This window comes from Herbidospora galbida, assembly GCF_005233835.1.
GTDB lineage: Bacteria > Actinomycetota > Actinomycetes > Streptosporangiales > Streptosporangiaceae > Herbidospora > Herbidospora galbida.
Genome location: NZ_SZQA01000003.1, coordinates 1 through 111,178, shown reverse-complemented (window position 1 = coordinate 111,178; position 111,178 = coordinate 1). Strand labels below are relative to the sequence as shown.

Genomic DNA, 111,178 nt, shown 5'->3' with positions numbered 1-111,178 from the left:
GCCGAGCCGGGCCACGGCCACGGGGGCGACAGCATCCGCTACGCGTCGGCCAAGGCGTGCAAGGTGAAGAAGGCGACCGTCCTGTGCGGGAACTGGCGGCTCGTGACGCACCACGGCGACATCATTCAGCTCAAAGACGCCCAGCTCGAAGCGCTCGACGGCAAGCGCAGGCCGGTCGGCTTCACCGCCGCGCCGGTGGCCATCAGCGGCGACGGCCAGAAGATCGTCTACTTCCGCAAGGACGGCCGGATCGCCGTCCGCACGTTCGGCGGCGGGGTCACCCTGCTGCCCGCGAACACGCTGCCGAAGAACGTCGTGCAGTACAACGTGTGGTTCCGCCTGTCCGACGACGGCGCCACCCTCGCCGTCACCGACCGCCGGACGATGATCTTCGACACCAAGAAGGGCAAGCGCCTGGGCCTGCTGCCCACCAAGCGCGAGTTCATCGGCTTCAGCGGCGACGGCAAGGAGGTCCTGACCAGCGCCACCGACGAGGTCTTCCGCGTCTACGACCGGTCGGGCACGCTCCTGCGCCAGGGCCGCCCGGCCGAGGCGGTCAACGGCTGGGGCCCGAACGCCCTCAACGCGGACGCCCGGACCCTGGCCACCCTGGTGTCCGGCAACAAGATCGTCGTCTCCGACCTGGAGACCGCCCAGGTGGAGGGCGACAACCCGATCAAGCTGCCCAAGGGCGGCACCGTCGAGATGCTCGACTGGACCGGCCCCACCCAGGTGACCCTGCACGTGTCGCAGAACCTGCCGAAGGTTCCGAACCGGATGACGGTCCTCCAGCACGACACCAAGACCGGCGTGACCAAGGTCCGCGACCGCTACGACATCCTCAAGGACACCTTCACCTACGCCGCCTGCGGCGGCTAACGAACAGGCTTGGCCTTGCCCAGCTGCTTGATCGTGGCCGGGTCGACGCCCGCGGGCAGATCGGCGGCCTTCAACGGGCCGGTCCCCTTGGCGACCCCGGTGTTGCCCGAGCAGCTACCGGTCACCAGACGGCCGTCCGACTTGGCGGCGAACACCAGATACCGGGCGCCGCGCGCGAACTTCACCCCGCACGCGGCGCTCTCGGTGTTGGTGGCCACCTTCACGGTCACCTTCGGCTTCCCCTTGTATGCATGGTCGACCCGGAAGCTGAAGGTGTGCTGCCGGGCGGGCGACTTGGCGGCCTTGAAGCCGGTGGCCACACCGGTGAAGACGATCGTGGAGTGCTGCACCCGCTCCTTCACCGGAACGAGGGCGCACTTGCAGGCGTAAGCGGGCACGGACGAAAAGACGAGCGTCCCCGCGGCCAGCGCGAGGACGAGGAAGAGACGACGCCACATGCCCCTGAAACGGAAGCGGAGATCAATCGGTTCGCCGCACGTTTGGGGGTCCCGCCTCGGGTAGCGGCCCTGTCAGCAGCAGCCAACGAAAGGGGCTTACATGTACGAGCCGTGGAGCTACCAGGAAGGCGTCGCCTCCGGCGCCGGGGTGAGCGTGATCGGGTTCGACGTCGAAGCCGTCGACGGCAAGATCGGCGAAGTCGACGAGCAGAGCGACGCCGTCGGCGACGCCTACATCGTCGTGGACACGGGTTTCTGGATCTTCGGCAAGAAGGTCATCATGCCCGCCAGCACGATCACCGAGATCGACCCGCAGCAGCGCAAGGTCTTCCTCGCCCGGACGAAGGAAGAGATCAAGAACGCGCCGGAGTTCGACCAGGACACCTACAAGGACCCGGCGTACCGGGAGCAGGTCGGCAACTACTACACCGGCTACAACCAGCTTCCGTGACGCGGCGAGACCCGCATCCGGCGTTCGGCGACAGGGGGTTGATCGAACGCCCGGGTGCGGGTCTCCGCATGTCGGATCACCGCTCCCAGGGAGCGGTGTCGCCCATCTTCTCGTAGTACTTGGCCAGGTGGGACTTGACCCGGTCGACCTCGTTCTCGGGGATGTTCACGCCCCCGCGTGCTCCTTGGAGAACCCCGCCGGCGGCCATCACGGCGCGCGGCACCGCTTTCAGCTTGCCGTCGACGACGTCGGCGATCAGCAGCTTGTAGCTGCCGAAGTTCCCGGGGGCGTCGCCGTCGTACCAGACGTGGGCGTTGCGGTAGGCGGCGTCGGGCTCGTCTTCCGCGCCGGCCCAGTCACGGACGCGGCTCTCGGCGGCGTCGCCGTCCCATTCCCGCGAACGGTCGGCGAGGGGCAGGTCCTGGAATCGTGTCACGGTCATACCAGACACCTGCCCGGCAGGGGATGGGCAAACGGTCACCATCCCGTGCCGGTCAAGTAGATCGGTGAGTCAGTCTCTGACCCACTCGCCGGTCGAGCGCCGATAGGCCTCGGCCCCGGCCCGGTCGATGGCCGCCTTCACCGCCGCGAAGATGGCCCCTTGGATCGCGGCGGCCACGACCACCTCGCCCCATCCGTAGTCGGGCGAGGTCGCCTGCGGCGCCTCGTCCTCACCGGCGGCCAGCTTCCAGACCTGCTTGAAGACCAGGCTCGCCACCGCGCCGCCGATCATGCCGCTGAGCGCGCTCGCCCCACGCACCGCTAATTTGTTCATGCCGGTACGTGCTACCCGAGGCGCCCAGCGGTAGTCGGCCGATCACCCGGCGGGCGGGTACGAATCGTTGCCGGGTGCGATCGTGCGCTGGTCGCGCACCTTGCCGTCGGTGCCGTGGACGCGCAGCTCACCGCCGCCGTCGGCGGCCAGGATCTCGGCCGCTCTCTTGACCGCCTCGTCCTGCGTGCTGAATAAGGCGCTCGCACGGCTGCCGCCCGGCTTGGTGACGGCCCACTGCCCGTCTTCCTGTCTCACCACGTCGCGTGAATTGGCCTGTCCTGCCATCACTGCTCCTCCGATCGGGTGCCCCCACCGCTACCCCGATTCGGCGAGATCAGTGGCCCATCACCTTGCGGATGAGGTCGCGGGCGCGGTCCATGAGGGCGGCGGGCGCGCCCAGCAGCAGGTTCTTCTTGGCCGACTCCGCACCCGGATGCGGGTGGGTGGGGGCCGTCATCTGGGCGGCCTTGACGCCGGCGGTCATCTTGCGCAGGCGGTCGGGGTCGCCCTCGAGTTCGAGCTGCGGGAACTCGAACTGCTCCTCGGCGTCGGCGTGGTCGATGACGTCCGTACGGAGGGCGTCCAGGTGCTTGAGGAAGTCGGGGTTGTCGGTGCCCATCTCTTCGAGGTCCGCCAGGGCCTGCTTGGCCTCGTTCTCCTCCCGGAGCCGCGGGTCGATGACGGCGTCCCCGCCGGGAACGACCGTGCGGGCGTACGGGTGGACGAGTTCCTCCTCGGCGGTCTCGTGCACGGAGAGCAGGTGGACCAACCTGCGGAAGGCCTCTTCTCGGGCGTCGCCCTGGGCCGACTCGACCTCGGCGAACAGGGTCTTGATCTCTTCGTGCTGGTGCTTCAGGAATGTGACGACATCACTCTGCCGGGTGTCCATGACCGGACTCCCCCCACTGGTCGGACAACTCATCGCCCCCTACCCCTCTCCGGTGGCGCGATGTCCGGGAAACCTTAACTTTTGTCCTTTATGTCCGCTTGGAGGCATGGGCGGCGTCCGCTCGGGCAGTGGGCTCCTCATGACACGGAACAGACACGGCCGGCCGCGTTCGTGGATCTACGCCGGCGTCTTCCTGGCCGTGTTCACCCTGGGCGGCGTCGGCCTCATCATCGGCTCGGCCACGCTCTTCTGGACCTGCCTGATCCTGCTGGTCGTGCTGCTGCCGGTGGGCAAGCTGATCGGCGTCATGGACGACACCGTCATGGCCCCGACCGACCCCGAGGAGCCGGGCCACGGCTAGGCCGTCGTTTCTCCTGATCAGAGGCGGGTAGGCCGATGACATCATGTCTGCGGGCTACGAGCGAATGCTGGCCGGCCTGATCGAGAGCAGTCATCTGCGCACCATCGACGACCTGCCGTCGCTCCTGGCCACCCACACCCCGCAGGCGGGGTTCACCCATGTCCTGATCTACCTGGTCGACCTCCAGCAGCAGACCATGCGGCTGCTGAAAGGGCCCGGGGTCGACCTGACCGGCGTGGCGGAGGAGCTTCCCGTCGAAGGGGGCCTGCCCGGCCTCGCCTTCCAGGAGGTCCGCACCCTCGTCCAGCGCGACGAGACGGGCGAGCCCCGACACTGGTGGATCCCGATCCTGAACGGCACCAGCCGGCTGGGCGTCCTGCGGGTCGGCACCGGCGGCCCCACTCTCGACCACATGTCCGCCCGCCACCTCTCGTCGGTGGTCGCCCTGCTGCTGACGAGCATGCACAGTCAGAGCGACAGCTGGGCGCGCATCGTCCGCACCCGCGAGATGAACGTGGCCGCCGAGATGCAGTGGCGGCTCATCCCGCCGCTGACCTTCGCCAACGACCGGGCGACGGTGTCGGGCATGCTCGAACCGGCCTACGAGGTGGGCGGCGACGCCTTCGACTACGCCATCACCGGCGACGTGCTGCACGTCTCCGTCTTCGACGCGATGGGCCACGACGTCTCGGCCGGGCTGACGGCCAACCTGGCGATAGCGGCCTGCCGCAACAACCGCCGCCAGGGCGCGTCGCTGGCCAAGAACAGCGAGGACATCGAGGCGGTGCTCATCGAGGAATTCGGCCGGGCGCAGCGGTTCGTCACCGCCGTCATGGGCGACCTCGACCTGCGCACCGGCCTGTTCAGCTGGGTCAACCGGGGCCACCCCCCGCCCATCCTGCTGCGCGGCGGGCGCTGGACCACCACCCTCGAATGCGCGCCGGCCCACCCGATGGGCCTCGACCTGGGCCTGCCGGTCACGACGTGCCGTGAGCAACTGGAGCCCGGCGACCGGCTGATCTTCTACACCGACGGGATCACCGAGATCCGCGACGCCTCGGGCCGGGAGTTCGGCGTCCACCGGTTCGTCGAGTTCGTCATCCGCAACAACCAGAGCGGCCTGCCGGTGCCCGAGACGTTGCGGCGGCTCATCCAGGCCGTGCTGGCCTACCACAAGGGCGTGCTGCGCGACGACGCGACGGTCGTCATCGTGGAATGGCGCGGCCCCGAGGCCGATCCGGAACTCGAACGCGCCGACTGGCCGATTCCCCGCACGTAAACGGAAAGATGACCGCCATGGGCATGATTCACATCGACCTGTTCGCGACGCTCGACCTGGTCGCGCAGGCGCCGGGCACTCCGCAGGAGGACCCCGAGGGCTTCCCCTTCGGCGGCTGGCAGGCGCCCCTGTTCGACGACACCGTCGGGCGGCACGTGGGCGCCGGCATGGCGGGCATGGACGCCCTGCTCCTCGGCCGCCGCACCTACGACATCTTCGCCGGCCACTGGCCGGGCCGGGCCGACGGCGTCGACGGCGGCATCGCGACCCTGTTCAACACCATCCCCAAGTACGTCGCCTCCCGCGGCGAACTGGAACTCGACTGGGCCGGGTCGATGCAACTGGGCCCCGACCTGGTGAACGCCGTGCGGGAACTGCGCGCCACCCACGAGCACGTCCACGTGATCGGCAGCCTGAACCTGGTGCAGACCCTGCTGCGCGAGCGCCTGTTCGACGAGCTCAACCTGTGGCTCTTCCCGATCGTGCTCGGCGTCGGCAAGAAGGTGTTCGACGGGGGCGCGGTCCCCGCCAACCTGATCCTCCTGGAGCCGCCGGTCACCTCGGCCAAGGGGGCGGTGCTGCTCCGCTACGGGCTCGGCGAGGGCGTCCCGGCCACCGGCGACATGGGCGACCGCACCTCCTGAAGCCCGAGCGCAGATGTTCAGTGCAGATGTTCATGGTCCGTTTGACGCCTGGTTCTGCTTTGGCGGGCTGCGGGGACTTCGCTCATCCCCAGCGGGTGTCTCACCCCGCATCACGAAATTTCGGAGGTACTTGTGCCCAGCACAAGGTGGCCCGCCCCCGCCCTCGCCGCCGCGGCGGTCATCGCCATGCTCGGCGTGACGGTCCCGGCAGCCGGCGCGGCGACGTCCAATGATGTGAACCTCGGCGCCCCCTGCTCGGCCGACGTGGGCCTGCGCGGCTTCACCGACAGCCTGGACAAGAAGACGTTCGGTGGCACCCCCGTCGGGGGCCTGTCCGCCATCGCGCTGCTCGGCGACGACCGGGCCCTGGCGCTGTCCGACAACACGGGCACCGTCCCCGCCCGGGTCTACGACCTCGCCCTCTCCGGCGACGACACCCAGGTCGTCGGCATGACGACGCTGAAGCGGCCCGACGGCACCGCCTACAACGGCACCGACTTCGACGGCGAAGGGCTCGTCGTCGAGCCTCACGGCCACACCGTCCTGGCGAGCTCCGAGACCGAGCCGTCGATCCGCCGCTTCCGGCTGTCCGACGGCGTGCAGACCGCCTCGTTCGAGGTCCCGGCCCGGTTCCGGATCACCCCTGCGGGCGAGTCGCCGGTCAACCTGGCCTTCGAGGCGCTCACCACCTCACCCGACGGCACGTCCCTGTACGCCGGCATGGAAGGCCCCCTGCTCACCGACGGCCGTGAGGCGTCGGGCGCGGGCCGCCAGCGGATCCTGCGCTACACCGGCACGCCCGGCGGCGACTACACGCCGGCCGCGCAGTACGCCTACAAGACCGACCCCAACCTCGGGCTGGTCGAACTGGTGGCGCTCGGCGACGACCAGTTCCTCGCGATGGAGCGCGGCTTCACCACCGGCGTCGGCAACACCGTGCGCGTCTACCGGGTCACCGCCACCGGCGCCCCCGACGTCTCGGGCGTCGCCTCGCTGTCGACCCTGACCGACCCGCGCGCCTGGCTCGGCAAGAAGCTGCTGGCCGACCTCGTCGACTGCCCCCCGTCGGGCGCGACCACCAAGCAGCCCCAGCCGAACCCGCTGCTCGACAACATCGAGGGCATGGCGCTCGGCGACCGTCTCGACGACGACACCCGCCTGCTCTACCTGATCTCCGACGACAACAACAGCGCGTCGCAGATCACCCGCCTCTACGAGCTGAGCGTCAACGTGCCCGACGAGGCCACGCTGCGCGACCGCGCGATCCTGTCGGCGACCGACTACCAGCCCGGCCCGATCTCCGGCAACTTCATGCCGAAGACCCCGGTCAACGGCATCACCCCGCCGTTCCCCGGCCAGCCGATCCCCGGCTTCTCGGCGGTCATCCCGCACACGCGCGGCTCGAAGAACGCCAACCGCCTGCTCGGCATGCCCGACAACGGCTTCGGGTCCAAGGACAACTCGCCCGACTTCCTGCTGCGCGCCTACTACATCGAGCCCGACTACAAGTCGGGTGAGATCGAGGTCAAGAGCCACATCAGCTTCCGCGACCCCGACCGCAAGGTGCCGTTCCCGATCGTCAACGGCAACACACCCGAGCGGCTGCTGACCGGCGCCGACTTCGACATCGAGTCGCTGCAGTGGGACGCGAACGGCACCCTGTGGATCGGCGACGAGTTCGGCCCCTACCTGGTGAACGTCGACAAGACCGGCAAGGTCCTGCGCGCCCCGATCCCCCTGTTCGACGGCACCAAGTCGCCTCAGTCGAACGAGCTCGCCCCCGGCGAGGCCCCCTCGCTGCCCGGCAGCGGCGGCTTCGAGGCCATGGCCGCCAGCGAGGACGGCTACACCCTCTACCCGATCCTCGAACGCGCCAAGACCGCCGACCCCGACCAGCGTCGTCGCGTCGTGTACGAGTTCGACGTCCGCGCCGGCGCCTACACCGGCAAGACCTGGACCTTCCGCGTCGACGACCCGACCCTGTTCGTGGGCGACGCCCAGGTCCTCGACGGCAAGCGCCTGCTGCTGATCGAGCGCGACAACGGCATGGGCCAGACCTCGTTCGTCAAGAAGCTGGTCGTCACCGACCTCGGCAAGGCCGACGCGAACGGCGTGCTGCCCCGCCGCACCGCCGTCGACCTGATGCGCATCGCCGACCCGAAGGGCGTCTCCACCCCGGCCCGCCCCAACGAGTACGGCGTCGGAGACCTGTTCTCCTTCCCGCTCCAGTCGGTCGAGTCGGTCCTGCCCCTGTCGGGCGACCGCGTGGTCGTGGCCAACGACAACAACTTCCCCGGCAACGACGGCCGCATCCCGGGCCGCGCCGACGACACCGAAGTGATCGTCATCGACGTGCCGGGCCTGCGCGGCTGACGTCCTTCCGAGAGGAGCCCAGGCCGGCCGGCTGCCCGGCCTGGGCTTTCTAGTCTTCCGACAGGTCCAGGGTGGTCTCCGGAGAGGTCAGGAACGACCATCCCGCTCCGATCCACTCCTTCGTCAGCCGGGCTCCGGTGGCCAGGTCGATCGCCGCCAGCATCGCGGCCCGCCAGCTCTCCCCCTTCTCCCAGTCGAAATGGGGCAGCTGAGTCAGCAGTTCGGGCCACCGCGCCAGGTCCGGCCGCGACTCTTCGACGAACATGGCGTCGAACGACAGCACCATCTCTCCGTCGGCCGCGAAGCTGAGCCGGTTGTTGCCGTTGACGTTCCAGTAGGCGCTGTAGGCCCGCCCGCCGGCGCTCAACCGGGGCAGGACCGGATCGTAGACGCCCTTGAACCCGTTGTATTCGAAGATCTTGGCCACCGGCCCCGAGTGGTCCACCAGCATGGCCCACTCGAAGTCGTCGAAGTATTCGAGACACTCCTCGCCGTCCTCGAACACCTCCGGCCCGTACGCGTGGTAGCCCTCGCCGCCGCTGACGCGTTCGCCGATCTCGGTGAGGGTCAGTGGTTTCTCGTCGTGGGGGACGACGACCGTCCAGCAGATCGCCACCTCCATCCAGCTGCCGCCGAGGAGTTTCCGGTAGTGGTGGTAGACATCGGTCATGTCGGGCACCTTCTCAGACGCGTACGACAAAGATCACCGGGTAGCACCGGCCCCATGGCGTGCCGAATCAGTGAACTGGTGATCGACTGTCGCGACCCCGAGCGGCTGGCCGCGTTCTGGTGTGAAGTGCTCGGCTACGAGGTCCTCGGGCGCGAGGAGGGCTTCATCGAGATCGGCCCCGGCGACGAGGGCCACCGGCCGGTGCTCGTCCTCAGTTCGAGCGACGACCCGAAGTCCGGCAAGCTGCCGCTGCACATCGACGTGAGCCCCACCGACCGCGACCAGGACGCCGAACTGGAGCGCCTGCTGGCCCTCGGCGCCAAGCCGGCCGACGTCGGCCAGACGGGCGAGGAGACCTGGCACGTCCTGGCCGACCCCGAGGGCAACGAGTTCTGCCTACTCCGCCGGCGCGTGACCTGACGCGGCCAGCCGCGCGAGATCGCGCTCGGCGAACCGGCGGTGCTCGACGTGCTCGCGCAGCACCACCCGGAGACAGTGCGCCACCGAGTGCGACTCCACGCCCCACTCGGGAATCAGCTCGCCGGTGCGGACCTGGTCGAGGTCGTCGTCGGTGAGCGCCTCGACGACCCCGCGCAGCTTCGCGCCGCGGTCGGCGTACAGCCGAACCACCTCGTCGTAGGAGGCCTCGATCTCGGTGGCGGCGACGTCGGTCGGGGGCAGGCCGAGCCGGTGGTACGACGCCGTCTCGCCGAGGATCATGCGCCCGACCCACGTGTCGACGGCGAAGACGAGATGCCGCAGCGTCTCGGCGAACGACCACTCGTCGTCGACCCGCTCGTGCCGCACCGCCTCGGGCAGCCGCTCGGCCCGCTCACGGGTCTGCGTCCACAGGCGCTCGACGGTGTCCAGCATCCGGCGGTGGTCGTCGGCGGTCCGGACGTCCCTCGACTGGACCCGCTCCGGATGGCGCCGATCGAGCTCGGCCGCCACATAGGCGGTGACGTCGACGTCGTCGACGACGACCGTGCCGGTCTCCCCGTCGAAGCCGGTGATCCGCAGGTCGGCCACCTGGGAACCGGCGATCCGCACGCCGGTCAGGTCGCATTCACGGAAGATCGCCCCGGTGAGATCGGACTGCCTGAAGACCGCGCCGCGGAACTCCCGGGTGTGGACGTACTCCATCGCGCCATTGTCCCCGGGTAGGGACGGAAAGAGGGGACGTTTCCTGTCTGAGGGGGCAGATCATGGCGAACCACACCACCCGGCTGCGGGAACTGCTGGCCGCGCCGGAGATCCTGGTCGCTCCGGGCGCGTACGACGGCACCGGCGCCCGCCTGGTGCGCGAGCTGGGCTTCCGGGCGATCTACCTGAGCGGCTTCCAGACCTCGGCCAGCGTGCTGGGCCAGCCCGACGTGGGATACCTGACGTCCACCCAGATGGAGGCCAGGGTGGCCATGTTCGCCGAGGTCTCCGGCCTGCCGCTGATCGCCGACGCCGACACCGGCTACGGCAACCCCCTCAACGTCCGCCGGACGGTCCGGGCGTACGAGCGGGCGGGCGCGGCGGCCCTGCACATCGAGGACCAGACCTTCCCCAAGCGCTGCGGCCACATGCTGGGCCGCCACGTCGTCGCCCGGGACGAGATGGTCCAGAAGATCAGAGCGGCCGTCGACGCCCGCCGCGACCCCGACTTCGTGATCATCGCCCGCACCGACGCCCGCACCACCTTGGGCCTCGACGAGGCGATCGACCGCGGCATGGCCTACCACGAGGCGGGCGCCGACCTGCTGTTCATCGAGTCCCCGGAGACCGAGGAGGAGATGCGGCGAATCTGCGACGCCTTCCGGGGGGTGGTCCCGGTCCTGAGCAACCAGATCGAGGGCGGGCGCACCCCGCAACTGGCGGCGCGGGAGCTGGCGGAGATGGGGTACGCACTGGCGATCTTCTCGCTGGGAGCGGGGTTCGCGGCGGCGGCGGGGATGCGCGACTACCTGCGCGGCCTGGCTGACACCGGCCGAGCCCGGCCGGCCATCACCTTCGACCCTTCACATCGACCCAGAGGTCATCTCTCGGCTCACCGCATCAGACGCTGGTCCCATTGAAATCAGCATCTCCCTCGCCGAGACGGGCGCGCCCATTCAGGAACCCCCCGTGACCCCTATCGGCCCGCTCGCTGGGCTGCTGACCAGCGGCCTGCTTGAGCCGGGCACACGGCTCCGCCTTGTGCAGACAAGGGCCAACCGGTCCGCCAACGCGACGGTCCTCGCCAACGGCTCGATCACGGTGGAGGGCAAGAGCAGGGCTTACTCCTCCCCCTCCAAGGCTGCCAGTGCGGTGACCGGCACGCCTGCCAACGGCTGGGTGCTGTGGCGAGTGCCCGACGGGCGCACGCTGGACGAGCTCCGGGACGAGCTGGAAGACGACGGCAGATAGCAGCTCCGTGATCGGCGGCCAGGGCTGATTGCGGAGGTCGCCGTCCGGAACACGGTAGGAGCGACCTCGATTGGAGCGGCACCTCCTCGTGAGGCGAGCTGCGAGAGCTCGCCGAGGAGGAGCAGGAGCGTGGGTCGGCAAGTTCCCGGGCTCACGGACTGACACCCTTCTCATGGTCGTGATCAGCCATCGGCAGCGTGACAAGGCCGCCGCCCTAGTGCCAATCCCAGGGCGTGGGCCTGTCGAGGTGCCCTCCCAACGACCTCAGCCCGCGAGCCGTGCTTCAGCTTCCGGCCCGCGTGATGATCGATCGGAACGCCGTGCGTACACAGAACCACACCCGCCTGCTGTGGCTGGCTATCATCCTCCTGACCGCTGTCATCCTCGGCACTGCAGCCGGCATCCTTGCCTGGATGGGCGGCCTTCCCATAGCGCTGGCCATTCTCACCGGCGGCTCCACCTTCGCGGGCGTCATCGTCGTCTGCCTCGCGGTGGCCGCCTATCTTTCCCAGCCGTCATCGTGACCCACCAACCCGCAGCGCGCGAACCACCCCGCCGCTCCCCGGCTTCGCCGCGTCCAGCAGCGACATGGAGCCTGCCGGGAGGGCCTCATCAGTGTCATGGGCTTGGGGCGACAGCCGCCGAGCGAGAACCGGCCATCATCGATTCTTCCTCTGATGTGGTCGTGACCGCCGCAGGCAGCTCCACCGTGATGCGGATCCCGCCGGCGGCGCGCGGGCTGAGGGTGAGGGTTCCGTCGTGGGCGTGGGTGATGGTCTTGACGATCGCCAGGCCGAGGCCGACGCCCGCGTGGTCGGCGTGGATCCGCTCGGTGCCGCGCTGGAACGGCTCGGTGAGCGTGGCGATCCGTTGCGGGGTGAGCACCTGGCCGGTGTTCTCGACGGCCAGCACCACGCTCCGGGGGCGGACGCTGGTGCTGACCCACACGGCGCCCTGGTCGGGCAGGTTGTGGACGATCGCGTTCTGCACGAGGTTCGTGGTCAGCTGCAGCAGCAGCGGCGGCGATCCGACCGCCGGGGTGATGTCGCCGGAGGTCTCGACGGTGACGCCGCGCTTCTCCGCCAGCGGGAGGAGCGTCTCGGCGGCCTCCTCCGCCAGGAGCGACAGGTCGACCCGTTCCCGGGTGAACGACCTCTGGTCGGCCCGGCTGAGCAGCAGCAGCGCCTCGGTGAGCTCGATCGCCCGGGTGTTGACGGCGTGCAGGCGTTCGATGACCTCGCCGGGGTCGTGGTCGGGGTCGGTGCGGGCCAGGTCGAGCAGCGCCTTCGACACGGCGAGCGGGGTGCGCAGCTCGTGTGAGGCGTTGGCCGCGAACCTCCGCTGTTCGGCGACGTGGGCTTCGAGGCGTTCGAGCATGCCGTCGAAGGCGTCGGCGAGTTCGCGGAACTCGTCGTGGGGGCCCGGGAGCCTGATCCGGTGGGAGAGCGAGCCGGTCGTGGCCAGCCGGGTGGCGTCGGTGATGCGGGTCAGCGGGGCGAGCATCCGGCCGGCGAGAATCCAGCCGCCGACCAGGCCGAAGATCAGCAAGAAGACCAGCACCGCGCCCGTGGCCGACGCGAAGTCGCTCAGGAGGGTCGAGCGGACCAGCACCCCACCGGGCACGTTCGTGTATTCGGGCAGGTGGCGCAGGGTGAAGATCCACACGGCCCCGATCAGCAGGCCGCCGGCGAGCATGAGGAACCCGGCATAGCTGAGGGTGAGCCTGAGGCGGACGCTCGTCCCGGGCGCTCTATCCACGGTCTCCGCCCTCGATCCGATATCCGGCGCCGGGCACGGTGGCGATGATCGGGGGTTCGCCGAGCCGCTTGCGCAGCGCCGAGACGGTGATGCGCACGGCGTTGGTGAACGGGTCGGCGTTCTCGTCCCAGGCCCGTTCCAGCAGCTCCTCGGCGCTGACGACCCCGCCTTCGGCCGCGACCAGGACGTCGAGCACGGCGAACTGCTTCCTGGTCAGCGCGACGTAGCGGCCGTCGCGGTAGACCTCCCTGCGGAACGGGTCCACCCGCAGGCCGGCGACTTCGCGTACCGGCGGCCGGGTGCGGGCCCGCCTGCGGTCGAGCGCCCTCAGCCGCATCACGAGTTCCCGCAGCTCGAACGGCTTGGTGAGGTAGTCGTCGGCGCCGAGTTCGAACCCGGAGGCCTTGTCGTCGAGCCGCTCGGCCGCGGTGAGCATGAGGATCGGCAGGCCGCTGCCGGAGGCCACGATGTGCCGGGCGATCTCGTCGCCCGACGGCCCCGGGATGTCGCGGTCGAGGACGGCGATGTCGTAGTCGTTGACGCCCAGCAGTTCCAGGGCGGTGTCGCCGTCGCCCGCGATGTCGGCGGCGATCGCCGCCAGCCGCAGCCCGTCGCGGACGGCTTCGGCCAGATAGGGTTCGTCCTCGACGATCAGCACGCGCACGGTCTCGATGCTACGAACCGGCGCATATCGTCCACGTATCGAAAACCGCATACGCACGGGCAACACCGCCTTCCCTTCACTGGCGGCATGCCTCGAAACCGGATCCTCCACCTCCTCGTCGTGGCCCTCACTGCACTGGTTCCCGCCGCCTGCGCCGACCGGGCGCCCATGGCGGCCACCTCCGTCGACCCCCGGTGGGCCGACGGCGCTCTGCCCGAAGACGCGACGGTGTTCGACGACGAATATCCGGGGGTGGCCAACCTCGACCCCGCCCTCCTGCGCGCCCTGCGCGAGGCGGCCACGGACGCCGGGATCGCCTTCTACGTGAACAGCGGCTGGCGGTCCCCGAAGCGCCAGAACCAGCTGCTCCGTGACGCGGTCGCGCAGTACGGCTCGAAAGAGGAGGCCGCCCGCTGGGTCGCCACCGCCAAGAGATCACGTCACGTGGTGGGCGACGCGGTCGACCTCGGCCCGCCCGACGCCACCTCGTGGCTGGCCGAGCACGGCGCCGGCTACGGCCTGTGCCAGATCTACCGCAACGAGCCTTGGCACTATGAACTCCGCGCCGCCGACCATGGCTGCCCGGCCATGTACGCCGACCCCACCCACGACCCGAGGATGCACCAGTGACCACCACCGAGCGCGCGATCTCGTGGAGACGCGGACCTGTCCTCACGGCGCTGGCGCTGCTGCTCGGCCTGCTGATGCTCCTGCACGCGGGGATCACCGACCGCGGCGGCATCGGCAACCTGGTGGACACCGCGCTGCCGTGGTTCGGCGCGTTCATCCCGCTGCTGCTGGCCGGCGCGCTGCGCCGCCGCTCCGCGAGCGCGGCGCTGGCCCTGCTGCTCCCGGCCGGCGTGTGGCTGGGCCTGTTCGGCGGCCTGCTCCTCGACAAGTCCCAGCCGGGCGGCGACCTCGCCGTGGTCACCCACAACGTCGGCGCCGAGAACGCCGACCCGACCGGCACCGCCCGCGCCCTGGCCGCCTCCGGCGCCCACGTACTGGCCCTGGAGGAGATCACCCCGCAGGCCAGGCCCGTCTACGAGCGGGAACTCGCCGGGGCCTACCCCCACCACACGGTCCAGGGCACGGTCGGCCTGTGGAGCAGGCTGCCGCTGACCGGCACCCGCCCGGTCGACCTGGAGCTGAATGCCGGACCGCTGGCCGACACCCTCCCGGCCGCCGCCAAGGCGGCCGAGAACCGGGCCCTGCGCACCACCGTGACCACGGAGAAGGGCCCATTGGTGGTGTACGTCGCCCACCTGGGCTCCGTGCGGGTGTTCCCCCGGAACGGCTTCTGGACCGACAGCCGCGACCGGGGCGCGCGAGCCCTCACCGAAGCCGTCGCGGCCGACGGGAGCGAGCGGCTGGTCGTGCTCGGCGACCTCAACGGCACGACCGACGACCGCGCGTTCACCGGCCTGACCACACACCTGCGCTCGGCCCAGGAGACGGCCGGAGAGGGCTTCGGCTTCAGCTATCCGGCGGCGTTCCCGGTGGTGCGGATCGACCAGGTGCTGGTGCGCGGCGTACAGGCGAAGAAATCGTGGGTGCTGGCCGCCACCGGCAGCGACCACCTGCCGGTGGGGGCCGTGCTCAGCTGGTGACTCACCGGTGCAGGCAGGCCAGGGCAGCCAGGATCGGTGAAAGGACCGGCGGACTACAGGTGGGGGCGATGCGTTCGGCCGCGTCGTGCCACTACGACCGTGGATGTCGCGCACGGTGTCGAGCGCACGAGTGGCCCCGGTGCTGATGCGCGGGTTCGACGTGCTCGGACGGCCGCCGACGCGGCGGTCCCCTGTTCGTCGACGGCGAGTGCGCAGTTCCTGGGCACCATGCTGCCACCGCATCGGAGGCGAGACGCCTGGATCGCCGACGCCACGGCGGCCGATTTCCGGGTGATCTTCCCCGAGGCGGCTTCGAGCCGCCATACAGACGCGACGACTGGAACCGAGCCTCTAGGCGTCTCGCCAGCGCCGGTAGGTCGCCGCCTGGCCCACGAGCCGGCCGTCGTCGACCAGGTTCCACATCGTCACGTCCTCGATCCAGAACCTGCGGCCCGACTTGGCGATGCGCAGACCCCGGTAGCCCGTGGCGAAGCCGTCGCGGTGCACGGCGTCGAGGAGCAGCTGGCGGTCCTCCCTCCGATCAGGCTCGGCCGAGAGCCGGGAGGGCATGCCGACGAGTTCGGCCCAGTCGTACTCGAAGCAGCGCTGGGCGGTGCGGTTCACGTAGGTGAAGCACGGGTCGTCGGCCGTGTCGTGCGCGAGCACGCAGAAGGGCGCGTCCTCGTACAGCCATCGTGCCGTGGCGTCAGGCCCGCCGAGCGGCGTGCCGACAAGGCGGAGGTGACAACTCCTCAGCAGGTCGAAGAAGTCCGGATTCACGCGAAAGCCATTCTCCGTTCCGATTTCTCTGCCTAGAGGGTAGAGCACTCGCCGGAGTGGTCGAGTCACCGGAAAAACGTGGACGATTCATGAATCCATTTCTGTGGCATCGATTACACGAGATTCGCGAATAATCACATAGATGTCGTCTGCAACGCAACGGCACGTACGTGAGCGCCGATCTGACCTATGCGGACGACGGCTACGCCATGCTCCGGGGCCGGGCCGACGTCCTGATCTCGTGACGCCGTGAGAGCCCATGAAACGGGCGAGTCCGATGGACTCGCCCGTTTCATCAATAGGTGATCGAGCACTGGCTGGACGTGGGAAGAGGCGGCGAGGTATTCGACACGGGCACGTCGATCTCAAAGCCGGGGTAAGCGGACTGGTTCGGGTAAAGGGCGCCGTTCCACGCCACGGGGTGCCACACAGACGCCGAGATCTTTGTCGTGCTCCAGTACCTATAAATGACCGCGCCCGCCGAGTAGGGGAAGTCGATGACCGCCGCCCAGGTGGTCGACGGAGTCGTGCCGGTGTTGGTCAGCTTCGCGTCGATCTGCCACCTGTGCTGCCCGCCGACGGTCCCCCGCCAGTTGGCCTTGAACGTCAACGTGCAGGTGGTGGCGGCGTCAGCGGGGGCGACGACGGCGAACGCACCGAGTAGGGCGGCCACCAGCCACATGGTCAGGCGCCGACGGACGCGTCGTTCTGTCATGGGCCTCTCCTGTCAGGAATTGCGCGCATGGGCGATGAGCGAACGGTACGAGCGGCGTCGAATACCGTCAATAAATGCTGAAAGTTTCAGCTTTTCAATTAACGGCAATTAATTAATATTTCAAACGGTCGGCCGATAAGCGGGCTTATCCTGCGGTCTGGGTCTCCGGCTGCCAACTTCGGCACCGATGAGTATGAAGCTTTCATTCCGCACACGGGGGAGACTCATGCCGTCTGCCTGGCCGAACGCCGACCAAGACGCCACCGCCGACCACACCTGATGAGCAGGCTTACTTGACAGCGCGGAAGCGCTTTCTACGCTGAGGTCCGCACGAGATCGCATCGGTACGACCACGCGGCGGGTCGGCCCGGAAACAAAAGGGAGACGCATGAAACGCATGCGCGAAGCGGTGCTGGCAGCTCTCGTCCTGTGCCTGGCCTCCGCCGCAGCCCTCGTCGGGTTACCGTCGGCCTCCGCCGCGGCCCTCACCCAGGTGACCAATTTCGGCACCAACCCCACGAACCTCAACATGTACCTCTACGTGCCGGACAGGGTCGCCGCCCAGCCCGCGCTCCTGGTGCTGACCCACTACTGCGGCGGGTCGGCCGGGGCCATCTTCAACGGCAACGGGCGCGACTACGTGACCGCGGCCGACAGGTACGGGTACATCATCGTGATCCCGGAGGTCACCCGTACCGAGAAGTGCTTCGACGTGTCGACCTCGGCCGCGCTGCGCCGCGACGGCGGCGGCGACTCCACCGGGGTCATGGCGATGGTCGCCTGGGTGCGTCAGCGCTACAACGTCGATCCGGCCCGGATCGTCGTCAGCGGCTTCTCCTCGGGCGCGATGATGACCAACGTGCTGGCCGCCCAGTATCCCGACGTGTTCGCGGCCGGCTCGGCGTTCTCCGGCGTCCCGGCGGGGTGCTTCGCGACCACGAACGGATCGCTGTGGAACAGCCAGTGCTCGGGCGGGCAACTGATCAAGACGGCGCAGCAGTGGGGTGACCAGGCCCGCGCGATGTTCTCCGGCTACACCGGCCGCCGGCCTCGGATGCAGCTGTGGCACGGCACCACCGACACGACGCTCCACTACAACAACTTCGGTGAAGAGATCAAGCAGTGGACGAACCTGCACGGGCTGAGCCAGACTCCGGCCTTCACCGACCAGCCGCAGTCGAACTGGACCCGGACCAGGTACGGCACCACCTCGACCCAGGCCACGATCGAGGGGATCAGCATCAGCGGGGTCGGCCACCAACTGCCCATGAGCGGCCAGCTCGCCTACGCCATCAGCTTCCTCGGCCTCGACGGCGGCGGCACCTCTTCTCCGTCGCCTTCTCCGTCGCCCTCCCCGTCACCCTCTGGCGGAACGAGCGGCGCGCTGAAGGGCGTCGCGTCGGGCCGCTGCCTGGACGTGAGCGGAGCCTCCCAGGCCAACGGCGCGACGATCCAGCTGTGGGACTGCAACGGCCAGGCCAACCAGCGGTGGACCACGACGTCCGCCGGTGAGCTGCGCGTGTACGGCGGCAAGTGCCTCGACGTGAACGGCGGGGGCACGGCCGACGGCAGCGCGGTGATCATCTGGGACTGCAACGGCCAGAACAACCAGAAGTGGCGGCTCAACTCCGACGGCACCATCACCGCCCTCGGGGCGAACAAGTGCCTCGACGTGTCCAACTACGGCACCGCCAACGGCTCCAGGATCCACATCTGGGCCTGCCACGGCGGCACCAACCAGAAGTGGACCCGAGCCTGACGATCCTCAGGTGCGGGCGGCCTCGGGGGTGAGGCCGGTCCAGCGGCGGAAGGCCCGGTAGAAGGAGTTGGCGTCGTCGTAGGCGAGCAGGTAGGCGATCTGCGACGTGGTGAGGGACCGGTCGGCCAGGTAGCGCCGGGCCAGCTTCTCCCGGGTGTCGCTGAGAACGGCCTGGTAGCTGGTCCCTTCCGCCTGGAGCTGCCGCTGGACGGTGCGCGGGCTGAGCATGAGCTGGGCGGCGATGGCGTTGATCGAGCTCTCGCCGGCCGGCAGGCGCTCGTGCAGTGCCGCGCGCACGCGCTCGGCCGTGGTGGCCGACGCCTCGATCTCCGACAGGCGGCGGCGCAGTTCCGGTGCGAAGAACGTCCACATGGACTCGTCTTCGGTGAGGAACGGACGCGCGGCGTCGTCGGCGGAGAAGGTCAGGCTGTCGGCCTCGGCCTCGCGGATCGGCGTACCGAAATAGGAGGTTGTCGCGGCTGAGGGCGGCGGAGCCCCGCGCATCGCGAGCCGGGTCGGGTGCACCTCGCTCCGGGTGCCGATGCGGGCCAGCGCGACCCAGAACGCGAACTCGCCGGCGACCAGGAGCTGCGGCGGCGCGGGCCCGTCGGGCCAGCGGAATCCGATCGTCAGCCCGTCGCGGCCGGCCGTGACGTCGAGCTGCACCGGGCCGATGAGCGGCTTGAACGCCGCGATGCGCTCAGCGGCGGTACGCAGGTTCGCACTGCACAGCGCCGCGAAGATCGGCGGGTTGAACGCCTCGACCGACAGGGTGCGCCCGATCCGCGCCGCCAGGTCGGGATCGGCCGCCTCGGCGTCGATCGCCGCCCAGAACCGGTAGTACTCGTCGGGCGTCATCGTGACCGGCCCGTGCGCGAAGACCCCGGCCGGCAGCTGGGCCCGCCGCAGCACCCGGGCGACGGAGATCCCGAGGTCGTGCAGGAGCGCACGCGTGCCCGGGTCGAGGGTGAAACGCTCTGACGCCATCCCTCCATGCTAGGTCTCCGCGCCGGTCGTACACATGCCGGAGGCGCCACCCCACTCGCAGAAGACGCCAGCTGTCGTTGGCGCGAACAGCAAGTAGGTAGGCGTCTTCCGCTAGTTCCCTGGCGCGCGGCCGCGCCTAACGTTGGGGACACGGCCACCGAGGCGGTGGACGCGACCACGAGACGGAGACCATCATGGCCAGCACGATCCTCATCACCGGGAGCTCCAGCGGCATCGGCAGGGCGACCGCCAGGCACTTCCACGAGCAGGGCTGGAACGTCGTCGCCACGATGCGCAGCCCCGAGCGCGAGACCGAGCTCACCGCACTCGACAACGTGCTCGTCACCCGGCTCGACGTGCAGGACTCCTCCTCGATCACCGCCGCCGTCGACGCCGGCCTGGAGCGGTTCGGCCGGATCGACGTCCTGCTCAACAACGCGGGATACGGCGCCTACGGCCTGCTGGAGGCGACCCCGATGGACAAGATCCGCAGGCAGTTCGACGTCAACGTCATGGGCGTGCTGGAGACGACCAAGGCCGTCCTGCCGCACCTGCGCGCCAACGGCGGCGGCACCGTCGTCAACATCTCGTCCATCGGCGGCAAGGTCACCTTCCCGCTCGGCACGCTCTACCACGGCACCAAGTTCGCCGTCGAAGGCCTGAGCGAGGCCCTCCACTACGAACTCGCGGCGATCGGCGTGGCCGTCAAGATCGTCGAGCCCGGCTTCGTCAACACCGACTTCGGCGGCCGCTCGTTCGACTTCACCAACGACGAGAACCTCACCGGATACCAGAAGCTCGTCGGAGGGTTCTTCGCCGCCCAGGGCCAGATGAGCACCGGTGGCGACGAGCCGGAGGTCGTCGCCGAGACCGTCTACCAGGCGGTGACCGACGGCACCGACCGGCTCCGCTACACCGCCGGCCCGTACGCCGCCGACCTGCTCGCCGCCCGCGCCGCCACCGACGACGCCACCTTCATCGGCGGCATCAGGCACCAGTTCGGGTTCTGAGTGGACGTCTGCCCGGCCTCACCGGCCGATCGCCGCCTCGACGGTGGGATAGATCAGCAGGAGCCGGCTGAGCCCCAGCACGTTCATGATGTGCATGAGCCGGTCGGAGACCGCCGCCAGGGCGAGTTCGGCGTCGGCGGCGTGGGCCTTGTTGCGGGCGGCGATGAGGGTGGCGATGCCCCGGGAGTCGCAGAAGGTCAGCGCGCTCAGGTCCACGATCAGCCGTTGGGCGGGTTCCAGGGTGATGTGCTGCAACGCCTCCACGACCTGGGGCGCGCTGATGTAGTCGAGCTCGCCGGCCAGCCGCAGCAGCGGCCCGGCGGGGGTCGTCTCCACCGTGAGCTCGATGTCGCTCATGTGGCGTGCCCCCCGCTGAAGGGCATGCTGAGGGCCATGACGGCGGCGTCGTCGTCCAGGCCCTCACCGAAGCCGGCCAGCAACTGCCGCACGGCGGTGATGACCGTGGCGGCGTCGGCGGGCGCCAGACCGGTGGCGAAGTCGAGCAGGGACTGCTCGCCGTACAGGCTCATCGGGTCGGCTTCACGGCTGGTACGCGCTTCGGTCAGCCCGTCGGTGTAGAGCATCAGCGTGTCACCGAGCGCGAGCCGGACGGTCGCCGCGGTGAAGGATGCCTCGGCCATGATGCCCACGAGCAGCCCGCCCGGGGTGTGCAGGTAGGCGGCGCCGCCGTCGCCGCGCAGCAGCAGCGCGGGCGGATGGCCGCCGCTGGCCAGGGTGACGGTGAAGCCGTCGCCGTCGCGGGTGAGCACTCCGAAGATCACTGTGCAGTAGCGCGGGTCGTGGCTTCGATACTGCGCGTGGACGGCCGTGTTGAGCCGATGCAGAACCCCGACCGGATCGCTGTCGTGCACGGCGGCCTCGCGCAGCGTGTGGCGGATCAGCGAGGTGATGTTGGCTGCCTCGGCGCCCTTGCCGCTCACGTCGCCCAGGAAGAAGCCCCAGCGGTCGGGGCCCAGCGGGAACAGGTCGTAGAAGTCGCCGCCGACCTGGTCGGCGGAGGCGATGTGGTAGTGGGCGGCGGTCTGCAGCCCCGGCACGTTCGTCAGCGAGGGCGGCAGCAGACTGCGCTGCAGGATGCTGAGCACCTCCTGCAGCCGTTCGCGTTCACGCTCGGCCTCCTGCCGCGCGCGCAGCAGTTCCTGCTCATAGGCCCGCCGGTCGCGGGCGTCGAAGACGGTGGTGCGGATCAGCAGCGGCTGCCCGTCGGCGCCCTTCTTGACGGTGGACGTGATCAGGACCGGCAACCGGGTCCCGTCGGCCGCGCGCAGCTCCAGCGCCACACCGCCGATCTCGCCCTGCATGCTGAGCAGCGGCGCGAAATGCGTCTCGTGGTAGATGCGTCCGCCGATGGTGAGCAGGTCGGAGAAGGAGCGTCGGCCCACCAGTTCGTCTCTGCGATAGCCGAGCCACTTCAGCAGGGTGGTGTTGACCTTGGCGATCTGCCCGTCCAAGAGAGTGGACAGGTAGCCGCACGGAGCGTTCTCATACAAGTCCTCGGCGCTGTCTTCGAGCAGCTCACCGAAGGTGGCCTGCTGCCGCCGGTCACCGGGCTCAGAGGGTTCCCGCTCCTGCCCGGTGTCGCTCATCATCGGGCGGTGGAGGCGAAGGCGGCGATCGCCTCCAAGGTCGCTTGCGGAGCGCTGAGCTGCGGGCAGTGCCCGGTGGCGGCCAGCGTGCGGCGGGCGCTTCCGGGAATCTGCGCGTGGACGAAGTCACCGACCTCAGGCGGCGCGATGGCATCGTGGCGGCAGTCGAGCACCAGCGTCGGCACCCGCACCCGGGCCAGGTCGTCGCGGTTGTCCGACAGGAACGTGGCACGGGCGAACACCCGGGCGATGTCCGGATCGGTCCGGCAGAAGCTGTTGGTCAGCTCCTCCCCCAGTTCGGGCCGGTCGGGATTGCCCATGATCACCGGCGCCATCGCCGCCGACCAGCCGAGATAGTTGCTCTCCAGCGACTGCAGCAGCTCGTCGATGTCGGCGTGGCTGAACCCGCCGCGGTAGCCGTCGTCGTCGATGTAGCGCGGGGAGGGCGCGAGCAGGATCAGCTGGGCGAAGCGGTTGGGTTCCCGGATGGCGGCCAGCACGCCGATCATGGCGCTGACCGAGTGCCCGACGAACACCACCCGCGACAGGTCCAGCTCCCGGCAGATCTCCAGCACGTCGTCGGCGTAACCGTCCAGGGAGGCGTACCGCTCCCGCCGCCAGGCCGACAGATCGGACCGGCCGGCTCCGACGTGGTCGAACAGCACCACCCGGAAATCGCGGGCCAGATCTGGCGCGATCAGACGCCACATGTTCTGATCACAGCCGAAGCCGTGGGAGAGCATGACCACGGGCCCGTCATCCCGGCCGGTCACCACCACGTTGTTCCTGGCGCGTACGCCGGAGATGTCCACCCTGCTCATCCTGTCAGCCAGGTTGCCCGTGCGGGGCTGATCAGTCCGGGTCGTAGACGACGAATCGGCGCTTCCTGGTGAACCAATCCCAGTCGAACCGCTCTCCCGTGAGACGTTCGGCCAAGGTCAGCCCTGCCGAGGCGAATTCGCGGTCATCTCCCCAGACCAGATCACGCATCAGATCGTCGAGGGCGTCGGGCCGAGCACCTTCACGGCTCGCGGGGCCGTAGGAGACGAGACGAGTGACGACCTCGCCCGCGACGGCGTACTGGAAGGTGCAGGCGGTCGGGCCGACGAACAGAGCCACCGCTTTTCCGTCAGCCGACAACTCCGTGAGCCGGTTCTCTCCCCGCCAACCGGCATCCATTTCATAGGTGAGGACCCATTCGCCGAGTGGCCCGATGAGAGCCGTGCACGGGGTCCCCTCCTCCTCGTGGACTTCGTAGGCGGCTGCGTCGGCGGCATCCCAGTCGAGCATGACCACCCGATCGTCCACCGCACCGAGGATCGCGGCGACGCCGTCGACCGTCTGGCCCTGGCAGCAGGTGAGGCTGATGAGCTCCTCAGGATTCACGGCTGACTTCCCAGACCTCGCCCATAGCCCCCGCCAAAGGCGCGTATTTGACTTTGACGAATACGGGGTGCTTCAAGCGCTTGAGAACCGCGGTCAGATGACGGGCGTCGCAGGCATGGGCGCCCAGGCCTTCGTCGTCCGCCGAGCCCGGCGCGTCAGAGAGCCAGTCGGAGCCGCATTCGGCAGTGATTCGGTTGAACCCGGCCAGTCCGTCATACCGGAGTCGCATCGGCCGGCCGCCCTCCGGAGTGAAGGTCACGATGCCGCTGATGCTGGGCCCCGGAGTTCCGTCTTCGAGATACCTCAGTGTGCCGAAGGCGGCCTTGGGCCTCTCGGTCGCGACGCCGGCCCAGAACTGATGGATCTTGACGGCCTTGGTGCCGTTGTAAGCGACGCGGACCAGCGTGGGGCCGAGGTCGAAAACGAAAGCGAGATCGCCAGGACCACACTTGGTCTTGCCGAGCCCCATGGCGCTGATGGCGAATTTGCCGGCCGTGTCCCTGGCCTCACAGGTGGTCGTTATCCGATAAAAGGAGGCCGAGGAGTAGTCGAGCCGAATCTCCTTGGCTCCGGCCACAGGCTTCAGACGGTACGTCTTGAGTCCGTAGTGCGCCGTGTACAGCGTGGCCGCGCGCGGCACGATCCGGAGCTTTCCCTTGCCGTCCGGCCAGGCCCAGCCGTACGCGACCTTCGGCGAGGAGGCTTGGGCCGGCGCGGCGGTCAGACCTGTGGCAATGAGAACAGCGATAGCGGTGGAGGCTGATAAGCGCACGAGATTCTCCCGAAACACGGAGCTACACGGGACGCACAGCCTACTGACCCGGTATGCCAGGCCCGACCGGCTCGGAGCGCGTGGTTCGAATTTCGACCACTGGGCAGTCTCAGTCGTTCGCTTCGCGGACGTCCATTCCCTGCTCTGCGAAGGCCTTGAAGTCCTGCATATGCTGGAGGGACTGTTTACGGAAGGCGCTGGGCATCAGAAGCCCTATCAGCCGCATCAGCAAGCCGCTGAACCGGTATTCGCTCTCGCTTTCCCAGAGCGTCGTCTCCGGACCGGCTTCGGTCAGCCGCTCGCGCACGGCGCTCCACATTCCGTCGCCGACAATCTCGCGGTCGAAGTGAACGACACTCCCATTCGGGATCCCCTGCAGGTCTGCCGGCTCTCGGCGCGTAATGGTCTCGGTGGCCTCGATCTTCTGCTGCCCCATTTGGAACACGACCCGCGATTGAGTGCCGACCTGCCCATGCACGCCACTCAGGGGCTCGTGCAGGACCAGACCCCGCAGCCACTTCGGCAGGTGTGCCGGGTCGGCGAGCAACTGCGCCACTCTCTCCCTCGGCAAGGCGATCTCGATAGAGACGGTGTACTTCATGGCGGAGCGCTCCCGGTTCTCCGGCGAAACGGACGCATGCTAACAGCCTCGCCTCCTATCGGACGGAACCCTAGCCGGTTAGAGATCGTCCATGGGCGTCTACACCCGGCTTGATCGGTTTCCAAGGTTGTACAGGAGTGTCCAAGGTCATCGTTGGCATCGGCGCTAGCAAGGTCGGTCGCCAAGGGGCTGCCGCGAGGTCGTGGGCAGGCCCCTCAGGAAAAGGTCGGCGTTCAGCGCGGCGACCACCGGTTGCGTCAGGCGACGGCGGGCGTAGACGTGCCCGATCGCATCGAGGGTCACCGCGCACCTCGTAGTAGTCCTCCGCGAACCGCTGGAACGCCTCAGGCGACGGGTCGATGAGCCACGTGGTCATTTACTTTGTCGGGATCGTGAACTTAATCTAGGGCAATGCTCGCGCCCCATAGGATCGCGGGTGATTTCGTCGAGAGGTCAATGCAAGGGAGACCAGTGACCGGGCCGCCAGACGACATCTCACCGGCGATAGAACGACTGGAGAGAAGAAGTTACATTACCTACCTGAGTCGACTCAACGCCTACCGCCGTCTAGCGCACGCGAATATGGCCTGGAATGTTGCTCTTGTTGCATTATCGACTTCGACGGTAATCGCCTCTGTCGGAACGCTCGTCGAAAAAGAGATGTACGGCAAGGGCGGCGACGCCCTGATGGTCGCTTTGGCGGTTTTTTCTCTATCGATCTCACTCGTCGTTTCCGGCGTTGGGTACGGAACGAGGGCGAAGGCGATGGAAGAAAATTATAAGAGAATACAGCAGATTTCTGTCTCGGTGGAGAACTTGAAAGAATACGCCGGTCCAGACAGGCGCGAAAAATACCAGAAGTTGCAAGATGAGTATGACGTGGCGATGACGTCCTCCGAGAATCATACCGCGCATGATTATAGGAGGACACAGTCCATACCACCCCACTCCGGATTCGGCTTCTGGCGCCACGTTCGCGGGTTCTTCGGCTGGCTAGGGCATTTCGCAGCCGTGACTTTTCCTTACATGAGCCTGATCGTTCCAGTCGCGCTTCTCGTTCCGTTCGGCGTTTGGTTCGTCAATGGTCTTTGAATCGTGGATGTCGCGTCAGTTCAAGCGCGTCGAGTGAGCGGCTCGTGCGGGTCGCAGTCCCCGTAAAGACCAATGGGGAGAGGGGTGACCTGGGCTGGGCGTCTCTGCGGCTGTGTCGCCCTCGCGGAGAACAGTGCCAGCAGGTGGAAATGGCTGGCCGGGTGGGTGCCCGGAAGAATCGAACCTACGACACCAAGTTTGGGAAGCACCATGTCGCTGAAGCCAGTTCTGGGCATTGACCTGCAGATGCACGCTTGGGACAGCGTTGCGACTAGAGGCAGCCTTGTGAGGCTGTAGATGTTCGGCCGTCACACGCACAAAGGGACCCGTCGAAGTATCGAATCATCACCGCACGCGAAGATGGCATCGCTATCAGGGGAGTGGTGATCGTACGTGTGCCTTCGGCGGTCCGAGGTGCTCGAAGTGGAGTCACAAGCCGTTGCGGCGGCGTTCCCTTTCCCTCTGGGTGCGTAGCCTTGCCCGCTCAGCGGCCTTGATCCGGGCCCTCTGCCATGGATAGCCATCGCTTCGTCCCGACCGTCCGGTTGCGGGTTCGAATGCGGTCGGTCTCCGGGCACGCCGGCCCGGCGATCACCCCGCGTCAATGCTGACGTCGCTCGACGAAGACCGTCGCCGACGTCGTCGCTCAGTCCGTCAATTCGAGCGGAGATACCTGACACACTCTGCACCTTTTCACCGATCTATTGGTAGACCGGAAGACGGAGGAGCCTGCATGGGGTCAGCACTATGGGCGGAGTCGGTCAAGGCAGTTCCCAATATGGTCGTTGCCCTGCTGACGCTCTGCCTGGGGTGGTTCGTCGGCAATCGCCTGACTGCTCGCTGGGACGAGCGAAAGAAGCGTCGAGAGCTGGATCTTGTGGCCCTCGGCGTCTTCTATGAGATCTACGGACAATTCTTCGCGATATGGAAACTATGGAGTAACGCTCCTGCGGGTCTGTCCGATGATGACGATTTCCGACGCGAGTTACTCGATCGCGCTGCTGAGACGGAAGGCAAGTTAAAGTCACTCCTTGTCAGGCTTGCTTCCGAGCGAAGCCTGTCTGATCGTGACTGCACCCTTCTGGGCTGCTTCCGGCAGGCCGTTCAAAGCCTTCGTGCGTCGATCCAGGAAAAGGCTTCCCTTCGCTCACGGATCACCCAAGCCGGCGGCCAAGAAGTGATCGCGTACCCTTGGCTCGGATCGGAAGCTCCGCAACCCTCAAAGCTGCCAAGTTGGCAATTGATGCAGAAATGGCTTTAGCTGAATCGACGCGGAGACGCAACGAAGTTCAAGGGCTGAAGGATAGACGGATTACTGCTCTTCGAGAGACATTAAGCAGCGTGATAGAGGTTGCACGCGAACTTGATTTTATATGCGACAGTCACCGACATGTCGACGCAGACATTAATATCTGCGCCGCTAGCGACTTGCCTGCAGAGTTCGCGAACGCCGTTCGCGAACTGCATAGAAGCGTCCGGGTGCACGGCAAAAAGCCTTCTGAGCAGCCGTTCCGAAAATGCAGTAGGGCTTCTCGCAGAGATGTCGGAAGCAATGCTGCACTCAAGGAAAGAGCTCAAGAAATACGGAGAGAGCAGATATCCGCCCGACGAGAAGGGTTTTCGCATCTTTGCTCTGGCTGCCTACTACGATGTGGGATCAGCGGCTAACCGTGCACACTCAGCATTAGCAAATGAAATCGAGCTTTTAGAAATCTAGAGTTACCGCGTCCAGCCGGAGCTTCTAGCTGTCTTCCGCATCGAGCGAATCTCTATGTACGAGAAAATGGAGTAAGCGAACAGCGTCGCGCGTCGCGAGCTGCTGCAGGTTAAGGTCCACCAAGAGGTCGCCCTCATCATAGAGATCATTACCTATCATGCTCACCACTGGAGTCCATTCGCCTCCTCCGGTTGCATAGTCAGTCCACGCCGAGCCAATAGTAATTCGGTTGTGCGCTATTCGATTCCTGGACTTAATTGCCCGGTCGATAACCTCAAGTTCGTAGATCCAAAAATCCTTGTCCGCCGGGGTAAGAGCAGAATTGATAGCATGTAGAGCCTGTCCTGCGGTTCTACGCTTGGAGCGGGCCTGTGGATCCAGATGCTCGATGATCGCACTCATGACATCTTCAAGCTCGGCCGCCTGCGCTAACACAGTGCCCCGCAGCCTCTGCATAGTAAATGCAGCATGGTCATCATGCGGATTGTACGGGTCCTCAGGGTAGAGGTCCGTCCAGATGTTCGTCCATGAGACCACTCGGTCGCCGAAGAAGGGTTCTGAATATGCCATGATTTAATCATGGCGGGATCATTGAGGATTGGCTACTAACTGACGTCACGGGTCCATCTCATCTATGCGCGAACGTCTTCATCGCTTCCCAAAAGGTACTCGCTATCTCACGATCAGATGACGCTGCTGACAGCAGTGACAAGACGCGAGACGAGCCCGCCTGTGAAGAGTGTGTTCAGATGGTCACCGCGTCGACACCTTGTGACAGACGATGACAGCAGTGAGCTTGTCAACAGCGTCAACACAGTCGGCGCGATCATCCCTCTCCGGATCGTCTACGACCAAAGACGTTGGTGGCACCTGTCACCTCTGTCGTCAGTGTCAGCGCGTACCCAAGCCCCTTCTCGGGAACCAGCAACTAGTTGATGATCGTTAGTCAGCCAGTCGTACCTGGATATCGGGGGGTTTCCATGAACGAGCTGCCGCCGTCCGCCTACAAGCGTCGTCCGCCCATCAAGCCTTTCAGCCGGTTCGTCTGGGGCCGGCACAGCCTGTTCCGTAGAACCGTGACGCTGGCCTTGGCCGTGGGGTTCGGTGTGGGTTTCGGCTATTCCTTGGGGGTTATTGTCCAAGCAGAAGCGCCCGCGCGGGCCGCACTTGCGGTTGCGCCTGTTCCCGTAGCGCAAACGACCCCGCCTGCTCCGGTGGCGCTCAGAGTCGCGTCAGTGAGCGTGCCTCATGCCCCTCTGGTGAACGAGAGTGCGGCGCCGGCCAAGCCGACTGAGCAGCACCGGACGCCACTTATCAGGGTTCGCAAGAAGGTTAAGGGGCCAGCGGTGAAACGCCACCGCTCCGTTCGGCACCATCCCTGCGCCCGTTTCGACGGCTACAAGGCGCAGGTGTGCAAGACGTTGTTCAAGCGCTGACGGGGCGAGCCAGCGCGCGTAGTTCCCTGACCGTCGGCAGGTTGGCGGACTCGCGAGGTACCGCGTCGACAATGCGACGGATGATGAGCTGTCTCATGGGGGTGAGCTGCCGAACTCCTTCTGCGATGCGTAGAGCGTCCTGAAGGGCGTGTGTCAGGTCGCCCCCGTGTATGGCTGAGAGCGCTTGTATCAGGCGCAGGTTGCCGCCCGCGAGGTTCGACGGGTAGGTGGCAATGCCCCGGTCGATCGCGGCCGGGGCCTTCTTCGTGTCGGCGAGGAAGGCGTACACGTAGGCCGCGCTTCGGTGAACCGATGCTTCCGGGTAGCTGGTCCCCACCGACGAGCCGATGGCCCCGGCCGTGGTGGCATGGTCTGGTAGGCGTTCGTACGTGTCGGCCAGCTCGTTGAGTGCCTGGATGGCGTCCGCGGACCGGCCGTCGAGGGCGGCGAGCTTGGCGCGGACCTCTAGGGCCATCGCGCGTCCCGTACTCGAAGTGCCCTGGGCCTGGCCCAACGCGTCGTCGAGGAGAGCGGCGATCATGGGTCGCGGCTGGTCCTGCCAGAACAGGCAGTCGGCCTCTCTGGCCCGCACCCAGACAGAGAGGTTCCTGTCCTCGGACGCGTCAGCGGTACGGCGGGCGGTCTGCCAGGCCAGACGGGCGGAACGCCGGTTCCCGGCGTCGTTGAAGTCGGTCGCCATGAGGGCCGTGAGCTGCGACCCCACTCGGAGCAGCTCATTGCGCGGGAGACCGGTCCGGGGGTCCTGGAGAAGCCGGCCGACCTCCAGCAAATCAGCCGTCAAATCTGCGATCAACGCGTTGGGCGGCTGGGCGTAATAGAGCTGGCCATAGGTCTGGACGGTTCTATGCCAGTTGTCCATGTGATGGTCGTCCCGCAGGCCGAAGGATCGTTCGACGCTGCTGAGAATGGTCTCCAGCGTTCCTGCGGGAACTGTCACTCCGGCGCTTAACGCGCTCATGAGTCGCAGGGCTGCACGGCGGTCCATATCGTCATCCTCGTCACATGCTGAGGCTGTTGGGCGAATCTTGAGCATACGCCTACGGAACTGGTCAAGTTCGACGATTAAGGCATAGAGGCTGACAAGTCGGCCATCTGTCTCTAGGGCGTGGTCGAGCCTTTCGACGGCTTCCAGCGGTGGGCGGTGTATGCCGCGTTCCCACTTGCCGATCAGGGAGAAATGCCAGCTCAGGCGCTCTGAGAGTTGGCGCAGACTGAGATCTTTCGCGTTACGCGCGTGACGGATGTGGCGGCCGAAAAGCTCCCAGATGTCGGAAACTTCGGCTGAGATCTCGGGCTCGGTCATCGACCATCTCCGGTTGTGTCGCCATGTGGCATACGAGATTTGCCACGCGCTGAGTCTTCTCGGTTACTACCGGTGGCCCAAGTATGTCACTGCACCGCAGTTCTTCCCCGAACATAAGCGGGACCCGCAGAAACGTCGCCACGTCCTACGGGTCCCATTGATCGCACTCGGAGGTGCGACCCGTGGCACACGATAAGGCCGGGAGAGCGGCTAGGCGAGATGATCACGGGCAGGCCGGCGGAACTGCGGAATTGGTGGCGATGGGAAGCACTCGCTTTTCCCTGCTGAATTCGTGCGCGGCAATTCCACCGGGGAACTACCTACGCCTTGCGGCCCATCCTGAGTCTGTCGCGAAAGCGCGGGCGCATGTTCGCGGCCTTATGGCGGCATGGGGACATGAGGGTCTGAGCGAGACGGCCGAGTTCGTCGTGAGCGAGCTCTCCACCAACGCGATCACGGCGACAGAGAGGACGGCGGATTCACCCACCGAAGTGATCGGCCTGGACGCCTATCGACTCCCGAAATCGGGCCCGGCCGGGGTCGTGATGTCGGTCTGGGACTGCTCCCGCGAGCCACCCCGCGTGCTCTGCCCTGATGAGGATGCGGAAGGGGGCCGGGGCCTGCTGTTGGTGGCGGCGCTGGCCCAGGGGTGGGGATACCACCGACCCGTGATCTTCGGGGGCAAGGTCGTCTACGCCACGATCACGGAAGCTCAATGAGCAGGGTGGATCTGGCTTCTGGGCCCAAGGGCTGCGGGGCGCCCTCGTGCGACGGAACCGCCTACAGGTGCAGCGTCATGCGGGCGTTGGCTGCTTCTGCCCAGGCCGTGGCCAACGTGGTGCGGGAGCGGCTGTTCAGGGAGTGCGTCAACGTGCTGGGACGCCTCAATCTCGAGCCGCAGGGCGCGGTTCCACCGACCCCGGCGCGCGTTAAGGCCCACAACTCGTCTGGCCTGTCCCACAAGTTGTCCATCATCCGCCGCCTAGCGTGCGTAACTTGCTGGCCGAACCCACGTGACCATCCGGCTCACACCACCTCCGGCTAGTCGTTACGACCACGGCCAGCCCGCCGACCTCGTACCGCCACGTCGCCGCCTAGCCTGTACAGCCATCGGGACATGGGCCACCCGCCCAACCTGGATCGAAGTGACCTCCGCACATGCGCATCATCGCCGTGGACACAGCCGGCGCCATCGATACCGCAAGGACAGCTACAGAATCGATACGGTAGTCAGGCATGCGTGTAGAGGTCGCCACTCACTTGCAGGCCAGCTCAGAAGATCGCTTGCTCCCCGACCCACAAAAGTGCCCACGTATTTGGCACGATCATCCGTCATCACTAGATCATCACCGGACTCAACCGGACAGCAGGCCAACCCTCAGCAACACGAAAGCCCAGGTCAGACGGTCACTGACCTGGGCTTTCCGTTGCGCGGCTGAGAGGACTCGAACCCCTAACCTTCTGATCCGTAGAGAAAGACGCGCCGACGCGATAGGTAGGCTCTGATCTGCTGCGATACGCGCACTGGCCTAACCGCTATACGGCGCGCAGAACGGCTTCACCCACGACCTTCGCCCGCCAGAGCTCGTGTACAGAGCCACAGAGAAGAATCAGCCGCTGAAAATCTCTTGCCCTCAACCAGTCTGACAGGGTTCGGGTGGTGATCGCCTGGTTCAGGGCGAACCTTGGGTCCAGACCGGAAAGATTATCTATGGCGGTACGAACACTCTGCTCAGATTCCGCGGAAGTGTGGGTGAAGAAGTTTCTCACCGCTTTAAGCAGCTTGTATTGCAAGGCGACTTCGTCGGGCAGAGAATCGAGCTCCGCTTGAACTTCCGGTCGAAGCAGGCCATCGGTAAGGCGCGGATCTCCTGCCCCCAGGGCATCAATATATCTGTCCGATATGGCCGCCGACGGCGTCACACCCTGTTCAAGAAGTCCCCGCAGTTTACGGGATATAATATCCGCATCGAGAAGGCGTGATGACGCACCCACATCAGCATCCAGAACTGACCGCAGCCACCGCCTACGCTGTAGTTCAAACTCTGCCACATAGGCGCAGAGAAAGTTTCTGGTGATCGCCGAGACCTTGACCTGAGGAGCGGAATCAATCTCCTCGATGAAACGGCTCCACGAGTGCTTCGCCTCATGGAGAGCGATGGCGCTCTGCGGCATTCGATTTGTTTTGGGTGACTGATTATCGACCGACTTGGCGGCAAAACGTCGGACTTCGCTCCACGTTTCATAGCGCAGTCTCAGCGATGCCCAGGCCGGCCGATCATACCCTGACCGGCTTTCGATATCCACCCACCGCTCATAACCTTGGATGCTTGGGCGTTGCTCATGCATTCCCGAATATCGAAAGTAGTCCAAGACCGCCGAATCATAGTCGTCTTCCTGATATTTCAAATGCCCTCGGCGCCTCCCTTTCAAGCTGGGGCTCAGCCCGATTTTTCGCAACGCGTCAGCCCAGTACCCACCACCGAGACGCCTTATAACCGTAACGCTGGCTAGGGGCCAGGCCCGAGTGGCGACCCCGGCGGCGACACCCCATTCGCTCAACACCTGAAGCCGGATATCGTCATGCCGCTTTCTCGTGATCATCGCATCCGGATTGTCCCGGTGATATAGTCTGGTCGCCGCGATCAAGCGCACCACCGAGGCGATGGCAGGGCGATCAAGGCCCTGCCTGTCGAGGATTTCGGAAAGCTCCCGCATTTCATCGAAATCATCTGTAGCAAGTGCGGCTTTCGGATCCTCCTCGACACCGAGGCTTCTGCCCAACAGATACCAGATAGAAGACTTCATTGCCCTTTCCGGGAACAAGGCCCCATCCGGCGTGTGCCAGTGTTCGAATATGGCCCCGGCGGCACTTATCCCTTTACCTACGACCACAATGTCAACACTCGGAAGGATCAGCTGAAATCGATCGATGACTCCGGCCCGAGTTATTCCCTGAGATGCTAGATGCCGCACCATCTCGCCATATTCTGACGAAAACGCGAGAACAGCCTCGGAAACATCCCCCGCCGACGATTTACGAGTCCGCGATTCCGCATCGAATCCGACCTTCTGCAGGATTTGATTTACTCTCGGGCCGCTGATCCCATAAAGCTCGGCAATCTCTCGCTGACTCATTCCCTGCTCATACAGTCGCTGGATCTGAGTATCACGGGACTCATGCATCGGTTGCACGGATCCTCCTTAGTCATGACACACACCAAGCCCAGGGAAGCCAGTAGCTAAGAGTTCCCCTTACGAAGATCAGCAATCAAAACTGATCGCGGCATGCCCGCCGCCTTCGTCGGCGACCGTGAGGAGGGTCTGAAGGAACGCGTGCACCTTGGGGGTCTGTCCTGTGGCAGGCCTCAGGAGTGCGTAGTCAAAGGGCGGGGCGTCATGGAAGGGGACGAAGACGACGTCGGGCCGCGAGTAATAGTCGGCGGCGCGTGTGGAGGTGGGGCAGACGCCTTTGCCTGCGGTGACCAGGGAGAGGACTTCCTGCCATGCGAGGGTTGCCGGACCTCGCGGGATGGGTCTGCCCGCGGCGGGTGCGGGTCCGGAGGTGGTAGTCCAGCCCGTCCTGCGGCGGACCGGTGATCGTGATCAGCTGGACCTGCGCGAGATCTTCGAGCGAGACGACGAACGTCCGGCGATGGCCGCCCGTGGTGCTGGCCGGCGGCTTCTATACCTGGTACTTCCAGACGATCTTCCAGCGTTTCATCGGCATCGATCACATCTCCTGGCTTGAGCAGGCGTTGACGCTCGTGCCCGGCGTAGGGCTGACCGCCGGGATCATCGTGGCAGGCCACTCTTTGGGCCGCACCCACTGGCACGCCGGGAACTCGGCCAAACACCGGACCCGTCCGCGCTGGTCGATCTTCCTCTCTGGGCTCGGCGCCTGGATCACCAGGGCCACCCTCCCCGTCATGCTTATCGCCAGCATCCGACTGTGAGCCTCGTTTAGCACCGACGACACGAGTCGGCCGCCAGGCGTGTTGCCCGCCCTGCCCCCAGGCTCGTCATCCTGCTCATGGTGACCCTGACCCTGTGCGCCCTAACGGTGAAGGCGGCCGAGATCGGCAAGCCCCGACCGGAACTGGCCGCCCTGCACCAGGTGGAGGACTAACTCCAGCGCTACCACCCTGACCATCTGAACGAAGAGTTCGCCATCGCCCGCCGCGACCGCGTGACCCAGAGCGCGATCAGGTCACCGGACGAGAGAACGGCGGCAAACCGTGACCCGCCCCGACACGGCGACGGACCACGCGCTCCGCCTCCTCACCGAAACCCGTGAGGAGGCGGGCCGGCGCCGACCTCAAGGCCTCGATTCATCGAACCCTACGGGAAGTGCCTTGTCTGCCACGATGCCATCGCAATGGGCCGTATCAGCGTGGTCTTGAGAGTCCGCACCCGCGGTCGAGATGCCGGGGGACCCGCGTTAGAGCATCTGATCTAGCAAAAGTGCGCACGTATTTGGCACGATCACCCGCCACCACTAGATCATCACCGGACTCAACCGGACAGCAAGCCGCCTCGCAGCAACACAAAAGCCCAGGTCAGACGATCGCTGACCTGGGCTTTCCGCTGCGCGGCCGAGAGGACTCGAACCCCTAACCTTCTGATCCGTAGTCAGATGCTCTATCCATTGAGCTACGGCCGCTTGCAGAAGTAAGCATAGCGGGTCCCGGCCCCTACTCCGAACCAGTTACCCGAAGACACGATCGTCCAACTCCCGGCAAAGTCCCCAACCCCCCGGGCATACCCCCGATCACCGCCGGTTAAGAACCGACATAACCGCACAGATCAGGGGCCTATCGTGCTGAACCTGGGCATCCTCGCCGTCGTCGTCCTGCTAGCCACCTCAACGATCATCCACCGCCGGAAAATACGCCGTACCGAGGAGGCCGAGCGCCTGCTGGTCGAGCGCGTCAACGGGGTCCTGGGCGCCGACCAGCGCAGCCTTTCCGACCCTATGGACCTGCTTCAGCGCAGCAAGCAGGCCGGGCTGACGACGCGCCTGCACATCCAGGGGCCCACCCGGGATCTGCCCAGAGACGTCGATCTGGCCGGCTACCGGATCGTCCAGGAAGCGTTGACCAGCGCGCTCGAGCACGGCACCACGTCGGCGACGGTCATGATCTCCTATCACCCGTCATCGATCACGCTGACCATCGACAGTCCGATCGGCATCCGGCCGTCCCGCAGGTCGGGGGTCCGGCTGATGCGGGCCCGGGCCACTCCGCTCGGAGGGACCGTCCATGCCGGGCCCCATATGGGCGGGTGGCGGGTCACCGTCCGGCTTCCGACCGAACTGACGCCCCAGTGAGTCGGCGACGGGCCAGATCAGTGCGATCACCGGCACTTTCAGGGCGTTGAGCATGAAAACGGTCAGGGCTGAGGTCCGCGACGAGTCGCCCACCATGACTGTGGCGCCGAAGAGCAGCAGGCACATGATCGCGTACGCCCCCGCGATCCTGAACCAGACCGCCCACTCGCCGAGCACCTTCGGTGGTTTCTTGAAGCCGCGCGCCACCCACTCGTCGGCCCACGTGATGGTTCGGTGGCCGAAGACGATCGAGTAGGCGATGTACGCCCCGGCCAGCCCGTGTTGCCAGGTCGCGACGGTGCCCGAGCGCATGTCGATCACGGCGGCCACCAGCAGGACGAGGTCCAGCACCGGGGTCAGGGCCAGGATCGCCCAGCTGGTGCGGCGCAGGCGCAGGCCGTACCGGACCAGAAGGCCCGTGGCGAGCAGGATCCAGAAGCCGGCCTCGGCCGCGATGATCAACCACAGCATGGAAACCATGCTTGTCGCATATGAGGGGCCCTACCTCGCCGGAACGGACGAAGTTCCGTACATCCAAAGATGTATGCCCATTTCAGATGGGCCGTGGTGAGATTGGACGCATGACCCCCCACCGGCAGGACGCGTTGATGGCCGTCGCGGCCTTCGCGGTCGGGGTCCTGCTGCTGGCGGGGGCCTACGACCATTCGAAGGGCGTGCCGGTCCAGCTGTTCCTCGTGCCGCTCGCGGTCACCTGTGTCGGCGTGGTGATCCGGCGGAGGAGGCCGGTGACGGCGTTCGTCATCGGGGTGGTCGCGCTGGCGGCCGACGCCTCGATGGGGCCCTCGCTCGGTACGGCCGTCGTGTTCACCGACAACATCTACGCGGCCACCCTCTACGGGCCCCGCAAGCTGATGACCGCGCTGCTGCGCGTCACCCCGTTGTGGCCGTTGGCCGCGGGGGTCGCGGCGGGCCTGCAGACACAGTCGTGGGCGTGGGGGACGGTGATGGGATTCCAGGTCGGGCTGATCACCGTCATGCCGGTCGCGTCGGCCGCGATCGTCCGGAACCTGCGCGACAACGCCCGGCAGGCGGCGCTCATGGCCGAGTACGACCGCCGGGCCGCGATCACCGCCGAGCGCAACCGCATGGCCCGGGAGCTGCACGACATGGTCGCGAACCACTTCAGCGCGATCGCCATCCAGTCGAGCGCGGTGTTGTCCAGAACCGATCTGGACGCCCGGTCGGTCCGGCAGATCATGGAGTCGATCCGGGAGAACAGCGTCCAGGGCATGGCCGAGATGCGCGGCATGATCGGGCTGCTCCGGGCCGAGGGCGCGACCGAGGCGCTCCGGCCGAGCCTCACCGAGGTCGACGACCTGGTCAAACGCACCGGCGTGACGGCCGTCGTCGACGTCCAGGGCACGCCCAGAGACCTTCCGCCGGCGGTCGATCTGGCCGGATATCGAATTGTCCAGGAGTCCCTGACGAATGCGCTCAAACACGGCTCCGCGCCGGTTTCCGTGGCGATCGACTATCGTCCGGACGAACTGGTGCTGACCATCGACAACCCGGTCACCGACCGGCCGCGTGACCTGCCGGGCGCGCGGGCGGGGCTGATCGGCATGAAGGAGCGCGCCACGCTGCTCGGCGGCACGTTCGAGGCGGGGCCGTGTGAGCGCGGCTGGCGGGTGACCGCCACCCTGTCCACATGATCACGGTACTGATCGCCGACGACCACGCGGCGGTGCGGACGGGCATCCGGCTGGTCCTGGAGGGCGCCAGCGACATCCGGGTCGTCGGGGAGGCGGCCGACGGCCGGGCGGCGGTCGCGCTGGCCGAGGAGCACCGCCCCGACGTGGTGATCATGGACATCCGAATGCCGCGCCTCGACGGCATCGAGGCCACCCGGCAGCTCGCGGGGCTGACCGAGATCCTCGTGCTGACCACCTTCGACCTCGACGAATACGTCTTCGGCGCGCTGCGGGCGGGCGCCGCCGGGTTCCTGCTGAAGAACACCGACGCCGCCACGCTCGTCGAGGCGGTCAGGCTGGTGGCCGGCGGCGACGGGCTGATCTCGCCGCAGGTGACCAGGAAGCTCATCTCGGCCTTCGCCCGCACGCGACCTGCGGCGATGCCCGACACCCTCACCGCCCGCGAACGGGACGTCCTGTCGTGCCTCGGGCGCGGCCTGTCGAACGCGGAGATCGCCCGCACCCTCGACATCGCCGAACCGACCGTGAAGACGCACGTCAGCCGGGTGCTGGCCAAGCTCGGCCTGCAGAGCCGGGCCCAGGCCGCCGCCTACTACGCCGGGATGTAGAGGATGAGCTGCTCTGCGACACAGGCCGGTTTCGGCACGCCCTCGACCTCGATGACCAGTTTGAGGGTGCCCAGCACCCCCTGAGCCGTGTCGGTGAGGTCGAGGATCTCGCCGCCGGCACGGACGCGCGACCCGACCGGGACGGGGGTGGGGAACCGGACCTTGTTGAGCCCGTAGTTGATCCCCATGGCCAGCCCGTCGACCCGGATGAGCTCGCTCGTCATCGTGGGGAGCATCGACAGTGACAGGAACCCGTGGGCGATCGTCGCGCCGAACGGCCCCTGGGCGGCGCGCTCGGTGTCGACGTGGATCCACTGGTGGTCGCCGGTCGCGTCGGCGAACAGGTTGACCTGTTCCTGGGTGACGGTACGCCACTCCGTGAAGCCGAGATGCGTACCTTGAGCGGCTTTGAGCTCGGAGACGTTCGAGAAGATCCGCATGTCTCGAACTTTATTTTGTCATCCGGCGTCGAGGTAGAGGCAGAACGGATGACCGGCCGGATCGAGCATCACCCGGACGTCGTCCTGCGGCTGGAAGTCGGCGACGGTCGCGCCCAGTTCGACCGCCCTGGCGACCTCTTCGTCCAGGCCGGTGACGCCCACGTCGACGTGCAGCATCATCTGCTGCTTGCCCGCGGCGTTCGGCCAGGCGGGCGGCTCGTAGTCGGAGGAGGTCTGAAAGGCGATGTACGACGTGCCCTCTCCCGGGTGGACGGCCTCACCGTCGTTGATCAGTTCCCAGCCGAGGAGGTCGGCGTAGAAACGGGCCAGCTTTCGCGAATCCGGAGCATCCAGGACAACGCCCCACCAACCGGTAAGCATGCACAGGACGTACCCTCCGATCCGTGAAGGTCACCGATGAAAACTCTGTAGTCATGTATTTTAGGTAGGAAATACATGTAATAGGAGGGGGTCGCGTGGCGAGGCATGAGGTGGACGTCGTCGTCGTGGGCGGCGGCGGGATGGGATCGGCGGCGGCGTGGCGGCTGGCCGGGCACGGTGCCGACGTCGTGCTGCTGGAGCGTTTCGAGCCCGGCCACGTGCGCGGCGCCTCCCACGGCGCGTCCCGGATCTTCCGGGTCTCCTACGGCGAGCCTGTCTACATCCGCCTCGCGGTGGAGGCCCACGGCCTGTGGCGGGAACTGGAGGCCGAGTCGGGCACTCCCCTGCTCACCATCACCGGCAGCGTCAACCACGGCCGCACCCCCGACCTCGACGTTCTCTCCGACGCCGTCGAGGCGGCGGGCGTGCCGGGCGAGTGGCTGCCGGCCGAGGAGGCCGCCGAGCGCTGGAGGGCCTGCGCTACGACGGCAAGGTCTTCTTCCACCCGGCGAGCGGGCGGCTGCACGCCGACCACGCCGTCGCCGCGCTCCAGCAGCGGGCCGCCGCGCTCGGGACCGATGTCCGGCACCGGACCCCGGTCCTCTCGATCACCGTCCGGGGTGACGACGCCGTCGACGTCGTCACCGAAGACGACGTCTACCGGGCCAAGCGGGTCGTGGTCGCGGCCGGCGCCTGGACGGAGAAGCTGCTCGGCGGCCTCGTGCCGCTGCCGCCGCTGCGGGTGACGCAGGAACAGCCCGCCCATTTCGCCCCGCTTCGCGACACCGACGAGTGGCCCAGTTTCGTCCACCACTTCGACGAGCGGACCCTCGCGGCCACCGGTTTCCTCAGCGGCGTGTACGGCCTGGCCACCCCCGGCGAGGGCGTCAAGGTCGGCTTCCACGGCACCGGGCCGGCGGTCGACCCCGACGACCGCGACTTCACGGCCGAACCCCGCCAGCTGCGCATCCTGCGGGACTACGCGCGCCGCTGGCTGCCGGGGGTCGACCCGGGCGCCGTCACCCCGATCAGCTGCACCTACACCACCACGCCGACCTCCGACTTCGTCCTCGACCGGGTCGGGCCGGTGGTCGTGGCGGCGGGCTTCTCGGGGCACGGCTTCAAGTTCGTGCCCGCGGTCGGGCGGGTCCTGGCGGACCTCGCCCTGACCGGGGAACGACCGGACGCGCGGTTCGCGTCGGCCCGTTAGACGGGCGGCAGCGCCAGGTGCTCCCGGAGCGTGGCACCCTCGTAGGCCGTGCGGTGGGCGCCGGGCAGGATGCGCAGCATTAGGCGGCCCGGGTGCCCGCCTCCAGCCGCCAGGCCGCGTTCTCGGGCGGCAGCGGCGAGTCGGCGAAGGTCGCCAGGGTGCATCCGGCCCGCAGGACGGCCGGAGTGATCTCATTTATTGCAGCTCTTTTGTCACAGCCAGCCGTTCCGCTCTGCGGCCTGGGCGGCCTCGATGCGGTTGCGCACCCCGACCTTGGTGATGGCCGACGACAGGTAGTTGCGGACGGTGCCCTCCGACAGGTGCAGCCGGGAGGCGATGTCGGCGATGGTCGCGCCGCCCGCCCCGGCCGCCAGGACGTCGCGTTCGCGCCGTGACAGCGGGTTGGGCCCGGCGCTGAGCGCCGCAGCGGCCAGGGCCGGGTCGATGACGCGCTCTCCGGCCACCACCCGCCGGATCGCGGCGGCCAGCTGCTCCGCCGGGCCATCCTTGATCAGGAAGGCCGACGCGCCCGCCTCCATCGCCCGGCGCAGGTAGCCGGGTCGGCCGAACGTCGTCAGGATCATCACGTGGCAGCCGGGGACCGCCGCGCGGATCTCGGCCGCCGCCGTCAGGCCGTCGGTGCCGGGCATCTCGATGTCGAGCAGGGCCACGTCGGGCCGCACCCGCCGGGCCACGGCCACCGCTTCGATGCCGTCGGCCGCCTCGGCGACGATCTCCAGGTCTTCTTCCAGGCCGAGCAGTGCCGCCAGGGCCCCGCGCACCAGGTTCTGGTCTTCCGCCAGCATGACCCTGATCATGAGGCCGACCCTACGGGCACCCGGACCACGACGCGGAAGCCGCCGCCCGGCAGCGGGCCCGACTCGAGCGTCCCGCCCTCGGCCGAAACCCGTTCGGACAGGCCGATGAGGCCGTTGCCCAGAACGTGCTCCTTGCCGGCCCGGCCGTCGTCGCGGATCTCCAGGGTCGCCAAGCCCCCGCCGTGGGCGACCTCGATGACGCAGCGGGAGGCGCGGGCGTGCCGGACCACATTGGTGACCGACTCGCGGACCGCCCAGCCGAACACCCCGTCGGCCGCCTCGGGCAGCGGACCGCCCGCCATGCGCACGGTCGCGTCGACCCCGGCCGCCGCCAGCGCCGCCCGCGCGCCGTCGAGCTCCTCGCTCAGGGCGCGCCTGCGGTAACCGGAGACGACCTCGCGTACGTTGGCCAGCGCCGACCGCGCCGCCGTCTCGATGTCGCCGATCTCGCCGACGGCCCGGTCGAGGTCACGGCCGGCCAGCCGCCGCGCGAGCTCGCTCTTCAGCACGATCAGCGACAGGCTGTGGCCGAGCACGTCGTGTAGGTCGCGGGCGATGCGCAGCCGTTCGTCGGCGGCGGCCAGCCGGGCCACCTCGTTCCGCGCCTCTTGAAGTTGCAGGACCAGCGTGCGCTGATGCCGGAGCGCGAACATCAGGATGCCGAACGCCAGCACGCCCCCGGCGACCCCGCCGTAGACGGCAGGCGGCGCCCCGACGAGGAGGCCGGTCACGACCGTCACCGCCGCCGCGGCCACCACCGCGCCCGGGGCCCACCGCAGCGGCAGCGCCATCGAGTACGTGAACGCCGGATACAGCATCACCCCGAGCCAGTCGAGGCCGAACGCCAGCGGCAGCCCAACCGCCAGCAGGGAGAACGTCACCAGCGTCAGGATCTCCCGCCTGCTGATCGGGTCGTCCCAGCTCCGCCGTACGAACGTGACCGCGTAGTAGGTCAGGGCGAACGCCACCAGGGCGACCCACCCGAGCACTTGCCGGATCCCCTCGTAGTGGGCCACGTCCACCACGATCGGGGTCAGGAACAGCAGCCCGAACGACGTCCAGAAGGCCCGCTGCACCAGCTCGGGCCCCTGGACGTCGCCGAGGAACAGCCGTTTCACCAGGCCCGCCGATAGGCGACCACGGCCAGGACGCCCAGCGCCACCGTCCAGGCGGCCAGCACCAGCCCGGCCGACACCGGCGGCGCGTGCCCGGCCGCCACGGCCCGCCCCAGCTCGGCGAACCGGGTCGAGGGCAGCCCGGCGGCGACGTCCCGGACCACCTGCGGCAGCACCGACAGCGGCACCCACATGCCCCCGGCGACCGCCAGCCCGAAGTAGGCCCCGAGGGTGATCGGCTGGGCGGCGTCCGGCCCGGCCAGCGATCCGATCAGGGTGCCGAGCGCGGCGAAGGGCAGCGTCCCGACCCAGAGAAGCGCCGTGATCGCGACCCACTGCAGCGGATCGAGCCGCACGCCCTGCCAGAGCACCGACGCCAGCCCGACGAGGACCACGGCCGGCAGTCCCAGCGACATGGCGGCGAGCGTCTTCACCACGATCACCGTGGTCGGCGTCAACGGGGTCACCCGTAACTGCCGCAACCACCCGCTGCGCCGCTCGGCGGCCAGCCGCACCCCGGTGCTCATCAACGTCGCGCCGAGTGCGCCGTAGGAGGCCATGGAGACCATGATGTCCACCGAAGACGGCAGACCGGTCACGGGATCGAGCCGGTCGGAGGAGAAGATGCTCGACCACAGCAGGTAGAAGGCGACCGGCAGAGCGAGCGCGAAGAACAGGTAGTAGCGGTCGCGCAGGACCTGGAGCAGTTCGAGGCGGAGATAGTTCAGCATGCCGGCCCTCCGGCGGTCAGGGAGATGAAGGCGTCTTCGAGCGCGGGAGTGGTGATCTCCAGGTCGCGGATCGTCAGCCCGGTCGAGTAGAGCGAGGCGACCACCGTGTCGGGGTCGGCCGTGTGCAGGGTGACGAACCCGCCGCCGACCTCCACGGCCGTCACCTGGGGCAGCCCTTCGAGCCCGACCGCAGGCTGGTCACCGAGCCGGAACCGGACGGTACGCCCCCCGGCCCGCCGCTTGATCTCGGCGGGCGTCGCGTCGGCGACGATCCGGCCACGCGAGACCACGACCACGCGGTCGGCGTTCTCGTCGGCCTCCTCCAGATGGTGGGTGGCGAACAGAACGGTGCGCCCGCCCTCGGCGTAGCGCCGGATGGCCATCCAGAAGGCCCGCCGGGCCTCCACGTCGAGCGCGGCGGTGGGCTCGTCGAGGACGAGAATCCGCGGGGCCCCGGCGACGGCCATCGCGAACCGCACCCGCTGCGTCTGACCACCGGAGAGCCGCCCGGTGCGGCGCCTGGCCAGGTCGGTCAGCCCGGCCAGCTCCAGGACCTCGTCCAGCGGCATCGATTCGGGGTAGAGGCCGCGGACGAACCCGACGACCTCCCGCACGGTCAGATTCGGGACCAGCTCACCCTGCTGGATCATGGCGCCGACCAACCCACGCGCGGCGGCCTCGGCCGGGGTCTGGCCCAGCAGCTCGACCTGGCCGGCGTCCGGTGCGACGAGGCCGAGCATCATGCCGATCAAGGTGCTCTTGCCCGCGCCGTTGGGCCCGAGGACGGCGACGACCTGGCCGGCCGGGACCCGCAGGCTCGCATGTTCGATGGCCCGGACGGGTCCGTAGCGCTTGGCCACGCCTTCGACGTTGATCGCATCCATGGGGACAACGGTAGAAACGCCGGAAATGCGGGGGTAGTGAAGCTTGTCGGGCGGTCACGCTGACAAAAGTCACGCGCTCCGGGCGACTTCGGTGTTCAGGAAGCGGTCGTGCAACGCCCGGTCTTCGGGGTCGAGCAGCGTCCACATGCCGTTCACGATGAGGACGAGGGGCCCGACGAACGGGACGAAGACGAGGATCGGGAAGATCAGCGTGCGGAGGGCCATGTGGGCAGAGCTGACGTGGATACCCATCAGGCGCTTGCCCAGCGTCTGCCCCCACAGGCGGTGCTGCCCCCAGAAGTACAGGAACACGACGAGCAGAACTGGCAGCCCGTCGAGATCTATGTCGTCCAGACTGATCGTCGCCCTGTTCAGGAGACCGTAGTCCAGACTGAGCGACGGCCAGTCGGTCAGCCACATGATCGGCCCGACGACGAAGGTGAGGAGCACGAGGACGACGGCGTAGTCGACCAGGAGCGCCACCGCCCGGCGCCAGATCACCCCGGTCGACGACGAGGTGCCATCGCCCGCCCTCCAGGTGACGAGCAGGATGAGCGCGGCCGCGCCGATGAGGCAGACCTGGGTGCTTCCCCAGCTGTCCAGCACCGTGGCGAACCACTCGGCGCTGAGGATGGGGATCCCACCCCCGCAATCCTCCGGCGAGCTGTAGAGAGGGGTGGCCGGCTTGACCACCGCGATCAGGACGAGCACGCCCGCCGTTCGCCGGCCGACGCGCCGTGGATCCCTTCCGCGGAGGCAGGCGAGCAACGCCCCGAGGATGAGCAGTGACGGGATGGCCCACGCCTCGACGTCCATCAGGAGCGCGTCGAGATCGCCTCGCAGGGGGTCGAGCGGCGAGGTCTCCGGCCACCCCATACCGGCGCAGCCGATGATCTCGAACGAACCGGGTACAAGCCGGTACTGCCATTCCTCCCAGGTGGGGAATGCGGCGACGGCAGCGGCCACCAACCAGGTCGCCAATGCCGGTCTCGACATCCGGGGCGAGTGCGACAAGACGGTCCCTTTCGAAAGCTGGGCACAGCCTAGCGATCTTGGGACAATGCGGTGTTATTCGCACGGGCATGCCACGCCCGGAGAAACGCGTCGACGACCCCCTCGGCCCTTTCGCGCCGGTCCGCCGGATTTCGCATGGCGATATCCGCGAGCGCGTCCGCCGCCTCATTCAACGGATGCCCGGCATGCCCTTTGACGTGCTCGATGCGGAGCCTGGGGAGCTCCGCGACCTGATGTGCCAGCCTCACCAACGTCGGCTGAGCGCCACTTGTACGAGGCCGGAGGCTGTACCCGTCGGGCATCCGCTCGACGTCGCCTTTCTGCCAGGTGTGCAGGTAGCTGATGGCCACCGCGCTGTCCAGCAGGAGCGCGGCCTTGCCGGCCCGCTCGCCGAGCGCTTTGACGGCCATGGCGGCGGCGCGTAATTCTGCGACCAGGACCTTTGATCGGCCGCTGGGGTCGAGCAAACGCATGCCGGTGTCGGGGGGCCAGTGCTTCATGCCGTAATGGCCGTTGCTCACGATGAACCCCAACCCGCCGAACCGGCCTTTGTACGCGGCGTCCGATGCGGCGACCAGCGATCTGTGGCCTTTGAATCCGGGGACGACGCTGGCGGTTGGTTTCGCGTCTCCTGAGCCACCGTGGGGGTGCCTTGCGGCTTCCTCGGCCGAGGACAGCATCCGGGCGGCTGAGACGTGGTCGCCGACGTAGGCGGCGTCGAACGCCAGCCATACCCACTTCTGCGCGCTTCGGCAGGCGGGGCAGTTCGAATGGGTCAGCGCGTATTTGCGCAGGCCTGCCGCGCGTTGGGCGAGGTCAGGGGTGAGCAGGGTCAACGAGGCTTCGTATTCAGCGGCTGACCGACTGCTCAATGTTCGCCCTTTCAGCAGGAGTCCCGCACGACTTGGCGACCAAATCGTGCCGATATGTGCAAGCGTAGAGGGCTGCGAAGATGGGCGTTCAGGAAAATTACTACCACAGGCGCACGAAAGGCTACTGACGCATGCCCTTAAAGTCGGCATGGCGGTCAATCGACTTGTCTCTCGACCTCCACCCAAGCCGCATCTGACGCAAATGCCCTGAATGAGCGAGAGATGCCTTTTAGGCAGGAATGAGAGAATCTTCCTCACTTCCAGGCACATCGCTCGAGAGGAAGGTGCCCGATCGTGGCTGGTGCGGGCTTTCCGAGCGGAGCTGTTGGGGAGCGTGCTGGAGTCAGCGAAGTTGGCTGCACCGATGCCAGCGCCCGCGCGTTTGCAAAATCCCGGAGCACTGTTTCGGCTCCGCCCCCAGGCTGCTCGGTGGCCGGGCTGCCGCACAGGCTCCGGTTTGCCGGCAGTCTCCTTGTTTAGTTCGACTTCGTTCCCAAGCTGGGCTGGCCTTCTTGTAAGTTGCCGCAAATGCCCGAGTCTTTCTCCGCTGTGGGGAGGCCGCCGAGAACCCAACTGGGGAAGTGACAGGGCTGCTGCTGTTGAAGGCAGCGCGTTTCGATGACGCTTCCTTTGGCAGGCTGTTTGGCGCCGGGGCCGCTCGGCTCCGCATTTGAAGCCGCTGAGCTGACAGGACTGCCGTTGAAGGCCGCGCGTTTCACTGACGCCCCTTGTGGCGGGCGGGTTGGCGCCAGGGCAGTTCGGCTCCGCATTCAGGCCGCGGAGTCGGTGCAGCTGACCGCCCGATGTGGCGACGGCAGGGCTGCGGACCACCCTGCGGAAGACCCGCCGGCCCACCGGTTGCGAGCCGTTCGGGGCAGCAAAAAGGCCCTCGTCCCTTTAGGGGAAGAGGGCCTCTGAACTGCGGAGGTTCGGGGATTTGAACCCCGGGTGGGCTTGAGACCCAAACCGCATTAGCAGCTCGAGAGGTCGGCGTTCAGAACAGTCCCTCCTGGACGAACGCCCCTAACTGCTCTTCTTGGAACGCGCTGGTGCGGCGGTGAATTGCAACCCAAGCCAGCTCCCGGCCACCCACCAATCCTGCTGGTGAGGACCTGCCCGGCTCGCCGGCCGTCACCCCCAGGCTCGCTCCACAGCGAGCACACGTGCGGCCTCCGTCTCGGTCGCGTCCCGGACCGTCAGTAGTTCGCCGTCCTCGTCGAGCACGGTCACGATCGCGGAGACCAGTACCTCGTCGCGGGAGCCGTCCTCACTCTCGATCCGCCGGTCGACGCCGAGGACGCCAGGGTCGTCCTCCCCCGCCGGCCGCCAGAGTCGAGCCCGGCAGGTCGCGCCGACGTTGTCGACCCCCCAGGGGCTCCGAGGATCTTCCGTGTGCCGCCTGAGGATCGTAAAAGTGGGTGCGGCGTCGGGATTGAGCTGCTTGGCGATCCGAGCACGAGCCCTCCTGAGGGTGACGGCCTCCCAGTCCTCATTGTCGGGATCATCGGCTGTGTCGGGCTCTGGGAGATCCGGCTGATGCCGCAAGGTCGGCCAATCTGTGGCAGGAACGTACGCGGACGGCCGGGGCGCCGTCGTCGTCCCTTCCGGCCGGGCATGCAGGGCGGGGTCGAAGACGTCCCGGATCGGCCAGAACCGCAGCAGCACGTGCTCGGTCTGCGGATCCTCATAGAACTCGTGGCTTCTGCCCCAGACTGACGGGACCCGGTAGGCTCGTAGGCCGTACAGGAAGTACGACGGGCCCAGCAACAGCAGGTCAGGCCATGACTCACCTCCCACGCTGACGATTCCCGAACCGGTCAGATAGGCGATCTCCCAGGTCAGCACCCAAGGAGCGTCAGCCGACGGTGGCTCAGCGTCCCAGACCTCCACGCGTACATCAGCCTGACCGTGAGTGATGTCGCATTCGATGCCCAGGTGATTCGACACCCTCAGGTGCGGGTGGGAGACCGCGGAATCATCCAGATGCCGCCCGAAGTCCCCCACATAGAACTGTCCGTACTCGACGGCGTCCTCAAAGTTGATCCTTCGCAGCACCTCTGCCACCGGTCGTCCTCCCGACTCGTGCACACCCGTAGGAGGAGCGACAGTAGACCTCAGGACCGACAGACCTGAGAGAGTCCCGACAGCACCCCCCGTGAGCTCCACTTCGATCTGCGAGAACACACCGATCTGGTTGCGGGCACCAGCGAACTTCGCGTGATTCGTTGCTCGGCGCCATCTCCCCGATGAACGCTCGGGCGAGATCCGTAACGTGCGACGTGCTCTGGAGATCGTCGAAGGATACCCGCATGGTCACCACAACCGAGCGCTACACCCACGTGGCAAGCCTCCAGATGTAGGACGCCGGCGACCGCTTGAGTTCCGCCCTCTGGAGCAGCCAACTGCAACCCTGAGCCGTTTCGGGCAGCAAAAAGGCCCTCGTCCCGTTAAGGAAAGAGGGCCTCTGAACTGCGGAGGTTCGGGGATTTGAACCCCGGATGGGCTTGAGACCCAAACCGCATTAGCAGTGCGGCGCCATAGACCGGACTAGGCGAAACCTCCTGGTAGCCATATCGGCTCCCGACAGAGTACCGGCGATCCGCCGACGCGGCAAAGTGGATACCCGTCGCGTCGCACAGACCTTATCCACAGCCTGTGGACAAGGTCTGCGCGAAGGAGGGAAAGGCGTCAGGCCTGACGCACGGCCTCGCCCTCGATCTCGATCTTGATCTTCTTGCTGACCAGCACGCCGCCGGTCTCGAGCGCCTGGTTCCAGGTCAGCCCGAACGCCTCGCGGTCGATCTCGGTCTCGGCCGAGTAGCCGAAGATCTCCTGGCCCCACGGGTTGGTGGCGGCGCCGCCGAACTCGACCTTCAGCGGGACCTCCTTGGTCACGTCGCGGATGGTCAGCTCGCCCACGAGGGTGAACTCGTTGCCGTCGACGTTCTCGACGCGGAGGCTCTTGAAGGTGATCTGGGGGTACTTGTCGGCGGCGAGGAAGTCGTCGCTGCGGAGGTGGTTGTCGCGGTCGCCGACGTGGGTGGTGATCGACGCGGCCTCGAGGGTGACGTCGACGCTGGACTGGAGCGGCTCTTCGGCGACGGTGATGGTGCCGTCGAACTTCTCGAAGTTGCCCCGGACCTTGCTGACCATCATGTGCTTGGCCACGAAACCGACGCGGGTGTGCGCGACGTCAAGGGTGAAGGTGCCGGCCGCGGGAATGGTCTGGCCGTTCCACTCGCGTACGCTCATGATCGATAACTCCAGAAGAGGCGGTAGTTGTCCTGCGGATGTTTGCTCCAACAAATGTCTACCGGACAGATATTCCTGCCGTCAACCATCGTGGCGTAGACTTCCCCGCATGGATCCATTCGACGACCCTCGGCTGACCGCGATGGGGCTGTTCGCCGAGGTCTACACGGGCATCGCCGACAAAAATCGGCGGGCCTTCGCGGAGGCCGGCCTCTCCGAGGTCGACTTCGAGACGCTGATCCGCCTGGCCCGATCCCCCGGCCAGGGGCTCCGCATGAGTGACCTCGCCGCTCAGACCAACCTGTCCACGAGCGGCATCACCCGCGTCATCGATCGGCTGGAGCGCGAAGGGCTGGTCTCCCGCGAGGCCTGCGCGACCGATCGGCGTGCCTTCTACCCCCAGATCACCGAAGCCGGGCGGGCCCGGCTGCTCGAGGTGCTGCCCCGTCATCTCGAAGATATCGAGCACTGGTTCACCGGCCTGCTGCAGCCGGCCGAGCTCCACCGTTTCCTGGAGACCCTTCGACTCATCCGGGACGTCGTCCGGCCCTGCGCCACCGCCGGCGCGGAGGAAATCGAACCCGCCACCTAAAAGGGACAAGCCGTCGAGGTGGTGATATGCCCTGACACGGGGGACATGGGATTCCATCCAGTACGAGGATTCTGATCCCGCTCGGGAGTCAACGCCTGAATTATGCCTCTATTAGGGCAGACGACATGTGAGGCTACAGAGCGTGGGGATACCAGCGAAACGCCGGAGAGCCTTGGCGGCGGCCGTGCTCGGCCGCGAGCTTGAACCGCCGCGCGCGAACGCCGAGAGCGGGGTGCTGCTCGACGCCGTCAGCGGCACCATCCTCGACGTCAGTCCTCACCTGATCATCATCGAAGACGACGAGGGCCACGAGGAACGCCTGGTCATCGCCCACTGGGCCAAGGCCTGGCGGGGGGGCTTCGTGGCCCCGGCGGACCTGCCCGTGGGCGCCCGGGTGATCATCCGGGCGCTTCGGCAGGGCAAGGTCGTCGACCGCATCTGGGCTGATGTGACCCGGATGACGGGGATCATCCTGTCCGTCTCGGGTCGTGACGACATTGCGGTCGTGCTCGACTGCGGGCCCCACCGGGGGCGCCGTTCGGTCGTGATCCCCTATCGGTCGTCGGGCCGCGTCCGGGTGCGCTACCCGCGCCTCGAACCCGGTTTCCTGTTCGACGCGATCGGCACCGTCGAGGGCACCACCGCGCTGGCGCAGATCCCCGCCACCTCGCAGCCCGCCTACCGGGCGGCCCACGTTCCCGATCCTCCGGCGGCTTATGGCGGCGTACAGTCGAAGATCTCCGGGACGGCCGTCTGGTCAGACCACATCGAAGCGGGTGTGGCCTACCCGATGCTGGAGCAGTCGGACACCGGCTGCGCCGATGCGGGCGTCTCGTGCGCCGCTCTCCCTTATCTCGCGCTCGGTTCGAGCGTTCATGTACGGAATGTCTGCGCCGATCGCGCGACCGTGCTTCCCGTGGTGGCCTGTGGCTGCATGGCGGGGCGGTTCTGCGACCGATGCGTGGAATGTGGCACATCCCCCCGGGGGCGGGTGGTGGAGCTGTCGGCCATGTCTTACGTGGAACTCGGCGGCGATCTGACCAACGGCTGCTTCAACGTGCGTGTGGGATTGGGGTGAGCGGGATGGTCGCCGCGGCGGCGCAACCCATTCTGGTGTTCATGCTGGTGATCGGCGGGGTCGCCAAGCTGGTCACGGCCGGGCGCGACTCGGAGCCCGGCGCCTTCGGCCGGCTCGGCCCGGCCGTGCTGGCTCCCGAGAGCTGGCGCAAGAACGCCCTCATCTGCTGCGCGATCGGCGAGTTCGGCCTGGTCGCGGGCCTGCTGCTGGTCGACCACCCGGCCCCCCGCTGGATGACCGTGGCGTTCTTCACGGTCGCCACCTATGTCCTGTACGACCTGCGCCGCCGCCGCCCCGACGCCGGTTGCGGCTGCTTCGGCGACGTGAGCGCGACCCCGGTGGGCCTGCGTGCGATCAGCCGCACGCTCGTCCTGACCGGCATGGCCGTCATCGTCGCCCTCGACGGCTCCCCCGGCCTGCCGGCGCCGGACTGGCAGGTCCTGGCCTGGCTGGCCGGTTTCACGGTGGTCCTGCTGGCGCTGTCGCCGGAGATCGAGGAGACCTACGCCCGGCTGAAGTATCGCGCGCCCTGCGAACTGCGCCCCTTCGCCCCCGAGCGGGCGGCGGCCCGGCTGCGGTCGAGCGCGGTGTGGCGCAACCACGTCCACCTGCTCGGCAGCGAGTTGCCGAGCGACTCGTGGCGGGAGCTCTGCTGGCGCTTCTTCGTCTTCGAGGCGCTCAACGGCGCTGAGGTGGTCTTCGCGGTCTACCTGAGCGGGCGGCGCCCGCCGGTCCGCGTCGCGGTGGTCGGCGGGCACACGCCCATCCAGCAATCTATCCCTGTCTCGGCTTCTCTCTAGAAAGCCCTAGACATGGTTGATGTAGCTCTCTACGACTCTCTAGCTTCCCCTCTAGAAAGCCGTAGAGAGGACAAGGGTTCAGACCGGCTGCGCACGCAGGAACCGGCCGAAATGGGGAACGGTGAACGCGATCAGGCCGCGTTCGGCGCTGTAGATCAGGCCTTTCTTGATGAGGCTGTCGCGGGCCGGCGACAAGCTGGACGGCTTGCGCCCGAGCGCGTCGGCGACCTCGGCGGTCGCCACCGGGTCGTCGCCGAGCTGCGCCATGGCGTGCATGTAGTCGCGTTCGGCCGGGGTCGCCCGTTCGTAGCGGCTGCCGAAGAACCCGACGGCGAGCTCCTCCTCGGCCTCGGGCGCCGACACCTTGATGTCTTCGGCCGTGATCGGGCTGCGCGGCGCCAGGTCCCAGGCGACCTTGCCATAGGCCTGGACGAAGTAGGGGTAGCCGTCAGCGGCCTCGTAGAGGGCGTCGAGGGCGTCGCTGGTGAACGCCACGCCTTCTTCCTCGGCCGGGACGATCAGCGCCAGATCGGCGGCTTCGCGGTCGAGGCGGTCGATTCTGGCGTACCGGAAAAGCCGTTCTGAATAGCTCTTGGACGCCGACAGCACCGACGGCAGGTGCGGCAGCCCCGCGCCCACCACGATCAGCGGGCCGCCTATCTGCGACAGCTCGTGACAGGCGGCGCAGAGCGCCGAGATGTCGGCGGCCGGCACATCCTGCATCTCGTCGATGAACAGCGCGATCCCGACCCCGAGGTCGGTGGCGACCCCGGCGGCGTCGCTGAGCAGCTCGGTGAGGTCGATCTCCAGATCGCCTGAGTCGGCCCGCCCCCGCGCGGCGGGGACGTCGATGCCGGGCGACCAGTGGGTGGTCCCCTTGGCGGCCGACGGATCGCGCATCGCGAACGCCTTCAGCACGCCCAGGAACTCGTCGATCCGCTCGGGCGCCCGATGACGGGGCGCGAGCTCGCGGACCGCCATGTGCAGCGCCGCCGCGACGGGCCGCCGGATCGACTGCTCGGGCCGGGCCTCGATCTTTCCCGTCCCCCACAGCCGCTGGATGGCCATCGACTTGAACGTGTTGAGCAGCACCGTCTTGCCGACACCCCGCAGCCCGGTGATCACCATGCTCCGCTCGGGCCGCCCACGGGCCACCCGCTCCAGCACGACCTCGAACTGCTGCAGCTCACGATCACGCCCGGCCAGCTCGGGAGGGCGCTGCCCCGCACCGGGGGCATAGGGGTTGCGCACAGGGTCCACGGTGTCGGACTTTATGACCGGATATAGCGGCCGTCGTAGATTTCCGTAGAAAGACCTACGGCGTGTCGCGCCGTGAGGCCGCGCCACCAGCCCGACCGCCATCGCACACCACCTACCAGGGCTTTCGCAGGGAACATCTGTTCGATCCGACGCGATCGACTGTAGCGCGGATCCGAACATGTGCGCGAGCGTTTCACCGTAAAACCCTGACGTAGACCGGAAAGTCCGACACTCGCGTGGGTACGCTCGAAGCATGTCAATCCGCAGGTCAGCGCTGGCAGTGGGGCTGACGGCAAGCCTGGGGGCGGTGGCGTGCGGCGCCACGACCACCACCGGCGCCGTCTCGCCCGCCCCGATCGTGACGGAAACGACGTCTGTGGCGTCCACCGCGGCGTCCACCGCGGCGTCCATCGCGGCGAGCCCGTCGCCCACACCGACGGCCCCGCCCGAGTTCACGTCGAAGATCACGAAGGTGACCCGGGACCAGGTGAAGTATTCATGGCGTCCGGGCTGCCCGGTCGGCCTGAACGACCTGCGGATGATCACCATGACGTACTGGGGATTCGACGACAAGGCCCACACGGGGCAACTGGTCGTGAACGCGTCGGTGGCCGAGAAGATCACCTCGGTCTTCGAGAAGCTGTACGACTTCAGATACCCCATCAAGCGCATGGAGCCGGTCGACAAGTACAAGGGCGACGACTACGCCTCGATCGACGCCGACAACACCTCCGCCTTCAACTGCCGCGCCGCGACGGGCTCGACGAACTGGTCGCAGCACGCCTACGGCCTGGCCGTCGACCTCAACCCGAGGGAGAACCCCTACGTGGAGGCCGACGGCGCGCACGCCCACAGCAACGCCGACGACTTCGTCGACCGCCCGCTGAAGAAGCCCGGCGTGATCAACGCCGACGACCGGGTGGTCAAGGCCTTCGCGAGCATCGGATGGGGCTGGGGCGGCGACTGGACCGGCACCAAGGACTACCAGCACTTCAGCCAGAGCGGCCGCTGAGCCCGTTCAGTAGACGACGGTGATCTTCCGCGCGGGCCCGTCGACCCGCATCAGCCCTCCATAGGGGATGACCACCTGCGGGTCGGTGTGCCCGAAGTCGACGTCGAAGACCACCAGCGCCTCCGGCGCGTAGACGGCCAGCGCCCGGAGGATCGCCTCCCGCTGCTCCCGTGCGTAGCGCGCCTTCTCCTCGGGCCCGTTCCCGTTCTCGAACGACCACGCCTTCGCCCGCCCGCACACCACGGCCGCGAACCGCCCGAGGATCCCGCGCTCGCCGAGGTTGCGCAGCATGCGGAACACCTCGGTCGCCGACGGCATCTCCTCACTGGTCTCGACGATCAGCACCATCCCCGCGTACGCCTCCGGCGCGGCGATGTCGCGGTCGGCCGCCAGCATCCAGTGCAGGATCTCCAGATTGCCGCCCCACGTGGCGCCCTCGACCACGCGATCGGCGTTGTGCCATATCCAGCCGCCGCATTCACTCATGAGCGGCGCGCCATTGACGAATTCCGGATCTTCCCAGTCCTGTTCGACGTCGCCGTATTCGGGCGACTCGGTCAGCTCGAACGGACCCGAGGTAAAGAACGCGGCACGTAAAGACGCCTTGGTGATCGGATGCATCGCGCCGCCCCGGCCGAATTGCACCATCACCGAACCCCCGTGATAGCTCACGATGCCCAGCCGCCAGAGGTGGGCGAGCAGGTTGGTGTTGTCGCTGTAGCCGAAGAACGGCTTGGGATTTCGCCTGATCACTTCGTCGTCGAGATGGGGGATGACGGTGATCTGGTCGTCGCCCCCGATGGCCGCGACAATCGCCTGCACCGACGGATCGGCGAACGCGGCGGTGATGTCGGCGGCCCTTTCCTCCGGCGTCGCCCCCATCCGCCGGGTGGTCGGCGTCTCCACCGTGACCAGGCCGAACTCATCTCTGAGGCGCCGCAGACCATGATCGAACGGGATCGGGAAGACCTCGGGAAGGCCTCCGGAGGGCGAGACGACGGCTACTCGATCACCCTGTTTGAGCTTCCTTGGGTAAAGCATCCGTTGACGCTACCAGGGCCGGAGATCTCCCAGAGAGCACCGAATCGCCTTGCCCGCAAGGGAATTCGATAAAGGTAAAATCCCTCTGCCGAAAGCGATAAACCAGGTAAAGAGTAAAGAACGGCGTGAAGCGTTTGACCCCGGCTTGAGCGTGGATAGATTGGGACCTGTCGCGGTAATCCGTGACCAAAGTTGCCGCAAGGATCGCCCCACTCCGGTGCCCACGCCGGTAAAGCGAGAACTGCCCCACTGTCTACAGAGAGCGAATCCGATCTACCGCCCTGCGGCGCGGTCGACAGACAGGATCGGAAACGTTCAGGATTCTCATGACGAACTACGCTGACGCGCTGATCAACGTGGCCAACTCCCAGATGGGCTACGCCGAGGTCAACGGTTCATCCAAGTTCGGAGACTGGTTCGGGACGAACGTCGTCAAGAAGCCCGGCTACAAGGACGCCGCCTGGTGCGACATGTTCGTCTCCTGGGCCGCCCACCAGACGGGTCAGGCGCAGGACGTCGGCCAGTTCGCCTACACCCCCGAGCACGCGCAGTGGTTCAAGAACCAGGGCGCCTGGGGATCCAAGCCCGTTCCGGGCGCGATCGTCTTCTTCGACTGGGGACACTCGAAGAACATCAGCGCAATCGACCACGTCGGACTGGTCAAGAAGGTCATCAACGACCAGACCATCCAGACGATCGAGGGCAACATCAGCAACAAGGTCGTGACCAAGACCCGGACCGACAGCACCATCGTCGGCTACGGCTACCCGGAGAAGGTCCGCGAGAAGTTCATGGCCAAGGAGAAGACCGTCAAGCTGGCCGCCAAGAAGGCCGCCGCCGAGACGGCGCTGTCGGCCACCACCAAGCAGGCGAAGTCGGCCGACGTCAACGGCATGCTGACCGGCGCTCCCGAGATGGTCGCCGTCAAGCAGCCCGTCGCCGAGACGACGCAGTCGATGACCGCGCAGAAGGTCGACAGTCACGACGTCAGCGGCATGCTGACCGGGACTCCCGAGCCCCTGGCCGCCGGCACCGTGCTGCTGCCCGTCGCGCTCGGCCTGGCCGCCGCCAAGAAGAGCGGCGCCCTCAAGAAGCTCATCTCTCACTGGGTCGCGTGCGGCAAACGCTGACCCACCCTCGAACGGGGCGAACGCCGGGATTCCCCTGCCCGGCGTCCGCCCCGTTCGTCTTTTCCGCAAACGCTCACTCGTAGGGTTCGACCGGCTGCGGGATCTCCGTCACGTCGGTCGCGTCGAGTTCGGGGGCGACCGTGCCGGGCTCTGGACCGCCGGCCCTCGGGGGCACCCAGGTGCCGGTGACCTCGATCCACTGGTTCTCGGCCGGAGCCGGCGCCCCGAGAACCGCGACCTTCAGCGGCACGGCGTCGGCCGCGCAGCAGGCGATCTGCATCCGCGCCACATACCACTGGCCCCGCTTCTTCGACGGCACCGCGAACCCGGTCAGCTTCACCTTCTTGCCGGTCAGCGACTTCGTCGTGTCGCCCCAGGCCCGGCCGAGGAACTCCCCGATGGTCATCGCGGAGACCGGCCCCGTCAGCGGCGTGTACGCCGTCAGCGCCCCCACCGGCCGCGCGGGCGCCTCCTCCGACCGGGCGGCGTAGCTGCCCAGCGGCGGCGGGGCGATCAGGAAGATCGCGAACACGGGCAGGGTGAGCAGCCAGGCCACCCACGGCCCGCGATGGCCGTCTTCCTTCTTGAGGAGCCCGATCGCGCCGAGGACCAGCACCGTCGCCCCGGCGGCGATCAGGAAGTAGCGGAACCCCGGCTTGACGTAGTTGAGGTATTCGTTCGACACCGTCGTGATCCGCAGCACCGCCCCGCCGAGCAGGATCAGCACGAGACTCTGGGTCAGCCGGTTCACAGCAGCACCGTCCCGGTGACGACGCTGACCAGCACGGCCAGCGAGAACGTGAGCGGCACGAACCGGGCGGCGAACCGCCGGCCGAACGTGCCGGTCTGCAGGGCGATCAGCTTCAGGTCGACCATCGGCCCGACGACCAGGAACGCCAGCCTCGCGGTCGGCGAGAAGGCCGTCAGCGAGGCGGCCACGAACGCGTCGGCCTCCGAGCAGATCGACAGGACCACCGCCAGCAGCGCCAGCGCGAGCACCGACACCCAGAGATTCCCGGCCAACGCGTTGAGCCACTCACGCGGCACGATCACGTTCATCGTGGCCGCCGCCATGCCGCCGACGACCAGGAAGCCCCCGGCGTGCAGCAGGTCATGGCGCATCGCCTCGGCGAACCCCGCGTGGTCGTGGTGCCGCCGCGTCCGCAGCCACTCCCCTTTGCCGAACCGCAGCCAGACCCACCCGACCAGCACCGCCACCACCAGCGAGGCCACGAACCGCGCCACCGCCATCATCGGCTGCCCGGGGAACGCGACCACCGTCGCCACGATGACCACCGGATTGATCGCCGGCGAGGACAGCAGGAACGCCAGCGCCGCCGCCGGGGTCACCCCCCGCGAGATCAGCCCGGCCGCCACCGGCACCGAAGCGCACTCACACCCCGGCAGCACCGCCCCCGCAGCACCCGCCACCGGCACGGCCAGCGCCGCCCGCTTGGGCAGCGCCCGAGTCCAGAAGGAGGCCGGGACGAAAGCCGTGATCGCCGCCGACAGCAGGACTCCGAAGACGAGAAACGGCAGCGCCTGGACGCAGATGGCGACGAAGACCGTCGACCACGTCTGCAGCGCGGGAGAGGTCAGATAGGGCGCGTAGACGAACTGCCCGAGCAACAGCAGGCCGAGCACTGCGACGAACACCCAAGGGCCGAACGACGACGGGCCCTTCCGCCCCGAGTCGGCGGGCGGCATTTCGGCGGGAGGAACCTCAAGACGCTCAGCCACGAACCCGATGCTTCCAGACCGGCCAGACCTTCACGGATGACGACGCGGGACCTGTGGAAAACCTCAGAACAATCAGCGCCCTGTGGAAAACCCCGACCAGCACCAGGAAGCCCTTCGCACCCGAGACCTCGGGACTTCTGCCCGGTCACCAGGGCAGCCCCTCGCACCCGGCACGTCAGGGAAGTTGCCCCAGCAGCCACTTCGGCCCGGTCACCAGGGCGCCCTCGGCCTGCACCCGTTCGCGCAGCCCCCGGTCCGCCGTCACCACCAGCACCGTCTCCCAGACCGGCGCCTCCCGGACGACCTCCACGATCGCGTCGTCCCCGCTCCCCTCGGCCGCCCGCACGTCGATCAGACCCTCCGGAACCTTCGCCCCACGGGCCGCGCCCTCCACCACCACGACCATCTGGGGAAACCGCCGGGTCAGCAACGGCAGGCCCTCGATCGGGGCGATCACCCCGTCGACGGCCAGCTCGACCAGCTCGGCCAGCAGGCGCGACGTCGCGCCGGCGCGGTCGCGCCACCAGCCGTGTTCCGCCCGTGCGCCGATCACGTTGGCCGCGTCGACCACCACGACCAGCGGTTTCAGCATCTCCCTCACCACTGGCCACGTCTCCGCGAATCCCGGGTGCAAACGCCTGCGGGGCAGTTCGGCCAAGGTGACCCATCGGAGAGCGGTGCTCTCCATGTTCAGGTGGACGGGGAGTTTCTCCGCCGCCGTCGCGATCACGGTCTGGTAGGCCCAGCCGCCGTGGTCGTCCAGGTACACGCCCCGCACCCGCAGGGCGTCGCGGGAGAGGGCGGTTTCCTCGTGCGCCTCACGCAACGCGCCGGTGATCGCGTCTTCGTGGCTGTCGATCGCGCCTCCGGGGAGCCCCCACGTTCCGCCGTGGTGACTCCACAGGGCTCTCTTCTGCATCAGGACGTAGGAGGCTCGCGCCGTGTGGTGCACGGCGAGCAGGCCGGAGGCTCCGTAGACGCCCCAGTGCTGGTGACCGCGTCCGCAGTGGGTCCAGCCGTCCCCGTCCTTGGCTGTCATGGGGTCGATGATCGGCTACCAGGACTCCAACGGAACCACCGCCTTGGTGTCGAAAAGGACGGTTCCGTCGTCGATCCTGACGACTGTCACATGGGTGACCCACCCGGACGACATCAAGTTCTCCGCCGACTCAAGTGCCAGTTCGGCGAAGTGATATCGGTCAACAGATGTGAAATCAGGCGCCGGTCTGGTGCTCTTAACCTCATATCGGTCAGTCGGCCACACCTGCGGTAGTGGGGTCGAACGGTGCCACTGTTGCATCGCTAATCACTCCCTGTCGCGCCTGTCACATTGACCTGGGGCGCCGACAGAAGTCGACCCTGAGGGCGACGGCTACCGGCTGGTTGTGACGGGCCCGATGGCTGATCGTTATGGACTGGTAAGTCATCCTTCCCGATCCGTCCGGATGGGACGGTTAACGTATGGCTTCTCACCTGCGAACCGCGCTCGTCGTCATTCCACGACATGCGGGAGCGGGCTGTCCATAGCACGGCAATCCACGCCCGCCCCTCCCACGGGAGGGGTGGGCGCTAGGGTGATTTTTCATGATTCGACTCGCTACCACTCTCGCTGTTGCCGTCATCGCCGTCGCAGGTTGCGGCGGAGGCGCGGAGACGGCGGCGCCGGCGACGTCAGAGGCACCGACGGCCGCAGTCCAGGCCAGCCCGACGGAGATCACGGTCCCCGCCGCACCCGAACCTTCCGAAGGCCAGAAGAAGGCCTTCTTCACCGCTTTGGCCTCTGTCGACCCGGCCCTCGCGACCAACCAGGAGAAGGCCCTCACGGTCGGCTCCCAGGTCTGCGAGAAGATCCTCGCCTCACCCGAAGACCCCATGCAGTTCTCCGCTTTCGCCGCCGAGCAGCTCGCGGTGGCGGCGCCGACGGCGGAGGGTTTCGTCGCCGCCGTCGCGGAGTGGTGCAGCCCCGAATAGGAACGTCCCAATGCGGCGGCCCGCGTTCCGCCGGGCCGCCGATGCGTCAATATCCGGACCGGCGGGTGGACGCGACCACACCCGCCGGAGCCAGAGGGATGACCAAGGTCATTCCGTGCCTTCCGGGATCTCGTCCGCGTGCATGCCGCCCTCACCGGGGGCTCCCGACAGGTAGGCGTGCTGGTGGCCGAATCCCGCTTCGACGTTGAGCTGGTCGAGCTGGGTGGCGGCGACCGACCAGGTCGTGATGGCGAGCGTGCGCTGGCGGGTGGCCAGTTCCACGTAGGGCGCGCGGTCGGCCTCGGGCAGGTTCTGCGCCGCGGCCAGCAGGTCGACGGAGATCGACAGAGCGTTCACCGCGCTCCGGAAGCCGCCTCTGGCGACGTTCGTCTCGGTCATCCCGCTCGGCGTCTCAGAGTGGCGTTCGACCGCTTTGCGGACGGCCTCCTGCCAGGCCGGGACGTCCGGCGGGCCGGCCTCCGCCATGGCGGGCAGGATCTTGTCGAGCTCCTCGACCGTCAGGCGGGCCTGGTCGGTCAGGGTCTTGATCTGCTCGGCATCCCGCTTGAGGTCGGAGATCTGCATCCTCTCGACCGAGTCGGGACGTCCGACCAGATAACCGATGCCCACACCCGCGGCCAGCACGACGACGAGCAGAACCACGATGAGGTACGGCTTGCGGGGGGCGGGGGCCGGCGGGGGAACCGGCCGGCGGCTTACCTTCACGGCCATGGGGGTGACGTTACTTCTTCTGCCGACGATCGTCCATCTTCTGCACGTTGAGAATCGAAACCCGGCGACGGGCCGCGACGACCCGTACCACCAGACTCACCAGCACCACCAGCAACACCGCCACGCTGATCCCCGCGCCGAGCAGCGCACCCAGCTGCTGGTCTCCGGCCCGGTCGGGCACCCAGTCGACGGCGACCAGGGCATACCAGTCCTCGGCCTGCAGAGGCCCGAGCAGCAGCAGCGCCCCGACCGCGATCTGCACCGCGACGGCGATCCCGACGAGCTGAATTCTTGTGTACGTGTGCACGGCCCTCGGCAGCGGATCGACCCCCGCGACCACGACGAAGAACACCAGCCCCGCCGCGACCTGGACGACCACCATGGCCAGGTGCAGCGCGTGGCTCGACTGGGCGAGCTCGAAGAACCCGAGAAGGTAGAGGAAGACCGGCGAGGCGACGTAGAACCCCAGCGCGACGGCCGGATTGGCCAGCGCCCTCGGCAGCAGTTCCCGCCCCCCGGCGAGGCCGATCGGCGCACCGTAGGCCAGCAGAGCCGGGGCCAGCGTGCCGAGAAGGGCGTATTCGACCGAGAATACCGAGAAGACCGCCGGGCCATAGGCGGACAGACCGCCGGTCGAAGCGTAGAGAAGGACCAGAATGCCCAGGAACCAGGCGACGGTCCGCCCGACGGGCCAGACCTGACGGCGCAGACCGACCAGATAGGCGATCACCAACCCGGCGATGCCGAGCAGGATGATCGGATCGAGCCGCGACTCCGAGAGCAGCCGGTCGAACGAGATGGACGGCAGCACATAGCCGAGGGCCGCATTGACGTTGGGAACGTCGGTACTCGCGGGCGGCGCGGTCCGCGACAACCCGACGGCGAGCGCCATCGTCGCGCTCATGATCGCCACCTCAACCGCCGCCAGCCGCAGGAAGGGCCGCCGAGCCGCCGCAGCAGCGACCGGCAGTTCCGCAGAGGACGCGCTCTGGCCCTCGGTTCCGGACGCCGACCCGGCTGAGTGCTCTTCCATCGACTCGTCGCGAGCCGCCCCGGACGCGACCGCCCCTTCCAGCCCGTCTACCGACTCGCCCAGGGCCGACTCGCCCTGAGCCGACCGTTCCTGACCCGACCGCGAAGCCGCAGAGTCACCCGACGGCACCTGGCCCGCCGACGCATCGGCCTCCAGGCGTGCGATCGTCACCTTCCGGTGGCGCCAGCCGAACCATCCCAGGACCGCCAATGCCGCGATCTTGGCGAGCACCAGCAGTCCGTACCGGGACTCGAACAACGGGGTCAGCCCGCCCAGCCTGACCCAGGCGTTGATCAGCCCCGACGCGCCCACCGCCGCGTAGGCGCACAGTGCCACCGCGCTGAAGCGGCGGACCCCCCACACCAGGTCACGGTCGCGGCGGACCAGGGTCAGTACGCCGAACAGCCCGCCGACCCAGATCGCGGCGGCGGCGATGTGGAGCATCAGGCTGGACACCGCGAGGTTGTGGTCGGCCGCCGAGGCCGAATGTCCGACATACGCGGGTGGCAGGGCGGCGAAGAGGGCCGCGCCGAGCAGGACCAGTTCGGCCCCGCGGAGCAGCGCGCAGAACGCGATCACGGCCGCGATCATGGCCACGAGCAGGAACGCCTGCCCCTGCGCGATGTTGAAGACGAAGGTCTGCAGCACCCCGGCACCCAGGGCCTCCAAGACCGGCAGGCCCAGGAAGTCCGACAGCGTCAGCGCGATCGTGGCCAGCGCGGTCAGCGCCCATCCCGAGGCCCACCACACGACCTGCCGCCGCGCCGAAGTGCGGATCGCCTCATCGCGCGTGAAGGCGACCGACGTCAGCAGCAGGCCGACCGTCGCGACCGCGCAGACGTCGTGCAGCAACCTGACGAGCGGGAGCCCCCATTCGGTCAGGAGGCCCGGCGAGGGCAGCCCTTCGACGAGCGCGGCGGGACGCCCGCCGCCGTACCAGAGGACCGCGAACAGGACCGCGACCGCCGCGACGGCGGTGACGGCCACCTGGGCACGTGGGGGGAACCTCATATCCAGCCTTCCGGGGGTAAAGCCGGTGAGAGCACTACCGAGTCGGAAGCGCTGTCGGGGGGTGATGCCGATGGGAGGACACCGTCGACGGACGGACGGCCGCCCGTCCGTCGAAGCGCGTCACTCGCCCTTGTTCGGTTTCCGTCTCGTCGCCGTGACCACGGCCGCCACCGCGACCACGCCCACGCCGATGGCCAGGATCAGGAACCCGCCGCCGCCGCCAGAGTCTGCGTCTTCGGCGCTGCTCTGCGGGGCGGCGTCCACCGCCGGCGGCGTGGAGGCCGCGACGGGCGTCGGCTCGGGCGAGGAGGGTTCGGGGGTCGGGGACTCCGTCGGCGTCTTCGGGGCGGTCACCGTGAACGGCACCTCACCCGTTCTGGGGTGCCCGTCAGAGGAGACGATCCGGTAGGCGATGACGTATTTCCCGGCCGGCAGCGGACCCGACACGGCCTGGATCACCTTGTGGCCGTCGCGCTCCGCCTCACCCGACGCGTAGTTCTTGTCGTCGGGGCCGTTGACGACGACCTTCGGGAACCGCACGGAGTTGCTGAACTCCAGCACCACCTCGGTCAGGCTCTCGACCTTGGCGTTCTCCTTGGGGTTGCTGGATTTCAGTACGTCATGCGCCTGCGCCGCCGAAGCGGGCCAGAGCGTGGCGGCCGCCAGCAGGATGAGCGCCGCCGTTCTGCGGAAAAGCATGAGAAAACTCCGTCCGATGGAGTCAGGTCACCATTCGACCGGCAGCGAGTCGAGGCCGTAGACGATCGCGACCTGGCGGTAGGCGGGTTCGCCTGCGAGTCTCAGGCCCGGGAAACGCCGCAGCAGGGCGGGGTAGGCGACACGCATTTCCATCCGCGCCAACGGGGCGCCGATGCATCGATGAACGCCGTGGCCGAAGGCCAGGTGGGACTTGAGCTCCCGGCGGTTCGGGTCGGCGGTGTCCATGTCCTCGCCGAGGATCGCGTCTCGGTTGGCCGCCGACAGCGAGCAGAGCACCATCTCGCCCTTCGCGATCGGCTGTCCGGCGAGTTCGAGGTCTTCCCGCGCGAACCGCGGGAACGCGACCTGGACGACGGTCATGTAACGCAACAGCTCTTCGACGACCTGGTCGATGTGGTCGTCGGTGTCGCGCACGAGAGCGAGGAACTCGGGGTTCTCCAGCAGCCACAGGGTGCCGAGGGCGAGCATGCTCGTGGTCGTGTCGTGGCCGCCGGTCAGCAGGCCGTCGGCGAGACTGGCCAGCTCACGGTCGCTGACGTCGTCTCCGTGCTCCCGCAGCAGCGCCCCGAGCAGACCCTCGCCGGGCGCGCGGCGTTCGCGCGCGACCAGCTCGGTCAGGTAGGCCATCGAGTCGTTGATGGCCTGCAGCGAGGCCTCCGGCCCGGCCGAGAAGTCGAACCGGTCGGTCGAGAAGCGCAGGAAGTCGGCGCGGTCCTCGTAGGGGACGCCGAGGAGTTCGCACACGACGAGCGACGGGATCGGCAGCGCGAACGACGACACCAGGTCGGCCGGCGCGCCTTCCTTCTGGACCAGGTCGAGCTGCTCGTTGACGATGGCGGTGATGCGGGGTTCGAGCCGCCGCAGCCGGTGCATGGTGAACTCGGGCGTGAGCATGCGGCGCAGCCGCGTGTGCTCGGGCGGGTCGCGGAAACCCAGGCCGCCCGGGTCGTCCTGATTCGACCCCATTCCGGTGATGTTGCCGAAGTCGTTGCTGAACCGTGCGGTGTCACCCAGCACGGCCCGTACGTCTTCGTACCGGGTCACGAGCCAGACCGTCGAGCCGCCGGGAATGGTCAGAGGATGGACGGCGCGTTCGGCCCGGATCTGGGACAGCTCGGCTATGGGATCCATCCGGTCGCGCAGAAACTGCACAAGCGGAAACTCGGAGTCGGACATTACAGATGGTTCCTCATCGTCATGGGTGGAAGGAGCGTTCGGCCTCAACGAGGTGGGCCGCGCCCTTCGACAGGATGACGAGAGGTGCTCTTCACGACAACCGGCGCCACCGTCACGGGAACGCCTGTTACCGAAAGAGGTCGTGGCAGCGACATGATCGGGACAATCCGGCCGGCGAGCCGGCGCAGGAGCGTCCAGAAGAGCTCCTCGCCCCGGCCGAGCCACCAGGCGGTGACGACCACCGCCCAGACGTGCAGGACGATCATGCTCAGGCTCGGCATGTGCAGGTGCCCGGCGAGCCGTTCGGGCGAGGAGACGTGGAGGACCGAGAAGAGCAGGTGCAGCAGCACCTGCATGGCCCCCAGCAGCGGCATGATCTCGCCGGCCGTGCGCTCGCGCGCGGTCAGCGGGAAGGCGGCGACAAGTGTGAGGGCGAACGCGGCGGACAGCCCCGGAGCGGTGACCGACCCGCCGGCGAAGGTGTGGGCGACGGCGGCAAGCCCCGAACAGACCACGGCGAACACCGTGGCACGCGCGAGACGAAAGGGCAGCGCCGCAGACATAGCTCCGCAATCATCGCACGCGCACCACCCATTCGGCTGCCTCAGCTGATCAAAGAGCGCCCGAAGGAGCCGCCACCACCTCGAAGGCCGCGATCGAGCGGGTGAAGTCGCCGGGCTCCGAGAGCGGGACGCCGAGCCGGGGATCGTAGGCCGTCAGCCCGGTGGCCCGTTCGACGATCTCGCAGACCCCGCGCAGCGCGGCCACCGTCTCTTCGGACGGCGGGCCGGGCAGGGTCACGCTCCACCGCCCCAGATGGCAGGTCACCATGAGACCGGTGGAGAGCTGGGTCACCTCGCAGTTCAGCAGGTCTTCTGACACCACGCCGAGCACGTCGCGCACCGCGACGGCGACGGTCGACCAGACCGCGTAGTCGACCGTCTCCGGAGCCTTCTCTTCGAGCGCCTCGTAGGCGTCGGGAGGCAGGAAGCTGATGCCGTAACTCATGCGAACACGTTATCGACCGGCACCGACAAAACCCGGCCTCAGCTGGGGAGCAGGCCGAACGCTCCCCGGACGATCGCCAGCACCTCGGTCGCCGCGGCCATCTCGGGGATCGCCTTCTTCTCGTCGGCGGCCTGGACCACCACGACCCCGATCTCGTCCTGGTCTGAGCGGGCCAGGAAGCCGAGCGTCAGCACCCCGGGCTCGGAACCGCCCTTGAACCACACCGTGGGCCAGGTCTTCTGGTCTAGCCCGAGCGCCGCGTCGTTGGCGCCCATGATCTCGTCGAGTTCGGGCCCGCCCATGCCGTGCAGGTTGACCAGGGCGCGGCACATGTCGGTGGGGCTGCCGAACCACTCGATCGTGGTGACGTCGCGCGGGGTCGTCCACGTCTCGACCTCGCTGGTCGGGACCTTGTCGACGGTGTCTTCCAGGTAGGCGCGCCGGTCGGGGGCCTTCAGAAAGCCCTCGGCGTACTTGGGGTGGTCGGCGCCCTTGAGGATGAACAGTTCGCGGGTGGTCAGCAGGGGGATGTTCCTGTCGGCGTTCGACGACCAGTCGCGGATCACGGCCTCCACGGCCGGTTTGCCGACGCGGTCGATCAGCAGGTCGGTGGCGGTGTTGTCGCTGATGGAGATCATCAGCTTGGCGGCCTGCTCGACCGTGACCTTCGTTCCGTCGGGACGGTCCTGTAGTTCCCCGCTGGGCAGGCTCTTCGCGGCGTCGGTGATGGTCAGCTCGTCGTCCCAGGAAAGGCGGCCGGCCTTGACCTCCTGGGCGACGGCGCCCAGGACGTACAGCTTGAACATCGAACCCAGTGGACGGGCCCGGTCGGGCTCGATGCCGTGGACGGGCTTGCAGTCCTCACCGGCGGCCAGGAAGCCCGACGGGGCCACGGTCGCGAGGCGCCGGTCGATGTCACCCCAACTCGCGGGGGTGGGCGCGTCGGCCGGGGAGACGAGGAGGCCGGCGATCTTCCCCGTCGGGTCGACGGCCATGCTCAGCTTCGCCTGGTTCTCGCCCGACTGGACCAGCGCCACGAGGTCGGTCTCGGTGGCCCGCTGGATCTCGACCACCCGCAGACCCTTGAGCTGGTTGCTGACCTCGTTGATCTGCTCGGCGGGCACCTGTTTGACGAACGACGGCGCGAAGTTCTCGTCGATCTGCTCGGCGGGGATGGGCAGCGCCGCCAGCGCGCCCAGATACCACGACAGTTTCCGGCCGACGGGGCTGTCGGGAATGGGCACTCCGGTGTACGCCCCCGACGTGGCGGCCGGCGAACTCACCGCAGGTGCGGCCTGCTCGGCCGTCGCGCACGCGCTGACCAGAAGCGCGAGTGGAAGCATGAGTCGTGCGAGCCTCACGGCGTCTCCCCCGTTTGATGAGCCGGTGCCGTTTCCGGATACCCGCAGTGGCGGAGGTCACCCGTGCCCGTCGGTGAGATGCGCGCATCCCCGGCCGGCGGAGCGCCGGCCGGGGATGCGGAGGAACAGACGGCTAGTCGGTGCCCGACTCCATCGCCGCCGCGTCGAGCAGGGCGTCGTCTTCGGACACCTCGCCGCGCGAGGCGATCGCCTCGGCGCCGCCCTCGGGCATCGCGCCGATCAGCTCGGTCGGCGCGGCCTGCAGGGCGATCAGGTCGCCGTGGGCGCTGCCGACCATGCCGAGACCGGCGTACTGCTCCAGCTTGGCGCGGGAGTCGGCGATGTCGAGGTTGCGCATGGTCAGCTGGCCGATGCGGTCGAGCGGGCCGAACGCGGAGTCCTCGGTGCGCTCCATCGAGAGCTTGTCGGGGTGGTAGCTGAACGACGGGCCGGACGTGTCGATGATCGAGTAGTCCTCACCCCGGCGCAGCCGCAGCGTGACCTGGCCCGTGACGGCCGTGCCGACCCAGCGCTGGAGAGCCTCGCGGAGCATGAGCGCCTGCGGGTCGAGCCAGCGGCCCTCGTACATGAGCCGGCCGAGACGGCGGCCCTCGTTGTGGTAGCTGACCAGTGTGTCCTCGTTGTGGATCGCGTTGACCAGGCGCTCGTAGGCGGCGTGCAGCAGCGCCATGCCGGGAGCCTCGTAGATGCCGCGCGACTTGGCCTCGATGACGCGGTTCTCGATCTGGTCGGACATGCCCATGCCGTGGCGGCCGCCGATGGCGTTGGCCTCCAGCACCAGGTCGACCGGCGAGGCGAACTCCTTGCCGTTGATCGTGATCGGCCGGCCCTGCTCGAAGCCGATGGTCACGTCTTCGGGCGCGATCTCGACCTGCGGGTCCCAGAACCGCACGCCCATGATGGGCTCGACGATCTCGATGCCGGTGTCGAGGTGCTCCAGCGACTTGGCCTCGTGGGTGGCGCCCCAGATGTTGGCGTCGGTCGAGTAGGCCTTCTCGGTGCTGTGGCGGTAGGGCAGGTCACGCGTGAGCAGCCACTCGGACATCTCCTTGCGCCCGCCGAGCTCGTGGACGAAGTCGGCGTCGAGCCACGGCTTGTAGATGCGCAGCGACGGGTTGGCCAGCAGGCCGTAGCGGTAGAACCGCTCGATGTCGTTGCCCTTGTAGGTCGACCCGTCGCCCCAGATCTGGACGCCGTCGTCGAGCATCGCCCGTACGAGAAGGGTGCCGGTCACCGCGCGGCCCAGCGGCGTGGTGTTGAAATAGGTGCGGCCGCCCGACCGGATGTGGAAGGCCCCGCAGGCCAGCGCCGCGAGCCCCTCTTCGACCAGGGTCGCCCGGCAGTCGACCAGCCGCGCGATCTCCGCGCCGTATTCCTGGGCCCGCCCGGGCACCGAGGCGATGTCGGGCTCGTCGTACTGCCCGAGTTCCGCCGTGTACGTGCACGGGATGGCCCCTCGCTCGCGCATCCACGCGACCGCGACGGAGGTGTCGAGGCCACCGGAGAAGGCGATCCCGACTCGTTCACCGACAGGGAGGGAATTCAGCACCTTGGACACAAGCAGAACTATACACACCCCTGCATGACCATGCAATCAACCTCCCGACCAGCACCTGGGTAGGAGACCGTCATGGGACTCGATTCCGGTCAGCCGCATGTCATCGGCCTCGTGGCGCATCCGCGTAATCCCGTCGCCGCCTCCGTCGCGCTGATCAGGGAGTTCGCGTCGGCTCGCGGGGCGACCCTGATCGCGCCGGCGGCCGACGCGGCCCGGCTCGGCCCTGACGTCGGGGGCGTGTCCGCCGTCGAGTTCGCCGAGCGGGCCACCGCCGTGGTCAGCCTCGGGGGCGACGGGACGATGCTCGGGGCGATGCGGCTCGTGGTGGGGCGGGGGACGCCCGTGCTCGGGGTCAACCACGGCAACCTCGGGTTCCTCGTCGAGGTCTCACCCGCCGAGCTGCCGGCCGCGCTCGACCGGCTGACCAAAGGCGACTTCATGCTGGAGCCGCACAGTTGCCTGATGGCCGACGGCGCGGTCGCCTTCAACGACCTGGTGGTGACGGGGGCGCGTCAGTGGGCGACGGTCAACGTCGACCTCTCGGTTCATGGGATCCAGCACGGCTACTACCGGTGTGACGCCGTGGTGGCGTGTACGCCGACCGGGTCGACCGCCTACAACTACGCGGCGGGCGGGCCGGTGCTGTCTCCGTCGGTTCCGGCGGTGGCGTTGACGCCGGTCGCGCCCATGACGGGCATCGACCGGACGGTCGTCTTCGGGTCTGACGACGACATGCGGCTGACCAACCGTTCGGAGGAGCCCGCCCGGGTGCTGCTCGACGGCGTGCACACCCGGGATCTCGCCCCCTCCGACGGGCTGGGGGTGCGGCTGCACAAGGAGGCGGTGAACCTGGTGCGGTTCGACGCCGCCGCGCACGCCCAGAAGACGCGGGTCAAGCTGAGCCTGCTCGATCTGCCGCTGCGGCCCGACCAGCTGCTGGAACTCGTGCCCGAGGAGCTCAGGGAACGGGCTCAGCGCCTGCGCAGCAGATAGGTGTCCATGATCCAGCCCTTGCGCTCCCTGGCCTCGGCGCGCAGCTCTCTGATCTTGGGGGCCACCTCGGCGACCGGGCCCGCGACCAGGATCTCGTCGGGGGTGCCGAGGTAGGCGCCCCAGTAGATGTCGAAGTCATCGAGGCCCTCGAAGGCGAGGCGGGCGTCGAGCATGACGACCATGTCGTCGGCGCTCGGCCCCTCGTCGGCGAGGCGGCGGCCGGTGGTCAGGTGGACGGGGCGGGCGACCCGCGTCAGGCCGATGCGGTGGCGGGCGGTCAGGGCGGCGACCGCGCTGACGCCGGGAACGACCTCGATCTCGATGTCGGCCGGGAGTCCTTCGAGGGCGGCGAGCGTGCTGTCGTACACGCCCGGATCTCCCCAGATCAGGAACGCCCCGACCTGGTTCTCACCGAGAGCCTCGTCGATCATCTGGTGGTAGAGGACGCCCCGGCGCTCGCGCCAGTCTTCGACCGCCTCGGCGTAGGCGGTGGCGGTGCGGTCGCGTTCGGGGTCGGTCGCGGTGACGACCCGGTGGGGCTCGCGGGCGTGATCCTTGATCATCTGGTGGCGCAGATCGGTCAGGTCGCGCTTCTCCGCACCCTTGTCGACGATGAAGAAGACGTCGGTGGCCGCGATGGCCTTGACGGCCTGGAGGGTGAGATGGTCCGGATCTCCGGCGCCGATCCCGATGAGGAGGAGGCGTTTCACACAGACGAGTGTGTCACCGGGTCGCGGCGGCGATCACCCGGGTCAGCGCCTTGTGCAGGTCCTGCAGCTCGGCGACGTCCATGCCGAGGCGTTCGACGATCGTGGCGGGGATCTTCTCGGCCTCGGCGCGGAGCGCGCGGCCGCTGTCGGTGAGGGTCACGGCCAGGGAGCGCTCGTCGGCGGTGCCGCGCCGGCGCTCGACGAGGCCTGCCGCCTCCAGCCTCTTGAGCAGCGGCGACAGCGTCGCCGGTTCGAGCTGCAGCAGCCCGGCGAGGTCTTTGACCGACAGCGGCCCCCGCTCCCACAGCGCCAGCATGACCAGGTACTGCGGGTGGGTCAGGCCCATCGGCTCCAGCACCGGCCGATAGAGCGCGATCACCGAGCGGGAGGCGACGGCCAGGGCGAAGCAGACCTGGTTCTCCAGAGACAGCGGATCGATGATGCCACCCCATTGAGTACACTAATCGTTAGTACACTAAATATTAGCGCACTACCCGACTGAGGATGGCCCCTGATGCGCAAGCCCCTGGAAGAGCGGATCGCCGACCGCCAGGCGAAGCGCCCGCCGCTGAAGCAGGACAAGACCTTCGAGCACGGCCCGGCCAAGTGGCTCTTCGTCGCCTTCATGGTGTTCGTGGTGCTGATCCACCTGGTCGGGCTCGTGATCGTGATGGCGATGGAGACGTGATCAGCCCTGCGCGGGGATCCACCCCATGCCGACCGACAGGATGACGAACACCCCGAGGACGATCCGGTAGATCACGAACGGGGTGAACCGGTGGGTGCTGATGTAGCGCAGGAACCACGCCACCGCGGCATATCCCACGAAGAACGAGATCACCGTGGCCAGGATCGTCGGCCCCCACGCGGGCGCCTGCCCCTCGCCGATCTCGAACAGCTCCAGCCCGCCCGACGCCAGCACGGCCGGGATGGCCAGCAGGAACGAGTACTTCGCCGCGTCTTCACGCCGGTAGCCGAGCAGCAGACCCGCGGTCACCGTGCCGCCCGAGCGGGAGACGCCGGGGATCAGCGCCAGCGACTGGGCGAAGCCGTAGCCGAGGGCGTGCTTGAAGTTGAGGTGGGTCTGCAGCGACAGCGTGTTGCGCGCGGTGTGGTCGGCCCACCAGAGGATGAGCGCGAAGACGATCAGGGTGACGCCGACGATGCGCAGATCGCGGAAGACCGTCTCGATCTGGTCTTTCAGCACCAGGCCGAGGACCGCGATGGGCAGGGTGCCGGCGATGATGTACCACCCCATGCGGGCGGCCCAGTTGTCGCGCAGCTCCTTGTTGAACAGCGAGCGCGTCCAGGTGGAGATGATCTCCCAGAGCTCTTTTCGGAAGTAGATCAGCACGGCGGCTTCGGTGCCGAGCTGGATCACCGCCGTGAACGCCGCTCCCGGGTCGGGCCAGCCAGCGAAGGCCGACACCACGCGGATGTGGGCGCTGGAAGAGATCGGCAGGAACTCGGTGAGCCCTTGGATCAGCCCGAGAATGACCGCTTCGAACCAGCCGATCACGACCGCACCCTTTCCTCTATTCAAGTGGTGGAGCGGCCAGGCTAGCGGATCTGGAGCCCCGCCCACGTCGACCGAACGGCCGAGGCGGCGCCTAGAAAGTGATGTTCCCGTGAATGTCCCGGGCCTGGATCACCTTGTTGGCTTGACCGTTGAAGGAATTGGCCACGCCGCCGCTCTGTGCCTGGTTCCACAGGGCGTGGCAGTCCTGACGGAAGGCCGGATCGCGGGTGAACTCCGTCTCGAGTGCGGCCGCCGTGCTCTCTGGCGATTCGAGTTCCTCCGGCCGGTCGCGGAAGCGGTCGCGGATGCGGCCGAACAGCGTGGACAGCGCTGTGCCCGCCAACTCTCCCGCTCGGGTGACGACACCTGTGGCGACGGCACCGGCGATGGCGAGCGTGATGGGGTCCAAGAGAAACTCCTCGATCAGGGGGCAGGGCTCGGGCGGGACAGGGTCTCCATTACATAGACGTCCCAACGAGGGGGCGTGATCCCGGCGAACGGGCCGTTTCTGCCGATCAAGCGCCAGCCGAGATGCCGGTAGATGCTTTGGGTGCTCAGAGCCGTCGGCTGTACGGACAGAACAGCACGCTCCTCGCCCCGCGAACCGAGCAGGCTGTCGATGAGTCTTCTGCCGACCCCGTGACCTCGCCGGTTTGGAAGAACGGCGAGGCTGACAAGGGCGAAGGTGCGGCCGTCCCATTCGTCGGTGAACTCGGCCGGGAGCGGCTCGGGGATGGCCCGCCACCACCCGTGGTCAGCCGGCAGACGGTGGCCGTACGCATAACCGACCGGTTCACCAGCGTGCCACGCGATCACCGCACTGAAGCTCGGGTCTCCGGCCAGCCTGTGGAGATCCTCCGCGTTCTCCTGCGACGTGTCCGGTGTCCAAGCGAAGGGCTCACGGAGGAAGACATCGTCATGAATGGCGCAGATGGCTGCGATCCAGTCTTGAGGTGGCGTCCGATGTCTCAGTTCCAGTACGAACTCGCTCATCCGGCTTCAGCGGCCTTCGCCCGTAATTCCCCGCTGAGGGCGTTCTCGCCGAACGCCTCGTAGAGTTCCGCCGCCTCGCTCCAACGATGTCGTGCGGCCGAGGAGTCGCCCTGAACTTGGTGGATGTCACCCATCATCGCCAGCGTCATCGCGAGGCTCCGCCGATCTTTGAAGCGCTCGAATGTCGCTCCCGCCCGTTCGAGCAGTTCTTGAGCCTCGGCGCTCCGGCCGAGCTCCATCAGTGCTCTTGCGAGCGGGCGGGTTCCCCAGGCCGCGCTCCACTCGTCGTGCGCTTCGACGAAGACCTCCACGGCTCTGGCTCCCAGCGCCGCCGCCTCCTCGAAATCTTCCAGCAGGGCGGCGTGTTCCCCGAGGCTGAGAAGCGCCATGCCTTCTCCCCGCCGCAGTCCCCCCGAGCGGAAGACCTCGAGAGCCGACCGAAAACAGGTCAAGGCCTCCTCGCGATCGCCCATCTCCTCGTGAATGAGCCCCAAGCCCCGGTGGGAGAAACCGGTGAGCCACGCGTCGTCGGCTTCCCGACCGTAGGCGATGACCGTGTGGTAGTTCGCCATCGCCCTTTCCGGTCTCCCGCCACGCCAGTCAGCATCACCCAGGGCGAAGACGTTCGACGCCTCCCCCAGACGGTCACCGAGGATACGAGCAGCCTCGGCTCCGGCGCGGTGGATCGCCTCCCACTCCGTCCAGTACGAGTGGAGTTCGAAGAAACCGTCGGCGGCGACCGGCAATTTCCACGCGATGTCGTACTGACCGGTGTCCAAAGCCTGATCCAGAGCAGCCAGAATGTTGAGCCGCTCCTCCTCGAACCAGACCATGGCCTTCTCCGCGTCGTCGAACGCCGGTACCCGGAGCTTTACGGCCGGGACGAGGGGCACCTCATGCGAGTGAGGAAGGATCACCTTCCGGCCGGCATCGGTGGCCAGGAGATACCAGCTCAGAACCCGGCGGACGGCCAGTGTCTGGTCTTTCGCGCTGACCTCTTCATGCAGCCGTTCCTTCGCGTACGCCCGCAGCAGATCGTGGAGGCGATAACGGTTCCGGGACACCTCTTGCAGGAGATGCGCCGCGCAGAGGGTTTCCAGTAGACGCTGTGTGGCTCGCGGCTCGGCGGAGTCGAGCAGTGCCATAGCCGCCTCGACACCGAATTCCCGTCCGGGATGAAGACCGAGCAACCGGAAAGCCTGCTGCATTTCGGGGACGAGCGCACGATATGACCAAGAGAAGGCGGCGCGTACGTCGCTGAGCTCATCTTCACCCGACGCGAGTGAGTCGAGCCTGTGCTGTTCCTCTTCGAGCTCGGCGACGAGGTCGGCGAGTGTGAGCCTCGGTCTGTCCACCGCACGTTCGGCCACGACTCTCAGCGCCAGCGGAAGATGGCCGCAGAGTTCGGCGACGCGAACGGCCGCGTCGGGTTCTGCGGTGACGCGGGCAGCACCAATCACCTGCACGAGTAACTCGACGGCGTCCGATGGACTCAGCACGTCCAGGGTCACACGCGCGGCTCCTTCCCGTGTTACCAATCCGGCCAGGCTACTTCTGCTCGTGATCAAGGCTAAGCAGCCGCGCGCCGCCGGAAGAAGCGGGCGCACCGTCGCGGTGTCCGCGGCATTGTCGAGGACGACGAGCATCCGCCGACCGGTAACCAATGAGCGGAACAGCGAGGCACGCTCCGCAAGCGTCGCGGGGATGCCCTCCTTTGGAATATCCAACGCTCGTAGGAAACTGTCGAGCGCCTGATCCGCGCTGAGTGGCGCGCTTGGCCCATAGCCGCCCAGGTCGATATAGAGATCTCCGTCTGGAAAACGGTCGCGGACTCGATGCGCCCAGTGCATGACCAATGCGGTCTTTCCGACGCCCGGCGGGCCGGCGATGGCGGAGACCCCACCTGTGCCGCTTTCGGCGGCGAGGAGGCGGTCCAACGCCGCGATGGTCTCGACTCTGTTGACGAACCCGGCGACCGGCAGAGGCAACTGCCGAGGCAGTGGCAAAGCCCGGTTCTTGGGAGTCAGATTGATGGAGCCGTGCATCGCACCGATCTGCACTACCGAGTCGGCGTCACCCGTGAAATCGTTACTGAAGTTCTGCATTTCCGCCGGCTCGCCACAGATCAGAATACACTGTCATATTTTTCGGCGAACGCGGGGAACGGGATAGATCGTCCCACCGCCATGTCGCGCCAGAAATTGGCCTGGACGATCCGCTCGGCGTCGTCGACGATCTCGGCAGCCTCGAACGTGCCGTCCTCTTCGTAGTGCATCGTGATGAGGATGGATGAGTCGAAGAGCCAGTAGTCGTAATGCGGCATGCCCGTAGGCCACTCGCCAGACGAGACCGGAATGAGCCGGACGTCTTCACCGGCCCGCACAGTGTGCGTATAGGACCAAGCACATTCAAAACGGACATAGTCCGACAAGGGTTCTTCCACGACGTGCACGCGGTGCAGAAGCTTCCCGGCCGCCCGCGCCGGCCTCACGGTCTCGTCTATCCACCGGGCGATGCCCGGGAACTCACCGCGCTGCTGCCCGCCCAGGAAGAGATCGAACTCCGCCTTTTCGTAGGACACGTCATAGCGCTGCAGCGACTCCAGACGGTAGGCGGTGAAGCGAAAATCGGTGAAGAAGCGGTTGAACTCCACGTCGTCGAGTGACCGAAACACCCGCCCCACTTAGCGGGCCTCCCCCTTCTCGCGCAGCCTCTCGACAGCTCCCAGCAGCACTTCAGGGGCGATCTGCAAAGCGATCTCACCAGGCAGAACGTTCACGAGGTTGGACGAGGTGTCCTCATCGACCGCCGGACCCTGAACCACAATTTGGCCATTATCGGCCAAGTAGATAGCGGGGCAGCCGTTGCCACCCGAGTTCTGGTCTTTATAGAGCATCTCGAGCCGCACGGAGCCTCCATGAGATCGCCAAAATTGACCACAAGTTATCCCGGCAATCCCGGCCGGTCAACCCGATGGCCCGAGAACTCATAGCACATGATTAACGGCACATCCCTTTACGCGCCGCCCCGGCACAGCATAGTCGCCGACCAGCATCTATGCCTCAAAAAGGTCGATACGTTCAGCGACCCTTCAGTGCATCTGAGTTAGACATTAACCAAATGGCATTTGAGTCGATCTGCGACGCAAATACCTGCCGAGCATCCACCCGAGGCCCCTGCAGCGCAGCCCTGGCTGACGCATCGCCGTAAGTCGGCGCGGTCATGCCCACCCGCATTCATGATCCACAAAGCCATGCCTGTTTTATGGTGATTCGTCACGTTTAACTGGGCAGGCTTCCCCCTGTTGGCAGACGACAAGGGGGAGTCCGATGGCCACCACCGTGATCGAGCACGTCCTGAACCGCCTGCGGGACATCGGCGTGCGCCACGTCTTCGGCGTCCCGGGGGACTACGCGTTCCCCGTCGACGACGCGATCGTGGCCCATCCGGACGTCGAATGGGTGGGCAGCTGCAACGAACTCAACGCCGCCTACAGCGCCGACGGCTACGCCCGCGTCAACGGCGCCGGGGCCGTCTGCACCACTTACGGCGTCGGCGAGCTCAGCGCGATCAACGGCATCGCCGGGGCTTACGCCGACCACCTGCCGGTGTTCCACCTGGTGGGGATGCCGAAGATGCCCGTACAGGCGCATCATTCGCTGGTCCACCACACGCTCGGCAACGGCGAGTTCGACCTGTTCCGGCGGATGTCGGAGCCGGTCGTCTGCGCCAGCGCGATCTTCACCCCGCAGAACGCCGCCGCCGAGATCGAGCGGTTGATCGGCGCCGCGCTCTTCCATCGCCGACCCGTCTACCTCGCCTTCCCCGCCGATCTGGCCTCGATGCCGATCGTCAGCCAGGCCGCGCCGCTGCCGCCTCCGGTCAGTGATCCCGCCCAGGTCGAGGCGGTCGTCCAGACGGTCAGCCGCATGCTCGGCAAGGCCGAGACGGCCTGCGTCCTGCCGGGGCTGCTGACCGTGCGGGCCGGGCTGGGCGCCGAACTGCGGTCGTTCCTGGACGACACCGGCCTGCCCTTCGCCACGATGGTGGCCGACAAGGGCATCCTCGACGAGGACGACCCGGCCTTCGCCGGAATGTACGACGGCAAGCTCATGAACGAGGGCGTCCGCCGCTTCGTGGAGGGCGCCGACGTCGTGATCATGATCGGCGCGCTCATGCACGACTTCAACAGCGGCGCGTTCACCGCCAACCTCGACCCGGCCAAGGTCGTCGACATCCGCCACCATCACACCCAGGTCGGGGGCCTGACCTACCAGAGCGTGGAGATGAAGGACCTGCTGCCCGCGCTGGCCGGCGATCTGCCCGACCGGAACTGGCCCATGGCCGGGGCCGACATCGCCCGCATGGACCCCGTCCGGGGCAGCGGCCAGGACGCGATCACCGCCGAGACGCTCTATCCGCGCTGGGAGTCGTTCCTCAAGGAGGGCGACATCCTGGTGGCCGAGACCGGCACGCCGTCGCTCGGCATGGCCTTCGCCCGCCTGCCCAAGCACGTCTCCTTCGAGAACCAGACCATGTGGGGCTCGATCGGCTGGGCCACCCCCGCCGCCGTCGGCGCGGCCTTCGCCGCACCCGACCGTCGGGTGGTGCTGATCACCGGTGAGGGCTCGCACCAGCTCACCGTCCAGGAACTGAGCGTTTTCGGCCGGTACGGCCTGCGCCCGATCGTCTTCGTCCTCAACAACAAGGGCTACCTGATCGAACGCCTGCTCTGCCGCGACCCCGACAGCGCCTACAACGACCTGGGCCCGTGGCACTACTCCGAACTGCCCTCGGTCTTCGGCTGCGAGGGGTGGCAGACCGCCCGGGTCACCACCCTGGAAGAGCTCGACCGGGCCATGGACGCGGCGCAGTCGGCGAGGGGCGGCTGCTACATCGAGGTGGTGACCGACGCGTACACGGCGCCGCCCCTGGCGGAGCAACTCCACGCCAACATCGACGCCTTCTATTCCGGCTAGTCAGCAGGCCTCGCGTGACCGTACATGTGCCGCAAAGCCTGGTCAAAGTTTGCATAAGCGCAGGTAGGCGCGGTTTAGTCTGACATTCCTGGCAGCGAACTCGTCCCCCACCGAAGACGGGTGAATGCATGAAAGCCGACAGTGTCTTTGGAGGGGTTTTCGGAGCGGCGACCCCGGCGGTCGCCGTCGTCGACGACGCGGGCTCGGTCGTCGGCTGGACCGAGGCCGCCGAGAAGCTCACCGGTTACCTCGCGGCCGACATCTTCGGCCGCCCCATCGGCACGCTCCTCCCGCTCGGTGGCGACGGCGGACGGCCCGGCGCGTTCCTGCCCCGCAGAGGAATGATGGAGGTGCGGCGGCGGGACGGCGAGGTGATCATCGTGCGCACCGACGCCGCGCCGCTCACGCTGGGCGACGACGCCGAGAGCCGGCCGGGGTCCTGGCTCGTGTCGGCCATTCCGGTCACCATCGACCTGTCGACCGACACCGGCGTATTGCTGGAGTCGGTCATCGGCAACTTTCCCATCGCCATGGCCGTCTGGGACAGGGACCTGCGCTGCGTCTGGTTCAACGAGGCGGCCGAGCGGCTCCGCGACGGCTACCCCTACTACCGGATCGGCCGCTCCCTGACCGAGGTCATTCCCGGGATCGACAACGAAAGGGTGCTGGACGCGATGCGCGAGGTGCTCGCCGACGGCCGGCCCGTCATCGACCGTGAGGCCCACTGGTCGTACGGGAGCGACGAGCGCTTGCTGTCCGTCTCGCTGTTGCCGCTGGCGGGCGTGGACGGCCGGCCGCTGGGCGTCTGCTCGGTGGCCCTCGATTTCAGCAACAGCAAGGCGCGCGACCACCTCGACCTGCTGCGCGAGGCCGGCGTCCGGCTCGGCAGCACCCTGGACGTCATGAGCACCGCCCAGGAACTGGCCGAGCTGGCCATTCCGGTCCTCGCCGACTTCGTCACCGTCGACCTGCCGGAGGAGATGCTGCCCGGCACCGAGCCGCTGCGGCGACTGGCCACGACGGAGGGCGGCTGCCCCGCCTTCCGGCGGGCGGGCGTGGCCTCGGCGCGAGAGGGAGCGCCCGAGTCGCTCTGGGAGCGGGGGGAGGCCGTGTTCGTGCCTCCGCGATCGCCGTTCGTGGAGGTCCTGCAGTCGCGCCGCCCGCACTTCGAGCCCGTGCTGGACACCTCGCCCGGCACCTGGCTGGAACACGACCCCGACCGCGCGCGGATCATCGAGACCACCGGCATGCACTCGCTGATCGTCGTGCCGCTGGAGGCGCGCGGCGACGTGCTCGGCGTCGCGGCCTTCGCCCGCACCTCCAACCCGGCGCCGTTCACCAGAGACGACCTGCTGGTGGCCGAAGAGCTGGTCACGCGGGCCGCGCTGAGCCTCGACAACGCCCGCCAGTACACGCGCGAGCGGCTGACCGCGCTCGCCCTCCAGCGCGACCTGCTGCCGCACCACCTGAGCGGCAGCGACACCGTCGAGGTGGCCTCGCGCTACCTGCCCTCCGACACCCACGACGGCGTCGGCGGCGACTGGTACGACGTCATCCACCTCCCCTGCGGCCGCATCGCCCTGGTCGTCGGCGACGTGACCGGCCACGGCATCAACGCCGCCGCCACCATGGGCCGGTTGCGCACCGCCGTCCGCGCCCTGGCCTACCTGGACCTGCCTCCGGACGAGCTGCTCACCCACCTCGACCACCTCATGACGGAGGACGCCCTCTCCCCCGACGCCATGGGCGCCACCTGCCTGTACGCCGTCTACGACCCGTACACCGGCCACTGCACCATGGCCACGGCCGGGCATCCGCCGCCCGCGATCGTGAGCCCGTCGGGCGAGGTGACGTATCCCTCATTGACCGCCGGCACCCCGATCGGCGTGGGCCTGGGCACCTTCCAGTCCTACGACATGCGCCTGCCGGCGGGGACCCTGCTGGCCCTCTACACCGACGGCCTGATCGAGACGCGGCACTCCGACCTCGACGCGGGCATGGCCAGGCTCGGCGACGTGCTCGCCCGCACGGCGCTGGAGTCGACAACGCTCGATCGCGCGTGCGCGGCCGTGATCGACTCCCTCGTGGGCGACGCGCCGGCCGAAGACGACATCGCCCTTCTGATGGCCCGCGTTTAGGCGCGCCAGAGAGCGGCGTGGGAGATCTCGGAGCCGTCGCTCTTCTTGGAGATCACCGATCCCACCGCGTACACCTCCCGGCTCCCCGGCCGCCAGGCCAGCGAGGAGACCTTCGGCTCGGCGCCGGGCGGTGCGGGCACCTGATGGCGGGTCCAGCGCTCTCCGTCGAAATGCCAGAGCAGGTCGCTCAGCGCGATCACCCAGAGCCCGCCCCTGCCGTCAGGCTCGGCCTCGCCGAAACGGGTCATCCGGCCGAGGGTGGAGGTCGACGGACCCCAGTGACAGGTCCAGCCCTTCCCGTCCCAGTGCAGCGCCAGCGGGTGACCCTTCTCCAGCGGCTCGTTGTCGTCGTCGTACTCGCCCAAGACCAGCCAGGAGACCCCGCCGACGGCCCACACGTCGTCGGCGCCGACGACCACGACGTCGCTCAGGGTGGTACGCGGCAGCGTCACGTCCGTGGGCGGTTCGAACGCCGGTGTGGTGATCTGGCGCCAGACCCCGGATTCCCAGCGCATCGCCGCAGGGGCGTTGTCGGCCCCACTGACCGCCCAGAGCTCCCCGTCTCCGAACCCCAGCGCCCCGGCCGCCGAGGGCATCGGGTGCTGGCGCCACTGCCGACCCGTCCACGACACCGCGGCCGTGCCGTTCACGGCCCACACCGCACCGTCCACCGCACGCGCCGCCGTCAGGCCCCAGCCGACCGATCGCGCGGCCGGTTCGGCCAGCAGCTCCGAACGCCACCCGCCACCCTCGAACGTGGCGACGAAGCCGGCCGTCTCCTTCGGCGACCGGCCGTTGAAGATGCCGAACATCCAGGCCTGATCGGCTGACGCCGCCGCGACCGCCACGTTCGACTGCGACCGCTCCGGCCGGACCTGCGGGATCTGGAAGGTCTCCCACCCGGAGCCGTCCCACCGGCGCACCCCGCCGTCCCTGCCCACCAGGGCGCCGTCTTCTTCCGTCTCGCTGAAGAACGTCGACCACAACGCCCCGTCGGGGGCCGCCGCGAGCAGCCCCATGGACCCGCGTTCCTCGTCCACCCAGACCGACCGCCACGCCGTGCGGGCGTCGGCGGCCCGCAGATCGTCGGCGTCCTCGGCGGGAAGCTCGCACCCCGCCGACCCGGCCGGCAAGGGCGCGATCGTGGGCGCGGAAGTCTTCTGGACGGGCGCCGCGGGCGCCGCCGGTACGGACGCGCAACCGGCGACCACCGCCACGGCCAAGAGGCAAGCGGCAGCTCTCATCCCGCGAGTCTCGCACGCCGCCGGTCCTAAGCTACGCCGCATGCGAACGCCCCCCTCGGCACCGCCGCCCAGCTCGTCGTCGACTGCGCCGACCCGGCCGCGCTCGCCGCGTTCTGGGGCGAGCTGCTCGGCACGCCGCCGGTCCACCGCGACCCCTCGTGGTCATATGTGGACGGTGGTCCGTTGCGGATCGCCTTCCAGCGAGTGCCCGAGCCGAAGACCGGCAAGAACCGGGCCCACCTGGACATCCGGGTAGCCGACGTCGCCGCGGCCGCCGCCACGGCCCTGAAGTGGGGCGCGCGGGAGCAGGGCCCGCTGCAGACCGACGCCCAGGGGTCCTTCCAGGTCATGCACGACCCCGAGGGCAACGAGTTCTGCCTCGTGTCCGACTAGTTGTGCCATACAACTATCTGGTTGTATGGTCGAACCATGCTGGCTGATCGCGAACTACAGGAGGCCGTGGTTCGCTTCGTGCGCGCCTTCGGTCTCCACCAGCCCGACCAGACCCCCTGCGGGCAGCCCATCCCGGTCTCGGAGGCCCACGCCCTGGGCGAACTGGCCAGGGCCGGGGCGTTGCGGCAAAGCGATCTGACCCACCGGCTCCGCCTGGAGAAGTCCAGCACCAGCCGTCTCGTCACCCAGCTCATCAACCGAGGCTGGGCGGAGCGGACCCCGGCGCCCGACGACGGCCGAGGCGTCCTGGTCCGGCTCACCCCGCAAGGGCTCACCGCCGCCGAGCGGCTGGCCGAGGCCAGGGCGCAGCGCTTCGCAGGCGTCATGAACCGCGTCCCCGAGAGCGAACGCGCCGACGTGCTGCGCGCGCTGACGATCCTCACGGAGGCCATGGATGAACCTTAGGAATCGACGCCACCTCTCGATCGCCGGCGCACTCGCCCTCGTCGTCGCGGCAGGGGTGTACGTGTCCGTCGACCAGCGAGACCGGCAGGCCGAGATCGCGGCGAGAAGCCGGGAGGTCATGCCGTTCGACCTGGAGACCACCACGCATCGCTTCGCCAAGTCGCCGTCCGGCGGCGTCCAGTCGGTCACCTCCGACGACCCGGGCGACAGCACCCAGGTCACCCTGATCCGCGAGCACCTGACCGAGGAGACCGCGCGCTTCAGCAGAGGTGACTATGGCGATCCCGCGTCCATCCACGGCGCCGAGATGCCGGGCCTCGACCGGCTTCGGCGAGGCCACGAGGCCATCGACGTCCGATACGCCGAACTGCCGACCGGCGCCCAGATCACCTACCGCACCACCGACGCGTCGCTGATCACCGCACTGCACGCCTGGTTCGACGCCCAGGTCACCGACCACGGGCGGCACGCCGAACACGGCTGAGCGGCTCGACGACGAATCGGCGCTCGTCACGAGGTCGTCCCATCGCGATCCGGCGCTATCATCGCGTTATGGCGATTGATAAGGGCCGTTGCGTCAGCGCGGACATCGCCGCCGGGGTCTCACCGGCGGCCGCCCTGTTCCACTCCCTGGCCGACGAGACCCGGCTCCGCATCGTGCAACGCCTCACCAGGGGCGAGGCCCGGGTCATCGACCTCACCGGAGAGCTGGGCCTGGCCCAGTCCACCGTGTCCAAGCACCTGGCGTGCCTGCGTGACTGCGGCCTCGTCGACTACCGGACGGAGGGCCGCCAGTCCTTCTACGCCCTCACCCGCCCGGAGCTGATGGACCTGCTCGCCTCGGCCGAACAGCTGCTCCAGGCCACCGGCCACGAAGTGACCCTGCGCCCGTGACCCGCCGCACGGTCTTACAGAGGCGCATCCGCCGGCTGGTCGCCGCCACGATCGCCTACAACGTCGTCGAGGCGGCGGTGGCGATCACCGCCGGAACCGTCGCCTCGTCGGCCGCGCTCGTCGCCTTCGGCCTCGACTCGATCGTCGAAGTCGCCTCGGCCGCCGCGGTGGCGTGGCAGTTCTCCGTCACCGATCACGAGCGCCGCGAGAGAACCGCCCTGCGGGTGATCGCGGTCTCGTTCTTCGCTTTGGCCGCGTACGTGACCTTCGACGCCGTGCGCGCCCTGCTCGGCGCGGGCGAGGCAGAACACTCCACGGCCGGGCTCATCCTGGCGGGCCTGTCTCTGGTCGTCATGCCGTTCCTGTCGTACGCGCAACGCCGGACCGGACGTGAGCTGGGTTCGGCCAGTGCCGTCGCCGACTCCAAGCAGACCCTGCTGTGCACCTACCTGTCCGGCGTCCTGCTCGTCGGCTTGGCGCTGAACAGCCTGTTCGGCTGGTTCTGGGCCGACCCGATCGCCGCCCTGATCATCGCGGCCGTGGCGGTCAAGGAAGGCCGCGAGGCCTGGCGCGGCGACGCCTGCTGCGCCCCGATTCCGACGGCCGACGGGAACGACTGCACCGACGGCTGCTGCCGGGCCTGACAACCGTTCGATGGGTCGGGTCACGTCCCGAGGGCGGAGACCAGTTCGTCCTTGGTCATCGAGCTGTAGCCCTCGACGCCCTTCTCCTTGGCCTGTTCCACCAGTTCTTCCTTGGTGCGGCCCTTCGGCTTGGGCGGCTTGGCCAGTTCCTCGGCCTTGGCCTGGCTGAAGCTCCGGCCCATCTTGATCAGCCTGTCGGCGGGGATGGCCTTGGCCATGGCGGGGAGGATGTCGCTCTCCTCCTCCTCGACGTGGTGCTTGACCGCCTTGACCAGCTTCTCCAGCGCGGTGGCGAACTCGGGCCGGTCGGGGTCGGCCGCCATGAGGGCGGCCAGCAGCTCCTCGGCCTCGTGGTGCTCCTCGACGCCGTGGTGCACCTCGCCGCGCTCGCTGGGGGCGGCCTTGGCCAGCTCGGAGTAGACCTTGGTCTCCTCGGCGCGGGCGTGCGCGACGAACTTGGCGGCCAGCTCGGCGACCAGGGCGGGCCGGTTCTCCGGTTCCCGCCTGAGCTTCTCGAAGATCATCTCGACGTCGCGGTGGTCGGCCATGATCAGATCGATGACGTTCAGCGGCATGTCTCTCCCCGAGAGTGAGGGCGTCCAGTGGAAGCGCCTCTACCCGCCGCCGCCTCCTGAAACGTCACGCCTGTCGACCGCGATTGAACCTGGTCGGCGAAACGGTCAGAATTATGGCGACACCGACATGCACCCGACCGACCCAGGAACCACCGGGCCACGGACAGGGGGATCGTCATGGAGATCACGTCATATCAGCGAGGGACCGTCGCCGTCGTGGCCGTGTCCGGAGAACTCGACACCATGACCGCCGACGCGCTGCGGGCGCGCATCATCGGCACCGGCGCCTCTGAGCTCGTCCTCGACCTGTCGCAGGTCACTTTCATCGACAGCGCCGGGATCCGGCTCCTGATCGCCACGTTCGTCACCAGAAGCGTCCGGCCGGGCCGCCTGGCCATCGCGGGAATGAGCGAGCAGGTCGAGCACGTGCTGACCGTGCTGGGGATGTCGGCCCGCCTTCCCGTCCACGGGAGCATCGAGAGCGCGATCAGCGCGGTCGGCGCCGAGACGTTCGCGGGCTGAGCGCCCGGACGGCCGCGGCCGACACGCCCGCGATCCCGGCGAACAGCGCCGCGCGAGCCCACGACGGCGGCGGCCCGGGCCGGGGCGCGCGACCGCCGGCGAGAAGTTCGGCCAGGTGGATGCCCTCATGGCCGCCGCTGTCCAGCTCGTGGATCTGGGTACGGCAGCTGAACCCGTCGGCGAGCACCGCGACCTCCGGGGCCGCCGCCCGCAGCCGGGGCAGCAGCACCCGTTCGGCGCAGGCCTCGCTGACCTCCAGGTGGCCGCGTTCGAAGCCGAAGTTCCCGGCGAGCCCGCAGCAGCCGGAGTCCAGGTGCTCAAGTCGTACACCGGCGGCTTCGAGCAGTTCCTCGTCGGCGTCGAACCCCAGCACGGCGTGCTGGTGGCAGTGCACCTGGGCCAGCGCCTCCCCGTCGAGACTCGGCGGCCGATACCCCGGCGTGTGCCGGGTGAGCAGCTCGGCGAGGGTGACCGTCTGGTTCCGCAGCCGGCGCACGTCCTGTTCCGTCGGGAAGAGCTCCGGCGCGTCGCCCCGGAACACCGACGTGCAGCTCGGTTCCAGCCCGACGACGAGCCCGCCGGCCCGCACGTGTTCCGCCAGCAGGCGCACGGCGCGGGTGAGCACCCGTTTGCCGGTGTCGACCTGTCCGGTGGAGATCCAGGTCAGACCACAGCACACCGGGTCGAGCGGCATCGTGACCCGCCATCCCGCCTCTTCGAGGACCTCCACGGCGGCCTGCCCGATGTGGGGGTGGAACTGGTTGGTGAAGGTGTCGGGCCACAGCAGCACCGTCCCCAGGCCGCCGTCGCCGCGCGGGCCCCTGCGGGCGAACCAGTGCTGGAGCGTCTCTCCAGCGAACAGCGGCAGTTCCCGGTCGGCGATGCCCGCGACGGCGGTCGCCAGACGGGACAGGCCCGGCGTGTGCGTGACGGCGTTCACCAGCGGTCCCAGCCGGAGCCTGCCGACGATCCCGGCGATCACCGGCAGCCAGCCCAAAGCCAGGTCAGACCGGGGCCGGCGCCACTGGCGGCCCTCGTAGTGGTGGGACAGGAACTCCGCCTTGTACGTGGCCATGTCCACGTTCGCGGGGCAGTCGGTCTTGCAGCCCTTGCAGGCCAGGCAGAGGTCGAGGGCGTCCTTGACCTCCTCGGAGCGCCATCCTTGCCGGATGGTCTCGTCGCCGTGGCCGTCGAGCATCTCGAACAGCAGCCGGGCGCGCCCTCGGGTGGAGTGTTCCTCCTCCCCGGTGACCTGGTACGACGGGCACATGACCTGCCCGCCGTCCGTGTGGTGCTGACGGCACCGGCCCACGCCGACGCAGCGGTTGACCGCCTGGGTGAACGAGCCGCCGTCGTGCGGATAGCCGAACCGCAGGTCCTGGGGCTCGGCCGGCGCCCAGTGGGAACCGAGGCGCAGGTGCTCGTCGAGCCGGGCCGGTGCGACCACCTTGCCGGGGTTCATCCGGTCGTCCGGATCGAAGATCGTCTTGAGCTCGCCGAACGCGGTGACGATCTGCGGGCCGAACATCCGGTGCAGCAGTTCACCCCGGCTCTGGCCGTCGCCGTGCTCGCCGGAGAACGACCCGCCGAACTCGGCGACGAGATCGGCCGCGCGTTCCATGAACCGCCGGTAGGTCGCCACGCCCTCGGCCGTGTAGAGGTCGAAGGGAATGCGGGTGTGTACGCAGCCCTGCCCGAAGTGCCCGTACAGCGCGGGGCCGGTGTCGCTCTCGTAGCCGAACTCCCGGTAGAGCTCCCGCAGGCCGCGCAGGTACTCGCCGAGCCGTTCGGGCGGCACCGCGGAGTCCTCCCACCCTTCGAAGGTGTCGGGCCGGTCGGGCAGGTGGGCGGTGGCGCCCAGGCCGGCCTCCCGGACCTGCCAGAGTTCGTCTTCACGTACGGGATCGCCGAGGAACTCGACGTCGGCGCGGTGACCGGAGCCGAGCAGCGCCTCCGCGCGGGACCGCGCCTCCTCGGCCGTCTCGCCGCCGAACTGGACCATGAGGAAGGCGTGGCCGTGCGGGAGTTCGTCGAGGGCGTCGGGGTTGAGGTGCTTGATCTGCTCGTCGCGGACCAGCTTGTGGTCGACGCCCTCCAGCGCGATCGGCTCGTACGGCAGGATCGCCGGCACGGCGTCGGCGGCGGCCGCGATGTCGGGGTAACCGAGCACGACGAGGGTGCGTTCGGGCAGCACCGGCACCAGTTCCAGCTCCGCGCGCACCACGGTGACCAGGGTCGACTCGCTGCCGACGAGCAGCCCGGCGACGTCGAAGCCGTGCTCGGGCAGCAGGGAGTCCAGGTTGTAGCCGGAGACCCGACGGGGGATGTCGGGGTAACACCGCCGGATCTCGCCGGCGTAGGCGTCGCGCAGCGCCCGGAGCCGCCGGTAGACCGCGGCCTTCGGGTCGCCGCGGCGTTCGATCGCGGCGTACTGCTCGTCGGTGGTCTCCCCGCACCAGAAGCGGGTGCCGTCGTAGAGGACCACTTCCAGGCGGGCGATGTTGTCGACGACCTTGCCGGTACGTTGCGCGGTGGCGCCGCACGAGTTGTTGCCGATCATCCCGCCGAGGGTGCAGTTCATGTGGGTGGCGGGCTCGGGTCCGTACCGGAGACCGTGCCTTTCGAGCCGCCGGTTCAGCTCGTCGAGGACGATGCCGGGCTGCACGACGCAGGTGCGCCCCTCGACGTCGACCGATTCGAGTTCGTCGCAGTACTTCGACCAGTCGATGACCACGGCGGTGTTGGCGCACTGCCCGGCCAGACTGGTGCCGCCGCCACGTGACAGCACCGGCGCGCCGAAGTCACGGGCGACGGCGACCGCCTCGGCCCCGGCGTCGGGTGTGTACGGCACCACGACGCCGAGAGGCACCTGGCGGAAGTTGGAGGCGTCGGTGGAGTAGGCGGCGCGGCTGCCCGCGTCGAACCTGATCTCCCCGTCCACCCGGTCGCGCAGAGCCGCCACCAGGCCTGTGATCGCCATCGTCTCCTCCTGTCAGAGTTCGAAGCGGCGGGCGACGTCCTCTTTGACCGACAGCCCGTGGCCGGGGACCGACATCGACGGGCTGACGGCGCCGCCCGTGGGGTCCAGGACGCCGTCGAAGAGCAGCGTCTCGATGCGGTCGTGGTCGGCGAACCATTCGAGGTGCCGGAGGTTCTCCGTCGCGGCACCGGCGTGCGCCGACAGGTTGGGCGCGCAATGGGCTGACACGTCCCGGTTCGCGGCGGCGGCCAGGGCGGCGACGCGCCGCCATTCGGTGTAGCCGCCGCAGCGGGTGACGTCGACCTGCAGGCAGTCGACGGCGTCGATCATGCGGGCGAAATAGGGCAGGTCATAGCCGTACTCCCCGGCGGTGACGTCGGCGGAGCTGCTCGCGCGCACCTGCGCCAGGCCGGCCAGGTCGTCGCTGGAGACCGGTTCTTCGAACCAGGTCACGTCCCAGTCGGCGAGCCGCTCGGCCGTCCGGCGGGCCCGGCCGACCGAGTAGGCGCCGTTGGCGTCGACGTACAGCTCGGTGTCGGCGCCGACGGTCTCGCGAGCGAGCGCGATGCGTTCGAGGTCGCGTGGCCCGCCTATCTTGATCTTCACGCGCGGTATGCGGCCCGGCCCGACCCAGTCTTCGAGCTGGGCGCGCAGGTCGGCGTCGCTCATCGAGGTGAAGCCGCCACTGCCGTACACGGCGACCGAATCGTGCACCCGGCCGAGCAGGCGGCACAGCGGCAGCCCGCACGACCGCGCCGCCGCGTCCCACAGGGCGATGTCGAGAGCCGAGATCGCGCACGACACCAACCCCGGACGGCCCAGGTTCCGCACCGCCCGCCGCATGGCCGTCCAGCACGCCGGGACGTCCAGCACCGGCCTGCCCACCACGACCCCGGCCAGCACGCCCTCCACCAGCGACGCGCACGCCGCGTCGGCATACGTCCAGCCGAGGCCGGTCACGCCGGCGCCCCTCACCTCGACCACCACGACGGTGGTGGCGTCCCAGCCGAGGGTGCCGTCGGTCTCCGGTTCCGGGGTGGGCACCCGGCAGGCCCGCGCCGTCACGTGGTCGACCGCCGTCATCAGCAGCGTCCCCTCGCTCTCGCCCTGACCTCGTATTCGCGGCGGCGTACCCGGCCACCCCAGCGCTACACGCCCTTTTTGTCCGATTTGAAGCTGTCATTGCGCCGGGCGAGAGCGGCTGCGAAATCGCCGTCTTCCCTGGTCAGGGTAGGACCGGATGGCGAAGGAGTGGTTCGATGAAGAATGGATTCACTCCCCAGACTCTGCGCCAATACGCGTTTCTCTCCGACGGATACCGAGGCCGCCCTCATCGGCCCGTGGGCGACATCGGATGGCTCTGCGTCCCGCGCTGGGACAGCGAGGCCGTGTTCGCGGACCTCCTCGGCGGCGGAGGCCTCTATGCGGTCACCCCCACCGATCCCCGCTGTGTGTGGGGCGGACTGGGTCCATTCCACACTGACCTGTGCCGCCGGGCTGAAGGCCGCCGCCACCACCGCGCCCTCCCGTCAGGCCAGGCGGTGGAACGACCTCGCCGACGCCATCCTCGCCGCCACCACACGGCACGGCCTGCACCCCTCGGGCCGCCGGCAGCGGGCCTTCGACGATCCGCGCGTCGACGCGGCCCTGCTCAACCCGGCGGTACGTGGCGTTCTGCCGCTGGATGATCCCCGCATCGTCGCCACTCGCGCAGCCGTCCACGCCGAACTCGAACGGGACGGATACCTCTACCGGTACCGGCAGGACGGGCGTCCGCTGGGCGAAGCCGAGGGCGCCTTCGTGCTGTGCGGCTTCGTCGCCGCGCTCGCCGCTCACCGGAGCGGGGACAGGGTCCGGGCGGCCCACCTGTTCGAACGCAACCGCGCCACCTGCGGGCCACCGGGGCTGTACGCCGAAGAGTACGACGTCACACATCGGGGAAACCTGCCGCAGGCGTTCGTGCACGCGCTCGCTCTGGAGTCGGCGGCGACGCTACGGCTCCCTTGACAGCAGAGCGTGAGTCCCATTTCATTTAACACGTTGGTTAAATGAAGGAAGGCTTCGGATGGCCGACACCGACCAGCTCAGCGCGGTGTTCTCAGCGCTCGCAGACCCGACTCGACGGGCCATCCTCCTCGCGCTGGCCGAACACGACGCCACCGTCACCGAGCTGACCGCGCCCCTCTCCATCTCGATGCCGGCGGTGTCCCGACACCTGAAGGTGCTCGAGCGCGCCGCGCTCATCTCGCGAACACGGTCGGGCAAGTGGCGCGGGAGCCGCCTCCAGGCCGCCCCACTGCGCGACGCGGCCGACTGGATCGATCGCTACCGGCGCTTCTGGGACTCGTCCCTCACCCGCCTCGCCCCAGTGCAGGCCGCCGAACGCGCAACGGACCGGATCCCCGACAACCGGGAGCTCTAATGGAAACTCCGCACCTGGCAGGCCCCAGCGAGGCGTTCACCAAGCTGATTTACGCGACCAACATGTCTCTTGACGGCTACATCGAGGACGAGCGTGGCGCCTTCGACTTCGGCCCGGGTGACGCCGAGCTGTTCCGGTCCCACACAGAACTCCTGCAATCCGCCGGCACGTTCCTGTACGGGCGGCGCCTCTACGAATCCATGGCCGTATGGGAGACCGACGCCACGCTGGCGGCACAGTCCGACCCCATGGCCGCCCTCGCGAAGGCCTGGCAGACAGCGAACAAGGTCGTCTACTCCACGACGCTGACCACCGCGCCGACCGCCAACACCCGAATCGAACGCCACTTCGACCCCACCGCAGTACGCGAATTGAAGGCCGCGGCCGACAGCGACATCACCGTGGGGGGTGCGAATCTCGCGTCCCAGGCGTTGAAGGCCGGCCTGGTCGACGAGTGCCAGCTGTACGTCTGGCCCACTTTCATTGGCAGGGGAAAGCCGGCCCTACCGACCGACGCGCGCGCCAACCTCGAACTCATCGACGAACGCCGCTTCGGAAACGGTGTCGTGCTCCTCCGGTATCGCACTCTGGGACGGTGACCTGCGGCCCTGCCTGATGAGCCAGGCGAACTGGGTTGTCAGCGCAGGGTCCGCGTCGAGTTCTATTTCTGCGATCCGTTGCACGCCCGTGCTAGGCCGTCGAGGGCAGGTCAGACCACGTTTTCCAAGCTGAGCGGAGAGCGTGGGATTCGAACCCACGAGGAACGTCACCGCCCCTAGCGATTTTCAAGACCACTGTTGATTGCTGTCAACGCTTACTCTGACCTGGCACTACGGCTAGAGGGCCTGCAAAACTTACAAGATCATGTCGCGGATGGGTCGCACCCCTAGACCACCCGAGTTGCGATGCCGGCGTCCGCTACAGGTCGCCCCATCGCAATGGAGCCACTGAGGTTGATGAGGTCCACCCCTGATCATCTATGATCATCTAACTGAGAGGGAAGGGCGGATAAGCCCCACTGAACTGATGACACTTCCTCAAGCCACAGGCGGCGGCTGAATCCACCCCGCTCAGTCCGCTTGAGACGTGCCGTTTCCTGGACCTGCTCGTCGGTGAGTCCGAGCGTCCCGACCAGCGCAGCCAGTACCTCGTAGACGTCGGCCAGCTCGCCCAGGCGATCGCCGGGTGGGGCTTGGCGCAGTTCCTCGGCCTCTTCGACGAGCTTGGCCGTCAGCGCGGAGACCGGCTCCGACTCGTCGAGGACTCGCACCTTGGCCTTCGATCCCTCAGTCTCGATGATCTCCGGGATGCGGTCTCGGACCAGCTTGCCGTAGATGATCGTCTGCTCCTGGCTCAGGATGTCACCATTCTGCCCGATACTGCGCCTGTGGATTACCGACGCGGCGTGGTCACCGGTGAGAGCGTATGGCGCGCCATCGTGCTGTACGGCGCCAACTCGGCCACCTACAAATTCGCCTTCGGCGCGACCCTGCTGGAAGTCGCCGCCACCGGCCGCGACCACGTCACTCTCGAAGAGCTGGCGCCCCGCTACGCCGAACTGCTCTGCGAAGCCCTTCAGCGCCAGCCTCGCCAGGGCACCTCGGCGAGCAGTAAGTTCCTCGATGCCTGCCGCGCCTTCAACGCCGGCGAACCCGACCGTGACACGCTGCATCGGCGAACCGTCCAGCTCGGCTTCAACAACGTCATCGACGCCTTTCTCGGCTCGGCCGCGACCAGGCGCCGGTGCGCTACTACGAAGACCAGCGCAAGAACACCGCTAACCCCGGCCTGGCACTGCGTGAAGAACTGGTGGAAATCGCCCGATCGGTACACGCCCAGAACCTCGACGCCGAGACCGCCGCCCGCTGGCGACTGGTGGAGACGGCGTGGGCCACCGGCATCTCCGACGGCGTACTGGGCCCCTTGCTGATCTACGACCCCGAAACCCAGCACCTGATGCTCCAGACCAAGCGGCGCCGAAAGAGCGTCACCGGAGTTGTCGCCGCTCTCAACGGATACCGGGACGGCCGCTGCGCCTACTGCGACCAGATCATGGCGACAACCACACCTATCGTGGAGCACGTCCTTCCCTGGAAGCTGCTCACCCGCAGCTGGAGCGGCCCCGACGTCGATGCGGTCTGGTACCTGGTCCTGTCCTGCGTGTCCTGCAACCAGGCGAAACAGGATCGAGCCCCCCATGAGACGTGGATGCCGTGGCTCGAACAGCGCAACAACGACCTCATCGAGTCCCTTCATCCCTTGCGCGAAGTACTCATGGCCCAGACCGGCGCAACCTCGGCCCTCCGGCACACCACTCTCAAGCGGGCCTATGAGCAGGCGACAGAGTTACTTCCGAGTGTTTGGACACCACCCGCTGGCGCCCACTTCTAATAGAGCTGCGATGCTCAGGCCCTACTTAAGAATCCGACGAGCCATCACCATCCGATGAGTCTGGTTCGTCCCCTCGTAGATCTGGGTGATCTTTTCATCGGGAATCGATCACCTGGCAAGAGTCCTCGATCAAGCTTGTGAGCAGGGCAAACGCTTGTCGGACGCTTCCATCTTCTTTGGCTATCTTCCGGCCTTCCACGGAACAGCCACGGAACAGACCATGATCATTAAGCCGCGCACCCGCCCCATGGCCAAAACACGCCGTGCACACGTTCTGTGATGTCGCCACCTGCACGCCATCTGCTCGACTGCCCCTGCGAAGTGTGTACACCTGTCATTTCTCCAGCGGCCAGTGCGGCGGAGGCACCGACCAACCCGTCTGCCGCCGCGACGGCCGTCCCCGCCCACCTCCCCTGTCACACGGCGACGGCCCCTCCCATTCCGGAACCTGCCCGCCGGCGAGGCGAATGTTCTTACGGAGAACGAGCCGGTCAGGCCTCGCGCACATCAATAATGATCACGGTGATGTTGTCAGGACCGCCATGATCGACCGCCAGCGAGACAAGCTGATCGGCCGCGTCACCCGGATCGGTCGATGAACGCAGAGCCTCAAGAATGAGATCCGGAGGGACCACCGCACTCAATCCATCTGAGCACAGCAGGAACCGGTCCCCGGCCTGCATCTCACGGATGTTCAAGTCGGGTGAGCGGCCATCGGCCCGGCCGTCGAGGAAACGGGACATCTTCGGCGGAAGGTTGGGCACGTCGTCGGCGTCGGAGACCAAGTTGCCATAGACGTGATCCTCGGTGATCGGGATCGCCTCGGGCTTGCCGTCAGCGTCGTCGCCGTCACGAAGCAGGTACGCGCGAGAGTCGCCGATGTTCGCCAGCGCCGCCGTCGACCCGCTTAGCAGCATCGCCACCAGCGTGGTTCCCATCCCCGCGGCCTCGGGCTCGGCTTCGACCTTCTCGCGCAGCGCCTGGTTCGCCTTGAAGACCATCCGCCCCAGGACGGTGAGCAGATCCGCGGCTGCGGTCTCTTTGTCGTACGGCCGCAGGGCGTCGATAACCGTGTTGCTCGCAACGTCACCCGCGACGTGGCCACCGAGCCCGTCAGCGACGGCGAACAACGACCGGCCGCAGTAGAATGAGTCTTCATTCCGCCGACGGACCCGACCTACATGAGTTCGAGCGGCGGCTGTGACGATGAGACTCATCGTTCACCCGCTTCCTGGGCCGACTCATCGCGATGGAGAACATGGACGGTCTCCACGCGGTCGCTGGCCACGATGGACTCGGTCACCTCGATGGGCTTGCCGTCCCCTCCCGAGGTCCCCACGCGCACGATCTCCAGCACAGGCAGGCTGGTGGGGATCTCCAGCAGGGCCGCCTCGTCCTTCGTCGGCATTCGAGCCCGGTGAATCTCCATCCAGCTGATGGGCCAGTGGCCGGCCTTCTCCAGCCGATGCAGCCATTCACCGGGACCGGTCGCAGCGGCGCCGATCTCCGGAGTGTCCTCAACCCCGCGCGGATGAATCCACGAGACGCTGATCTGGAACGGCGGCTCGGATTCCGGCCCGGTCACCCGGAACCTGCGCATCACCGAGCTGCCTGCCGGGACACCCAGCAGCTTCGCGATCCTCGGATCGGTCAGCGGCTCCACCGACGTGGCGGCCGGAACGTGGTGCTTCCATACCTCTTGGCCCGACGCCGAGGGGAAGGAGTAGCCAGGACCGTCGGCAGCGACGTTCCGCTTCACGAGGTTCCCTCGCGGTCTGCGCAACCGCATCATGCCGTGCCGGACGATGATCCCCCGGCCTTGAACAGCCCAGACGAAACCCTCCGACTCCAGCACGCCGATCGCCCGGCCGACCGTGTCCCTGTTGGCGCCGTACTCCGATGCGAAGTCGTCCAGACGAGGAAGCTTGGCTCCTGGTTCCCACTCCCCTGTTTCGATCCGTGCTCGGATCTGCGCGGCGAGGTCCAGGTAACGCGAGTGCACGGCCATCACACAACCCTATCTTCTACCGAAATTGTCTTGGGATAATTGACAGCAGGGTGGCGAGGTCCGACTATAGTCCCAAGACAATCGCCTCATGGAACGCTCGAGTAACCCCAGGCTGATACGGATGACGGTCAGCTCATGAGGCGCACCCCCGTAGAGAGCGGGCTCGCTCGACGCTGCCAGCGACGGAGCGAATCTTCGACCAGGAAGGCATTTCTGACCCGTCGAACCTTAGTCCCCCGCCTCAGCTCGGGCCATTGACGAGCGACGACAGGTCCCAGCCGAGCACGAGGAAAGGCCATGAATGGGCAACCGTCCGCGTGTGACCATCACTCACCCCCACCGGCTTTCTGCGTCGAACCCGAGCAGGTGCACTGGCGACCTGCGCAGTCAGCGGAACGGTTCGCCCGCAAGCCGCATGTGATCGCCTGGACCTGCGACTGCCAGCCGATTGTGTACGAGCAGCTCATGGCCGGTGGCAGCTACCTGATCCGGCGTACCGACCAGAGCGATCACCTCAACGTCGTACAGCTTGAGACCGCACCGACCGACCGCAAAGAAGCCGACGCCCTATGGCGAAGGATCATGTCCGGCACGGCCGTTTAGCCCATAACCCCAGACCCTCACCTCAACCGAGCCAGCGCATGCACTCGACCGTCTACAAGCATGCCTTCACTCGTCACTCTCCGTAATTGCGCCTGTACGGAGAACACGCGAAGGCGGGCTCGTCCGGCGCTGCAACGACCGAACGAGCCCTTGATCAGGATGGAGCCCTGACCCGTGGCCAACCCTAGTGCGACCCTCGAACGAGGCACTGCGCAGTCGGAGAACTGCGTCTGCTTCGGTCAATCGATGCCCATGCCCCTCGGATGTGGCACCTGCGGCCACGCCCCGTACGCACACGCATGCGCTCACCAGCACGACCACGACTACGTCCCGCCGAGCCCCGACCAGGCCGACGTGCGCCTCGCCGCCCGTCGTGCGGCCGGACCGCAGCCGCTTCCCCAGCCGACCGTTCCCACGACTGTCAGTCCCTCGGACGAGACCCCCGCGTTGGTGCCCGCTCAGCGTCGTCGCGTGGACCGTACTCGGCCGACTTCCCACCGGCCCCCGAGCCGCCCCGTCAAGCCAGGAACGCGACGCCCCTCCATCTCCTTCCGCGCACCGGAGGTCCGCGCCATGCTCAGCCCCACGCCCGAGGTGCCCGAGACATGGAGGTACCTGACCAGCGATGTCGGCCGTTTGTGGGCCTGGCGGAAGGAAGCCTTCGACGAGGCTGCCAGGGACGCGGGTGCCGATTCCGCTGTCGACGCCGATGACCTGGCCGCGCTGGCCAGAGAGATCAACCGGCAGGAGCAGGTAGCCGAGCGGGCTCGCGAGGAGCATGCGTCGTGACGCTGCTGCGGAAAGCCATCGAGCGTTTTCGGCGGCCCAAGGGCAGCCACCACCTGGGCTCATCTCGCTCCGCCCGTCGAGATCGCCGTATCGACCACTACACAGGGCATCAGTTCGCCGACGAACTCAACCGCGAACACGCGGGTTGGCTGGTGATCTGGCTGACCTGGCAGCGCGAGTTCTGCGCGATGGCCCAGTGGCCGGTCGACAAGCCCCTCGTCGTCACCGCCGCCACTCCGCGAGAACTTCGCCGAGCCGTCCTCGAGGCGGAGATGGCCCTCATCCGCTCCGGCGTCCTGCGGCCCCACTGACCGCGCCATCCGACGTACGGCCTTGCTGACGAGCTCGGTCGTACACGAGGAGCGGGGGATGGCCATTGCCCCCGCCCTCCGGCGGCGTCGCACGAGACAAACACCGTGTGACGCCGCCACCTCCCCTACCTGTACGAACTCGCCCCGTCTCGTATCGAGAGGAACCCATGAGCTCCCAACACGTTCTCGTCACTGGTGGTGCCGGCTTCATCGGCACCCATCTGTGCACGGCGCTGCTGGAGCGCGGTGACCATGTCACCGCCCTCGACGACCTGTCCGCCGGGCATCTGCCCGCCTTGGACGACCTGCTGGAACACGACCGCTTCACGCTGCTGAAGCAGGACGTCATCGAGCCGATCGACTGCGACCCGGTGGACGCGGTGGTACACATGGCCATCCCCGTCGGCCCCGAGGTCGTCACGCGGCGCCCCATCGAGACGCTGCGCGCCGGTTCGATCGGCACGCTGAACGCTCTGGACGTGGCCGCGGCGAACGGCGCCCGGTTCCTGTGCCTGTCGTCCTCGGAAATCTACGGCGACCCGCTGGTACACCCGCAGCACGAGGACTATCGGGGCAACGTCGACCCCACCGCGCCGCTGGGCTGCTACGACGAGGGCAAACGCTTCGCCGAAGCCGCCACGTTCGCCTACCGGCGCCAGCACGACCTCAGCGTCGGCATCATCCGGCCGTTCAACGTCTACGGCCCCGGCATGTACGAAGACGACCGTCGCGTCGTCCCCGCCTTCGTCCGCCAGGCCCTGGCCGGCAGCACTCTCACCTTGCACGGTGGCGGAATCCAGACCCGGTCGTTCTGCTACGTCGACGACTTCGTCACCGGCCTGATCGCCATGCTCGATTCCGCCGAAACCGGCCCGGTCAACCTGGGCTCGGACGAAGAGATCACCATTCGCGAGCTGGCCGACCTCGTCGTGGACGTGGCCGGGTCCGGCTCGGTGGAGGTCGTCGCGGGTCGCGCGCAGGATTCCTCGGTTCGCTGCCCCGACCTCGGCAAGGCGCGCAAGCTGCTGAACTGGACCCCGACCACCTCCCTGAGAACAGGTATCGAACGCACGGTCTCCTGGGCCCGCGCCGGACGGGCGGCCTGAGGCCGTGACCGTCATCGTCATCCCATCGGCATGGCGCACGGCCGCCGGAATCGGAGACGCGAGGCTGACATGCGTCGCGGAAACCGTCGGCGAGGCCATCGCCTGGCTCGCCGAAACCCACCCTCCGTTGCGGCAACGCGTCCTGACCGGATCGGACCGGCTGGCGAGCTGGGTGAACGTCTACGTAGACGGAGACGACATCCGCGAACTGGACGGCCTGGGCACCCAGCTGCCGGCCGACCGGGAAATCATCGTCCTCCCCGCACTGGCGGGAGGCTGATCATGACGAGTACGAACATGATCGCCATCCCCGGCGCAAAAGTGCCGATCGGCGCCCCCAGCGCGCACCTGGACCAACTCGAAGGTGCCCAGTCCTACCCCCGCTCCTGGTTCCTCGACGAGGTGCCCAAGCATCTGTGCACGATCGATCCCTTCCTGCTCGACCGCCACCCGGTCACCAACACCGCCTTCACCCGGTTCGTCGAAGACAGCGGTTACGAGACCGAGGCCGAACGACGCGGGTTCGGCCTGGTCTACGGCGAACGCTTCTGGGAGGAACGTCCCGGCGCCTGCTGGTCGGCCCCCACCGGCCCCGGAAGCGACCTGTCCGGTTTCGAGCACCACCCGGTCGTCCACATCGCCCGCGCGGATGCCGAGGCCTACTGCCAATGGGCGGGCAAGCGCCTGCCCACCGAGGTCGAGTGGGAGTACGCCGCGCACGGCTCCCGCTGGCAGCAGTGGCCGTGGGGATCCCGCTTCGACTCCGCGCTCGTCAACTGCGTGGGTGAAGAGGCCGGCGACCTGAAGGAGTGGCACGAATGGTGGGCGCGTCAAAGCACCCATCGACCGTCGACCACGCCGGTCGGCGCCTTCTCTCCTGACGGCGACTCACCCTTCGGCGTCGCCGACATGGCCGGCAACGTCGCCGAATGGGTCGCCGACACCTACCAGTTGTACGACCCCAAGGTTCAGTGCGACCCGATCCTGCGCATGGCCCAAGGCCGCTACGGCGTCCTGCGCGGCGGCGGCTGGATGAACCTGCGCTGGCAGGTCCGCACCACCGAACGCATCGCCTGCGACCCGGCATACAGCACCTGGGCGATCGGCTTCCGCTGCGCCGCCGACATCGACGTCTTCAACGATCGACCGGATGTCACCTCGTGATCAGACCTAGGCTCGCCGCCATGCGCGCACTCGTCACCGGCGGAGCCGGCTTCATCGGCTCCCACCTGACCGACGCCCTCCTCGCCCAAGGCGCCACCGTCACCGTGCTCGACACCCTCACCAGCGGACGACGCGAACGCCTGCCGGAAGACGTCGACCTGCGGCAGATCGACATCACCGACGCGCCAGCGGTCACCGCTGTCATCAAGGAGCTCCGGCCTGAGGTCGTCTTCCACCTGGCCGCCCAGATCGACGTCCGCGCATCGGTCGTCGACCCCGCCCACGACTCCGCCGTCAACATCGGCGGCACCATCACCCTGCTCGAAGCCGCCCGAACCGTGGACGCCCGCCTGGTGTTCGCCAGCACCGGCGGCGCTCTGTACGGCATGGACGCGCCCATCCCGTCGGACGAAAGGGTGCCCCCGGCACCGGAAGCACCCTATGGGACGGCCAAGTACTGCGCCGAGCAGTACCTGGCCCTGTTCAACCGGCTCTACGGAACCCGGCACATCGCACTTCGACTGGGTAACGTCTACGGACCCCGCCAGGACCCGGCCGGAGAAGCGGGGGTCATCTCAATCTTCTGTGGTCGCGTCCACGAGGGCCAGGAACCGATCGTCTACGGGGACGGCACCCAGACTCGCGACTACGTCTACGTCGGCGACGTTGTCACCGCGTTCTTGGCCGCCGACGCGTCGGATCAGGGTGGCACCTGGAACATCGGCACCGGCCGGGAGACCAGCGTTCTCGACCTGATCAAGCACATCGGCCAGGCCGCAGGACGCGAAACCGCACCGTCCTTCGCGCCGGCCCGACTCGGTGAACTCCAGCGCAGCACCCTCGACGCGACCGCAGCCCGGAATGACCTCGGCTGGTTCCCGCTGCTCTCCATCACCGAAGGCATCGACCGCGTATACGCGTGGATCCGCGAAGGCCGTTCCGACCGCACCACCCCATAATCAGCGGCGCGAAGGGGCGAGGTATGACGATCAACTGGGCTGACCAGCGGACGCTCATCCTCGCCCCACACCCCGACGACGAGGTGATCGGCTGCGGAGGACTTATCTCCCGCATCTCCGAAGCGGGCGGCCAGGGACACGTCATGTATCTGACCATCGGGGCAGACGGATCCGGCTCGGACTGCTGCTGGCCTACCTGGCTTTCCGCATCGATCTGGTACCCGACTTAATCCCCGTCCTCTGCGGCCAGGCAAGGGCTCACATCCAAAGACATCCACAGGTGAAACCGCGACTCTAGCTACGAACAGTGCACACCGGACTTGGAGTCTGACTGTCGTCCAACCGCAGTGCAGCTTGACCGACCTATGGCGCCTCGCTCGCCGGATACTGTCCTTTTACCGCTATGGCCTGGATGGGATCCAGCGTCGTTTGAAGTGGTACTTCCTCGCGGGGGCGACTACCGGAAATCATGGCGGAGCATGGGGACCCAGAAGCCGCACCGTATCAGAATTAATCACCGGAGAATGTGCTTTCAATCTCTCGGGAAAGCCATTCGGGAAGCATCTCATGAATCTCCTCGAATGCATTCCAGAGTCCTTCCAAAACAAACAAATCAACCTGCTCCCTGATGAACGGGTCGCCTGAATCAAGAAAGTCCTTAAGCATGCCCAAAACTTTTCGAGTGCGAGCCGGGTCGCCCGCCTCGAGTGATTGACTCATCTCATTCGACACGATCAACATATATTGCCATGGAAGAGGTTCCGGATCGCCTTCCTCCAACGCGAGGACATCGGCTTCCAGTTGCGGGGAGTGTTGAATAATTCTCGAGCGAATATATGGAACATAGCTTGCGAAGTCATCGAATATGGGCACTGCTCACCTTCCTAACTGGGAGATTTATCGGATCCCGGCACATTCTAGGGTTAACGCTTTCTCGCACGTGTCATCAGTGCGTAGTTCGTCGAATGTATTCACGCTGGCACTGACGCAGGCACCTCCCTTGCGTCTTCGAATGGGCTCCGGAAAGGTCGTTACGTCGGCACACGCGCTGATGGCGCGCGCCGGACGCGGCGCGCGCCATCAGCGGCAGGCGGGGCCAGGGCAGGCGGAGCCGTAACGGCCTCCCCATCCGCCAGTATGACCGCTATACCATCAACTGATCCGGATCCGGTTGTCCGGGCATGTAGGGGCATTGATTATTAACACTACATTGCCAGGCATCGTAGAAGATTCCGACGAAGCCGAGGGCATTTCCTATCTTGCCGATACCGGTTAGGAACCCTCCCCAGCGAGCAGTGCTCGTTCGAGGAACACGGATAGGCTTTCCAGCATAGCCATACGTGAACTTCTCCCCCGTGAATCTCTTCACGGATGATCGCTCCATAGATTTTTCTACCGTTGTGGTGAAACTTTTCAGCGAGTTGGGATTGGCCTTAAGGGAGGCCGTTACATTTCCAGTTCTATCCCTCTCTTTCGTCAGGACCTTCCAAATCTTTCCGAATTCATTCATTGCGACTTTTCTATCAGAAGCAGATAGCAGAGTTCCGCCGGCGGCACGATCCTCATCGAGCAATTTACTCAGGCGAGCGGCAAGGGAAGCCGCTTTTTGTGCATGGAATATCCCATTGATACGCTGGCCGCTCCTGAACTCATATTTGAGCCCTTCTGCCACGGTCCCGTCGCCGACGACTCCATTCGGATATGTCTTGTTCGGTCGAGCGTAAATACCGTCGTTCTCTAGGATCGCCTTCAAGGACGGGTTCGTCACGAACGGCGCGGTCGCTGGTCGGTTCGCCACCCAGGATTTACCGTCATAATGGTTTCTTGATTTGAATTCGTAACACTGGGTGGGAGTCATCTGGGCGCATGGATCCGGAAACAGGCCCGACGGGTCCGACATTCCAATTGGGTTGTTGGCTGCATAGGAGTATGCATTCGCCCACTGCGGCTTGTCGCTGGCGACGAGGGGGTCGGGAGAAATGAACCGGCCGATCGTTGGATCATAGAAGCGCGCGGACAGAAGCACGAGGGCGGAGCCTGAATCCTCTACCTTGCCTAGAAAACCTCGATCTGAGAAGGCGAGTTTCGTCTGGCCTCTCCGCTCACCGTAAGGAAGGTATCGCACCCGGCTGAGCTGCCCACTGGCATCGCTGACTGCGATCTGAACGCTCTTCTGGGTCCCGGTTGCCATCCATGTCACGCCTCCGGACTCGGGAGCGTTCGTCGAGCGGATGGCTATGAGAGAACCATCCGAACTGACGTAGTTCCGGTTCGCGGTGACCTGAGAACCCCGGGCGGTGACTTCCATGTCACCCAAATAAAGTGTTGTCGTCCCATCAGGAGATCTACGCAGGAGGCGATTCCCATCAGGGCCATATACCATCTCGATAGACCCCGTACCAGTTGCGGCCGTCTCCACCTGGTTGAGCGAGTTCCATGCGAACGTGGCCGCCTGCCCGCCAACCGTGCGGGCACTCAGATTTCCAGACGAGTCATAAGTGTAAGTATCGACGCCCTCGCCACTGATGGCCGCAACAGCATTCGGATGAGCTACGGAACCACCCAGAGCCGGATAAATGTAGGTGGACAACGCGCCGTCAGACTCGCGAGAGGTGATATTCCCCGTGCCGTCATAAGCGTAACGCTGCTCGTAAGGTGCGTACCCTTGGCCGTCAAACCCCGTTGTGCACGAAGCAGTTGTGGTAAATGCTCTCACCAGACGATTCGTTCCGTCATAGCTGAAGCATTCCGATTGTCCAGCATTCCCGGACACAGCTTGCGTCGCATCGAGAACACTCAAGATCTCGCCAGACGGCGCGTATTCCAATTGATCATCTTGGATCAATACAGGCGTGGACGTGTTGCCGTCTTTTACAGTAGTGAGGCGGTTGAGCCAGCCGGTCACCTGATCCCAGAACAGCGTTCTTTTGACCTTTCCACCCGCCCCCTGATTCCTCGTGACCATCTGCCCGATGCTGGAATAGCCGGTTGCGTCCACATAGGTGAACCCGCCGCCAAAATCACTGGTCAGCCGATCCGCCAGCCCCAGATTCGTATAGGTGCTGGTAAGCGTTTCCGCCGGCAACCCTCCTGCCTCCGGCATGGTGCGGGTGGCGATATCGCCACTGGTCGTATAAGTCGTCGTGAACTCATATGTGCCTGCAAGCTGCCCATCGGTGGAGGGAATAGTGAAAGTGGTACCCGTCGAGCGCCCACTCGAGTCATATCCCTTGGCGGCTTGGGTATAGGCCGATCCGTTGTTGTATTGGGTTGCGGAAGTGAGCTGCCCCGCCTGCAGGGTGTCATACAACCACTCGGTGACTTTTTCGCCACCTTCGAGTTCCCCCACCCATTGGGAGATCTTTCGGCCAATGTCATCATATTCGTATGACATCTTCTGACCGTTTCCGTCGATAGTCCATTGCACTCGGCCGGACGCATCATAGCCTTGCCGCGTCGTTCCCGAGTCTGGATCCTCTACGGAGGTACGACGTCCCAGCAAGTCATACGTGGAAATACGCACGTTGCCGTTGGCGTCGGTTTGCTTGGTGAGGTTACCGGCAAGGTCATATTCGAACGTCGTCGTGTAGAACTCCGGCGCGTCCACCATGCCGGTCTTCCAGGACGTCCAGTCCGAGGCGGCGGCTCCGCGCACCGCGCGGGTACGCCAGCGGATCTTCCACCCGTCCTGCAACAGGCCCGACGGCACTGTAACCGCTGCTTCCTTTCCGGACGTCGCGCCGGTCACATCACCCGACCAGATCAGTCCGGTCCCCTGGGCTGTCGCCGTAGGGTCGTGTTCGACCTGGAACTCACCGTCCACCTGGCCCCGCCCAGCGGTGAACGTGGCGATCAGTGCGGGGGTGAGGGTACGGAAGTCGGCGGGCTGGGTGCGGGGGCCGCTGACGGTCGGGATAGAGGTTCCGTCGGTGACGGTGAGCGGCTGCCAGGCCGACCAGGCCGAGGTCCCGGCGTCGGCGGTGACAGCGCGGACGCGCCAGCGGACCTTCCAGCCTTCGGTCATCGCGGAGGTCGTGACCGTCGCTGTCTGCCCGGAAGGGACGTCGTTGTCGGCGCCTGCCCAGATCTGGCCTGTTCCCTGGGCGGGGACCGACGGGTCGTGTTCGACCTCGAACTCGGCGCTGAGCGTCCCGCCGTCGGGGTGGACGACCTTGGCCTTGAGTTCGGGTGTCAGAGATTCGGTGGCCGACAGGTCGCTGACCGTGGGGTCGGGTCGGTCGATGCGCACGTCCTGCCACGCCGACCAGTCGGAGGCGATCGTGCCGTTCAGTGCGCGGGCGCGCCAGCGGATGGTCCAGCCGTCGGTCAGTTCACCGGCGGGGACGGCGATGGAAGCCTGCTGGCCGGCGGGGGTGTCGGCGTCGGCTCCGGTCCAGACCTGGGTGCCGTCATGCTCGATCTCGAACTCGGTTCGCAGCGTCCCGCCTGCCGCGTCGCTGACCTGCGCGGCCAAGGTCGGGGTGACGCTGCTGGTGACGCGTTCACCGGCGACCAGTTCGGACGGGGTGATCTGCAGCGCCCCGACCGCAGGAGCGGGGTCGATAGGCTCGGTCTGTACCTTCACCGTCTGCCAGTCCGACCATGCGGAGATGGCCGCCGTGGCGACGGTGACGGCGCGGGCCCGCCAGCGGACGGTCCAGCCGTTGCTCAGTTCCCCGGACGGCACCCCGACGGATGCCACGGCGCCCGAGGCCAAGTCGCCGGATGTGTCGGTCCAGATCTGCTGGCCGTCGTGTTCGACCTCGAATTCGGCTTTGACCTGGCCGTTTCCGGGTTCTGAAACAGTCGCGCGTAGGTTGGGGGTGAGGGTCTGGGTGATGGTTTCCGTACCGGAGACCACCGAAGGGTCGGTCTGGAGGTTGCCGATCGCCGGGTCCGGGGTGTCGACGGCGAAGTCCTGCCACGAGGACCACGACCCGGTGACGTTTCCGTTGGGATTGACCGCCCGCACACGCCACCGCGCCGCCACGCCGTCGACCAGTTCGCCGGCCGGGACAGTGATGGACGCCTGGCCGCCAGAGGTGACCGTCGCCACGTTGCCGGTCCAGGCCGAGGTGCCGTGGGGCTGCTCGACCTCAAACTCGGCCCGCACGGCCGCGCCGCCGGGGTCGGTCAGCGTCGCCTTGAGCAGCGGCGTCACCGTCGAGGTCACGGTCTGGCCGCTGACCAGCGTAGAGGGAGTCAGCTGGAGAGCGCTGACGGTGGGTTTAGGGGTGTTGACGGTGAAGGTCTGCCAGGCGCCCCATGCCGAGGAGGTGTCGCCGCGCACGGCGCGGGCGCGCCAGCGGACCTCCCAGCCGTCCTGCAGGGTGCCGGAGGGGATCTGGATCGTGGTGGTGCTGCCGGAGGTGACGTTGTCCTTGGCACCGGTCCACACCTGGGTGCCGTCGTGCTCGGCCTGGAACTCCGCCCGCACCACCTGGCCGCCCGGCTCCGACACCCGTGCTGACAGGGTCGGGGTGAGCGTGGTGGTGCTGGTCGCACTGAACTGGTCGGCGACGGGGGTCCTGTCCGGCGCCGGAGAGCCGGCCGCGATGGCGGCGATCTCGGTGGCGGACAGGACCTTCTGGTAGACGCGGACGTCGTCGATCTGGCCGGTGTAGTTGGCGCCGAACTTGACCTGGCCGTTTCCCTGGAAGCCGGACATCGGGACGGTGTTGTTGCCCTGCTCGACGCCGTCGCGGTAGACGCGGACACGGCCGTTGGCCTTGTCGTAGACGCCCGTGATGTGGAACCAGCGCTTGATCGGATAGCTGCCCGACCAGGTGCCGTAAGCGATCGCGCCAGCGGTGTCGCTGGCGTTGAGCACCATCTGGAGCTGGCCACTGGGGTTGATGCCCATATAGAAAGGTGGCTTGTTGGTGCCCTCCTGGCGGATCGGCTCATACCAGCCGTTGGCGTTCTCCACCCGCATCCAGGCCGAAATCGTGAACGACTGGTCAGTGCGCATCACCCACGTCGGCGTCGAGGCGCTGTTGGCCCCGCCGCTCGCCTCCAGAGCGCCACCGAACACACCCGTCGTCCACGACGCGGTCCCGCCCAGAGTGGCGGTGCGGCCGGACGTGCCGGTGGCCTCGCCGCCGTTGCCGTCGAACTTCCAGTGGGCGATCGGGGTGGAAGTGGGCGCCTGCGCGGCGGTCGGATCGATGCGCAGGGTCTGCCAGGACGACCAGTCCGAGGTGGTCGACTGGCCGGGGTTGACCGCCCGGGCCCGCCATCTGACCAGCCAACCCTGCTGGAGGCCGGGGACCACGACGGCGGCCGACTGGCCTGCGGTGATGCCGGCGGCGCTGCCGCTCCAGATCTGGCCGCTGCCCTGAGCGGGCACCGACAGATCGTGTTCCACCTCGAACTCGCCCGTCAGCGTGCCACCGTAGGGGTCGCTGACGGTGGCCGCAAGCTGCGGGGTCAGGGAGGTGGCGGTCGTCGTCCCGGACACGGTCCGGAAGGGGGCGACGGCGAGGTCGGCCGCGGCCGGGGTGGAGCCCGCGGGGGTGTAGGTGACCGACAGGGCAGGCTTATTCTGCGACCCGGAGGTCGTCTCGTTGGAGTGGAAGCCCCGATCGAACAAGGGCCGGCTGGTGGTCTCGTCAACGCCGCGCAGCATGATGCCGTAGTTGGCGGTGCCAGAGGCCCAGGCCTGTGCGAACGGCAGGACGTTCCAGCTCATGGTACCGGTGGTGGAGCAGGAGGTGTCCTTCGTGGTGACCTGGTCGGTGGTGGTGAGGGCCGGTTGCCCCGACCAGGTGATGCCGCCGCTGGTCCAGCTTCCGGTGACGCGCTGGGCACGGATGCCGGAGTTGCTGTCGCCGCAGCCGTCGGCGGCGAGTTTGCGCAGGGTCAGGGTGGCGGCGGTCACCGTGGTGCCGGCCAGCGATGCGGTGTTGAAGTTGAGGTAGGTCCGCTCGTAGGTCCGGAAGCCGGGGAAACTCTCGTAGCTACCGGCGTACAGGTCGGGGTCGGACTGCACGTCCGCTCCGTCCGGTCCGGTGGTGCCGATCCAGGTGTCGGTGAGGTTCGGCAGGGTGGTCGTCGGGTCAACGGTCACCGGGTAGACGGTGGCCTTGTCGTCTAGAAAGGCCGGGTCGGGCCGCAGCACCAGGACCTGCTTGCCGCTGTCGTTGACGACCTGGGTGGAGATCTTCCCGGTACGTCCGCGCTTGCCGCTGGAGTCCCACATCACCGGTGCGGGGGCGGAGGCCGTGGTCCTGCCGTTGCCGTCCTTGAGCGCCAGGGCGCCCTGGGCCGAGGCCGTCAGGGTCATGCCTTCGGCGACGACCGGCAGACGGTACTCCATCGCCTGGGCTGGGGGCTTGCGCAGCACCACGTCGTGGCGGAAGCCGGAGCTCAGCGCGGTTACCACCAGGTCGGCGCCGGGGCCCGCCGCGTCCACGTACGTGGCGACGTTGCCGTTGACCTGGGGCTTAGGCAGCGTACTAGGCCATTGGAGGGCGAACCGTTCGCCGGACATTCCCTCCAGCCGGGCCAGGGTGCCTTGCCCGCCCGCCGACAGTTCGACGGTCGCGGCGGAGACCTTGGGCTTGAGCACGCCGCCGACCTCGACCAGCGTCGTGTCGATGGCTGCCCAGTTGCCGTCGGTCTGCTTCACCCGGACGGGACCGGAGGAGTACTCGGTGGTGAAGGTGCCGTCAGGGTTGCGGAAGGTCTGGGAGTCGATGGTCGTGCGGTCGTCCAGCAGGGTGCGGCCGGTGACGGCCCTGTTCGCCGATGACATGCTCGAGGCTGCCTGCGTGAGGGCTGGGCCCTGCAGAGCGGCGGGGGCGGTGCCCGCGCCGGTAAGCCACTCCTCGATCTTGGTGACCTTGTCCTCGGCGTCGGTGTAGCTGACGGTCTTGCCGCCGACGGGCGGAATTTCCTCGGTCCGATCACCGTAGTAGTTCGTGGTAGTCCGGCGCAGTTCGCTCATCCCGGTCATGTCGGCCGAGACGACCACACGGCCGACGCCGTCGTAGATCTGCTTGGTCCACTGCGGCAGCGTCGTCATGGCGGCGTTCAGCAGCCCGCTGCCGGGTGCGGCGCTGTTGTGCACGGCACTGCCGGTGGCCGAGGTCAGCCCGCGCGAGTCGTAGACGGTGGCGCTGACAATCCGGCCGCCCGCTGGAGAGGCGACTTGCGTTTCGCGGGCGCGACCCAGGCCGTCATCGTAGGTGTAGGTGGTCACGTACGTGCTTGCGGTCTGGAGCTTTGACAGAGCCGTGCGCACAGGTCCGTTCACCACGCCCGAGGCGTCGACCGGGATCACGTACGCCGCAATCGCTGCCGCTACCCCGCCGGTCTTCGGCTGGGCGGGGGTCCACAGCGCAACGGTGCGACCGAGCGCGTCGTAGTCGATGTTGGTGTCGTACCCGGCCTCGTTACGCGTGCCGATCGGCTGGCCGAACTCCGGGTTAGCCCAGGTGCTGGTCGTCTGCCCGAGCGGGTTGGTGACTGCGACACCGCCTGTGGGCCAGCCGATGGCTGGGGCGTAGGTCGTGGTCGTGGTCTTGTTCAGCGGGTCAGTCGAGGAAGCCGTGCGGCCGTACCCGTCGTAGGTCACCTTGGTCGACGTGAACTCGGCGACACTGGTGTAAGAGCGATTCTGGGTCGCAGTTCCCTTGGTGGGTGCGTTTGTGGCTTCGCTGGTCGCGCCGTCGTAGAGGGTGACCGTGCGGCCCATGAACTCACCCGACGTGCAGTCGTCGCCCTTGCGGCGCTCCTCGGCGGCCCGGTAGGAGATCATCCACGCGCTACCACTGGTGTTCTTCGCGTACGTCGTGCTGGTGCAGACGTTGTCGGACGACAGACCACGCTGGCCGTAGTCGTTGACGCGAATTGGCAGCGCGTCCGAGTCGTAAGTTGTCACCTTGTCGCTGTAGCGCCAGCCGGAGGTGACCTTCTCTCGGCCTGAGTGCTTTGTCTGATTCACATAGGCCGGGTCGTCGGCGTCGGGGCCGTTGCCCGAGCTGACGATCTGATACTCATACCGGGCACCTCCCTCCTCGGCGAACGTCGACGGGGTCGAACCGCTCATCGTCAACACGCGCAGCGTCTGCTGCATCAGCGGCTTCCCGGCCAGGAGCTTGCGATCGGGGAAGGAGTTGCCCTCGAAGTCGGTGACCTGGGTGCCGCGGATTGCGAGCCCGAAGCCGCCAATACGATCCTCGTACATGCCCCGGAAGAAGGTAGAACTGGTCGCGGTGTATCCGGCAGGATCAGTGCCAGTTCCCTTGAGGACGCGGACAGTGGGATAACCGCGGTATCTGGTCCACTGAGGAACAAGTGAGGGAAGCGCCCGCGGGTCACGCTCGGGCCGAGTCCAGCCGGGAGTGCCTACGTATTGATAGCTGGTGACGAGATCGGGCGAGCCGCCGACCAGGTCCTTGTCGGTCACCTTGGTGACTACATACTTGAGCCAGATGCTGCCGGCCGGGACGAACCCGTTGCCCTCCCACACGTCGCCCTGGTAGATCCAGTAACAGTCGTTACCTTCATCGTCGCGTGTGTCAGGGTTACTGGTGGTCTCAAGATCACAGCCCGAGGGAAGCCCATAGGTGATCTCTGTACGTCCGCCGAGTTCGGTGTCGATCGCGCTGAGGCGCGGCAGGCGGGAGCGGCCGTAATCGAAGATGTTGTACAGGTTGTCCTGCAGCACCGAGGTGAACTTCACTGGCGGTAGCGCGATGTCCGGGCCGTTCCCGGCTAGACCCGTCTGCTTGATCTGGTCCAGCCACAGAACCGGCATCAGCTCATCTGGGGACTGCACGTACTTGTGCGTCAGGTCGTAGCGGGTGACATCGGCCCATCCGGCCCCGGCGGCGACCTGAGTGGTGATCGAGGTGATCCGCTTGTCCAGATAGAACATCATGTTGTCGCCACACGGGTGGAAGTCGTTGCACAGGTCCCAGTCAGGCAGGTCGCTGTCGCCACCAATCACCCGGGAGCTCAGGCCGAACTGCACCCGAGCGGTGGGAGCCGACCCAGCCACGTTCACGTTCCAGCCATAGCTGATGGACGACAGGACGGCAGAGGTGTCGTAGTCCAGCCAGCAGTTGGAGAACTGCCGCCGGTTGGAGCAGTAGGCGTCGGTTCCCCGCTGGTAGGCGTAGTCGATCACATTGCCTCGGGGGTCGACCTCCTGGTCGAGCATCCACCGGTACGGAGCGGTGCACACCGTGCTGGCATAGCCCTCCCCGAGTTCCACCCAGTACTGGTGGCAGGGCTGTCCCGGCTCCGGCGCGAAGTAGGGGATCTGCAGGCTGGCGTCGCGGCGGTAACCCAAGCGGTAGACGGTGCCGTCCTGCGTAGTGATCTTCCAGTACGGCTTGGCCGACTCGGCGCCGGAGGCGATCTGCTCGATCTTCCAGCCGTGGTCCTCGACCGTCTTCCATGTGCCGCTGGTCTTGTCTTTCACGATCTTCGTGGACACTCCGGCCAGCGACATCGTCAGATGCACCACCGAGGTGTCCTCCCAGTCCTCGGCCGATCCGGTGTCCCAGCACCAGTCCTCACAGTCATAGAAGGACTGCTCGATATAGCTGGTCTCCAGGTCCCAGCCCAGACCCGCGGCCGAGCTCTGGTTGTTGGTCAGCGACGTCATCCCGTCGACCGTCGAGGAGGAGTAGCTCAGCGCCAGGTCAGGAGCCTTGCCCGCCAGCGGCGGCGGCACCGCGATCGGATAGGAGTAGGAGAAGGCCCCACCCGACAAACCCACCTGCCAGTCGCCCGCAGGCTTGAGGTCGGTCACCGCGAACGACCCCGAGGACGAGCCGTCGGTAGCCGCCGCGGCCTGGGCGACCGCCAGGACCGACTCTCCCGAACCCGCCTCGGCGACCGTGGTCAACGTGCCCGCCTTCACGTCATTGACGACCGGCAACTGCCGCCGCTGACCGGCGGCTTTCAACCGGCAGTCGTCGGTCAGCGGCGTCTCCAGCACGCACACGGGCTGCTCAACCAGCGTCAGGAAGGAGGCGGATCCCCTCTTCCCGGCGCCACGGAAGGCCGAGTAGTCGACGCTCACCGTGACCGGCGCACGCTCGCCGCCCCCATCGGCCCGTGACAGACGCAGCGCCACACCGACACCGCCCGCCTTCGCCGCAGCGTCGCGACCGAGGCTCTCCACCCGGACCTTGGCCGGAGCAGCTGCGGTCGCGATGCGCTTGGCCTCCTGGGTCGGCGCCTTGTCACCACCGACGGCACGCTCCAACGGGCCGGGAGCACTGATCTTCACGGGTAACCCGGCGGCGGCCACCGCCTGCGCGCCCGCCGCGGGGACCACCAAATCAGCGCTGCCCGCCTTGGGCCAGACCGGCGCCGGCGGCTTCGCCTCAGCCGGGGCGTCTTCGGCGCCCTTGACAACCGTCGCGGCCGCGACGGGCCTGCCCTCCACTGAGGGTTCCGTCATCGGCTCCGGCAACTCGGCGGCGGAGGCGGCCGTGACCAGCCCATCCGGGACACCGATCGTCGAGACGAACATTGACACGACAACCGCGAGCGCGGTTCCCGCGATCCTGCTTCGCACCCTGATCACGGGACACCCCTCAACACCGAAGACTTTGTCAGACGACAGGGGGGATAATGCCGGGAGATAAGAAAAAGGAAAAGAGTGACGGAAAGGGACATAGGTGATGCGAGGTTCACTTGGTGTTATATGCGGACGTCAGGAGCTGGTTGATCGATCTCGGCTGTGAGCGAGGTCACTTCTGGAACGCTCCTGGTATGCCGCCTAGATTCGTCCAGACCCGGCGAGGTGTACGCCTGTCGATCAAGGCAGCGAGCAGGTTCTCCTTTCTGCGCCCCGTCTCGTGCGAGGCTTTCGCAGTTCCGGCGCCCTAGGTGGCGGCGGGGTCACCGGTTGTGTGGGGCGTGGTCGTATTCCTCATGAAGACACCCCCTCCACATGGTGGTCGGACATCGTGATCAATGTGATCGCGCAGGGCAAGGACCCGAAGTCATGCTGGGCTGGCAAGCTGGGCGGCGGCGAGGTCGTGACCATTAGCGCCGACGACGACGCCCGCGAGATCCTGCACACAATGGGCTCCCACAAGGTCCGCTGCCTGGTAATGGACGCGCACCGGCTAGTCGGCAAGGTCGCCCTGGCCGACGTCGCCAAGGCGCTCCCGGAAACCCCCGGTCGGCGACCTAATGCAGGCCCTGACCACTGACTGACCCCGCAGTGGAGTCAGGGCTCTAAGCCAGCGCAACCGGAACCAGATGAGCTGGATCCGGGGACGCGAGGCGCGCCTTAAAGCCAACACTGGCGGCGAATGACGTTAGTTGGAAAGACACGTCGGAGTTCGCCAAACGGACGATCGCTTCTCAGGCTGGGAAGAGCTTCTCCACGATTACACCAGCTGCTGTGGATGGCGCGTGGGCGGCGCGGGCCGCGACCGGCCG

115 protein-coding genes, 2 tRNA genes and 3 pseudogenes (1 of these 120 cut by a window edge) are annotated in these 111,178 nt (G+C 67.5%); 54 read left to right on the top strand and 66 right to left on the bottom strand.

Translation table 11 applies throughout. The features are described from left to right. Window positions 1-879, top strand: the 3' portion of a protein-coding gene (locus FDA94_RS05490) for a WD40 repeat domain-containing protein (RefSeq protein WP_137245923.1). Its footprint begins 84 nt before the window's first position; only the last 879 of its 963 coding nucleotides appear in the window; its start codon lies beyond the left edge, outside the window; it ends in the stop codon at window positions 877-879. Here FDA94_RS05490 and FDA94_RS05485 read toward each other — a convergent pair. Further along, window positions 876-1,337: a hypothetical protein gene (locus FDA94_RS05485; RefSeq protein ID WP_137245922.1), complete on the bottom strand. Its 462-nt coding sequence runs from the start codon at window positions 1,335-1,337 to the stop codon at window positions 876-878. The two genes, FDA94_RS05490 and FDA94_RS05485, sit on opposite strands and share 4 nt — an antisense overlap. Before the next feature lie 100 nt (window positions 1,338-1,437). Between FDA94_RS05485 and FDA94_RS05480 the strand changes: the two genes are divergently transcribed. Then, window positions 1,438-1,788, top strand: a complete 351-nt coding sequence (locus FDA94_RS05480) for a hypothetical protein (RefSeq protein ID WP_062430758.1) — start codon at window positions 1,438-1,440, stop codon at window positions 1,786-1,788. Between the two features lie 76 nt (window positions 1,789-1,864). Here the strand turns inward: FDA94_RS05480 and FDA94_RS05475 are convergent, their stop codons facing one another. From FDA94_RS05475 to FDA94_RS05460, 4 genes are all read right to left on the bottom strand, one after another. Beyond that, the gene (locus tag FDA94_RS05475; RefSeq protein ID WP_137245921.1) at window positions 1,865-2,230 is read right to left on the bottom strand and encodes a hypothetical protein; all 366 of its coding nucleotides are present in this window, start codon (window positions 2,228-2,230) and stop codon (window positions 1,865-1,867) included. A 69-nt stretch (window positions 2,231-2,299) separates the two neighbouring features. Further along, window positions 2,300-2,563 carry a DUF4235 domain-containing protein gene (locus FDA94_RS05470; RefSeq protein ID WP_137245920.1) on the bottom strand — a complete coding sequence of 88 codons (264 nt, stop codon included), beginning with the start codon at window positions 2,561-2,563 and terminating at the stop codon, window positions 2,300-2,302. 42 nt (window positions 2,564-2,605) lie between these two features. After that, window positions 2,606-2,848, bottom strand: a complete 243-nt coding sequence (locus tag FDA94_RS05465; protein ID WP_137245919.1) for a DUF2188 domain-containing protein — start codon at window positions 2,846-2,848, stop codon at window positions 2,606-2,608. A 49-nt stretch (window positions 2,849-2,897) separates the two neighbouring features. After that, a complete protein-coding gene (locus tag FDA94_RS05460; protein ID WP_137245918.1) occupies window positions 2,898-3,452 on the bottom strand; it encodes a hemerythrin domain-containing protein in 555 nt (184 codons plus the stop codon). A gap of 139 nt (window positions 3,453-3,591) precedes the next feature. Between FDA94_RS05460 and FDA94_RS05455 the strand changes: the two genes are divergently transcribed. The 4 genes from FDA94_RS05455 to FDA94_RS05440 all read left to right on the top strand — a co-directional run bounded on the left by FDA94_RS05455 (window position 3,592) and on the right by FDA94_RS05440 (window position 8,109). Next, window positions 3,592-3,813 (top strand): hypothetical protein, encoded by a 222-nt coding sequence (locus tag FDA94_RS05455; RefSeq protein ID WP_137245917.1) that lies wholly within the window; start codon window positions 3,592-3,594, stop codon window positions 3,811-3,813. A gap of 43 nt (window positions 3,814-3,856) precedes the next feature. Next, window positions 3,857-5,092, top strand: a complete 1,236-nt coding sequence (locus tag FDA94_RS05450) for a PP2C family protein-serine/threonine phosphatase (RefSeq protein ID WP_212735194.1) — start codon at window positions 3,857-3,859, stop codon at window positions 5,090-5,092. Window positions 5,093-5,109: 17 nt separating this feature from the next. After that, complete coding sequence (locus FDA94_RS05445) at window positions 5,110-5,736, top strand: dihydrofolate reductase family protein (protein WP_137245916.1); 627 nt, start codon at window positions 5,110-5,112, stop codon at window positions 5,734-5,736. 132 nt (window positions 5,737-5,868) lie between these two features. Next, window positions 5,869-8,109, top strand: a complete 2,241-nt coding sequence (locus FDA94_RS05440) for an esterase-like activity of phytase family protein (protein ID WP_212735193.1) — start codon at window positions 5,869-5,871, stop codon at window positions 8,107-8,109. Between the two features lie 49 nt (window positions 8,110-8,158). Here the strand turns inward: FDA94_RS05440 and FDA94_RS05435 are convergent, their stop codons facing one another. After that, a complete protein-coding gene (locus FDA94_RS05435; RefSeq protein WP_137245915.1) occupies window positions 8,159-8,779 on the bottom strand; it encodes a DUF6461 domain-containing protein in 621 nt (206 codons plus the stop codon). A 54-nt stretch (window positions 8,780-8,833) separates the two neighbouring features. On the opposite strand from FDA94_RS05435, the gene FDA94_RS05430 reads away from it, so the two are divergent. Further along, on the top strand, window positions 8,834-9,199 hold the full coding sequence (locus tag FDA94_RS05430) for a VOC family protein (protein WP_137245914.1): 366 nt from the start codon (window positions 8,834-8,836) through the stop codon (window positions 9,197-9,199). Here FDA94_RS05430 and FDA94_RS05425 read toward each other — a convergent pair. Beyond that, window positions 9,176-9,922: a DinB family protein gene (locus tag FDA94_RS05425; RefSeq protein WP_137245913.1), complete on the bottom strand. Its 747-nt coding sequence runs from the start codon at window positions 9,920-9,922 to the stop codon at window positions 9,176-9,178. The genes FDA94_RS05430 and FDA94_RS05425 overlap by 24 nt on opposite strands. Before the next feature lie 62 nt (window positions 9,923-9,984). Here FDA94_RS05425 and FDA94_RS05420 point away from each other — a divergent pair, with 62 nt between their 5' ends. The 3 genes from FDA94_RS05420 (at window position 9,985) to FDA94_RS05410 (ending at window position 11,697) form a co-directional block, all read left to right on the top strand. Next, window positions 9,985-10,842, top strand: coding sequence for an isocitrate lyase/PEP mutase family protein (locus tag FDA94_RS05420; protein ID WP_137245912.1), 858 nt, complete (start codon window positions 9,985-9,987; stop codon window positions 10,840-10,842). A 49-nt stretch (window positions 10,843-10,891) separates the two neighbouring features. Continuing rightward, window positions 10,892-11,173, top strand: coding sequence for a restriction system modified-DNA reader domain-containing protein (locus FDA94_RS05415; RefSeq protein ID WP_170990790.1), 282 nt, complete (start codon window positions 10,892-10,894; stop codon window positions 11,171-11,173). 278 nt (window positions 11,174-11,451) lie between these two features. After that, window positions 11,452-11,697 (top strand): hypothetical protein, encoded by a 246-nt coding sequence (locus FDA94_RS05410; protein ID WP_137245910.1) that lies wholly within the window; start codon window positions 11,452-11,454, stop codon window positions 11,695-11,697. Between the two features lie 94 nt (window positions 11,698-11,791). Here the strand turns inward: FDA94_RS05410 and FDA94_RS05405 are convergent, their stop codons facing one another. Continuing rightward, a complete protein-coding gene (locus FDA94_RS05405) occupies window positions 11,792-12,931 on the bottom strand; it encodes a sensor histidine kinase (RefSeq protein ID WP_137245909.1) in 1,140 nt (379 codons plus the stop codon). Next, window positions 12,924-13,595 (bottom strand): response regulator transcription factor, encoded by a 672-nt coding sequence (locus FDA94_RS05400; RefSeq protein ID WP_137245908.1) that lies wholly within the window; start codon window positions 13,593-13,595, stop codon window positions 12,924-12,926. Before FDA94_RS05400 ends, FDA94_RS05405 begins: the two co-directional genes overlap by 8 nt. A gap of 87 nt (window positions 13,596-13,682) precedes the next feature. Between FDA94_RS05400 and FDA94_RS05395 the strand changes: the two genes are divergently transcribed. Beyond that, a complete protein-coding gene (locus tag FDA94_RS05395; protein WP_170990789.1) occupies window positions 13,683-14,225 on the top strand; it encodes a M15 family metallopeptidase in 543 nt (180 codons plus the stop codon). Continuing rightward, window positions 14,222-15,205 carry an endonuclease/exonuclease/phosphatase family protein gene (locus FDA94_RS05390; protein WP_246059547.1) on the top strand — a complete coding sequence of 328 codons (984 nt, stop codon included), beginning with the start codon at window positions 14,222-14,224 and terminating at the stop codon, window positions 15,203-15,205. The genes FDA94_RS05395 and FDA94_RS05390 overlap by 4 nt, the downstream gene beginning before the upstream one ends. Before the next feature lie 351 nt (window positions 15,206-15,556). On the opposite strand, the gene FDA94_RS05385 is transcribed toward FDA94_RS05390, so the two are convergent. Both FDA94_RS05385 and FDA94_RS05380 read right to left on the bottom strand, forming a co-directional pair. After that, window positions 15,557-15,985, bottom strand: coding sequence for an MEKHLA domain-containing protein (locus tag FDA94_RS05385; RefSeq protein ID WP_212735192.1), 429 nt, complete (start codon window positions 15,983-15,985; stop codon window positions 15,557-15,559). A gap of 295 nt (window positions 15,986-16,280) precedes the next feature. Continuing rightward, window positions 16,281-16,700, bottom strand: coding sequence for a cellulose binding domain-containing protein (locus FDA94_RS05380; protein WP_137245907.1), 420 nt, complete (start codon window positions 16,698-16,700; stop codon window positions 16,281-16,283). 388 nt (window positions 16,701-17,088) lie between these two features. On the opposite strand from FDA94_RS05380, the gene FDA94_RS05375 reads away from it, so the two are divergent. Then, window positions 17,089-18,459: an extracellular catalytic domain type 1 short-chain-length polyhydroxyalkanoate depolymerase gene (locus FDA94_RS05375; RefSeq protein ID WP_137245906.1), complete on the top strand. Its 1,371-nt coding sequence runs from the start codon at window positions 17,089-17,091 to the stop codon at window positions 18,457-18,459. Window positions 18,460-18,465: 6 nt separating this feature from the next. Here FDA94_RS05375 and FDA94_RS05370 read toward each other — a convergent pair whose 3' ends face one another. After that, window positions 18,466-19,446 (bottom strand): AraC family transcriptional regulator, encoded by a 981-nt coding sequence (locus FDA94_RS05370; protein ID WP_137245905.1) that lies wholly within the window; start codon window positions 19,444-19,446, stop codon window positions 18,466-18,468. Window positions 19,447-19,640: 194 nt separating this feature from the next. On the opposite strand from FDA94_RS05370, the gene FDA94_RS05365 reads away from it, so the two are divergent. Further along, window positions 19,641-20,456, top strand: a complete 816-nt coding sequence (locus tag FDA94_RS05365; protein ID WP_137245904.1) for an SDR family oxidoreductase — start codon at window positions 19,641-19,643, stop codon at window positions 20,454-20,456. 18 nt (window positions 20,457-20,474) lie between these two features. Here FDA94_RS05365 and FDA94_RS05360 read toward each other — a convergent pair whose 3' ends face one another. From FDA94_RS05360 to FDA94_RS05335, 6 genes are all read right to left on the bottom strand, one after another. Beyond that, on the bottom strand, window positions 20,475-20,813 hold the full coding sequence (locus FDA94_RS05360) for an STAS domain-containing protein (protein WP_137245903.1): 339 nt from the start codon (window positions 20,811-20,813) through the stop codon (window positions 20,475-20,477). Continuing rightward, on the bottom strand, window positions 20,810-22,063 hold the full coding sequence (locus FDA94_RS05355; RefSeq protein WP_137245902.1) for a SpoIIE family protein phosphatase: 1,254 nt from the start codon (window positions 22,061-22,063) through the stop codon (window positions 20,810-20,812). The genes FDA94_RS05360 and FDA94_RS05355 overlap by 4 nt, the downstream gene beginning before the upstream one ends. Beyond that, window positions 22,063-22,884: an alpha/beta fold hydrolase gene (locus FDA94_RS05350; RefSeq protein WP_137245901.1), complete on the bottom strand. Its 822-nt coding sequence runs from the start codon at window positions 22,882-22,884 to the stop codon at window positions 22,063-22,065. The genes FDA94_RS05355 and FDA94_RS05350 overlap by 1 nt, the downstream gene beginning before the upstream one ends. Before the next feature lie 31 nt (window positions 22,885-22,915). Then, entirely contained in the window at window positions 22,916-23,449 is a 534-nt protein-coding gene (locus FDA94_RS05345) for a DUF6461 domain-containing protein (protein ID WP_281286536.1), read from the bottom strand. Beyond that, window positions 23,439-24,221: a hypothetical protein gene (locus tag FDA94_RS05340; RefSeq protein ID WP_137245899.1), complete on the bottom strand. Its 783-nt coding sequence runs from the start codon at window positions 24,219-24,221 to the stop codon at window positions 23,439-23,441. The genes FDA94_RS05345 and FDA94_RS05340 overlap by 11 nt, the downstream gene beginning before the upstream one ends. A gap of 109 nt (window positions 24,222-24,330) precedes the next feature. Next, entirely contained in the window at window positions 24,331-24,822 is a 492-nt protein-coding gene (locus FDA94_RS05335) for an SRPBCC family protein (protein WP_137245898.1), read from the bottom strand. A 411-nt stretch (window positions 24,823-25,233) separates the two neighbouring features. Between FDA94_RS05335 and FDA94_RS05325 the strand changes: the two genes are divergently transcribed. Together FDA94_RS05325 and FDA94_RS05320 are read left to right on the top strand one after the other, a co-directional pair. After that, window positions 25,234-25,914 (top strand): SLATT domain-containing protein, encoded by a 681-nt coding sequence (locus tag FDA94_RS05325; protein ID WP_137245897.1) that lies wholly within the window; start codon window positions 25,234-25,236, stop codon window positions 25,912-25,914. Window positions 25,915-26,692: 778 nt separating this feature from the next. Next, window positions 26,693-27,175 carry a hypothetical protein gene (locus FDA94_RS05320; RefSeq protein ID WP_137245896.1) on the top strand — a complete coding sequence of 161 codons (483 nt, stop codon included), beginning with the start codon at window positions 26,693-26,695 and terminating at the stop codon, window positions 27,173-27,175. A 480-nt stretch (window positions 27,176-27,655) separates the two neighbouring features. Here the strand turns inward: FDA94_RS05320 and FDA94_RS05315 are convergent, their stop codons facing one another. Next, window positions 27,656-28,201: a hypothetical protein gene (locus FDA94_RS05315; protein ID WP_137245895.1), complete on the bottom strand. Its 546-nt coding sequence runs from the start codon at window positions 28,199-28,201 to the stop codon at window positions 27,656-27,658. A 410-nt stretch (window positions 28,202-28,611) separates the two neighbouring features. Between FDA94_RS05315 and FDA94_RS05310 the strand changes: the two genes are divergently transcribed. After that, the gene (locus FDA94_RS05310) at window positions 28,612-29,067 is read left to right on the top strand and encodes a hypothetical protein (RefSeq protein ID WP_137245894.1); all 456 of its coding nucleotides are present in this window, start codon (window positions 28,612-28,614) and stop codon (window positions 29,065-29,067) included. Here FDA94_RS05310 and FDA94_RS05305 read toward each other — a convergent pair. Further along, window positions 29,057-30,391 carry a helix-turn-helix domain-containing protein gene (locus tag FDA94_RS05305; RefSeq protein WP_137245893.1) on the bottom strand — a complete coding sequence of 445 codons (1,335 nt, stop codon included), beginning with the start codon at window positions 30,389-30,391 and terminating at the stop codon, window positions 29,057-29,059. The genes FDA94_RS05310 and FDA94_RS05305 overlap by 11 nt on opposite strands. Window positions 30,392-30,651: 260 nt before the next feature. On the opposite strand from FDA94_RS05305, the gene FDA94_RS41310 reads away from it, so the two are divergent. After that, the gene (locus tag FDA94_RS41310; protein ID WP_137245892.1) at window positions 30,652-31,110 is read left to right on the top strand and encodes an ATP-binding protein; all 459 of its coding nucleotides are present in this window, start codon (window positions 30,652-30,654) and stop codon (window positions 31,108-31,110) included. A gap of 817 nt (window positions 31,111-31,927) precedes the next feature. On the opposite strand, the gene FDA94_RS05295 is transcribed toward FDA94_RS41310, so the two are convergent. Together FDA94_RS05295 and FDA94_RS41475 are read right to left on the bottom strand one after the other, a co-directional pair. Further along, window positions 31,928-33,586 carry a hypothetical protein gene (locus tag FDA94_RS05295; RefSeq protein WP_137245891.1) on the bottom strand — a complete coding sequence of 553 codons (1,659 nt, stop codon included), beginning with the start codon at window positions 33,584-33,586 and terminating at the stop codon, window positions 31,928-31,930. 69 nt (window positions 33,587-33,655) lie between these two features. After that, window positions 33,656-33,925: a type 2 periplasmic-binding domain-containing protein gene (locus FDA94_RS41475; protein WP_137246061.1), complete on the bottom strand. Its 270-nt coding sequence runs from the start codon at window positions 33,923-33,925 to the stop codon at window positions 33,656-33,658. A gap of 62 nt (window positions 33,926-33,987) precedes the next feature. Between FDA94_RS41475 and FDA94_RS05285 the strand changes: the two genes are divergently transcribed. Beyond that, window positions 33,988-34,347, top strand: a complete 360-nt coding sequence (locus tag FDA94_RS05285; RefSeq protein ID WP_137245890.1) for a hypothetical protein — start codon at window positions 33,988-33,990, stop codon at window positions 34,345-34,347. Window positions 34,348-34,981: 634 nt separating this feature from the next. Here the strand turns inward: FDA94_RS05285 and FDA94_RS05280 are convergent. The 3 genes from FDA94_RS05280 to FDA94_RS05270 all read right to left on the bottom strand — a co-directional run bounded on the left by FDA94_RS05280 (window position 34,982) and on the right by FDA94_RS05270 (window position 36,191). After that, window positions 34,982-35,054, bottom strand: a tRNA-Arg gene (locus FDA94_RS05280). A gap of 201 nt (window positions 35,055-35,255) precedes the next feature. After that, entirely contained in the window at window positions 35,256-35,507 is a 252-nt protein-coding gene (locus FDA94_RS05275) for a hypothetical protein (protein ID WP_137245889.1), read from the bottom strand. Between the two features lie 39 nt (window positions 35,508-35,546). Continuing rightward, on the bottom strand, window positions 35,547-36,191 hold the full coding sequence (locus FDA94_RS05270) for a hypothetical protein (protein ID WP_137245888.1): 645 nt from the start codon (window positions 36,189-36,191) through the stop codon (window positions 35,547-35,549). 110 nt (window positions 36,192-36,301) lie between these two features. Between FDA94_RS05270 and FDA94_RS05265 the strand changes: the two genes are divergently transcribed. Together FDA94_RS05265 and FDA94_RS05260 are read left to right on the top strand one after the other, a co-directional pair. Beyond that, on the top strand, window positions 36,302-37,393 hold the full coding sequence (locus tag FDA94_RS05265) for a sensor histidine kinase (protein WP_137245887.1): 1,092 nt from the start codon (window positions 36,302-36,304) through the stop codon (window positions 37,391-37,393). After that, on the top strand, window positions 37,390-38,001 hold the full coding sequence (locus FDA94_RS05260; protein WP_137245886.1) for a response regulator: 612 nt from the start codon (window positions 37,390-37,392) through the stop codon (window positions 37,999-38,001). Before FDA94_RS05265 ends, FDA94_RS05260 begins: the two co-directional genes overlap by 4 nt. Here the strand turns inward: FDA94_RS05260 and FDA94_RS05255 are convergent. Then, window positions 37,986-38,441, bottom strand: a complete 456-nt coding sequence (locus tag FDA94_RS05255) for a MaoC family dehydratase (RefSeq protein WP_062341919.1) — start codon at window positions 38,439-38,441, stop codon at window positions 37,986-37,988. The genes FDA94_RS05260 and FDA94_RS05255 overlap by 16 nt on opposite strands. An 18-nt stretch (window positions 38,442-38,459) precedes the next feature. Next, the gene (locus FDA94_RS05250) at window positions 38,460-38,822 is read right to left on the bottom strand and encodes a VOC family protein (protein WP_137245885.1); all 363 of its coding nucleotides are present in this window, start codon (window positions 38,820-38,822) and stop codon (window positions 38,460-38,462) included. A gap of 95 nt (window positions 38,823-38,917) precedes the next feature. On the opposite strand from FDA94_RS05250, the pseudogene FDA94_RS41470 reads away from it, so the two are divergent. After that, a pseudogene (locus FDA94_RS41470) lies at window positions 38,918-39,238 on the top strand (FAD-dependent oxidoreductase); the annotation flags it as partial. Window positions 39,239-39,258: 20 nt separating this feature from the next. Beyond that, window positions 39,259-40,032 carry an FAD-dependent oxidoreductase gene (locus FDA94_RS05245; protein WP_212735191.1) on the top strand — a complete coding sequence of 258 codons (774 nt, stop codon included), beginning with the start codon at window positions 39,259-39,261 and terminating at the stop codon, window positions 40,030-40,032. A 212-nt stretch (window positions 40,033-40,244) separates the two neighbouring features. Here FDA94_RS05245 and FDA94_RS05240 read toward each other — a convergent pair whose 3' ends face one another. The 9 genes from FDA94_RS05240 to FDA94_RS05200 form a co-directional block, all read right to left on the bottom strand. Beyond that, window positions 40,245-40,850 carry a response regulator transcription factor gene (locus FDA94_RS05240; RefSeq protein ID WP_137245884.1) on the bottom strand — a complete coding sequence of 202 codons (606 nt, stop codon included), beginning with the start codon at window positions 40,848-40,850 and terminating at the stop codon, window positions 40,245-40,247. Next, window positions 40,847-41,968, bottom strand: coding sequence for a sensor histidine kinase (locus FDA94_RS05235; RefSeq protein ID WP_137245883.1), 1,122 nt, complete (start codon window positions 41,966-41,968; stop codon window positions 40,847-40,849). Before FDA94_RS05235 ends, FDA94_RS05240 begins: the two co-directional genes overlap by 4 nt. Further along, window positions 41,965-42,696: an ABC transporter permease gene (locus FDA94_RS05230; RefSeq protein ID WP_137245882.1), complete on the bottom strand. Its 732-nt coding sequence runs from the start codon at window positions 42,694-42,696 to the stop codon at window positions 41,965-41,967. Before FDA94_RS05230 ends, FDA94_RS05235 begins: the two co-directional genes overlap by 4 nt. Then, entirely contained in the window at window positions 42,690-43,580 is an 891-nt protein-coding gene (locus FDA94_RS05225; protein ID WP_137245881.1) for an ABC transporter ATP-binding protein, read from the bottom strand. The genes FDA94_RS05230 and FDA94_RS05225 overlap by 7 nt, the downstream gene beginning before the upstream one ends. A gap of 69 nt (window positions 43,581-43,649) precedes the next feature. Further along, entirely contained in the window at window positions 43,650-44,561 is a 912-nt protein-coding gene (locus FDA94_RS05220; RefSeq protein WP_170990788.1) for an RDD family protein, read from the bottom strand. Between the two features lie 62 nt (window positions 44,562-44,623). Further along, on the bottom strand, window positions 44,624-45,430 hold the full coding sequence (locus tag FDA94_RS05215; RefSeq protein WP_170990787.1) for a ribonuclease HI: 807 nt from the start codon (window positions 45,428-45,430) through the stop codon (window positions 44,624-44,626). 1,167 nt (window positions 45,431-46,597) lie between these two features. Continuing rightward, complete coding sequence (locus tag FDA94_RS05210; RefSeq protein ID WP_137245878.1) at window positions 46,598-47,530, bottom strand: hypothetical protein; 933 nt, start codon at window positions 47,528-47,530, stop codon at window positions 46,598-46,600. A gap of 408 nt (window positions 47,531-47,938) precedes the next feature. After that, window positions 47,939-48,028: transfer RNA gene (locus tag FDA94_RS05205), tRNA-Ser, on the bottom strand. A gap of 126 nt (window positions 48,029-48,154) precedes the next feature. Then, window positions 48,155-48,718, bottom strand: a complete 564-nt coding sequence (locus tag FDA94_RS05200) for a YceI family protein (RefSeq protein WP_137245877.1) — start codon at window positions 48,716-48,718, stop codon at window positions 48,155-48,157. Between the two features lie 109 nt (window positions 48,719-48,827). Here FDA94_RS05200 and FDA94_RS05195 point away from each other — a divergent pair, with 109 nt between their 5' ends. From FDA94_RS05195 to FDA94_RS05185, 3 genes are all read left to right on the top strand, one after another. Further along, complete coding sequence (locus tag FDA94_RS05195; RefSeq protein ID WP_137245876.1) at window positions 48,828-49,310, top strand: MarR family winged helix-turn-helix transcriptional regulator; 483 nt, start codon at window positions 48,828-48,830, stop codon at window positions 49,308-49,310. Between the two features lie 142 nt (window positions 49,311-49,452). Beyond that, complete coding sequence (locus FDA94_RS05190; protein ID WP_137245875.1) at window positions 49,453-50,388, top strand: hypothetical protein; 936 nt, start codon at window positions 49,453-49,455, stop codon at window positions 50,386-50,388. Window positions 50,389-50,393: 5 nt separating this feature from the next. After that, window positions 50,394-51,188: a MauE/DoxX family redox-associated membrane protein gene (locus tag FDA94_RS05185; protein ID WP_137245874.1), complete on the top strand. Its 795-nt coding sequence runs from the start codon at window positions 50,394-50,396 to the stop codon at window positions 51,186-51,188. A 78-nt stretch (window positions 51,189-51,266) separates the two neighbouring features. On the opposite strand, the gene FDA94_RS05180 is transcribed toward FDA94_RS05185, so the two are convergent. After that, window positions 51,267-52,448, bottom strand: coding sequence for an ATP-binding protein (locus tag FDA94_RS05180; protein WP_137245873.1), 1,182 nt, complete (start codon window positions 52,446-52,448; stop codon window positions 51,267-51,269). 253 nt (window positions 52,449-52,701) lie between these two features. Here FDA94_RS05180 and FDA94_RS05175 point away from each other — a divergent pair, with 253 nt between their 5' ends. Continuing rightward, window positions 52,702-53,460: a M15 family metallopeptidase gene (locus tag FDA94_RS05175; protein WP_137245872.1), complete on the top strand. Its 759-nt coding sequence runs from the start codon at window positions 52,702-52,704 to the stop codon at window positions 53,458-53,460. A gap of 6 nt (window positions 53,461-53,466) precedes the next feature. Here FDA94_RS05175 and FDA94_RS05170 read toward each other — a convergent pair whose 3' ends face one another. After that, on the bottom strand, window positions 53,467-54,501 hold the full coding sequence (locus FDA94_RS05170; protein WP_137245871.1) for a S66 peptidase family protein: 1,035 nt from the start codon (window positions 54,499-54,501) through the stop codon (window positions 53,467-53,469). Between the two features lie 326 nt (window positions 54,502-54,827). Between FDA94_RS05170 and FDA94_RS05165 the strand changes: the two genes are divergently transcribed. Further along, window positions 54,828-55,631, top strand: a complete 804-nt coding sequence (locus FDA94_RS05165; RefSeq protein WP_137245870.1) for a CHAP domain-containing protein — start codon at window positions 54,828-54,830, stop codon at window positions 55,629-55,631. A 73-nt stretch (window positions 55,632-55,704) separates the two neighbouring features. Here FDA94_RS05165 and FDA94_RS05160 read toward each other — a convergent pair whose 3' ends face one another. The 3 genes from FDA94_RS05160 to FDA94_RS05150 all read right to left on the bottom strand — a co-directional run bounded on the left by FDA94_RS05160 (window position 55,705) and on the right by FDA94_RS05150 (window position 58,410). After that, a complete protein-coding gene (locus FDA94_RS05160; protein WP_137245869.1) occupies window positions 55,705-56,382 on the bottom strand; it encodes a TIGR03943 family putative permease subunit in 678 nt (225 codons plus the stop codon). Then, window positions 56,379-57,338, bottom strand: coding sequence for a permease (locus FDA94_RS05155; RefSeq protein ID WP_137246060.1), 960 nt, complete (start codon window positions 57,336-57,338; stop codon window positions 56,379-56,381). Before FDA94_RS05155 ends, FDA94_RS05160 begins: the two co-directional genes overlap by 4 nt. 208 nt (window positions 57,339-57,546) lie before the next feature. Next, window positions 57,547-58,410, bottom strand: coding sequence for an NUDIX hydrolase (locus tag FDA94_RS05150; RefSeq protein WP_137245868.1), 864 nt, complete (start codon window positions 58,408-58,410; stop codon window positions 57,547-57,549). A 7-nt stretch (window positions 58,411-58,417) separates the two neighbouring features. On the opposite strand from FDA94_RS05150, the gene FDA94_RS39005 reads away from it, so the two are divergent. Together FDA94_RS39005 and FDA94_RS05145 are read left to right on the top strand one after the other, a co-directional pair. Continuing rightward, on the top strand, window positions 58,418-58,564 hold the full coding sequence (locus tag FDA94_RS39005) for a hypothetical protein (RefSeq protein ID WP_170990786.1): 147 nt from the start codon (window positions 58,418-58,420) through the stop codon (window positions 58,562-58,564). A 391-nt stretch (window positions 58,565-58,955) separates the two neighbouring features. Next, window positions 58,956-59,342: a hypothetical protein gene (locus FDA94_RS05145; RefSeq protein WP_137245867.1), complete on the top strand. Its 387-nt coding sequence runs from the start codon at window positions 58,956-58,958 to the stop codon at window positions 59,340-59,342. Between the two features lie 108 nt (window positions 59,343-59,450). Here FDA94_RS05145 and FDA94_RS05140 read toward each other — a convergent pair whose 3' ends face one another. From FDA94_RS05140 to argG, 8 genes are all read right to left on the bottom strand, one after another. Continuing rightward, the gene (locus tag FDA94_RS05140; RefSeq protein WP_137245866.1) at window positions 59,451-60,074 is read right to left on the bottom strand and encodes a hypothetical protein; all 624 of its coding nucleotides are present in this window, start codon (window positions 60,072-60,074) and stop codon (window positions 59,451-59,453) included. Between the two features lie 10 nt (window positions 60,075-60,084). Further along, window positions 60,085-62,118, bottom strand: a complete 2,034-nt coding sequence (locus FDA94_RS05135) for a bifunctional copper resistance protein CopD/cytochrome c oxidase assembly protein (RefSeq protein ID WP_137245865.1) — start codon at window positions 62,116-62,118, stop codon at window positions 60,085-60,087. Window positions 62,119-62,238: 120 nt separating this feature from the next. Beyond that, on the bottom strand, window positions 62,239-62,817 hold the full coding sequence (locus tag FDA94_RS05130) for a copper resistance CopC family protein (RefSeq protein WP_137245864.1): 579 nt from the start codon (window positions 62,815-62,817) through the stop codon (window positions 62,239-62,241). A gap of 27 nt (window positions 62,818-62,844) precedes the next feature. Beyond that, window positions 62,845-63,990: a cytochrome P450 gene (locus FDA94_RS05125; protein ID WP_246059542.1), complete on the bottom strand. Its 1,146-nt coding sequence runs from the start codon at window positions 63,988-63,990 to the stop codon at window positions 62,845-62,847. Window positions 63,991-64,058: 68 nt separating this feature from the next. Beyond that, entirely contained in the window at window positions 64,059-64,577 is a 519-nt protein-coding gene (locus tag FDA94_RS05120) for an MFS transporter (RefSeq protein WP_137245862.1), read from the bottom strand. A 49-nt stretch (window positions 64,578-64,626) separates the two neighbouring features. Then, window positions 64,627-65,022, bottom strand: a complete 396-nt coding sequence (locus tag FDA94_RS05115; RefSeq protein WP_137245861.1) for a hypothetical protein — start codon at window positions 65,020-65,022, stop codon at window positions 64,627-64,629. 38 nt (window positions 65,023-65,060) lie between these two features. Next, window positions 65,061-66,383, bottom strand: coding sequence for a serine hydrolase (locus FDA94_RS05110; RefSeq protein WP_137245860.1), 1,323 nt, complete (start codon window positions 66,381-66,383; stop codon window positions 65,061-65,063). Window positions 66,384-66,516: 133 nt separating this feature from the next. Next, a complete protein-coding gene (gene argG / locus FDA94_RS05105) occupies window positions 66,517-67,962 on the bottom strand; it encodes an argininosuccinate synthase (RefSeq protein WP_137245859.1) in 1,446 nt (481 codons plus the stop codon). Window positions 67,963-68,034: 72 nt separating this feature from the next. Here argG and FDA94_RS05100 point away from each other — a divergent pair, with 72 nt between their 5' ends. Further along, entirely contained in the window at window positions 68,035-68,955 is a 921-nt protein-coding gene (locus FDA94_RS05100) for an NAD(+)/NADH kinase (protein WP_137245858.1), read from the top strand. Here the strand turns inward: FDA94_RS05100 and cobF are convergent. Both cobF and FDA94_RS05090 read right to left on the bottom strand, forming a co-directional pair. Next, complete coding sequence (cobF, locus tag FDA94_RS05095) at window positions 68,934-69,665, bottom strand: precorrin-6A synthase (deacetylating) (protein WP_137245857.1); 732 nt, start codon at window positions 69,663-69,665, stop codon at window positions 68,934-68,936. The two genes, FDA94_RS05100 and cobF, sit on opposite strands and share 22 nt — an antisense overlap. Window positions 69,666-69,678: 13 nt before the next feature. After that, the gene (locus tag FDA94_RS05090; protein ID WP_425460135.1) at window positions 69,679-70,044 is read right to left on the bottom strand and encodes a MarR family winged helix-turn-helix transcriptional regulator; all 366 of its coding nucleotides are present in this window, start codon (window positions 70,042-70,044) and stop codon (window positions 69,679-69,681) included. Between the two features lie 135 nt (window positions 70,045-70,179). On the opposite strand from FDA94_RS05090, the gene FDA94_RS39000 reads away from it, so the two are divergent. Continuing rightward, window positions 70,180-70,353: a hypothetical protein gene (locus tag FDA94_RS39000; RefSeq protein ID WP_170990785.1), complete on the top strand. Its 174-nt coding sequence runs from the start codon at window positions 70,180-70,182 to the stop codon at window positions 70,351-70,353. Here FDA94_RS39000 and FDA94_RS05085 read toward each other — a convergent pair whose 3' ends face one another. The 6 genes from FDA94_RS05085 to FDA94_RS05060 form a co-directional block, all read right to left on the bottom strand. After that, window positions 70,354-71,184, bottom strand: a complete 831-nt coding sequence (locus FDA94_RS05085) for an undecaprenyl-diphosphate phosphatase (protein WP_030455265.1) — start codon at window positions 71,182-71,184, stop codon at window positions 70,354-70,356. Between the two features lie 91 nt (window positions 71,185-71,275). After that, window positions 71,276-71,593, bottom strand: a complete 318-nt coding sequence (locus FDA94_RS05080; RefSeq protein WP_137245856.1) for a hypothetical protein — start codon at window positions 71,591-71,593, stop codon at window positions 71,276-71,278. Between the two features lie 14 nt (window positions 71,594-71,607). Next, on the bottom strand, window positions 71,608-72,177 hold the full coding sequence (locus FDA94_RS05075) for a GNAT family N-acetyltransferase (protein ID WP_137245855.1): 570 nt from the start codon (window positions 72,175-72,177) through the stop codon (window positions 71,608-71,610). Beyond that, complete coding sequence (locus FDA94_RS05070; RefSeq protein ID WP_137245854.1) at window positions 72,174-74,282, bottom strand: ATP-binding protein; 2,109 nt, start codon at window positions 74,280-74,282, stop codon at window positions 72,174-72,176. The genes FDA94_RS05075 and FDA94_RS05070 overlap by 4 nt, the downstream gene beginning before the upstream one ends. Window positions 74,283-74,302: 20 nt before the next feature. Beyond that, window positions 74,303-74,830, bottom strand: a complete 528-nt coding sequence (locus FDA94_RS05065) for a DUF6879 family protein (protein WP_212735190.1) — start codon at window positions 74,828-74,830, stop codon at window positions 74,303-74,305. A gap of 30 nt (window positions 74,831-74,860) precedes the next feature. Next, window positions 74,861-75,085, bottom strand: a complete 225-nt coding sequence (locus FDA94_RS05060; RefSeq protein WP_137245852.1) for a hypothetical protein — start codon at window positions 75,083-75,085, stop codon at window positions 74,861-74,863. A gap of 421 nt (window positions 75,086-75,506) precedes the next feature. On the opposite strand from FDA94_RS05060, the gene FDA94_RS05055 reads away from it, so the two are divergent. Next, window positions 75,507-77,156, top strand: coding sequence for an alpha-keto acid decarboxylase family protein (locus FDA94_RS05055; RefSeq protein WP_137245851.1), 1,650 nt, complete (start codon window positions 75,507-75,509; stop codon window positions 77,154-77,156). A 128-nt stretch (window positions 77,157-77,284) separates the two neighbouring features. After that, window positions 77,285-79,294 (top strand): SpoIIE family protein phosphatase, encoded by a 2,010-nt coding sequence (locus FDA94_RS05050; RefSeq protein WP_212735189.1) that lies wholly within the window; start codon window positions 77,285-77,287, stop codon window positions 79,292-79,294. Here the strand turns inward: FDA94_RS05050 and FDA94_RS05045 are convergent. Then, window positions 79,291-80,538, bottom strand: a complete 1,248-nt coding sequence (locus FDA94_RS05045; RefSeq protein ID WP_137245850.1) for a hypothetical protein — start codon at window positions 80,536-80,538, stop codon at window positions 79,291-79,293. The two genes, FDA94_RS05050 and FDA94_RS05045, sit on opposite strands and share 4 nt — an antisense overlap. An 81-nt stretch (window positions 80,539-80,619) precedes the next feature. On the opposite strand from FDA94_RS05045, the pseudogene FDA94_RS05040 reads away from it, so the two are divergent. From FDA94_RS05040 to FDA94_RS05020, 5 genes and pseudogenes are all read left to right on the top strand, one after another. Further along, window positions 80,620-80,931, top strand: a pseudogene (locus tag FDA94_RS05040) (VOC family protein); the annotation flags it as partial. Window positions 80,932-80,967: 36 nt separating this feature from the next. Then, a complete protein-coding gene (locus FDA94_RS05035) occupies window positions 80,968-81,396 on the top strand; it encodes a MarR family winged helix-turn-helix transcriptional regulator (RefSeq protein WP_137245848.1) in 429 nt (142 codons plus the stop codon). Continuing rightward, window positions 81,386-81,880 carry an aspartate carbamoyltransferase gene (locus FDA94_RS05030; protein ID WP_137245847.1) on the top strand — a complete coding sequence of 165 codons (495 nt, stop codon included), beginning with the start codon at window positions 81,386-81,388 and terminating at the stop codon, window positions 81,878-81,880. The genes FDA94_RS05035 and FDA94_RS05030 overlap by 11 nt, the downstream gene beginning before the upstream one ends. Before the next feature lie 68 nt (window positions 81,881-81,948). Then, a complete protein-coding gene (locus FDA94_RS05025; protein WP_137245846.1) occupies window positions 81,949-82,290 on the top strand; it encodes an ArsR/SmtB family transcription factor in 342 nt (113 codons plus the stop codon). Further along, window positions 82,287-82,934: a cation efflux transmembrane domain-containing protein gene (locus FDA94_RS05020; RefSeq protein WP_137245845.1), complete on the top strand. Its 648-nt coding sequence runs from the start codon at window positions 82,287-82,289 to the stop codon at window positions 82,932-82,934. Before FDA94_RS05025 ends, FDA94_RS05020 begins: the two co-directional genes overlap by 4 nt. Before the next feature lie 20 nt (window positions 82,935-82,954). On the opposite strand, the gene FDA94_RS05015 is transcribed toward FDA94_RS05020, so the two are convergent. After that, window positions 82,955-83,509: a hemerythrin domain-containing protein gene (locus FDA94_RS05015; RefSeq protein WP_137245844.1), complete on the bottom strand. Its 555-nt coding sequence runs from the start codon at window positions 83,507-83,509 to the stop codon at window positions 82,955-82,957. 177 nt (window positions 83,510-83,686) lie between these two features. Between FDA94_RS05015 and FDA94_RS05010 the strand changes: the two genes are divergently transcribed. After that, a complete protein-coding gene (locus FDA94_RS05010; RefSeq protein WP_137245843.1) occupies window positions 83,687-84,031 on the top strand; it encodes an STAS domain-containing protein in 345 nt (114 codons plus the stop codon). Here FDA94_RS05010 and FDA94_RS05005 read toward each other — a convergent pair. Beyond that, complete coding sequence (locus FDA94_RS05005) at window positions 83,997-87,011, bottom strand: FAD-binding and (Fe-S)-binding domain-containing protein (protein WP_137245842.1); 3,015 nt, start codon at window positions 87,009-87,011, stop codon at window positions 83,997-83,999. The genes FDA94_RS05010 and FDA94_RS05005 overlap by 35 nt on opposite strands. 12 nt (window positions 87,012-87,023) lie before the next feature. Next, entirely contained in the window at window positions 87,024-88,094 is a 1,071-nt protein-coding gene (locus FDA94_RS05000) for an enolase C-terminal domain-like protein (RefSeq protein WP_137245841.1), read from the bottom strand. 176 nt (window positions 88,095-88,270) lie between these two features. On the opposite strand from FDA94_RS05000, the pseudogene FDA94_RS41465 reads away from it, so the two are divergent. The 4 genes and pseudogenes from FDA94_RS41465 to FDA94_RS04985 all read left to right on the top strand — a co-directional run. After that, window positions 88,271-88,402: pseudogene (locus FDA94_RS41465) on the top strand (hypothetical protein); the annotation flags it as partial. A gap of 31 nt (window positions 88,403-88,433) precedes the next feature. Further along, window positions 88,434-89,018 carry a glycoside hydrolase family 15 protein gene (locus FDA94_RS04995; protein ID WP_137245840.1) on the top strand — a complete coding sequence of 195 codons (585 nt, stop codon included), beginning with the start codon at window positions 88,434-88,436 and terminating at the stop codon, window positions 89,016-89,018. Window positions 89,019-89,076: 58 nt separating this feature from the next. Next, window positions 89,077-89,433 (top strand): ArsR/SmtB family transcription factor, encoded by a 357-nt coding sequence (locus FDA94_RS04990; protein ID WP_137245839.1) that lies wholly within the window; start codon window positions 89,077-89,079, stop codon window positions 89,431-89,433. Beyond that, window positions 89,433-90,032 (top strand): dihydrofolate reductase family protein, encoded by a 600-nt coding sequence (locus tag FDA94_RS04985; protein WP_137245838.1) that lies wholly within the window; start codon window positions 89,433-89,435, stop codon window positions 90,030-90,032. The genes FDA94_RS04990 and FDA94_RS04985 overlap by 1 nt, the downstream gene beginning before the upstream one ends. A gap of 374 nt (window positions 90,033-90,406) precedes the next feature. Here the strand turns inward: FDA94_RS04985 and FDA94_RS39825 are convergent, their stop codons facing one another. Beyond that, complete coding sequence (locus FDA94_RS39825) at window positions 90,407-91,105, bottom strand: nucleoside triphosphate pyrophosphohydrolase (RefSeq protein WP_212735188.1); 699 nt, start codon at window positions 91,103-91,105, stop codon at window positions 90,407-90,409. A gap of 71 nt (window positions 91,106-91,176) precedes the next feature. On the opposite strand from FDA94_RS39825, the gene FDA94_RS04975 reads away from it, so the two are divergent. Continuing rightward, entirely contained in the window at window positions 91,177-91,824 is a 648-nt protein-coding gene (locus tag FDA94_RS04975) for an HNH endonuclease (RefSeq protein WP_137245837.1), read from the top strand. 491 nt (window positions 91,825-92,315) lie between these two features. Here the strand turns inward: FDA94_RS04975 and FDA94_RS04970 are convergent, their stop codons facing one another. Beyond that, on the bottom strand, window positions 92,316-92,954 hold the full coding sequence (locus tag FDA94_RS04970) for a protein phosphatase 2C domain-containing protein (protein WP_246059539.1): 639 nt from the start codon (window positions 92,952-92,954) through the stop codon (window positions 92,316-92,318). An 83-nt stretch (window positions 92,955-93,037) separates the two neighbouring features. Further along, on the bottom strand, window positions 93,038-93,832 hold the full coding sequence (locus FDA94_RS04965; protein ID WP_137245835.1) for a GntR family transcriptional regulator: 795 nt from the start codon (window positions 93,830-93,832) through the stop codon (window positions 93,038-93,040). 297 nt (window positions 93,833-94,129) lie between these two features. Between FDA94_RS04965 and FDA94_RS04960 the strand changes: the two genes are divergently transcribed. From FDA94_RS04960 to FDA94_RS04925, 8 genes are all read left to right on the top strand, one after another. Beyond that, entirely contained in the window at window positions 94,130-94,435 is a 306-nt protein-coding gene (locus tag FDA94_RS04960) for a hypothetical protein (protein ID WP_137245834.1), read from the top strand. 573 nt (window positions 94,436-95,008) lie between these two features. Continuing rightward, window positions 95,009-95,224 (top strand): hypothetical protein, encoded by a 216-nt coding sequence (locus tag FDA94_RS04955; protein WP_137245833.1) that lies wholly within the window; start codon window positions 95,009-95,011, stop codon window positions 95,222-95,224. After that, window positions 95,221-95,535 (top strand): hypothetical protein, encoded by a 315-nt coding sequence (locus FDA94_RS04950; protein ID WP_137245832.1) that lies wholly within the window; start codon window positions 95,221-95,223, stop codon window positions 95,533-95,535. The genes FDA94_RS04955 and FDA94_RS04950 overlap by 4 nt, the downstream gene beginning before the upstream one ends. A gap of 167 nt (window positions 95,536-95,702) precedes the next feature. Continuing rightward, a complete protein-coding gene (locus tag FDA94_RS04945; protein ID WP_137245831.1) occupies window positions 95,703-96,641 on the top strand; it encodes an NAD-dependent epimerase/dehydratase family protein in 939 nt (312 codons plus the stop codon). 4 nt (window positions 96,642-96,645) lie between these two features. Continuing rightward, complete coding sequence (locus FDA94_RS04940) at window positions 96,646-96,921, top strand: MoaD/ThiS family protein (RefSeq protein ID WP_137245830.1); 276 nt, start codon at window positions 96,646-96,648, stop codon at window positions 96,919-96,921. Window positions 96,922-96,923: 2 nt separating this feature from the next. Then, the gene (locus FDA94_RS04935) at window positions 96,924-97,805 is read left to right on the top strand and encodes a formylglycine-generating enzyme family protein (protein WP_212735187.1); all 882 of its coding nucleotides are present in this window, start codon (window positions 96,924-96,926) and stop codon (window positions 97,803-97,805) included. A 20-nt stretch (window positions 97,806-97,825) separates the two neighbouring features. Continuing rightward, window positions 97,826-98,764: an NAD-dependent epimerase/dehydratase family protein gene (locus FDA94_RS04930; RefSeq protein WP_137245829.1), complete on the top strand. Its 939-nt coding sequence runs from the start codon at window positions 97,826-97,828 to the stop codon at window positions 98,762-98,764. A gap of 23 nt (window positions 98,765-98,787) precedes the next feature. Then, window positions 98,788-98,994, top strand: coding sequence for a PIG-L deacetylase family protein (locus FDA94_RS04925; protein WP_137245828.1), 207 nt, complete (start codon window positions 98,788-98,790; stop codon window positions 98,992-98,994). A gap of 280 nt (window positions 98,995-99,274) precedes the next feature. Here the strand turns inward: FDA94_RS04925 and FDA94_RS04920 are convergent, their stop codons facing one another. Together FDA94_RS04920 and FDA94_RS04915 are read right to left on the bottom strand one after the other, a co-directional pair. Continuing rightward, complete coding sequence (locus tag FDA94_RS04920) at window positions 99,275-99,637, bottom strand: DUF7674 family protein (protein WP_137245827.1); 363 nt, start codon at window positions 99,635-99,637, stop codon at window positions 99,275-99,277. Between the two features lie 271 nt (window positions 99,638-99,908). Continuing rightward, complete coding sequence (locus FDA94_RS04915; RefSeq protein WP_137245826.1) at window positions 99,909-110,312, bottom strand: DNRLRE domain-containing protein; 10,404 nt, start codon at window positions 110,310-110,312, stop codon at window positions 99,909-99,911. Window positions 110,313-110,697: 385 nt separating this feature from the next. Here FDA94_RS04915 and FDA94_RS04910 point away from each other — a divergent pair, with 385 nt between their 5' ends. Then, the gene (locus FDA94_RS04910) at window positions 110,698-110,946 is read left to right on the top strand and encodes a CBS domain-containing protein (protein WP_212735186.1); all 249 of its coding nucleotides are present in this window, start codon (window positions 110,698-110,700) and stop codon (window positions 110,944-110,946) included. Window positions 110,947-111,178: the final 232 nt, after the last annotated feature.

Excerpts from the sequence above, each read along its gene's own strand:
- FDA94_RS05310 (WP_137245894.1), top strand. The coding sequence starts at position 28,612 with ATGAACGAGCTGCCGCCGTCCGCCTACAAGCGTCGTCCGCCCATCAAG.
- FDA94_RS05030 (WP_137245847.1), top strand. The coding sequence starts at position 81,386 with ATGAACCTTAGGAATCGACGCCACCTCTCGATCGCCGGCGCACTCGCC.
- FDA94_RS05350 (WP_137245901.1), bottom strand. The coding sequence starts at position 22,884 with ATGAGCAGGGTGGACATCTCCGGCGTACGCGCCAGGAACAACGTGGTG.
- FDA94_RS05025 (WP_137245846.1), top strand. The coding sequence starts at position 81,949 with ATGGCGATTGATAAGGGCCGTTGCGTCAGCGCGGACATCGCCGCCGGG.
- FDA94_RS05255 (WP_062341919.1), bottom strand. The coding sequence starts at position 38,441 with ATGCGGATCTTCTCGAACGTCTCCGAGCTCAAAGCCGCTCAAGGTACG.
- FDA94_RS05360 (WP_137245903.1), bottom strand. The coding sequence starts at position 20,813 with ATGAGCGACATCGAGCTCACGGTGGAGACGACCCCCGCCGGGCCGCTG.
- FDA94_RS05230 (WP_137245882.1), bottom strand. The coding sequence starts at position 42,696 with ATGCTGAACTATCTCCGCCTCGAACTGCTCCAGGTCCTGCGCGACCGC.
- FDA94_RS05305 (WP_137245893.1), bottom strand. The coding sequence starts at position 30,391 with ATGACCGAGCCCGAGATCTCAGCCGAAGTTTCCGACATCTGGGAGCTT.
- FDA94_RS04995 (WP_137245840.1), top strand. The coding sequence starts at position 88,434 with ATGCGGTCACCCCCACCGATCCCCGCTGTGTGTGGGGCGGACTGGGTC.
- FDA94_RS05480 (WP_062430758.1), top strand. The coding sequence starts at position 1,438 with ATGTACGAGCCGTGGAGCTACCAGGAAGGCGTCGCCTCCGGCGCCGGG.
- FDA94_RS05195 (WP_137245876.1), top strand. The coding sequence starts at position 48,828 with ATGGATCCATTCGACGACCCTCGGCTGACCGCGATGGGGCTGTTCGCC.
- FDA94_RS05450 (WP_212735194.1), top strand. The coding sequence starts at position 3,857 with ATGTCTGCGGGCTACGAGCGAATGCTGGCCGGCCTGATCGAGAGCAGT.
- FDA94_RS05380 (WP_137245907.1), bottom strand. The coding sequence starts at position 16,700 with ATGACAGAACGACGCGTCCGTCGGCGCCTGACCATGTGGCTGGTGGCC.
- FDA94_RS05140 (WP_137245866.1), bottom strand. The coding sequence starts at position 60,074 with ATGGCCGTGAAGGTAAGCCGCCGGCCGGTTCCCCCGCCGGCCCCCGCC.
- FDA94_RS05130 (WP_137245864.1), bottom strand. The coding sequence starts at position 62,817 with ATGCTTTTCCGCAGAACGGCGGCGCTCATCCTGCTGGCGGCCGCCACG.
- FDA94_RS04960 (WP_137245834.1), top strand. The coding sequence starts at position 94,130 with ATGAATGGGCAACCGTCCGCGTGTGACCATCACTCACCCCCACCGGCT.
- FDA94_RS05075 (WP_137245855.1), bottom strand. The coding sequence starts at position 72,177 with ATGAGCGAGTTCGTACTGGAACTGAGACATCGGACGCCACCTCAAGAC.
- FDA94_RS05270 (WP_137245888.1), bottom strand. The coding sequence starts at position 36,191 with ATGCTGTGGTTGATCATCGCGGCCGAGGCCGGCTTCTGGATCCTGCTC.
- FDA94_RS05165 (WP_137245870.1), top strand. The coding sequence starts at position 54,828 with ATGACGAACTACGCTGACGCGCTGATCAACGTGGCCAACTCCCAGATG.
- FDA94_RS05135 (WP_137245865.1), bottom strand. The coding sequence starts at position 62,118 with ATGAGGTTCCCCCCACGTGCCCAGGTGGCCGTCACCGCCGTCGCGGCG.
- FDA94_RS05435 (WP_137245915.1), bottom strand. The coding sequence starts at position 8,779 with ATGACCGATGTCTACCACCACTACCGGAAACTCCTCGGCGGCAGCTGG.
- FDA94_RS39005 (WP_170990786.1), top strand. The coding sequence starts at position 58,418 with ATGATCGGCTACCAGGACTCCAACGGAACCACCGCCTTGGTGTCGAAA.
- FDA94_RS05430 (WP_137245914.1), top strand. The coding sequence starts at position 8,834 with ATGGCGTGCCGAATCAGTGAACTGGTGATCGACTGTCGCGACCCCGAG.
- FDA94_RS05370 (WP_137245905.1), bottom strand. The coding sequence starts at position 19,446 with ATGGCGTCAGAGCGTTTCACCCTCGACCCGGGCACGCGTGCGCTCCTG.
- FDA94_RS05460 (WP_137245918.1), bottom strand. The coding sequence starts at position 3,452 with ATGGACACCCGGCAGAGTGATGTCGTCACATTCCTGAAGCACCAGCAC.
- FDA94_RS05200 (WP_137245877.1), bottom strand. The coding sequence starts at position 48,718 with ATGAGCGTACGCGAGTGGAACGGCCAGACCATTCCCGCGGCCGGCACC.
- FDA94_RS05395 (WP_170990789.1), top strand. The coding sequence starts at position 13,683 with ATGCCTCGAAACCGGATCCTCCACCTCCTCGTCGTGGCCCTCACTGCA.
- FDA94_RS05445 (WP_137245916.1), top strand. The coding sequence starts at position 5,110 with ATGGGCATGATTCACATCGACCTGTTCGCGACGCTCGACCTGGTCGCG.
- FDA94_RS05325 (WP_137245897.1), top strand. The coding sequence starts at position 25,234 with ATGCTCGCGCCCCATAGGATCGCGGGTGATTTCGTCGAGAGGTCAATG.
- FDA94_RS05015 (WP_137245844.1), bottom strand. The coding sequence starts at position 83,509 with ATGCCGCTGAACGTCATCGATCTGATCATGGCCGACCACCGCGACGTC.
- FDA94_RS05265 (WP_137245887.1), top strand. The coding sequence starts at position 36,302 with ATGACCCCCCACCGGCAGGACGCGTTGATGGCCGTCGCGGCCTTCGCG.
- FDA94_RS05470 (WP_137245920.1), bottom strand. The coding sequence starts at position 2,563 with ATGAACAAATTAGCGGTGCGTGGGGCGAGCGCGCTCAGCGGCATGATC.
- FDA94_RS05455 (WP_137245917.1), top strand. The coding sequence starts at position 3,592 with ATGACACGGAACAGACACGGCCGGCCGCGTTCGTGGATCTACGCCGGC.
- FDA94_RS05120 (WP_137245862.1), bottom strand. The coding sequence starts at position 64,577 with ATGTCTGCGGCGCTGCCCTTTCGTCTCGCGCGTGCCACGGTGTTCGCC.
- FDA94_RS04945 (WP_137245831.1), top strand. The coding sequence starts at position 95,703 with ATGAGCTCCCAACACGTTCTCGTCACTGGTGGTGCCGGCTTCATCGGC.
- FDA94_RS05115 (WP_137245861.1), bottom strand. The coding sequence starts at position 65,022 with ATGAGTTACGGCATCAGCTTCCTGCCTCCCGACGCCTACGAGGCGCTC.
- FDA94_RS05335 (WP_137245898.1), bottom strand. The coding sequence starts at position 24,822 with ATGAAGTACACCGTCTCTATCGAGATCGCCTTGCCGAGGGAGAGAGTG.
- FDA94_RS39825 (WP_212735188.1), bottom strand. The coding sequence starts at position 91,105 with ATGCAGCGTGTCACGGTCGGGTTCGCCGGCGTTGAAGGCGCGGCAGGC.
- FDA94_RS05240 (WP_137245884.1), bottom strand. The coding sequence starts at position 40,850 with ATGATCAGGGTCATGCTGGCGGAAGACCAGAACCTGGTGCGCGGGGCC.
- FDA94_RS04955 (WP_137245833.1), top strand. The coding sequence starts at position 95,009 with ATGCTCAGCCCCACGCCCGAGGTGCCCGAGACATGGAGGTACCTGACC.
- FDA94_RS05365 (WP_137245904.1), top strand. The coding sequence starts at position 19,641 with ATGGCCAGCACGATCCTCATCACCGGGAGCTCCAGCGGCATCGGCAGG.
- FDA94_RS05475 (WP_137245921.1), bottom strand. The coding sequence starts at position 2,230 with ATGACCGTGACACGATTCCAGGACCTGCCCCTCGCCGACCGTTCGCGG.
- FDA94_RS04965 (WP_137245835.1), bottom strand. The coding sequence starts at position 93,832 with ATGGCCGTGCACTCGCGTTACCTGGACCTCGCCGCGCAGATCCGAGCA.
- FDA94_RS05465 (WP_137245919.1), bottom strand. The coding sequence starts at position 2,848 with ATGGCAGGACAGGCCAATTCACGCGACGTGGTGAGACAGGAAGACGGG.
- FDA94_RS05225 (WP_137245881.1), bottom strand. The coding sequence starts at position 43,580 with ATGGATGCGATCAACGTCGAAGGCGTGGCCAAGCGCTACGGACCCGTC.
- FDA94_RS05185 (WP_137245874.1), top strand. The coding sequence starts at position 50,394 with ATGGTCGCCGCGGCGGCGCAACCCATTCTGGTGTTCATGCTGGTGATC.
- FDA94_RS05045 (WP_137245850.1), bottom strand. The coding sequence starts at position 80,538 with ATGAGAGCTGCCGCTTGCCTCTTGGCCGTGGCGGTGGTCGCCGGTTGC.
- FDA94_RS05355 (WP_137245902.1), bottom strand. The coding sequence starts at position 22,063 with ATGAGCGACACCGGGCAGGAGCGGGAACCCTCTGAGCCCGGTGACCGG.
- FDA94_RS05070 (WP_137245854.1), bottom strand. The coding sequence starts at position 74,282 with ATGCAGAACTTCAGTAACGATTTCACGGGTGACGCCGACTCGGTAGTG.
- FDA94_RS05170 (WP_137245871.1), bottom strand. The coding sequence starts at position 54,501 with ATGCTTTACCCAAGGAAGCTCAAACAGGGTGATCGAGTAGCCGTCGTC.
- FDA94_RS05315 (WP_137245895.1), bottom strand. The coding sequence starts at position 28,201 with ATGGCATATTCAGAACCCTTCTTCGGCGACCGAGTGGTCTCATGGACG.
- FDA94_RS04930 (WP_137245829.1), top strand. The coding sequence starts at position 97,826 with ATGCGCGCACTCGTCACCGGCGGAGCCGGCTTCATCGGCTCCCACCTG.
- FDA94_RS05155 (WP_137246060.1), bottom strand. The coding sequence starts at position 57,338 with ATGCCGCCCGCCGACTCGGGGCGGAAGGGCCCGTCGTCGTTCGGCCCT.
- FDA94_RS05000 (WP_137245841.1), bottom strand. The coding sequence starts at position 88,094 with ATGACGGCGGTCGACCACGTGACGGCGCGGGCCTGCCGGGTGCCCACC.
- FDA94_RS05145 (WP_137245867.1), top strand. The coding sequence starts at position 58,956 with ATGATTCGACTCGCTACCACTCTCGCTGTTGCCGTCATCGCCGTCGCA.
- FDA94_RS05320 (WP_137245896.1), top strand. The coding sequence starts at position 26,693 with ATGGTCGTTGCCCTGCTGACGCTCTGCCTGGGGTGGTTCGTCGGCAAT.
- FDA94_RS04990 (WP_137245839.1), top strand. The coding sequence starts at position 89,077 with ATGGCCGACACCGACCAGCTCAGCGCGGTGTTCTCAGCGCTCGCAGAC.
- FDA94_RS05485 (WP_137245922.1), bottom strand. The coding sequence starts at position 1,337 with ATGTGGCGTCGTCTCTTCCTCGTCCTCGCGCTGGCCGCGGGGACGCTC.
- FDA94_RS05100 (WP_137245858.1), top strand. The coding sequence starts at position 68,035 with ATGGGACTCGATTCCGGTCAGCCGCATGTCATCGGCCTCGTGGCGCAT.
- FDA94_RS05420 (WP_137245912.1), top strand. The coding sequence starts at position 9,985 with ATGGCGAACCACACCACCCGGCTGCGGGAACTGCTGGCCGCGCCGGAG.
- FDA94_RS05050 (WP_212735189.1), top strand. The coding sequence starts at position 77,285 with ATGAAAGCCGACAGTGTCTTTGGAGGGGTTTTCGGAGCGGCGACCCCG.
- FDA94_RS05260 (WP_137245886.1), top strand. The coding sequence starts at position 37,390 with ATGATCACGGTACTGATCGCCGACGACCACGCGGCGGTGCGGACGGGC.
- FDA94_RS39000 (WP_170990785.1), top strand. The coding sequence starts at position 70,180 with ATGCGCAAGCCCCTGGAAGAGCGGATCGCCGACCGCCAGGCGAAGCGC.
- FDA94_RS04935 (WP_212735187.1), top strand. The coding sequence starts at position 96,924 with ATGACGAGTACGAACATGATCGCCATCCCCGGCGCAAAAGTGCCGATC.
- FDA94_RS04925 (WP_137245828.1), top strand. The coding sequence starts at position 98,788 with ATGACGATCAACTGGGCTGACCAGCGGACGCTCATCCTCGCCCCACAC.
- FDA94_RS05055 (WP_137245851.1), top strand. The coding sequence starts at position 75,507 with ATGGCCACCACCGTGATCGAGCACGTCCTGAACCGCCTGCGGGACATC.
- FDA94_RS41310 (WP_137245892.1), top strand. The coding sequence starts at position 30,652 with ATGGGAAGCACTCGCTTTTCCCTGCTGAATTCGTGCGCGGCAATTCCA.
- FDA94_RS05035 (WP_137245848.1), top strand. The coding sequence starts at position 80,968 with ATGCTGGCTGATCGCGAACTACAGGAGGCCGTGGTTCGCTTCGTGCGC.
- FDA94_RS05425 (WP_137245913.1), bottom strand. The coding sequence starts at position 9,922 with ATGGAGTACGTCCACACCCGGGAGTTCCGCGGCGCGGTCTTCAGGCAG.
- FDA94_RS05005 (WP_137245842.1), bottom strand. The coding sequence starts at position 87,011 with ATGGCGATCACAGGCCTGGTGGCGGCTCTGCGCGACCGGGTGGACGGG.
- FDA94_RS05150 (WP_137245868.1), bottom strand. The coding sequence starts at position 58,410 with ATGACAGCCAAGGACGGGGACGGCTGGACCCACTGCGGACGCGGTCAC.
- FDA94_RS05010 (WP_137245843.1), top strand. The coding sequence starts at position 83,687 with ATGGAGATCACGTCATATCAGCGAGGGACCGTCGCCGTCGTGGCCGTG.
- FDA94_RS05175 (WP_137245872.1), top strand. The coding sequence starts at position 52,702 with ATGTCAATCCGCAGGTCAGCGCTGGCAGTGGGGCTGACGGCAAGCCTG.
- FDA94_RS04985 (WP_137245838.1), top strand. The coding sequence starts at position 89,433 with ATGGAAACTCCGCACCTGGCAGGCCCCAGCGAGGCGTTCACCAAGCTG.
- FDA94_RS05250 (WP_137245885.1), bottom strand. The coding sequence starts at position 38,822 with ATGCTTACCGGTTGGTGGGGCGTTGTCCTGGATGCTCCGGATTCGCGA.
- FDA94_RS05375 (WP_137245906.1), top strand. The coding sequence starts at position 17,089 with ATGAAACGCATGCGCGAAGCGGTGCTGGCAGCTCTCGTCCTGTGCCTG.